The following is a 94394-nucleotide window of genomic DNA, read 5'->3' as shown; positions in this document are numbered from 1 at the left end:
GCTCCAGTACCGCCCCGACGTCCTCGACGGCTGCTTCACCGGCACCGGCCTCCGGCGCCAATCAGCATGACGACATCACGCATTCAAGGTCAGTAACTTCGCTGAGCCGCGATGAGTTGACCGGTCAGGTATCTCAGGGTGCGGGTGGGCAGATCTATCGATGAGGGGTAGGCAAGCACGCGAAGATCCTGGCGGCACGGGTGATCCTGGTCGAGATACCGTCTACCAGGAGCTCCGCTGCGTCCAGCGCTGCTGCAGGCCCTCAATTCCCTTCATCTGTAGTCAGGTTGGAAGTTGATCTCAGTGGCTTGGGCGCTGAGGGTCGCTGGCCACCCCTGTCTCCCGACCGCTGAGCGTGGCGTCCAGGGTCTGCTGGGCCGTGCGCATCGCCTCGGCGTACTTCGGCTCGGACATGCGCTGCCAGGCAAGGTCCGGCGCGATGTGCTCGACCCGACTCATCACCCACCAAATGTTGCCGAACGGGTCCCGCACCCTGCCGCCACGATCCCCCCACGCACTGTCAGCAGCTTCGGTGACCACGTGTGCCCCGTGCGCAACAGCAGCGGCCATGCCGGCGTCCGCGTCCGGGAGCACGGTGCAACGCTGGTGTAGCCCTCGGGTGCAGTCTGACCCATCGGTGTCGCCCCCTCCTGTGGTTCTTCGTGACGTAACGAGACTAGGGATCAACTAGGACAGCCCTGTTCCTAGATGAGTCCGGAATCAGCACGACCTTCGTCAGCCCCTCGTCGTAGCCGTCCTCCCCTCGAACTTCGCGCTGAGGATGAAAAAGGCCCATTCAGCCAGGTTGGAAGAAAGCGAGCATGTTCCGGCCGGCATCCGGCGACATCAGCATTTCCTGGATGCGCGCGGACTGCCGACCGGCGGCGCCGGTGCGTTCGAACATCTCGCGTTCGTATTCCTTGACGGCGGCGGGAAAGTCGTCCGCGTGCGCGGCCAGCGCGAGACCGAGCAGGGCGCCGTCGAGCAGCGCCATGTTGGCGCCCTGCCCCACCGGCGGCATCAGGTGCGCGGCATCGCCGAGCAGTGTGACGCCTGGCCTCGACGGCCAGGTCAGGCCGACCGGGAGAGTGGTGATCGACCGCGGCAGGACCGTGTCGTCGCAGGCGGCGATCAGTGCGGTGAACCGTGAGTCCCAGCCGGTGAACAGGTCGATCAGTCGCCCCCGGGCGACAGCCGGGTCGCCGAACGGGATCCCACTGGTCGCGAACCAGTCCTCGGCGGTGTCGTAGAAGCTGAGATAGATCCGTACGCGGCCGTCGCCGTTGCGCTGGGCCGACAGGGATTGTCCGTTGCCGAGCACCCAGCAGTTGCCGCGCCCAACCATCGCCGCGAGGTCGGGGTGAGTGCGGTCGATGTCGGGAATGCCGAGCTCAACGACGTATTGGCCGGTGGGCACTGGTCGGGCGTCGGTGAGCAGCGCGCGGACCCGGGAGTCCGCGCCGTCGGCGCCGACCAGCAGGTCGTACGTCGCGCTGCTGCCGTCGGCGAAGTGCAGCAGGCCATTGCCGGCGGATTCGAGCGAGTGCCCCCAGCGCACCGCGTGTTCGGGCAGAGAGTCCAGCAGCACGTTGCGCAGATCGGCGCGGTCGACCTCTGGTCGATCGAGCGGGGCGTCGTCGGGCGTGTCCTCCTGCAGTAGCAGAGTGCCGTCCGGCTCGAGAAGTCGTAGGTCCTGGCCCGCACGACGGGCAATCGCGTGGAACTCATCGATCAGACCGGCCTCGCGCATCGCCCGCTGCCCGGTCCCGGAGTGCAGATCGAGCATGCCGCCCTGACCGCGCGCGTAGCGTGCCGATTCACGTTCGTACACGACGGCGTCGATGCCGTTGACATACAGCACACGGGCAAGGGCCAGGCCGCCCAAGCCGGCTCCGACGATGGTGACGGTTGCGCTCACCAAGTCCCCGTCCTTGCCTGACCCACCGCCAGGTTCCGGCCCGCTGATCAGCCGCTTCACCGGCGGAGCCGGGGCGTGAGAACCGTGCGCACGGCCTTGGCCACCTTGCCCGCGGCAGATCCGTCCTCCTCTTCGGGTTCCGGTTCGAGCATGCGCTGAATCTGCAGCAGCAGTTCGTTGGTCGACCGCCAGAGCGGGACGAACATGCCGACGACCGGCCCGACGCCCTGGATCGGGCCGCCGGACAGCTCGGTGAGGTTCTTGGCGATCGTGACCGTCGTCGGGTCCCGCAGGATCAGGTGCACCTCATCGTCGACCAGCCGGATCTCCATCTTGCGGGCGGCGGCCTCCTCCGGGTTCGCGTCCGTGGTCGTCTCCGGATCCAGCTCGTCGATCTTGGCGGCGACCGCGTCCGGGTCGACCCCGAGTTCGCGTAGCGCCCTGGCCGCCATGCTGTTCTCCACCCGCAGCATCGCCTCGAGCAGGTGATGGCTGCCGACCGGTGAGCCACCGGCCAGTGCGCTGGCGGTGGACAAGGTGTCCTCGGTGGCAGGGGTGCCGGTTGGCCATGGGCCGGCCGCGACATCCTGTGATCCCTCTGCTGATGCGAGCACCGCGGCACGGATCTTGCTGATCGGATCGATCCGTTCGGCAAGCACCTTCGCGCCGACGCCCTCACCCTCCCTGACCAGGGCGAGCAGGATGTGTTCCGTTCCGATGTCGTTGTGGTGCAGCTGCTGCGCCTCGCGCAGGGCGAGTTCCAGTGTCTTCTTCGCGGGCGGTGCGAACGGGATGTGGCCCCTCAGCTCCTTCGTGCCGGGCTTGACCACCGCGGCGATGTCGACCTGTGCCGTCTCCTTGTCGTACCCGAGCCGGTGCAGAACCTTCGCAGCCATGCTGTCCGGCACGTCGAGCAGCCCCAACAGGATGTGCTCCGTGCCGATGTGGCTGTGCTTGAGCAGCCTCGCCTGCTCCTGGGCCGCGACGACCGCCTGACGGGCTTTCACCGTGAACCTTTCAAAAGTCATGGTTCCATGGTCCCAACCATGTCAATACACTGCCATTGATAGGGTCACCGTGCTGGAGGGAGGGTGTGATGGAGACACCGTCGGACTGGGAGGACCGCCTCGCGCGCTGGCAGAACGAGCTGGAGCTGTTCGAGCAACTGGACGAGACACCCTGGGTCACGTTGGCCAAGGCCGAAGCCGAGACCAGCGTTTCCCGCTCGGCCCTGCGGTCCTGGTACCGCAACGGCGAGATCCAGTCCCGGCTGGTGGACGGCCCCAACGGGCCGCAGCGCCTGGTCCGGCTGGACGCGGTGATCGAGCGCGCCGCCGCGTCACCGCGCATTCAGCGCAGGGCGGAGCGAGAAGTCAGCCTGGAAGCCCAGGTCACCCTGCTACGGCACCGAGTTGACCAGCTTGAGCTGCGACTGGCCGCGCTGGAGCGGAAGTGACCGGCGCGAGCAGCACCATGCCATCGGTCCGCACGGGTGCCAACGTCGCAGGATCCGCCCGTTCGTCGACGGCCAGGGCGTAAAGCCGGTCCAGCGGCATCCAGTGGGGGAACGGCCTGGCACCGAGCTCGGGGTGGTCGGGCGGCACGACCATCACGTCCGCTGTCGTCTCCAAGGCGGCCATGGGCTGCAACTCCAACTGCCCCTCCGGGCAGGCTCACTGGGATGCCGACGGCGTTGCGCAGGCATGATGGGCTAACGACCTCGTGCACGGTTAGCCGTGGCTCGGCGCCCGGGTAGCTCGTTGGACCATGCATGGTGGGGGCTGGGGCGCGCGAGTTGATCGCGGCGGAGTACCGGGTCACCGGGCTGTCGCCCATGGTGATTGCTGAACTCATTGCTGAGGTAGGGCCGTTGTGGCACGAACGGCAGCAGGCACGCCTGGTGGCTCGGCCGCGGCGACGGGCCGTAGGGCTGGGGCGAAGCACAAGTTCGTCTTCGTCGACCGACTGCCGGCCACTCCGGTGAGTCTGCGCCATGGCACCACTCATGTCGTGCTGGCCTGCTGGTTCGGCGTGGACCGCTCCACCCTCACGCGCGCCATCGGCGAGGTACGGCCCCTGCTCGCGCAGCGGGGATGCACCGTCGCGCCGGACGTCCGGCTGCGTACTCTTGCCGAGGTCGTCGAGTATCTGGGTGTCGACGGTCGGACCGGGATCATCGACGGCACAGAGATCCGTGTACGACGCGCGGCCGCAGGCCGCAAGGACCGGGACAAGTTCGTCTCCGGAAAGACCAAGCAGAACGCCGTGAAGTTCATGGTCCTCACGGACGCGGACGGGCGCGTACTGTTCTGCAGCCCGGTCCGGCCGGGCAGCTGCGCCGACATCACCCAGGCCCGACAGCTCGGACTGGCCCAGCTCCTGGCCGACGGTCCGTTCATGGAGATCCTCGCGGACGCCGGTTACCAGGGCATGGGAGCGCAGACCGGCGGACGTGTGGTGACGCCGCCACATCGCAAGTTCAAGAAGAATGCTCCCGCCTGGTACGAGGAACGGCACGAACTCCAGCGCAAGGCGCACCCCTCACGGCGTATCCGCGTCGAGCACGGCATTGCACACCTCAAAAACTGGCGGGCTCTCGCTCGCCACCATGGCCGACGCGAACACATGAGTGACATCGTCCAAGCCGTCGCCGGTCTGCTCTCACACCAGCAGACCGCCACCCTCGACGACGCCCTTCGAGCGTGAATACCGACAACGCCACACTCCTCGATGTGCCACGGCTAACCGTGCACGAGGTCGTTAGTCGGAGAGGCCGAGTTCGTGGAACTCCAGTCCGTCCGGGCCGAGTCCGGTGTTCTCCGCGTGCTCGGCCATGCGCGCGGCGTACTCGGGATCCTCGGCGAGCGAGGTGTAGGTGTCGAAGTCCAGATCCAGGACGTCGGCCAGGTCCGCGAGGTACACGTCGAGACCGGGGTACATCACGGCCACGTACGGCAGGTCGTCGATATCGGTCACCAGCACCGGGTACTCGCCCGTGGAGTCCGGCGAGCCCAGGTAGAGCAGGCGGCGCGAGTCGCTGCCGCCGACAAGCGGCAGGCACACGGCGGGCAGCAGTTCCTCGAAGTCGCCGAACAGCGCGGCCATGCCGCCGCAGGAGCCGTACATCCACTCCGCCGTCGCCCCCAGCCCCCGGTCGCCGAGGACGGGCTCGGCCGGGTCCTCGTACCAGCCGACGTCGGCGAGCCAGGAGCCGTCGAAGGCCAGCCAGCGGCGCAGGCTGGGCGGCAGCGGCCGGCCGCCGGGCAGCCTCAGCCGGTCGAGCACCTCGGGCGCCAGCGGCACAGGTTCATCGAGGTCCGGGGCGTCGCAGGTGGGCCAGCCCTGCTCCCGGACCCGTTCGATCACCCGGTCGATCAGCGCGGCGCCGTGCATGTCCTCGTTCATGCGGTGCACTGTGCCACGGGCCACTGACAACGCAGGCCCCAGGCCATCTCTTCCGGATCTTGCCTGACCCGCGCCGCCCGGCACCGCACCTCGCTGCGTCGGCGGAGCACCAGGTACGTCCAGTACGCAGGCGCCCCGCCAACAGCCGATGCTTCCCCTCGGCCCTGCGAGCCCGGGGAGACCTCAGGGCACCGTACGACGCGGGCTTGACCGGCAAGTGCCGCAGTACATGGGACGAGCCCGCCACTCGTGTCTTCCAGCACACCACCCCAAATGCGGCCCTTGCGGAGGGCGCGGTCAGCGCGGGCGCCGGCCGTACGTGGCGCTGGACGACCACGACCAGTACCGCAGACTCGTACGGGCCTCGCAGCGAAGCCACTGATCGCTCGCCGCGGCGCTGAACACTGCTCCCGCCCGGGCACCCAACGCCGGCCCGTGGAGCGCGCGTTCGCCCATCCGAACTGGTTCCGCCGTCTGCGGATCCGCTGGGAGATCCGCGACGACATCCACCAAACCTTCCTGACCCTCGGATGCGCTCCCACCTGCTGGAGACGCCTGAACTCATCCCGAGAGGAGTTCCTACTCCGTGACGACCGGGGGCAGCGGTTCACAGGCTGCGTGCCAGGCAGGGGGGAGGGCAGCGACGCCCGTGCGGGCGGCGATCACCCCGCCCGCGATGGCGCAGGTGGTGTCGATGTCGCCGCGACCGGCAACCGTGAACCACAGGCCCTCGTGCAGGTCGTCGAGGTGCCCCGCCGCGCACCACAGGGCGTACGGGACGGTGTCGGGCCCTGACATCTGGTACCCGGAGCCCAGCACCTCCGCGGCATGCCGAACCGAGGTGCGATCCGGCATCCTGGCCGCGACCCGCACTCCCGACCGGACGTCGCTGTCGGGGAGCCGTTCGGCGACAGCCTGGAGGAAATCCGACCTGGCCGGGGCGTCCTCGCCCCGGCTGCGGGTGGCCAGCGCCGCGGCGAGGGCGACCGCCACCGCTCCAGTGACCGCCTCCGGGTGGTGGTGCGAGACCGCGCCCTGGCGGGCGGCCTGCTCAGCGACCGCATCGAGGTCGGCGGAGTGCCAGGCGCCGAGCGGGGCGGCGCGCATGGCTGCGCCGTTGCCCCAGGAGCCTTGGCCGCCGAACTGTCCGGCGACCACCTCCTGCCAGGGCTCGCCCGCGCCGATCCGGCGGAGCACGTCATGCATCGAGGCCCCGTACCCGCGGTGCGTGTCGTCGGCGTAGGCTGCCGCGAAGCGCAGGGCGAGGCGGTCCTGGTCGACGGTGCCGCCACCCTCGGCGAGTTCCCGGACGAGAACGAGCGCTTGGGCGGTGTCGTCACTCCACCGCCACAGCGGTTCGGGAGGCAACGTCCGCGCCTCCAGGCCTGCCGGCCCGTCCCGGCGCAGGATGCCGAACCACCGGTCACCGAAGGCGTCGCCGAACGCGAGCCCGTACAACGAATCCAGCACAGCAGTGGGCACGGTGATCATCGGGACAGTTTCGCAGCGCGGCGGCGCTTCTGCGCTCTGTTTTTGGAGCGGAAGGCTTCCGATCCGGACATGCTGCTGGGTCGTGGATTGCGCGATGACTCTCCGCACAGGGTCACCGATTCTGCCGGGCCGTGCCGCCGTGCCACCGCCGCTTTCCTGTCGGCCGTGAGAGTCCGTGAGCCCTCGGGCAAAGCGGCCTGGTCTGTTCGTGTGACAGGGGCTGGCGCCGCGCAGAGCCCCTCTCTCCAGCCGCCGCATAGTAGCAGCATGACTACCAATCAGGCCGACGAGCTGTCCGTTCTGCAAGCCCCCCAAGCGGCGATCATGGCCCGACAGCTTGTGGAGTCAGTGGGCAACCACCAGATGAGGAGGGCGACGGTGGTCCTCGCCTCCTTCCGCGGCGGCTACTGGCTGCGCCGGTTCATCGAGGAGCCCGCGCTGGACGCCGTAGAGCCGTACGACCGCCCGACCTCGGTCAACTGGGCGGGTGTCCTGAAGCTGCTGCGCACGCCCGCGCTGCTGGACGACAACCGCCGAGAGCCCGGCACCATGGGCCCCCATCTGACCGTGCTGCAGATCGCCGCATCGCTTGCCGCAGGTCACCCCCTTGACCTGCGGCGGGCGGCCATGCAGCTCTCCGGCGCGGAATGGAGGGACGTCCTGCTGAGGATGGAGTCGGCCGCCGACTTCGTATGATGCCCGGGCGGCGCGCGCAGAATGCCGCGCAGCTGCACCGCGAGCTCGCAGGCGGAGGAGGAGACGCCTCGGAAGCTTCCGTCCGATCCGACGACGCCCCGAACAGCCGGCGCGTTCCTGCCTCGGGCCCGGCGGTGACCGCAACGCCTTGGACTGACCCGACTGCATTACAGTGCGCTGCCCGGACGGCTGACCTGGCGTCCCGGCTGCGCCGCGTTGTCAGTGCCTCCTGCGACGGTGGGGGACATGACGCCCACCACCGTGGAACCCGTCCCCGACGTACTGATCGCGATGCTGCGCCGGCCTGTGTGGAACACTCTCGCCGAGCGGGCCGACGGTATCCGCCGCTCCCTGCCCGTGCGCCCGGAGACGGCTGTGGAACGCCTTGTCTGGCTGCGGTCGCTGAGCCCTGAGCAGGCGCGCCGGGCCGCCCTCCTTGACCGCCTGGACGCGCTGTGCGAGCACCTCGTCGGCCGCCCGGCTCTCGGCTATGGCGCCGACGATCCGATGCCGGAGGCGGCCCTGCAGGAGGCCGAGGGGTTCAACCGGCAGCTCACGGCCCTCATCGCCGCCTACCGGGCCGCTCGTGGGGTTGCGGTTACGGCGGCCGGATAGTGCGGTCACCGCGAGCCGCGTGGTGACGAGAGCAGCCGGCTATCCGACGCGAGCGGTTCGCCACCCTCGCCCGCTAGGGGGCGGATCCCTGCGTGCACAGCTGCATCACGGCAGAAGCAGGAGCGAGCCGTGCGCCCGGGTGATGGGCGACTGCACCGAAGGGCAGGAATGACGTATGCGCCGCCACAACGGGTGCCCGCAAGGGACGGCCGCGGCGCTGCGGGAGCAGGTGGCCGAGCGGCGGCATGGCCTTCTTTCGGACAGTACTGGCTGGTAGGGGAGGTGCGGTGGGTGGTCCAGGGCATGATCGCAGTCATGTCCCGTGAGAGTGATGCTGCCTGCCTGGTGTGGGAGGTCCAGCTGTACGAACCGTTCAGCCGTGTGTGGATCAGCAAGGGCTACGGACGTGCGACCACCGACGCGGACCCGGCCGAGTTCTGCCGTGCCGTCTTGGCCGGTCATCTCGCGCGCGGTCCGGTCCGATGTGGGGAAACGTTCCGGGCGGTCGTCCGCACCGGCAACGGCGAGAGCCTGACCGTCACAGCGGACGAACTTCCCACCCGGAGTCGGACGGTGGATCCAGCCCTCTGCCAGATGCTGCCCACCTACCTCCGCGACGCGCTCGCCTGACCCCGTACCCCGTCCCCTGTTCCACAGGCCCGGCGCTCCACATGCTTCCGGCCCCCCTCGACGCTGGTGTCGAGGAGGGCCGGTGCGTTGGTAGCGGGGACAGGATTTGAACCTGCGACCTCTGGGTTATGAGCCCAGCGAGCTACCGAGCTGCTCCACCCCGCGTCGGTGCGCCCAGTCTACGTCACGCGCCAGGCACCACCGGACACGGGCCGGGACTCGACAATCTCCGCGCGCCGCTACGACAGCCGCAGCAACCGTGGGGAACGCACGGCAGAACGCGTCCCACGCGTGCGCAAGCCCCGCGCGGCCGCTCCGCGGTCGTCACCGTCTCGGTCTCGCGACGGCGTAGGCCACGGTGCCGGCAACCGTGAGGACCAGGACCGTCCAGGTGCCCACGACCGCGCCGCAGAACGGCACGTGCGCCGCTCTGCGGGGAACCCAGCGGATCGCGGCCGTCCGGTCCAGCGCGAGGTCCTGCCCGCTGAGCCCGATCCAGGCTGCCATCGCCTCCGCAGCGAGGACGAGCACGGGCAGCCGCGGATCACCGGGCTCGCCGCTGCTGCCCCGGACGAGTGCCCACGCAGCCACCGCGCTGATCATCACCGCGACGAGCGACGCGGGAACCTGACGCGAACGCGAGTACAGGGTCAGTCATCTCACCGGGACGCACCGCCTTTCAGCGCGTCGAACGCATCGCCCTTGCAGGAGAGCGCGGCGGCGCGCATCGCGTCGATCCGCGCGAGCTGCTCGGCCCGCGGCAGCGCCCTGAGTCCAGCACTTCCGCTCCAAGGACGAACTTGTCGCCGCCGTGCTGAGACAGCGCGACGACGAGTGGTGCACACGTCTGCGAGATCTCGCTGCCACGGCACCCACGGCACAACCGCGGCCCCGCGTCGCCGTTCATGTCCGGAGAGTCGCCTCGCCTACCTGGTCAGGCGAGATCTGTCAGGTCCTCCGCGAACACCTGCGAGAGCGGCTGCGGTCCCACATACTGCTGGCAGTTGCACTGGCCGGCCTCGAAACGCAGCGGCTTCTTGTTCTCATCCCAGGCCACCGGCACCTCGACGCGCTCGTGACACTGGCCCTGCTTGTCGTGCTTGGCGAGATGGTGCGTGCATCCGCACACCGGCTCCGGAGACTTGTTCGCTGCTTCGACGGCCAAACGATCCTGTCTCGCCGCCTCCAGCAGCTGCAACTTGCGCTCATGCCGATTGCGCAGTGCGGTGCGGACGTTGTCCGCTGCCCACGCGAAGCCACCCGTCCAGAAGACGATGAGAACCCACCAGAACCAGTCCATGCGCTGTCCTTCCCCCTGTGCTGCTGCGGACCAGGATAGATGGCTCATCGGAAGCGCGTTCGCATTGTCACCAGGCGGTGCTGAGTGCTGCCATTGATGCGGTGCGTGTCGATCCCGCCTGGCAGCCGGCCGGTTCCAAGGAGCGGCCCACTTGAACTGAGCACTCATCACGATGATGACCGGACGCCTCAGCCGAAGGAACTCCCGAACCGACGACTGGACAAGAAGCACCGCCCCGTCGGCTGATCACAGGCACCACGCTCCGAAAATCACTTGCAGTGCCTGCTTGGAGTGCGGACATGCCGTCTTCGCCGCACCTGCAAGAGATCACCGCTGACAACTTTGAGACCGCCATCAACCTGAGGGTCCGCCCCGACCAGGAACACCTGCTGGCACCCGTGGTGAAGTCGCTTGCCGAGGCATACGTCCATCCCGGCACCGCATGGCCCCGGCTGATCTGCGATGACGACGAAGTCGTCGGGTTCCTCATGGCTTTCTTCGACATCGACTGGACCGGCCGGGGCACCGACTTCCGCTCCGGACTCTGGCGTCTCAACATCGCGGACGGAATGCAGGGCCGAGGATACGGACGCTTCGCAGTGGAGTCCGTAGTCGACGAGATCCGGCGCCGAGGAGGCACGCGCCTGACGACCACCTGGCATCCCGGAGCGGACGGCCCAACTGGCTTCTACCTGGCACTCGGCTTCCGACCGACCGGAGAGACCAGCGGGGACCAAACGGTGGGCGTGTTGGAACTGAGCTGAACCCGCCCTTCCGCCGCGCCTGAATGGATCACGCGCGACGGTCTCCCCGGCACAGGGAAGCCAGTCGATCGCTGGGGAACGACCCGATCGAGGGGTGCTGGTCGTGCTTCCTCTGCCCGCCGGTGGTCGAAAGGTGCCTCACGCGGGTGGGTTCGCTCGGTCAGTGATTGTCCCTGCGGTCCAGGTCGGCCAGCAGCCTTTCCACGTCGGTCATGAGTGAGCCGTAGACGTGCCATGCGCCCGGCTTGGTGAGCCTGCCCTGGCCGATCATGTCGGTCATCGTGTGGTGCCAGGTGAGGGTGCCGTCGATCGCGCTGCGCAGCCGCTCCCGGGGAGATGCGCTCGGTGGGCCCGGCACAGGGTGGGCTTCGACGAATCCATGGACGGCTGCCGCGGCCAGTTGCAGAGCCTCGGCGTACTGGTCGAGGAACTGCTGCCCCAGGTGGTGATCGGAGTGGTCGTCGTGGGCGCTGTCGGCCAGGGTGCGCGCGATTCCTCGAACCTGGATCGACACGCCGCGCAAGACTCTGAACGCATCCGCATCTGTGTGGGTCATGCCCTTGCGCCGCGTGTGTGCGATGCAGCGCGTGTTCCAGCGCAGGCTCTCGTCAGCCTGCTGTACCTGTTCCTCTGCATGTGTGAGGCGCTTGTCCAGGTTGCGGGCCTGGTGCAGCCAGGCGTGGGCCTTCGAGGTGAGCTGTCGCCGAGCGAGGCCGGCACCCATGTCGTGCAGCAGTGTTCCCAGGGCGTGGGCGAGGTCGCGTACCGCGGAATCGGATTCGTTCAGGTACAGCGGAGGCAGGACCAGGGCGTTCACCGCGATACCCACGGCCGCGCCGGAGAGCGTTTGGAGTACGGGGGACAAGAGATGGCCCATGGGATCGGTTGCGGTGGCGGTCAGTGCGATCACCGCTGTCGAGGCGACCTGGAGACGGTCGTCGGTGGTGCGGCGGGGACCGGCCAGGACCGCGATGACCGCAATGACTGCCACGGCGCCCACGGTCGATCCCAGGAACCGGGCAGTCGCGAGGGCGAGGACCAGGCCGGCGACCCTTGCCACTACGCTTTGCGCTGCCTTCCTCACGGACTGGTACACGGTGGAGGCATTGACCATGAGCACGGCCGTGGCGACCGCCAGGTAGGGCTGGTGCTCAGCGGCCCAGGGGGCCACGACCGCCCAGGTCAGTAGGGCGGCAATGACGGTCTTGACGCCGTGCACCGCATGATCGCCTCGCTTGCTGCGAGTCCGGCGGGTGAGGGTACGCGTCAGTTGCGTGATCGTCACCGCCGTGCGGTCCCGCGAGATGGTTGAATCTTGCACGATGTCGATAGTGGCACCGCCTGTCCGTTTTGGCCTCGTGACGTCGGACACGATTGCGCGGCGATATCTCCGGATGTATCGCCATTGCCGCGCTCGACAAGCCCCCTCCCTGGTCGGGCTCGCCCCTGTCCGGCGCGGCGGGTGGAGTCCCGGGTGCGCGCCGCACTGCGGCGAGACCTGTCACGAGTGGTCGCGGACCGGGGCGGACCCGTAGTGCGAGGAGCGGCACCGCTTCGCCTGCTCATTCCCTGCGATCCGGTGATTTGTTTCACCGCAGTAGTTTATTGTTCAACTATATGGGTTGTGTGTAGCTTCCGTGGCGCGGTAGCAGCGGCGGTTTTCACCGCTCGCAGTGACCAGACCAATGGTTGCGCAAGGAGGAAGAACGATGAAGAAGATCATGTGGCGTATTTCGAGTGCGGGTATTTCCGCTGTTCTGGCGGGAGGTGCGCTCTTGGCCGCCGGCGGCTCTGCAACTGCGGCCACATACAGGGTCAATGAGCCCACCAAGGTGGTTGTCGGTGAAAGCCAGAACCGACCCGGGTACGGAAGCCGGAGCGACGACTACCGGCATGCCGGCGAGCAGCGGGGGGCGCACGACCTCCCTGACCCCTGGGTCGCGGGCCAGTTGACGGTGTTCAACCCCTGGATCTCCGACCAGTTGGCGACGTTCGTGCCCTCCGACCACGTCGTTCGGTGAGACTTCACGAACGACTGGAGCGCGGCATCCATGCGCACTCGGTTCTCCTGGTCGAGAACCCCTGCCGCTGACCGTGGTTGCGCGGCGCCTTGGCCGAACTCCCGCATCCCGCCCGCTGTCAGATGTCGCTGACCCGATGGACCGGGCGATCCGCCGAACCCGCCTGCAACGTCGCCCACGAGTACACGCTTCTGCGCGACCGGAACACCGGGAGCCTTGCACCGGACGGGACGGCGTTCCCGACTTCCGGCATGCCGTCCGGCGACACCGCATGCTGGAACGGATTCGAGAGGCGGCGCGCGCGGGCCGGAAGGTCACACGCGCGGAGCAAGGCTCGCAAGCCTCGAAGTGGGTCCGGTCGGGAGCTCGACCAGCCACGGTTCCGGCGTTCCCCGAGGCTGGAACAGACCGGTGGCCGCCCTCCGGTCGGCAACGGCTGGAAACGTGATGATCACGCCACAGCTCCCCACCGGGAGGGAACACCCCATGAACGACACCACAGCCTCCCTCGAAGCAACGAGTCGGCCGGTACGGCGCCTGGAGCGTCGAATGCGGACCTCGTTGTGAAACGATCAGTCAGTCGCCCAGGATCCGCTCCCACAGCAGCCCGTCCCGCCAGCTGCCGTCGAGAAGGATCGAGGAGTGCGCGACGCCATACGGGCTGAACCCGTTGCGGCGCAGCACCCGTTGTGACGGCAGGTTCTCCAGATTGGTGGACGCCTCAGCGCGGTGCAATCCGAGTTCGTCCTTCATCACCTGGAGCACTAGCCCGACGGCGCGCCCGGCGTGCCCTTGATTTTGGGCGACGCCGGCGATCCAGTAACCGACGGAACCGCGGCGAAGGTGCGGCTGCGGCAGGATGCCTCCGATGGTGACCTGCCCGATCACCCGGTCGTCGGCGAGCACCACGCCCGGCCAGACCGCGCCGGCCCGGTATCCGGCCAGCAGGCTTTCGATCCGCTCCGCCTGGCCCTCCGGGGTGAAGAAGTGGGCCGGCTGGGCCGGTTCCCACGGCCGGAACGCCTCGACGTCCCGCGCCCTGTGGTCGGCGATCGGGGCGGCATCGGTGGGCTCTATCAGGCGGATCCTGGTGGTGTGGTGCATCGGCTGATCCTCGTCGCGGTGCGTCGGATGAGATCGGCCAGCCTATGCGCCGCAAGAGCCGGCACTTCTGGCCAAGCGCTTCGTTCTGAAGTGGTCAGTAACTGGCCCCTTGCCCGAACAGGTGCAAGACATCCGAATTCCTTGCACGCACCGAGCCGACACGTGTCGTTACCCCGTCGACGCCCCCACATCCTCCTCCATGCCATGGTTCCTGGCTGCCGCTCTATCAATGCGGACTCCGGTGAGGCCAGGATCCATGACTGCTGGAAGCGCTACGTCACACTCGTTCAGTGTGTCAGCGGGACGCAATCACGCATGACCTTGCGCGCCAGCTCCTGTTTGGGAAGGCGGAGTTCGTCTTCGATCCGGCTTCGGTCGGGCTCGTCGAGCGTGATCGTCGCGCTGTGTCTCGGGGCATGTGCCAGTCGTGCCATGCGCAGGCTCTCGGACGGGAAGCCGGCGGCGCCGACCACGGTCCCGATGCCCTCGGGCTCGGAGGTCTCGTCACGGTCCTGCTGTTCGCGCAGGCTCTCTGCATAGCGGGCGGCCTTGTCCCAGAGTTCCTCGTGTATGGCTGTCGCGGAACGGTTGCCTTTGAGCGTCCGGGTCTCGATGGCCAGGCGATGTACTTCAATGCCTACCGCGCCTGCGAGTTGCCGGTCCTGCAAAGCGGCGATGGCTGCTTCGGTGGAAGCCGTGCGGGCGGCCACGTCGTCCGCCTCGAACTCCGCGCGGCGTGTGACCGGCAGAGTGAGCCACAGCAGCAGGCGGGCGGTCACGGTCGCCGCCGCCCTCGGGAGCCACAGCACCCACTCACCCATCCGGGTCCGGGCGTTGAAACGCGCTGCGCCCCCTTCCACCTTGCCCGCGTTCCAAGTAAGAGCAGAGACACTCGCCGTGACGTATGCGTTGTTTCTGGCTCGCATCGTCCGTGCCGCAGTGTTGAGTGACTTGAGTGCGGTACCGACGAATGCGTCGTTCCGAAGATCGTGAACAGCGAGGTGCCCCAGAGCGTGGGCAACGGCGGCAATCGGCTGCTGGGCGGGGTGGGCGGACCAGAGCGGGAGGCCGAGGACAAGGCACCGCTTGCGGCGTAGACCGAAGTGGGTGGCGGTCACGGAGAATCCCGGGCTGAGCTGGATCGCGTCGAAGCGTCGTACCCCGGCTTCGTCCGCCATGCGGTCCAACAGATCGAACAGGATCGGGGCGTCCGCGTGCCGCAGCGTGGGCAGTTCAGCATCCAACCTGCCGGGACGCGGGCGCAACGGAAGAGCCAAGCCCAGCAATACCAGGCCCAGTACCGGCTGTATGACTGTGCGGAACCCGAGCACGATCAACAGCACGCCTCCGATGAACAGCCCCGCCGTCACGAGATGGACCATGGCGGCGACGGCGTACGCGGCGACAGTCGCACACCTGGCCAGTGCGGGGCTTTCGGGTGGAGTCTGTCGGACACGGTTCATGGGGCCCCCTTGGACGATGAGCGCGCGGTGTCGCTCAGGCGTGCGTCGAGCTGACCAGCACGGCAGCCGACGAGCAAGCCGTCTGAGCAACATCTGAGCTATGCCCTGAGCCTCGTGTGTCGCTTTCCGGGAGGTTCCCTGCAGAAATTCGAACCGGCTGCGACAGCCGGCCAGGGCGGGGGAGACGGGGACGGGAGGCAGAACAAGCTCGCCGGCAGTGCCCGGTCGCAGTACCTGAACTGCCGTACCCAACCGCATCGTTCGTCCCGTGCGTGCCGCTCGCGAAAAGGTCTTCTGCACCTTCGGGCCGCCGGCGGAGAGCCGGCAGGCAGTCAGCAGAGAGGGAGGGAGGAGTGGCGGCCCATGCGGGTGAGCAGGCGCAGCACGGTTCTTTCGACCACGGATGAGGTGCCGGGCAGGAGGGCGGCGAGCGAGTTCCGGCAGTGGGCTCGCCCGGCACCGCCCCAGATGGCACTACGCCGTGGCCGCCCATCCGTCGGGCTGCCTCGTGGCGATGACTACGGTCACCACCGCCGGCTGTGGTCAGGCCTCGTACTCAGTGAGATCGATCCCGTACACCCGCAGGTCGCGGCCCGTTTCCGGGTCCTGCACCCTGCCTGTCGCACGCATGCCGAGCTTGTCCAGCACGTTCGCGGACGCGGTGTCGCTGGTGCGGCACACGGCGACGACCTGATCGAGACCGCGGTCCTGGAGGGCGAACTCGAGCGTGGCCTGGGCTGCCTCCGACGCGTAGCCCTGCCCCCAGTACTGGCGCCCGAGCCGCCAGCAGATCGCCACCTGGTCCGCGACGGCGGGCGGGGAGTCGGCGACGTACAGACCGACCGCTCCGGCCAGCTCCCCGGATCCGAGGAGTTCGACGGCGAAGATCCCGAAACCCTCCTCGTCCCACTCCTCCTCCCAGGCCTCGATGTCCTGGGAGGTCTCCTCAAGTGAGCGCGGCGCGCCGTCGCCGACCCACCGCATCACGTCCGGGTCGGCGTGGATCTCGGACAGGGGGACGAGGTCGTCGTCCAGCCAGCGGCGCAGGACAAGACGCGGAGTGCGGATCTCGGTCATGGTCCCATCCTGCCCTCTCATCCCTCATGGCTCTCACCACGGGTTCCTCCGGCACGGGCCAGTCCCGTTCTGTGTGGGGAGCCGTGGCTACTCCATGAGAACGGGTTCGGGCTCAGGTTCTGTGGTGCGGGCACGCTGAGTAATGGGGTGGGCGATGACGATCTCGGCTGGCTACGCTCCGATCCATGAGCGGACCTGTATTGGCGATCGAATTGGCGGAGGCCGTCTCCCGCGCGTCGATCCGGCGAGTCCGCGATCTCCTGGTTCGCTCCTCGGCGCGTTTTGAGGAGAAGCGCTTCGGCGAGTACGACGTGAGCATTCACGCCGAGGCTCTCGGTATCACGGACACCAGGAGTGTCGATGGACGTCGGCCCATGCTGGTCTCTGTCATGGGGCCCGGCGTGGGCGACGAGGCGGTGTTCGAGGCCGAACATGCCGACGAGGTGGACCGGGAGCCTCTCATCGGCTTCAGCCCGACCCACGCCGTCGACGTCATCGCGTTCTGCAACAGCCCTGTCGACCACGTAGTCACGGCCCTGCTCACCGCGGCCGTGATGGACGTGATCGGCGGCGTCGCCAACGCTGAACTCCGAGCGGACCAAAGGCCAGTGGTGGCTGGCCTCCCGGGCATCGTCGCGACGACCCCCGACCCCTGGCCTGCCGTATACGGCTCGGCAGAATTTCTCCGGTCTTGGGTCCAGCAGCCCGGCTTCCGGCTCCTGAAGTAGCCGGGAATGATTTGGCTGGCTCCGGCGCGCAGCGCACGCTTGCGGTGCCGTCGGGAGCCAACTCGGCCGAATGTCGCGCGTCTGAGCGTCTTGATCCCGTTGACATGGCCTTCGACGGGGCCTGAGTTCCGGGGCAGGGTGTTTCCGATGGGGTTCGTCGTGTGCGCCGGTTGCGTCGGTCCCGGGACCACTCAGGGAGAGAGCCTCTGCCCGCTGTGCCGGGTGAACGGCAGCACATTCCGGATGGGCGGGTGGTGGGGGAGTGTCGCGTCGGCACGGCCGCGGCCGGGGGCTGCCTGTATCGGGCGTCGGGGGTTCCCGCCGTGGGGCCGCGGGGATCTCCTGACTGGTCGGGCGGCCGGCTGGGGGGAGTCTGTGCGGCACGGTGTCAGGTCCGTGCCGCACAGACGATCAGTGGCTGCTCTGCGCCAACTCGCGGGTGCGGTCGGATCCGGTACGCAGGATTCCGGCGGTGGCAGCGGTGATCACGCACAGCAGGGTCATCAGCAGGAAGGTGTGGTTCAGGGCCACGAGGTGGGTCATCCAGCCGATGACGGCGGGGCCGGCCAGCATGCCGAGGTAGCCGAGCCCGGCGACGCGGGAGACGTTGGTGCCGGCGGCGGAGGGGTCGGTGTGCCCGGCTGCGCTGAACAGTTGGGGGATGCAGCCGGACAGTCCCAGGCCGAACAGGGCCCAACCCGCGAACGCGGGCCAGATCCATGGGGAGAGGGCCACGATCGTGATTCCTGTGGCAGCCATGGCCGAGCCATGGCGCAGAATGGCCACGGGGCCGAACCGGGCGGAGAGGCGGTCGGTGAGCAGGCGGCCGATGGTCATCGTTGCCGCGTAGGTGCCGTAGCCGAAGGCGGCGGTGCTCGCGGGTGCACCGAGGACGGTCTTCAGGTGCAGGGCGCTCCAGTCGTTGGCGGCTCCCTCGCACAGCATGATCATCAGAGCCAGGGCGGCGAGGGCCCAGATGCGCCGGGGGGCTGTGGGCGACTTTGCGGCGGGTGCTTGGACACCCTCCCTGGCGGTGGTGGCAGTGGTGGCGGTCGCCGGCGTGGACGGCAGCAGACCGCGAGCCGACACCAAGGCGGTCACGATGCCCACTGCTCCTGCGGCGCCGAGCGTGGCGGCCGGACTCATCCCGGCGCCCGCGGCGCCCGCCCCCACTAGCGCGGCGATGACGCCGCCTATGGAGAACGTGGCGTGGAAGGCCGACATCACGGGCCGGTTGTAGGCCTTCTCCACGTGCACGGCGTGGGCGTTCATGCTCACGTCGAGGCAGCCGTTGCCGAAGCCGAAGACCAGCAGGGCGCCGGCCAGCGTCCAGGGGTCCCGGGGGAGGCCGGGCAGGAACAGGGCCGCGCTGCAGAGAACGCCGCTTGCGGGGACCACGACGCGCGTTCCGAGGCGATCGGCCAGATGGCCGGCCACCTGCATGCCTATGAAGGCCCCGACTCCCAGCAACACCAGGAAGCCCCCGAGTGTGGCGTGGCTGATCCCCACGCGGTCCTCGATGGCGGGGATCTGTACCACCCACATGCCCACCAGGGTGCCGTTGAGCACGAAGTAGACGAAGGTCGCCACACGGGCGGCTCGGAGCGAATGTTCCATGCCGGTGACCATAACGAACATCTTCGTTGTTTGAAACACTGCCATTTGATCGGCTTGTGTGTTCGTTCTGGGTGGTGTTCAATCGCGGTATGAGCAACGCAGACCGTCACCGGCTGATCGCCCAGGCCGTCAGGGAGTCGGGCAGTGCCACGGTCCTGAAACTCGCAGAGCTGACCGGCGCCTCGGAGATGACCATCCGGCGCGACCTCGACACACTGGCCGCGCAAGGCATCCTCGAACGCGTGCGAGGTGGGGCACGCACGCTGCTGCTCAGGGGTGAGGAGCCGCCCTTCGCGCTGCGCGCTCATGAGGCCGCCGAAGCCAAGCGCCGGATCGCAGCCGAGGTGTCCTCGCTCATCGCTGACGGCGAGACCGTCCTCCTGGACAGCGGCACCACCTGTCTGGAGGTGGCCCGCCTGCTGCGCGGACGACCGGTCACCGTGATGCCTCTGTCACTGCAGGCCATTCACATACTCAGCGACTCGCCGAGTCGGACCACGCTGATGGTGCCCGGCGGACGGCCCCGCGCAGCCGAAGGGGCCCTGACCGGCCCCCTCACGCTCGCCTCCCTGTCGGCACTTCGCTTCGACACCGCGGTCGTCGGCTGCTGCGGCCTGAGTGCAGCCGAGGGCCTGACCGCCTACGACCTCGACGACGCTGTGGTGAAGAAGGCGAGCATCGCTTCCACGCGCCGCATCATCGCCGCCGCGGACGGCAGCAAGCTCGGTCACACCGCCCACGCCTACGTCGGCCCCTCCACCCTCCTGCACAGCCTCGTCACCGACAGCACGGCGCCCGCCGACGAGGTAGCCGCGCTCGAAGGCGCCGGCACCGTTGTGAAAACCGTCTGACGCCGCGTGGGGCGCGTCGCGCCGCGGACCATGAATCTGGGGGCGCGCTTTTGGGGCGCGGGGGCCGCATTCGGTGTTCTGGCTGCTGCTGTCCCTTTGAGCGGCCAGGAATGCTGCCCCCGCGGTCTATGGGGTGCTCGCGTGCTGGTTGTCGTCGGCGCCTTCCGAGGCGGGTGGCTTCTGTCTGAGGTGGCTTTTCGGGCCGGGACGCGGCGGATGGATGCGAGCGCGAGCCGCCCTACCTTTTGCCGACGGGAGTTCTCTGCCCGGGGGGGCATGGGGAACTCTCTGGGGCGGCCATTCCCTCAGCCCCTCTGCCCCGGGGCTTGCCCGAGGCTTCATGACGGTCCGGGGGCTCAGGGTGTCCCGTTCAGGAATCGGGTGAGGTGGGTTTCGAGGTCCAGTGCCTGGGTTTCCTCGGCAGTCGGCACAAGCTGGTAAGTGGATCGCAGCCACTGCTCGATCTCCGAGAGCGAGGTCGTGAGGTGGGCTGAACCGTGGGGCGAGGACAGGAGGAGGTGCAGCACCGCTTCGGTGCCGGTTCCGTTGGGCCAGATCCGTACGTCGCCGGTCCCGCTGGGAGCCTGGGTCCCCGCGGCGAGGAGATCGCGCGCGAAGACCCATGGGATCAGGCCCTGGATGCTGTCGTGGAAGAGGAGCTGCACCGCGAGCGGGTCCTGCGCTCGGTAGAGCAGATGGGTCGGCACGACGATCAGCTCACCCGGGAGGGACACGAGCTCCATGTCAACCATGTGATCTATGCAAGTGGTCATGATGTCGACGTGTTTCGGGGCCGGCGTGCCGGGCCCGGGCTGTGGTGACTGGTGCCCGGACTCGGCGTTCGCCATGGTCCGTGTGGTCAGTTGGAGATGCTGCCGGCGAAGCCGTGCGTGTCGTTGTGGACGATGATCCACCTGCCGCGCTCCCACTGGTAGGAGCGGTGACCGTCGAAGTGGTGACGGCGACCGTGGTCACTGCCGTACCAGTACCGGTCCGACCGCTCCCAGTAGCGGTGGCCGTCGAAGCGGTGGTCCCCGCGGTACTCGTTCCGGTCGTCCCAGCCGCTGCGGCGGTCGTGGTCGTGTCCGAATCGCTCGTTCCGGCCGTCGCCGTGCTCGCTTCGCTCCTCGTGGCGGTCACCGTACGTCGTGATGTGTGCGGCGTGAGAGACGACGGCGTGGTTGGTGGCGGGGTTCGGAGAGGCCGAGGCGGCGGTGCCCGCGACCAGCAGCGCTCCGGCTGCTGCGGCGACAGTGACGACCGTGGTGACGGCGCGACGTCCGAATGTGTGGTTCATGGACTTCTCCTTGCAATGCACCGTGGCCCTGTGGGGCCCGGAGGCGGGTCCCGGGTTGGTGGGACAGGGGCGACGTTACTCCTGGATAAGTTGAACGTTGAACTATTAGATCTGTGACATATTTCATTCACTTTTAGGACGCTTTTCTGTCGCCTGCCGGGTAGTGCCGTCGCCTTGCCGCCTCGGCCCGGCCGGCGACCAGCCAGCCCCTATCCGTATCCCAGGCCGGAAGCATCCGGTTCCTGGAATGCGCGCAGCTATGGCACGTCGGCTTCACCGAGAAGCGCATCGCAGACCTGGAAGCCGACCTCCTTGAACCGAAGGCAGCGCGCCTCGACTGAATCGGGCCGGAGGCCGAGCGGAGGCGGGCACCCGGCCCGGGCGGGGTTCTGCTGCCTATCCGTTCATGTCGCGCCAAATGCTTGCGACTTCGCCCGGGACGTCCCAGCCGTAGTCGTCGGTCAAGGGGCAATGAACGGGCTGGGCGGACACCTTCGGCCTGGCCCGCGCTTCCAGGGTTTGGCGCGCTGCCGCCTCTACACCGATGACCGGCTCCAGATGATGTACGGCAAGGGTGACCGGGTACTGCAGCAAGCTCACCCACCGCAGCAAGAGCGGTCTGGCTCCCCAGCGGCCTGCAAGGCTGGGTCCGAAGCGACATGCTGAACAACCTTGCTGCCTTGAGAATCGACTGCTGAGGTGCAAGTCCGCCTCGCACGAATCGCGCCGCGGTCATCCCAGTTGACGCAGCGAGACGCCTGAAGTGTCGGCGCTCGACAATGGCATCCGGGCTTCGACCAGCGGGCGGTCGGATGGGCCAAGATGTCCGCCGCAGGGGCTCGGTCGAGCCCCCCGCCCCTCGTAGATGAGCCGCCTTCCCCATCATTCAATAGCGTTCAATCAGCGTCTGACCACGCATCAGGGTGGTGACGAAAGGGTGAGAAGTCGCCGCTCAGAGAGCTCAACTGATCGATATGGGCCATCGCAGGTCTGTGGCATGCACGCTGCTCCTTTAGACTACGACGCCCGCATGACTCGATGATCACCTGCCGGAAGGGCCACATGTTCCAGGACGCTCCGATCTATCACCAGCTCGTCGCAGAGCGCGGCGACATACCGGCGCGAGTACGTGACGCGGCCGCGAGCATACGCAGCCAACTCGACGCAGTCATGGCCACAGGCGCCTCTGCCGGCATCTTCGAGCCCCGCACACCTGAGGCTTACCCGGAGGTGCGCTCGATGTCTGCACTTCCTCCTGGATCGCAGCAGCGGTAGCAGACACTGCCCGGCCGCTCACTGCCATGCAGACGTTCGATCTCAGCCGGCCTCACGCCGGTACCACCTGAACGAGGTCTGTGACTCGCCGTCGCCGATGACTCCTGTTTCGCGGCAAGTTGCCCCCGGGCGCGGCAGAACTCGCCGTGCAGCGCGTGCGGTTTGCCAAGCCCCGGTTGGCCCGCCGTACCGAGCACGAACGGCGTTCCACACTGACGCTGGGATGTGCCGCGACCGGGCCTTCGGTGCAGCTGCACACCAAAGGCCCGTCAATGAGGTCCAGGATCGGCTCGGCACCACCCTGTTCGGCCCTGCTTGGTGAGGAGTGGCCTACTCCGGCCCGCGTCCGATCACGGCGGGGTGGACTGCTGGCGGTGAGTGGCCGCGGCTGCGGCAGTCCGTGGACGGCGGGGTTGCGGCCGCTGGGGACGAGCTCGGCGACCAGGCCGCGAACATCGCTCGCCCGCCTGGTGAGCAGGGCGGCCCCGTCGCACAGACGGTGGTGTTCGAGATCAAGACCCTGCCGAGATGCGTGACATCTGCCGCGCCAGGTCGCTGCCGGCCGCCGACAGCGCGCGGTTCACCGAGCGTTATGGCGAACGCTGGTACGTGGCACGACAAAACATCCTCCGTCTAGTACTCCAGTGCGACTTCGCGATCTAGGCCGTATATCGGAAATGAATCGTGCGCATAGGGTGTCAGCATGTCGCTGAGCCACATAACCCTCTCGTCCGGCCGTTCGATCGAGCTCACCGAGCTGCGGATGTCTTCGCCCTACGGGGGGATGCTGGAGGGCTACCCGTGTAAGCCCGTCAACGACATGAAGGTCAGGAGCCTCCAGCGGCAGGCCGAACACTCGTTTCCCTCCACGCCGGTCCATCTCGTTCCACCCTCCCGCGAGTACCCGGACCAGACCGCCGGCGCCTTCGGCCCCGTCGAGATCCTGCCTTCCGTGGCCTGCATCGGCGCCTTCCGCTCGACAGCGATCGCTCCTGAGCTCGACCCGGTGCTGCACCGTTCTGCCCTCACTGTGGTCTGGTTTCAGACTGTCTTGGCTGTCCCGTCGGGTGAGGACGCCGACCCTGAACTTCGCAGCATTCGTTGGGAGGAGCTGGCCCAGGACTACGAGCTCTAGTGACGAGTGCCGGTGACAGCCATTCGTTGATGGCAGCGATGAGGACTGTCGCCTCGTAGCGGACCGCCAGCTTGTCGTAGCGCGTGGCAACCGCGCGATACCTCTTGAGGCGGTTGATCCCGCACTCGACCGCATGACGCTCGCGGTAGTCGACCGGGTCGAAATGCGGTGGCCGACCGCCTAGGGAGCCGAGGTTCTGGCGGTTGCGTGCCTGGTCAGCCTTGTCGGGGATGGGGCATCGGATCCCGCGGCGGCGCAGGTAGGCGCGGTTCCTGCGGGAGGCGTACGCCTTGTCAGCGCGCACTCGATCGGGACGGACGCGCGGCTGGCCCGGCCCGATGCGGGGCACACGGACCTTTGCCGGCACGGGTTCAAACTGCGGCGAGTCCGCACGCTGCCCGGCTGTCACGACGATCGCCATGGGCTTCTGCCCCTGCTCCACGGCCAGGTGCCATCGTGGTGAACCCGCCACGCGAGCGCCAAAGGCCGGTCGAACATCGCCTGCCAGCGGGCCGCGTCCATCCTGTGGCCCGCGGCCATCGCACGATCTTCAGGAGTCCACACAAACCCTGATGATCACGCGTTGGCCGTTCTCATACTCACCCGGGCCCAGCGCAAAATCGCGAGGGCCCACCGGATAGGGGTGGCGCGCTCTCGCTCGAGGCGGCTGATCCACCTGTCAATCCCTTTGCGCGACCGAGCAGGTCCCCCCTAGCGTGCAAGCGCATAGGAGCCGTGCGCCAGGGCAGCGCGCCACACGAATGAGGAGCAACCGCCATGGGAACCATGGTCTCGGTCAGGGGCTGGCTGCAGTGTGACGACGGACAGCTGGCCCAGATCAAGGAGATCGTGGAAGCAGACGATCCGGAGCACACCTACAGCGGGGGCTGGGCCTTCCCCGCTCGGCAGTACAACGCCGTCAGGTGGGCCTTCTACGGGGGCGACATCCGCGCGGTGTCCCTCGACTGGTTCGAGGAGCGGTTGCGTCAGATCGCCCAGCTCCCGGCCTCCTGTCAGGATGACGAGTACGACGAGAGGCCCCGGGGGCTGTTTCTGGTCAGCCACGACGTCGAGGGAATGAGTGAGTGGAGGGTCCACAACGGCGGCCTGGCGATCGGCCTCCCGGATGGGGATTACCACTACCTCGACGCCTAGCTGGATCACGAAGTCGCACTGAAGTACTAGTACTCCAGCTGCAGATCGCGATCTTCATGCCTGGGCGGCTTGCCGCTGATGGTGGATGGCCTGGGATCGAGCCTGGTTGCGGCGTCGCCAATGGGACCAATCGAGCTGGTGGGCCGTGCCGTGGACGGCCCAGCCTTCTCACCGGGCGGGGGCAGAGCAGTCAGCGGTCGAGGTCGATGGTGAAGCGCCGCTTGCCCGTACCGATCGTGTCGGCGTGGACCTGGCCGCGAGCCTGGGCGAAAACCCCAGTGCCGCCGGTGATCCCGTTGTCGAAGGAAGGGGGAGGGATCGTCGGGCGGCCATCGGTGAGGATGCCGAAGACCATCCCCTGTACGGAGAGCTGGCCGCCCGGGAGGTTGTATGTCACGACGCACTCCTCCGCTCCGCGGTTTTCGACCGTGGTGGTGGTGCAGGTGCCGTCGGTTTCGCCGACCTGGTTCTTGTCGTCCTTGTCGAAGAGGAGCGAGCGGAAGACGGTCCGGTCGCCCTGGGCGGGGCTGCCGTCGGGGTTGACGGGGAAGCGCGTCTGCTGCACGAGGTGGCCGATGAGTGTGATGACCCGCTCTCCGCCCTTGGCGTGAGCGGAATCGGTGTCCGCCGCGGCGGACGCGACAGGGGCGCAGGCGAGAAGGGTGACCAGCGCAGTGGCCGTGCCGAGACGGGCTGCTCTGACGGGGTGCATCGTGTGGCTCCTGAGGTTGATGCTCGCGGATGGTCCGGTGACGCATTCATAACCTCGGCTCTGCCGCCGCCCGGAGCGTCTCGGAGCGACTCACCGGAAGATCCGATCAGTCGGACCAACCCAGGACGAGAGACGGCCCGCCCGAGCGCGCACTACGAAGATCACGATCTACAGCTGGAGTACCAGAAGCAGCCAGCGGCCTCCGCCGCGGTGACGTGGACTTCGTGACCGGCAGAATCACAGGACCCGTGGACACCTGCACACGCGTCGGCATTTGGAGCGGACGGGGGCGATAGCGGACGGTCTACGGTTCTGGGCTGTACGGCTCACGGCGTACAGCCCGGATGGAGAACCTGTCGGCCATGGCACGCGGAGCGGGTCGTGCCGTGGTTGGGCGTGGCGTGCCGGGATGAGACCGGCATCCGGCTGTGGCTGGAGTCCGACCGGCCGTGGCGAGCGCGTCTCAGTTGCTACACCCGCGCCCATGGGCGAGTGGCACGCGGTAACACTCTGGAGCAACCTCCCTGACGGCGGACTGAGGGAAGTGGGCGTCCCGGAAGTGCAAGACCTGCAGGTATGGACTGTGGTCCTGGGCTACGTCTCGCTGTACGGCGGCCCCGGGGCAGACCTGCTGCGCACCCGCGTGACCGCGCCGCTCGCCGACGTTGAACTGGGAGACGTCAGTCATCCGTCCGCGGGTGGTCCGCAGCGGCCCTGGGGCCGACAGCCCGCGGACGAGTGCCGCTCGACCGAGGCCGCCCGTCAACGCCGAAGGGTGGAAGTGGAGGGTGGCCGCCACGAGCGACGCACGACACGCCAGTCGGCGGGGCGCACCCCATCACGACGATGACCAGTGTGCGGCCACCGCCGAGGAGGGGCTGCGCGTCAGCCGACAGCGCGCCCGCACAAAGCTATGCGGCGAGTGCGGCAGGCTCGCTGAGGTGCGCGGCCGCTGTCCGCCATGCCGTGGTCACCGCAGCGCGGGCCCGCGCCGTGCCAGCCGCACGGTCACCGGTCAGGACCAGTGACGTACCTACGTGGACGTGCAGGCGCGGGCGACGTACCGGCGCCGTCACCAGGCCGGCGAGCTGCTTGGCCGTGCGACCTGAGGTGATTCGTCGGGCACCGGCTTGGCCTACAGGCACGACGGGAGCACCGGTTCGCTGGGCGAGGCGCGCCAGGCCGGTGCGGAAGATGCCGGGGGTGGCTTCGCCGGCACCCCTGCGGCGGGGCAGTCCGCCTTCGGGGTAGATGAGCAGGCACCGTCCCTGCTCCAGGACCTGCGCGGCCACATCGAGCGCGGCGGCGGCCCGCCGGTCGCCCCGGTGCACGGGGACGTGCCCTTCGCGGCGGAGGGAGCGTCCGAGCACGGGGATCCGCCACAGGCCCGCGGCCGCCATGACGACGGGTTCGATGCCGAGGCCGTGCAGGGCGGCGAGTACGACGGCGGGGTCCGCGAACGAGGTGTGGTTGGCAGCGATGATGCTGCCGGGTGCGATTTCGGTGTCGGGGTCGGTGGTCACCGACAGCCGACCGAAGACGGGCACCAGACAGTCGGCGATACGGCTGAGCACGGCGGTCTCCCGATCTGGACGATGTGGTCTTCATCGTCCGTCGGTGGTCGCCGCATCGCTGTGAGTCCGCGTACTCATCTTGCGGGTCGGCAGGTGCTTAGGAGGAGCTGTGACGGCAGTCTGCCGTCACAGCGGCTTCCCGATGGAGAAGTCACGCTGTGTCGGGGGACGGACAGAACTTCGTGATCAGTCGAACCAGACCACGAGGCGCACGTGTTCCGGACCATGGAGCTCGGCAAGCGCCCGCATCACGTCCCAGACCGGCGCCCAGTGGGTACCCGGCCCGGCGACCGTGCTACGGCTGCGCGTACCGGACCGATCGGTCTCGTCCCAGTCTGCAGCTGCCAACTCGGCCCAGTTGATCCACGTGGTTCCATGTGCGTCCCGTGGCCCGCCCCACGCGTTGAATGCTGCCCGCAGCCTGTCCGAGACGTCGTCCGGCAGGCCACGGTCTTCGGCCAGCGGCTGGAACCCGAAGGAGTTGCGGACGCCGAAGAGGCAGGCGAGTGCGTCATAGGCGTTGCCCGTGTTGAGAAGGGAGAGGTCGATGGCGGCTTGCCAAACCGCGTCCTCGTCGTCCTCACCCCAGATCCGAGCCAGAGGTCTGCACTCGATCATCCCGCTCACGTCCGTTGACATGCATGCAGTCTGCCGAGAACAGACATGGCTCGTCGCCTTGATTTCGATGCAGAACCGAATACTCCAGCTGGAGGCCGTGATCTTCATGGTAGTTGGGCGGTCCGCCGCTGGTAGTGGCAGGCGCGGGCCCGGGCCTGGAGGCGTCGTCACCACTCGGACCGGCGGAGCCTGTCCGGCAGCTTCTTGACCAGGACGTCGGCGCGGAACTTGCCCGCGCGGGTAATGATCTGGTCGTCGCAGGCGACGGCCAGGACACAGCCGATTTGCCGTCCCTCCAGCACACTGCCGATCAGGCGGGCGGCGAGCGCGGGTTTCGTGGCAAAGCCGGCGTTGTCAGGAATCCCGGCCGCACGGCAGCGGGCCGTGTCCTGGGTCCAGGAACGCGGAACGTACAGTTCCCGGTCGATCGCCGCGTGCCCCCTCGGGGTCAAGTAGGTGAGCTGGACGGCCACCTGACCGTTCTCGATGCGACCGGCGCCGGTGTATCGACGCTGCACACCCACCGTGGCAATGCCCTTCTTCAGGTCACCGGGCTCATCGATGACCAGCACCGCGTCGTGGTGGTGCAGCTGCTCGACGATGAAGCCGCGGATGTCGTCACGGACCGCGTCGGCGTCACACGCTCGCGCCCATCAGGGCGATTTTCTCCGCGGTCAGCGGCACGAGGTCCGGCAGCGGACTCGGAGCCGGGGTTGCGCCGCCGCGGCCCCCTGAGGGAAACCCCGAACAGCGGTGCGCCAATTGGCGCAGGGGTGAGGTTCGTGCGCCAGTACGCCGCGACCAGCAACACCCCGTCGGTCCTCCAGCGGCAGGCTCCAGGCCCGGCCCTAACGGACCGGGCCGGCACCCTCACGCCGTAACGAGGTAACCATCTTGACGAACTGCCGGGGGCTCAGCCCGTTGAACAGGGCTCTGCAGGAAGACCCCGACGCCGTGACCGCACCAGCCACGGCGAGATCATTTCAGTTGCTGTCGCCCTCTCCTGAGGCCGATCCTGGGTGCTCGGTCAACGAGGAGGACATGTGGGGCTCGTTCTGTTCCCAGGAGACGGTGACACCAGCAGCCCGGACGTCTCCTGGTCCTACACCGGCTTCGGGGTGTTCAGGCGGTGGCTGGCACAGGCCGACGGGTTCGCACTGGACGAGATGCAGGGCTTCGGCGGACAGCGCCCGTGGAACGACGCTCTCACCACCCTGGCACCGCTCCTCAATCATCCCGATGACGACGGCCCCGTCCTCACGCCGGCCCAGTGCGCCGCGATCCTGCCCCGCCTGCAGGAGATCACCGACCCGCCTCAAGGCGGAAGCACCGACCCACTTCTCCAACGGCACATGGACAACGCCCGCCAGTTGGTGGTCGTCCTGCAGCTCTGTATCGAGAGAGACGTCGACCTCCTCTTCGGCTGACACCGGCGGGCGCTACCGGCTCAGTGCGACCAGCAGTTACCGGACCACACTCAGGTAGCGATGTGCTCCTGGCATTCGGGTGGCCAGCAGCTGGAATTCAGCTGGAGTACACGCCGTTTCAAGATCGCGCCGCCAGAGTCCCGCCTCGTGCCTACCTCACACCCGCGTGCCCGCGTCGCCTCTGTATACGCCGCGGCTTTCACGTTTTCAGGACTGCTCGTCACGGGCATGGTTGCCGCTCAGCCTGCGGCTGCCGCGGACCCGGCCGGCTACCAGAACGTTCGGATCAACGAAGTCACCTCGTCGAACAACGACACGGTGGAGTTGTACAACACCGGCTCGACCGCGGTGAGCATCAGTGGTTGGAAGATGTCCGACGACAGCTTCTCGCCGCAGTCGTTCAGCCCGTCCTCCGGCACGATCCCGGCCGGCGGCTTCGTCACCTTCAACTCGCCCAAGGGGCTTGGTGATTCGGACAAGCTGGTGATCTACACGTCCGGCGGTACGGTGGTCGACCGCGTCGAGTGGGCCACCAACGGGGCGAAGCCGGCGATGGCGCGTTGCGGCGGTGACGGCACCGGAGGGTGGGTGACCGCGACCGCGGCGTCCACGTTCGGCGCATCGAACGCCTCGGGCTGCCCGTCGTCGATCCCGGCGGCGAGCTGGGTGCGGATCAACGAGGTCACCTCGGACGGCGCGGACACCGTCGAGCTGTACAACGGCGGAACGGGCGCGGTCAGCATCGGGTCCTGGAAGTATGTCGACAATGACACCAGCCACTCCCCGGTATCGGTCTCGTCCTCCTCGCCGAGCGCGACCAGCATTCCCGCGGGCGGCTACGTCGCGTTCAACTCCACCATCGGTCTGGGTGACAACGACTCGGTCTTTCTCCTCGACAGCAACGGCAACACGATCGACTCGATGACGTGGGCCACCGGTGGCGCCAAGCCGTCGGACGAGCGTTGTGGCAACGGCGCCGGCTGGTTCCAGACCTCCACGACGGCGACGCTCGGCAGCGCGAATTCCTGCGCAGGCGGGGGTGGCGGTGGCGGCGGTGGCGGTCAGACCGGCCAGTTGCTGGGCGGCGGTGGCTCGCTCACCAGTGGCTGCACGCCCGAGGCGCCCTCCGGTACGGGTTCCACCCCGGCGGGCACGCTGGCGTGGCCGGGCGGGCTGGACGTCACGATCGCGGACAACGTCTGCGCGTTCACCACGTCCACCGGTCCTGAAGGCCGGGACCTGAGTGGTCTGGCGTTCGAGCCGGCGAACCCGTCGGTACTGTGGGCCGCCAAGAACAAGGACTGGCTGTTCAAGCTGGTCAAGAGCAACGGCAAGTGGATCCCGGACGCGTCGTGGAGCGCGACCGGCAAGCAGATCCGCTTCGCGGGCGGCTCCGGCGAGCCCGACTCCGAGGGGCTGACGATCGGCGCCAACGGCCACATCTACGTGACCTCCGAGCGTGACAACACCAACAACACGGTCCCCAAGGACACGATCATGGAGTTCGACCCGGCGGCGACCGGGTCGACGCTGACGCCGATCCACCAGTGGGACATGACCTCGCAGTTCCCGCAGCTCAACACCGGCAGCAAGGACGACGCCAACCTGGGCTTCGAGGGTGTCGGCTACGTACCGGACAGCTGGCTGACCGCGAACGGCTGGGTCGACCCGCTCACCGGCGCCGCCTACAACCCGGCGAACTACCCGCTGCACGGGGCGGGCCTGTTCTTCGCCGGCCTGGAGTGGGACGGCACGCTGCACGTCTACGGCCTGAACTCCGACGGCACGTTCACCACGTTCGGCACGATTGCGACCGGCAAGGCCTCCGTGATGGACGTGACGTTCGACGCCGGAACCCAGCGCATCATCGCGACCTGCGACAACACCTGCGGCGAGACGCACACTCTCATGAAGGTCAACGCCAGCGGTGCGATCGTTCCGGACGTGACCTACACGAACCCGGCCGTCATGCCGACCGACAACCTGGAGGGCTTCGCGATCGCACCGACGTCGATCTGCGTCAACGGCTTCCGCGAAGCGGTCTGGAGCGACGACGGCATCTACGGCTTCGGCTCCGGAAGTTCCTCCCACGGACACGCCATCTACAGCGGCACCTTCCCCTGCTGATCCAGCCGACCACGGGAGACGGCTCACACACGGGGCCAACTCCAAGGTGAGGCACCCACGTAGTACGCACCGATGAAGCTCCTGTCAGACGGGGTGGCGGCCAAGACCACCCGCTGACTGCCAGGAGCTTCATCGTGCCTGTTCCCCGAACCGCGTGTGGCCCACCCTGGTCGGCCCTGCGTCTGCTCTCACAACCGTGCGGCGCGACGGAACCCGGCAGCGGTCAAACCACGCCGCGAGCGCGATCAGGTGGCCCGGACACGTGGTTGTGCACTGCGGGTGAGGGTGGGTTTGTTGCCACTGTTCGTGGTGTTGCCAGGGTGCCCCACTCAGAGCGGCAGGTCCGTGTTCCTATGTTTCGATCTGATTCGAGACGGGCTGGTGTGGATGTCTGTGCCGATTGCGGTACAGATCTGGCGTTTGGTCACCATGGACGCTGCCAGGCCTCTACCGTCTGCTCATGCACTGGCTTGGGGTGACGCTGTGGGGCGCGTTCGGCGGGTGCGCCATGGAAGCACTGGATTACGTCACTTCCGTACGCCGCTACCGCCGGTTGCCCTGGTACAGGGTGAAACCCACTGACCCGGGCCCGTTGGCCTATGGGATTGCATCTGTGCTGCGGATCGCCTTGGGGGCCGGGGTGGCCTGCGCCGTGGCAACTGCCCCGCAGAGTCCGGTAGCTGCCTGGTACGCCATGGGCCTGGGCGCCGCCGCCCCAGTGGTCCTGGAGAAACTCACCCTGATCATTCCCCTCGTGCTACGCACTGCGGTCAACGATTCTCCGGCACCGACATGGAGCGAGGGCGGGCAGACCATGACCGTGACGCATCCGGTCGAACCGGTCCTCGATCCGCAGTCGCCCGAGCAGGGAAGGAGTTGAGCTCGGTGCGTGCCGACACTTTGGCCGGACAGATCATTGCGGTGGTCTCCCGCCGTACACAGGCATTCGGCTGGCCCGACCACGAGGAAGCCGCCGCCCCGTCTTCGCAAGGGGGCACCCACTCTGCCCGCAGAGCGCCACAAGAGGGCGCGACCGCCCCGGAAGCCGCACGGGCTGCGGAACCACGGCAAGCCGACCACAGCGATTCAGTGAGCTCCCGTTCCACGCCGGTGACCGAAGCACCCCCCGCGTCCGCTCCGTTCACCGAAGATGCCCGGCACACCCTGGTGGAGCCGGACAGCGGCCCACTGTTGCCGGAGCACTGCGGGAGAGCCCTATTCAGGCTGTGGTTGCGCGCGACCTTCCTGTCAGTGTTGCTGTTCGTGGTGCTTGTCATCCTGTCCGCAGTCGTGGGCCTTGGCGGCTCCGCGGGGGTATGGGGTGTTCTGGACGTTGCTGCGGTGGCCGCGTTCCTCTGGGTGTTCCTTCGAGGCGAGTACACCGAACCGCTCGGCGAATGGTCCGTCCTGCTTGCCGACAGTGCACCGCTCGCCGACAACGCATACAGCCACATCTTCGGCGCGCTGAAGACACGCAGGGTACCTGCCTCCATCGAAGCCGCCCGGGTGCTCGACGGACCCGGCTCCGTCATCAACCGCATCGTCCTCGTCGATGGCGACCACACGGTGTACATCACGGTCTTCCCGTACGGCAGCAGTCTCTACCTCGGCTGGAGCATGCAGCGGACCTACCGCGGAAAGAGGACGCTGTCCCACCTCATCACCCACGCCATGCGCGGTACGGGGCGTGGTGGGCTCGACCACGCCCGAGCGACGCGCGCGGAACGGCACCGTGCGCTACGACACACCGCTCAGGCCGCCTGCCGTGAAGGCATGGACGCCCTCGCCACCGGAAGGCACGTCCCCATGGAATACCGCTTCCCGCAGGACTTGCCTTCCCGGCTGGGGCTTTGATTGCGTCTGCGCCCTGATCGATCAACTCGTGCTACTCGCTCCCCAGGTCGGCCAGATCATCGAGCGCTCCGCCACCGATGGGCGACGCGGCCGGCACGGTCCATTCCCGCGCCGCTCGGCTGCCCGTGGGCTCGTCCCCGCCCGTGCAGCTGTCCTGGCCGACGTCGGCGCGTGCCTCGCCCCCGGCAGGTGGGCGTGGGCCTGAGGCGCCCGCTCGGTAGCAGCCGTTGTTTTCCTCTGGAACGAGCCGAGCTTGTCCGGCACGTCTTCTCAGGATCTCTGGTGTGGCACATCAGGTTCGCCGCCGAGAGTTCCAGGGCTGGATGCCCACCCCTTCCCCAGCGGCGTGCCTTCCGATCGGACGCTCGGCCGCCACGCAGGCATCCGGCCACAGCGCGAGACCACCGCGATCCTCTGTCCCGACCCTTGCCGGGGCTATCGAAACTCGATAGATTCCCATCGCAACTCGATGGGAGGGTGGGTCATGGGAAAGCTGGCGGTGGGTGCGCTGCGTGCCGTGCTCGTGGTGGTGCTCGCCGGCACGGTGTTCGTGCAGGCAGGGATGGTGTGGGCATTGGTCAGCGGGAGCGACCCGGAGGACGGGTCGCTCCCGCTGACCCCGCTGCGCGTGATCACGATCCTGGGCATGGTGTCGGCCCAGGTCGCCCTGGTCTGCGTCTGGCGGCTGGTGACGATGGTGCGACGCGGAACCGTGTTCTCCCACGCCGCTTTCCGGTACGTGGACGGCGTGATCGGCGCGATCGTGGCGGCCGCTCTCGTGTGGTTCGCGGTCACGGCCCTCAACGCGCCGGGCCAGCGGGACGACCCGGGCGTCACCCTCATCATGGGCGGGGTCGGCGTGGCCATCCTGGGGGTCGCGCTCATCGTTCTCGTGCTGCGGATGCTGCTCGCCCAGGCCGTCGCGCGTGACGTCGAAGCGGCTCAGATGCAGGCCGAGTTGGACGAGGTGATCTGATGCCGATCGCCGTCGACATCGACGTGATGCTCGCCAGGCGGAAGATGTCCGTGGGCGAGCTCGCGGACCGCGTGGGGATCACGCCCGCCAACCTCGCGGTACTCAAGAACGGCCGCGCGAAGGCCGTGCGCTTCGCGACGCTCGCCGCACTCTGCGAGGTGCTCGAGTGCCAGCCGGGCGACCTGCTGCGCTGGGAGGCCGAGGACGCAGCGGGCGGATGACGTGCCCTAGGTTGATCTTGTACTCGACGGTGAGGATCTCGCAGTCCGCGGGAAACAGGGGTGAGCGCCGCATAGCCGCCGGCACTGTCACCGACCGCGCTGGTGACGCGGGTGCTGGGTCACCTCGCCACCGGCCGGGAACACGACGTGTACGCCGCAGCGGGGTTTGTCCAGCGACCCCTGGTCTTGTGACAGCTGCAGGTCGTTCGAGAGAGAGGCGACATCAAGTGAATTCCGCCCGCATGGATATGGGTGACGAGGCCGGTGAAGTCCGCCGTTTCTGGGGCGGGCTCGGTCTTCCCGGGCTGATCGATGTCCATACCCACTTCATGCCTGAGCGTGTCCTGCACAAGGTCTGGAGCTACTTCGACGCCAACGGGCCACTGATCGGTGGGCTGAAGTGGCCGATCACCTACCGGAAACAGGAGGCGGAGCGGACGGCGCTGCTGCGAGAGTTCGGCGTGAAGGCCTTCACCGCGATGCTCTACCCCCACAAGCCCGGCATGGCCCGATGGCTGAACGGATGGGCGGCCGACTTCGCCCGCCGCACCCCCGACTGCCTGCACACCGCCACCCTCTACCCGGAGCCGGACGTCGATGCGTACGTCCGCGAGGCTGTCGAAGCAGGGGCACGCGTGTTCAAGGCTCATGTCCAGGTGGGAGCTTACGACCCGGCCGACGAACGCCTCCAGCAGGCATGGGGGCTGCTGGCCGAGGCCCGGATTCCTGTGGTGATGCACTGCGGCTCCGGCCCTGCGCCCGGCAAGCACACCGGCCCCGAGCCCATCGCGCGCGTGCTGGCCCGCCACCCGAAACTGCGGTTGATCGTCGCGCACATGGGCATGCCCGAGTACGAGGAGTTCCTCGACCTCGCCGAATGCTACGACCAGGTGCGCCTCGACACGACGATGACATTCACCGACTTCACCGAACGAATCATGCCGTTCCCGTACCGGGCCCTGCCACGCATCGCCGCGCTCGGCGACCGCATCATGCTCGGCTCCGACTTCCCCAACACCCCCTACCCGTATCTGCACCAGCTCCACGCCCTGGAACGGCTGGGGCTCGGGCGGGAGTGGCTGCGGGCTGTTTGCCACGACAACGCGGCCAAATTGTTCGGCCTTTGAGGTGCTCCCGGGCCCAAAGCCCAGGGATTCCGGCCTGGGTCGGCTGACCCTTTCGGGGGCATCCTGCTTCACCGCGCTGTGCCGGGACTTGCGTCCTGGTCTCACCGGTGCCCCACGAGGCATCCAGCGTCTCCACCCGCCCGGCGGCGACGATTCGGCGTCCTTCAAAGAGGACGGACGTTGCGGGCCGCGTTGTGGTCGCGGTCATGTACGGTGCCGCACGCACCGCACGTCCACTCGCGGATGTGAAGGGGTTCAGCCTGCCGACTCCACAGTCAAGTCACCGTTCGTCGTCGACAGGTCCAAGCGGTACTTGCCCGAGGGGTCGTTCTTGAACGCCACCTTCTTGTCGCCGTGGGCGTCGCTCGCCGAGATCTGGTACTTGGCGGGCGGAGCCGTGACCGTGAGGCTGCCGTTGGTTGTGCGGGCCCTGATGTTCTGCGGGGTGGCCGTGTGGATCGTCACCTCGCCGTTCGACGTCTGCGTGTCGATGTCACCGCCCTTGACGTCTGTGACGTCGATGTCACCGTTGGACGTGCGTAGCTTCACCGGGCCCGTGGCGTTGTTCACCGCGATCTCGCCGCTGCTGGTGTGCACGTCGACCATGCCGACTGCGCTCAGGGTGAGGCTACCGTTGGAGGCGGATCCCGTCACCGGAAGACCGGCGGGCACCTTGACGACGTAGTTGACGCCGCAGTTCTTGCCACAGCCGGAGAGGACCAGGACGCCGTTGTCGACGCTGAACGACGTCCCACTCGGCTTGTCACCGCGGTAGTTGACCTTACGGTGTACGGAGATCGTTGAGATGTCCGCCGAAGCGTCCACCTTCACCCCGCCGTTCCCGCTGTCCAAACGGATCGAGGTGATCTTCTGGGGTACCTTGGCGTCGTCCTCGAAGGTCTTCTGGTCGAGGGCCGAGCACGCGGAGAGCCCGCCGACGGTGAGGGCAGCCAGCGCCGTTGCTGCAAGAACGTACCTCTGTGGGCGTCGCATGAAGTTCCCCCGTGGAGCGAGTTGAATCGGTGATCAGTCACCGCGACCCTACGCAGCCACAGTCCCGCCCACGATGGGGAAAACCCCCCAATGCCAGGACCGGGGCGACGCTCATGGCGGCCACGGCTGCCGGCATGCCGGCTTCGGCAGTGGGTTCTCGGATCGGATGACGTCACGGATCGGCGAGCGCTCGGCTCGGGGGTGGCACCGCGCTTCTTGTCCCGTTGCCCGTGTGCGAAGTCGAGGCAGGTGGGCGGTTCCTTCCTCGAGGGACTGCCGGGTGGGTGATCGGTTGTGATCCGCCGCTGAGTGGGAGGTGAGTTGAGCGATGGGGCTGTAACGTCGGTCTGGTGCTGGCTACGGTTCTCGGGTTGATCGGTGGCATTGCGGCCGCAATTATCGGTGCATGGGCGGCGCTTCGTGCGCGGCGCCTGCCGAAGTCGCAGGTCGAACTCGTCGATGTGGCCATTGCGCCGCCGTCGGGTTCGGTCTCGGATTCGTCTTTGGGGCCGCGGGACATGTCTCCCGTGCTGGATGTGAAGGTTCGCAACACGGGGGGCCAGTCGGCCGTGCTCAAGCGTCTCGTGGTGCGGGTCGACCGTGCCGTGCGGTGCGGGAGCATGTTCGCCAGCATGCGGTTGACTCCTTACCGCGCCCTGTGGGTCGGTGCGGTCCTGCCGGTGTCCGCCACGTACGACGCCGCGATCCCGCCTCCGGAGGACGCCGACGGTTTTCGGGCCGTCATCGGCCTCTCCCAGGTGGTGGCACAGGGAGAGGCGGACCGGTTCGAGATCCGGCTCGGCATGGACCCCACGTTCGACACGTACGTGTACGGACTGGACCTGGAGTTCGTCTACGACGGAAACGATCGCTCGATGACCTCGCCGAGCGTGGCCGTCGCGTTCCCGCAGCGTGGATTCGTGTATTCGGCTGACGAGATCCGGGCCGTGATCAGGGGCTTCCTGGAAGACACGGCGAAGGTCCGCGATGCGATCGACACAGAGATGACGGCGCGCGGGCTGCCGGTGCCCGACTGGGAATCCGCACCGCCCCGGCGCCGCTCCGACTTGCCTGACGGCCTGGTGTCGGTGGACGGGAACAGCGACCTGTTCTCCTCCGGCGGCGGAGGCGTCTACGAGGTCACGGAGGCGTTCTGGGACCCGCAACGTGCGATCGCTGACCATCTGCAGAGCTTCCAGCGAATGTACAGAGAAGCCGTCGAGATCACCTCGGGCGCGGCACTCGCGGACGACGTCCTGACGGCGTCACTCCCCTCGGCCGAGGCTGTCTTGGCTCAACTTCCCGCTCTGTATGCGGAATTCGGGCTCTCGGCGACCGCCGAGGCCGAGCCTTCGGGCGAACCGGCGGGCAGGAAGCAGCCGGCCGGACTGATGGCGGAGATCCTCGATCACAACGGCTCATCCACAACGCGGGAATCGGCAATTGAAGAACTGCGGAGCCGTATCCGTGCCCGTGACGAGGGAACCTTCTGGTTTCTCGGCCGGCTGGCGGCAGGGGAGGACGGCCTGGACTCCTGGCTCGCCCGGATCGGCCTCGGCACGATGCCGAACGCCACCTCGGCGGCCGAACTACTGGACGAGTTCCTCCAGCTGCGGGGTCCGGACGATCGGGAATCCCTCAACGCCCGGCGCCAGATTGCCAGACGCCGAGGTGACGGCGACGCTGCGGGAGCTGCGGCTGCGCTCGGCGCGCTCCTGGACGACGCGTCACGGGCGCTGGGGCCACAGGACCCCGACACGTGTGCCATGCGCGTCGAACTCTTCTATTTCCTACGAGAGTCGGGCGACATGGCGGCCGCCGCCACGGTAGCTGCCGACATCGTCGCCGACCAGCGCCGGACGCTGGGACCGGATCACCGGAACACCATCCTCTACCGGCATACCCTCGGATTCTGCCTGGGCGAGGCGGGGGATTGCCCGCGCGCCGTCGAAGTGTTCACCGCACTTCTCGTAGACGCCCTGCGGGTACTGGGCCCCGATGATCCCGACACCCTCAACGTCCGTCACGAGCTGGCCAGATGGCAAGGAAAAGCAGGGAACGCCGCGGATGCCGCCGCCGCGTTCGCCGAAATCGTCCCGGATCGCATCCGCATCCAGGGACCCGACCACCCGCATACCCTCATGTCGCGGCACAACCTGGCGCTATGGACGGGCGAGGCCGGGGACGCCGCCGGCGCCGCCGCCGCGTTCGCGGAACTGGTACCCGACCGGCGCCGAGTGCTGGGGCCGGAACACCCCGACACGGTCAAGAGTGAGCACGCCCTGGCCCACTGGCGAGAGCAGGCTGGTCCGCACGGCCGTACGGTCCGATGAGGGCCGACGTTGCACCGTCGGTCGGGAAGGCGTGTCCGTGCTGAGCGTGGTGAATGCCGATGGGACGACCGAGGCCGGCTCCCTGATCGAGGACAGCCTCCGCCCTTGATCACCGACGGACACGGCACCCCGCTCGCGGTCCTGCCGACCGGCGGCACTCGCAACGACGTCACCCAGGTGCTGTCCTTGCTCGACGCGATCCCGCCGGTCCGCGGCCGGGTCGGCCGTCCCCGCCGTAAGCCCGGCTCACTGTTCGCCGACCGTGACTACGACCTCTACCGCGACCAAGTCCGCGCTCGCGGCATTGTGCCGGCGATCGCCCACCGTGGCGCCCGGCGCGGCACCGGACTGGGCGCCTACCGGTGGGTCGTGGAGAGGAGCTTTGCCTTTCCGGCAGTACAGGGACACGCCCGCTGACGTCCACGCGCACGCACCAGACCTGACGTGGTCCTGGCCGACAAGGCCTATTCGGCCCGTGCGATCCGGGAACACATGTGCAAGCGCGGCATCCGGGCGGTGATCCCCGTTTCAGCCGACCAGCGCGGTCATCGACTGCGTCGCGGGAGCCGGAAGGCCACCGGCCTTCGATCTCGAGGCCTACAAGCAGCGCAACACCGTCGATCGATGCGCCAATCGCCTCAAACAATCGCGAGGAATCGCGACCCGCTACGAGAAGACCGCCACCATCTACCTGGCCGGACTCCACATCGCAGGGATCTTCCTCTGGTCAGCCAGCTCATCCAAACGAGACCGCCTAGGTGCCGAGGATGCGGCGAACGGTGTCGGCCGGGTCCCTCCCAGCACGTAGGCGACGTGCGCTCGATGTCCTGCCGCACGCCGTCGCGCCACTTGAAGTGACGCACCGCGTAGTCGTTGTCAGGGGCGCGCACGACGAGCCTGGACGCACTTCAGCTCCCGGCGCTCTGACGAGCCGCCCCCATGCGCCGTTGCCGTCGCCGTCGCGGCGGGGAGATCGTGGGCGGCATCCGTCGAATCCAGGGGACAACGGACAGGAGCGCCTGACCATGGCCATCATCGTCACCTTCGACCTCGAGAACACGCCTGCCGCCCAGGAGTTGTACGACACCTGCATCGATCGCGTCACCGAAGGCCAGGGCTTCACCTCGCCGGCAAACCTGCCCGTACCAGGACTACTCGCCCATGTCGCGGGACCCGTGGGCAGCTGTTGGCGGGTCACCGACGTGTGGGAGTCTCCCGAGTCGTTCGAGGCATTCGCCAAGATCCTCGGCCCTGTCATGGCCGACCTGGGCTACGGACATCTCCAGCCGGACGTCTCGCCCGCCCATAACGTCGTCCTCCGCTGAGCCGAACGGCCGGAGGAGGGGCGGTCCGCACGCCTCTCCCCGGCCCGTGCGTCCGGAGCCCCTCGGCTCGGGTGAGGCGGTGGCCGGCGCCCGTGCCCGGCGGGGAGCCCCAACCACTGCAGCATCGAGTTCGCTGTCCGCTCCCGCGGCCACTCTGACCACCCCGAGCGAAGACGGAGACGAGCCCGGCAGCCGGCACCCGGTATCCCTCGTGCTCCCGCCGGTGTTCTCCGGCCGCTCCGCCGGGGAACAGCGCACGATGAGCCTTGAGTCAGCAGTAGCCGACCTCGGGCCCGCGCCAGTCGGCTCCTCCGTACCAGTGCAGCGTCCCGCACGCGAAGGGCGCACAGTTGTTCACCGTCGCGACGGCCTCCCAGTCGTCAGGGTTCGCACTGTCGATTGGCACCCCCGGGGAGTTGACGTCCTTGACGCTGGTGGGGACGTCGTTGGTCCACTGGTTCGGCCCGGACGAGTCCGGGCTGAAGACCCCTACTGACACCTTCACGTTCGTCCCGGGGTGCCTGCTCGGGAAGTCTCCCGCCCACTGCCAGTGCGCCCAGACGTAGCCGTTGCAGGTGTTGTAGACCTGTTCCACCTGCCCGGCATACTCCCCGTGGTACTTGAAATTGCCGGGCTGGCCAATGTTGATGCAGCCGCATCTCGCGATGCGCGGGCTCACGGCGGCAGCTGATCCCGCACAGCTCAGACCAAGAACGCCTGCGACTGCGGTGGTTGCTGCGAGAGCACGACGAAAACGCACGAAGTCATCCCCCTAGATCTATTGACCTGAACCGTTGTTGACGCGGCTGATGGGGGCCGGCCGCCGAGTGCGGTGTCCATGTGGGCCGCTCACTCTTGTCGAACGTCGTCATCCACACCGGAGCCCTCCCCACCCTCAGGCAAGATCAACATGTCACTCGCAGATGCCTGGCCAGCCCTGGCCCGCGGGACCAAAAGTCCGGCGTCCAGATGAGCCTCTATGCGTGCGATGGTCCCGGCGTTGTTCTCGAACAGGTGCGCCTGCATGCCAGCCGCCTGAGCGGCCTCAACATTGACGGCGACATCGTCGATGAAGAGACAGCTCTCCGGCCGCACGTCCAAGCTGGCGCAAGCAGCCTCGAAGGCACGCAGGTCAGGCTTGCCGATGCCGATCTCGTGCGAGTAGACGATCTGCTCGACCAGTTCGTCGAAGTGGTACAGCGCCGTCTCACGCTCCCGGGCACCAACGAAGCTGTTGCTCAGGATGCCCAGCCTGCAGCTTCCCCGCAGCCCTCGCACGTAGTCGATGAGATCCTCGTTCGGCGTCCCCAGGTATTCCGTCCAGAGATCAGCCATGAAGTCCTCGACCTGGTGCGCGTCGAGACCCAAGCGTGCTGCCACTGCCCAGCGCACATCTCCTTCGCTGACCCTCCCGATGCTTCCAGCACGCCACACGTCGCGCATCCGCTCATTCACAGTGCCCCGAGGCAGCTCCAGCCGCTTTTCCCACCGTTGCCCCCATCCCGTTTTCGGCGTGATCTCCAGCACGCCGCCGATATCGAGAATGACGCAGGTCCCGTTCACGCGAACTCCCCCTCCTTGTCACGCAGGCCGGTGAGCACACACCGCCCGATCATGTGATCCACCCAGACACTGTCGTCCTTCCCTCTGGGGCAAGGTCAAGCGATCTTGGGACCTTGTGACAGCCCTTTCCCGAGCCACCGGAGCGACTGTGCGGCTTCAGCAGGCGCCGTCAAGGCTCCTGACGATCCATGGCGCCCCTCGGTCGCATGCTGACGTGAGAACTCGTCAACAGGCGCTGTCGTAAATAGTGATTGAAGCAACGCGGCCCATGTTCAGGAACAGATACTGAGGTTTTGTCAAAGAAATGATCTCGTTTAGGTGACTCGGCCCAGGATCCCGCGAGCCGCGATGAGTTTTGTCGCGTCCGGCGGTCGTACTGTCGGACCTGTTACCGAGGAGGGCTTCTGATGCGCAGCGTGACCTATTCGATGGGAGTCTCGCTCGACGGCTACATCGTCGGGCCGGACGGAGACTTCGACTGGACGGCGCCCAACGAGGAGGTGTTTCGATTCTGGATCGACGAGATCCGAGAGGTCGGCGTCCACCTGTTGGGGCGACGGCTGTACGAGACGATGCTGTACTGGGAGACCGCCGACCAGGATCCATCACTCGACGACTCCATGCTCGAGTGGGCCGCGCTCTGGAAGCCGCTGCCAAAGGTGGTGTTCTCGACCACGCTGTCGGCGGTGCAGGGCCATGCCCGCCTGGCTTCCGGCGGCCTGGCGGAGGAGATCGAGCGGTTGCGGGCCGAGCCGGGGGAGGGCGACATCGCGATCGGCGGCGCGACTCTCGCCGCCGAGGCGGCCGCATTGGGTCTGATCGACGAGTACCGGGCCATGGTCTACCCGGTGCTGGTTGGTGGTGGCATTCCGTTCTTCCCCCAGCACGAGCGCCGGGTGGATCTCGAACTCGTTGAGACCCGCACCTTCAGCTCAAGCGTCGTTTACCTCCGCTACCGCGTGGCGCGCTAGCCGGTTCGTTCGCCGAGCCCCGAGAAGAACGGGTCAGCCAGTGAGGTTTCTCAGAGGCGGAGTTCAACGTCTCTGCGGGATCAGGCGTGGACCACCTCGAGTTTCCGCGGCCTTCGCTGGTGGGGAGTCACATCGGGGCCGGCAGGTCCATGAGCGCGAGTTTTGGCCGGGTCGACCACAGCGGTGATCTCGGTGCTGTGGCCGTCGGCGACAGCGAAGGCCAGGAGGGAAAGCGGGGTGCCCTCCTCGCTCCAGGAGACGACGTCGGAGCAGCCGTTGACGGTCGCCGCACGTCCTCGTGCCGCGCTGCCGGCCACTCGCGCGCGGGTGGCGACTTCGGTGCTCCGAGCGTGACAAAGTGCCGATCGAGGTGTGGACGGTGAACTTCACTTCGGGCTGGAGAACCTGCAGCGGCTGCTCGAACCGGCCGTCGCGGGCTGCGGCCAGGAAGGCTTGCACCACCTCGCGTTGTCGTCCGGCGCTTGCCGGCTGCCGACCTAGGCCCGCGACCAGCAGTCCTGCCCAGTCTCGCTTCGAAATAGACATCAACTCACCTCCCCGCAGGTTGTCGAACGTCACCGACACCACCCACGAGGCGGGTGACGGTAGGACCACCCCCGTCCGGTGTCCAGGCCCAGCGACGAGGAGCGCCGAGAGCGGGACGATTCATTTCGTCGGCAGTGAACCAACTCGGAACCCAGCACACGGACAACCCAGGGGGACACCCATGCACGAAACCATCGCCAGGCGCCTGACGGGCCTCGCCGGCATCGCCGCCGCGACCGGCTTCATCGTCGAAGTACCCCTGTATTTCATCTACTCTGGCCCGCCGCCGGACTCGAACGTCCTGGCCAGGCTGCTGATCGCAATGGTTGCGCTGGCGTTCCTGATCGTGTTCGTGACGGCCTTCCGCGAACTGGTCAAGCGCGTGAACCCCACCTACGAATGGGTCGGCACGATGGCCTTTGCCAGCGGACTGGTCTACGCGACGATCACCCTAGTCTCCAGCGGGCTGGAAGCCGGCGCGGTCATCGCCGCCGACCACCCGATCGACCCGACCATTACGGTCAGCGGCACTTACATCCTCTATGGGGCGATCGGCCGCCTCATGCTCGCGGTCTTCCTGATCGCGGTGGGCTATGGCATCTGTCGTACGAACCTGTTGCCGCGCTGGACCGGCCGCTCGGCTTACGTCCTGGCCGGGGCCAACCTGATCTTCGTGCCGTCCCTGTTCTTCGGTAACAACCCCGCACACTTCTACGCGGCGAACGGCTGGGGCACCACCGCCCTGATGGGCGCGATCCTCAGCTACTGGCTGCTCGCGCTGGGTGTCTCCACCTACCGCAGCGCCGCACGACGTGCACTCGCCGGCTCGCCGGCCCTGCAGCACTGACACCGACTGCGCAGGAGATGGCCGCCGTGCCCGACCTCCAGGCCGGGCACGGCAGACTGCCCGGTCGCACTCACCTCGGAGACGTGACCTCAGACTGAATCCAGACGAAGGCCGCAGAACGACCTCTGAGAAGCCGTGGACGCCTATCGCAAACTTGAGGCGTGCACCCGGAAGCGCACTGGCGGAGAGGGCAGGGTCCGAACCTGCGTGGGCCTCGTGGGGCCCGAGCGTGAGGCATGCTCGCCGGTCCCCGATCAACCACTCCGGGCATGCGCTGCTTCACCCCGTTTCAAGGGCTTCCACGGACTGCCACCAGGTACGACAAGACCGCCACCTCGTACGAAGCGGCGGTCAGCCTCGCGTCGTTCCTGCTCTGGGCAGGATCTGCTTGAAGACGGACCCTGGTCCCGGGAGCGGGTCCCGGGTTCCTACTGGACGTCGACGAAGTCGCTGGCCGACGTCGCGGCGTCGGTGGCCGTGGTACCCGCGTAGGAGAAGCGGTAGTACCCGTCGCTCGTCGCGGTCGTGGTGGCCTTCACCGCGCCGCCGGAGCCGCTGGTGACGGTCTTGAGGGTCGTGTACGTGCTGGTGCCCGCCTTGCGGTACTGGAGCTTCACCGACACGTTGCTCAGGCCCGCGTACGCATGGGTCTCCCAGTTGGCGCGGGTGAGCGTGCCCTTGACCGTGATGGTCCGGCCATGGACCACCGGCTCGGGCGTGGCATCCGCGGTCAGCGTGGTGTTGCGCTTGATATGCACGGAGCCGGCGTATCCGTCGCTGACGGAACCGCTCGGGAGGCCGTACGCGATGGCGTACGCGTGCCAGGTGCCCGCGTAGGAGTTCGTGGTCATGTCGACCTTCGGATCCACGGTGAAGTGGACCGTGCACGTCGACGTCTGGGCATCGGCCGCCACGCATGAGCCCGATCCCTGCTCGGCGGGAAACAGAGCGCCGTCCCTGCCCTGGTCATCGAAGGAGGTGCCGTGCCACAGGGCGACCCAGCCGCCGGTGACGCCGTCCGGGTCGGCTGCGGTCACCGTGGCGGTGAACGACTTCTTGGCGGAGGTGCCGAGGACGATGTCCTTGCCGCCGTTGACGACGACCTTCGTGATCGTCGTGTCGTCGTCACTCGTCATAGGCCCCGCGTGCGCATGCGCGGCGGCGGGAAACACCAGAGCCGAAGAGAGAACCAGGGCGCCGGACAAAGCGGCGACCGAAGCGCGTATGCGCATATGCATCCCCCGCGGTGAGAAGAAAGGCCCCCGCGGGACGTTTCCCGACAAGAGCCCAAGGTCGCACGCATCGTACAGATTCTTTCGAGCCACCACGAGATGCGGGGATCCCTCGATCCCTTCCCGGAGACTCGCGCGCGTTCCCAACACCGCGACCGCCTCTGCCAATATCTAGGGGTGAAGGGTTCCTGTACAGCTCAGAGGCATGATCAGCGGTGCAGGCAGGTAGGGCACGTAGCCGGGTAGGGTTCGGCCGAACCGTACCCGGGACTCCCGTTCGACGGTGACGGCCCTGTGGAAGTGTCGGTGCCGCGGGTGGCCGATGGGCGGCGTCGTGGGTGGGCAGGCCGACGCCCATGAGGAGCAGCACGGTCAGGGGCCTGGCGGCGAGCAGCCAGGTGAAGGCGCGGGAGGCGCGCAGGCCGTAGCCGGACAGCAGCCAGTAGCCCCACAGCAGGCGGCGTTCGCCCTGCGTGGTGCCGGTTGTTTGGAGTGCCGGATCCCGTACACGTCCGGGTCCTCGGGCTTCTGGGGCCGACGGTGGCCCCTGGCCGGTGGCCGGCTTGGTAGGAACGCACAATCTCGCCCAGCTGAGGGATAGCCACGAGTGACTCACCGCGTCGTGGGTGTCGTGAAGAAGGGGAGGGTCGATGGAGGCCTCGAGTGACGATGAATTCCAGGAGTTCGTAGCGATGCGCTCCACCGCGCTGCTGCGGCTCGCGGTGCTGCTCACCGGCGGGGACCGGCACGCCGCGGAGGATCTGCTGCAGATCGCGCTGATGAAGGCCTACGGGCGTTGGGCTCGCATCGAACAGCCCGAGGCGTATGTCCGCCAGATCCTGTACCGCCAGCAGGTCAACCGCTGGCGGCTGCGCAGACACCACGCCGAGACCATGGTGCCGGTGCTGCCCGAGTCCGGCGGACAGCCCACCGGCGGGGCGGACCTGGAGCTGCGGATCGCGTTGTGGGCGGCGCTCGGCCGTCTGTCCAAGCGCCAGCGCGCCGTGGTCGTACTGCGCTACTTCGAGGACCTGCCCGAGGCCGAGGTCGCGGCGCTGCTGGGCATCCCGGTGGGCACGGTGCGCAGCACGGCGCACCGGTCACTCGCGAAGCTCCGGGCGCTCGTACCGGAGCTTGAGCCCGACGGGCCTGCGGAACAGCTGCGACCGCTCAGTTACACGGCGAAGGAGATCCAGGGATGATGACGGAGCGGGTGGAGGAGAAGGTCCGGGAGACGCTGCACGCGGTCGCTCTTGACCGGGTGCTGGCGCCGGGGGACCTGGCGCAGCAGGTGGTACGGCGGCGCAGCCGGCGTCGTTTCTCACAGGCCGCAGGGGCTGCGGTGGCCGTCGCCGCGATCGCTGCGGGGGCGATGCTCGGCCCTTGGGGCGGAGGTGCGGCCGAACAGGGCCGGCCTGTGCGGCCGGCGGCGTCGCCGCAGGGCTGGCACCCGTGGCAGAGCGGCGTGGCTGGAGTCAGCGAGCGGGGCTGTCTGGTGGACGGTTCCGCACTGTACTGCAGCGGGTCGGAGTATGACGTTGCGAAGGCGGACGCCAACACCGGCGAGCGGCTGTGGACCGTCAAGGTCAATGGCGAAGGCGACGGGAACGACCACCCCTTCGCCGTGCGCGACGGCGTGGTCTACGCGTACCGCAACCACACGGCGAAGCACCTGCCCAACGGGGACTACGCCGGCGGCACCGATCTGATGGCAGTCGATGCCGCCACCGGCCAGCGGCTGTGGTCGGTCGAGATGCCGCAGGACGACCGCACCGGCCAGGCGGCCATGCTCATCGACGGCGCGGTATGGGCGAACACCCCGTCCCTGCGGACGATGTCGGCCCTCGATCCGCGGACCGGTGAGACGAAGTGGCGCCACACCTGGGCCAAGGGTGATGTGTGCCAGCGGGCCGTGCTGAGCGGTGTGCCCTACCTCCTGTGCACCCAGGACAGCGAGGAAGTACACGACACCGACGTCTTGCGTCTCGATCCCGCCACCGGAGAGGCCCACAAGGTCACGACCCTTCCCGGCAGGCAGCAGCTGCTGGGGACCTCGGACGACCGGATGGTCCTGGCCGGAGCCGCCGACACGGCAGGCGACGACGTTCAGCTGACCAGCGTCAGCGGCTCCGGGACGCGAACGTCACTGCCCGACCAGGTCAAGGGGCACATCGCCAAGTGGACCGTCGCCGGTGATCGCCTGATCTCCGTGTCCTGGAAGGGCCAGGCCTCCGCCTACTCGCTGACCACCGGAAAGACGGTGTGGACCGGCCCGGTGGGTGTCACGATGCCCGGCAAGGACACCATGGCGTCTCTCGCGTCTCCCGTGGTGTCGAGGACGCAGGCGACCGTGTACTTCTTCAGTCCGGCCGGAGACCTGTCCGGCCTTGACCTGCGCACGGGTAAGCAGCTCTGGCACGCTCACATCGACACCGGCAAACCGAAGCCCGGTTTCACGGACGCGCCCCAACTCCTGCTGTACCAGGATGTGCTGATCGCCAGGAACGGCAGCAAGATCTTCTCCCTCCTCCCACCGACAGGCCACTGACGCGAGCGACGACAGGCCGGGGCGGTCCTAGCTGCCCCGGCCTGTCGTTTCGATCCAGGCGCCCAGACGGACCTCTCGTGGTCACTACCACCCTCACGATGGCCCGATGTGGCTTGCGGGCGGGTTCTCGCCCGCCAGGCCGCGCCCTAGACTGCGACCGCTCCGAAATCTGACGATCTTTTGGAGGGTGTGCAGGATGAACCGAGCTCTCATGACCGCATTGGCGGCGGCAGCGTTGGTCGTGTCAGGGGGCAGTACCACCGCCTCCGCTTCCGATGCCCCGCCGCGAACCACGCACGGTCCTTGCCAGTACACCCAGACCCCGGACGAGCCGGCGGCGCGGCCGGTTCCCCTGCCGTCCGATCCACGACGCACCCCCAGCCACGGCACGGTCGATGTGGCTGTGCGGACCAGCCAGGGTCCGCTCCCGCTGCGTCTGGACCGGGCGAAGGCGCCGTGCACGGTCCAGAGCTTCGTGCATCTGGCGCAGCACCGGTTCTACGACCGTACGGTGTGCCATCGGCTGACGGCGTACCCGACGCTGAAGGTCCTGCAGTGCGGCGACCCGACCGGCACCGGTGAAGGCGGGCCGGGGTACAAGTACAAGGACGAGCTGCCGGTGGACCTGCCGCCGGCACCGAGCGATCCGACCGGTACCCGTCGCCTTTACGGGCGCGGCTTGCTGGCGATGGCCAACGCCGGGCCGAACACGAACGGTTCGCAATTCTTCGTCGTCTACGGCGACTCCGCGCTGCGACCGAACTACACGGTGTTCGGCACGGTCGGTGCCGCCGGCTTGGAGACGCTCGACAAGATCGCTGCTGGCGGTATCGAGCCAACTGCGCAGGACCCGGCGCCCGTCGACGGCACGCCTGTGCTGCGCACCGAGCTGCTCAGCGTCCGGCCGTCCTGCCGGCCTTGACGAATCGTGGCGCGGTCAGTGCGGTCCAGCTGCGCCACTGGCCGCGCCACGGCGATGCCGGTCACGGTGATGACGGTGCCGTGGGCGTAGGGGTAACAGGCTGCGGCGGATGCGGCGTTCGCGAACCGCTACTCCCCTGACCAGCCCATCCCCAGGAAAGTACCGCTGTGGGAGACCGCGGAACTGCGCATCAGCAGAGCGACCACACCGGGCAGCGGCCGTCGGCGCCCTGTGCCTGTCCTGTCTGACCCCCCGACCACCTGACCGTCACCGCGCTGGCACCGCCGGGAACCTCGACGGAGGCGGTCGGCTGGATGTCCAGCGCCATCCGGCTCGGCCTGGCCGGCGGCACCGCCCTGGCCGGACCGCCGCACGGCGGCCACTTCGCCGTCCCCCTGCTGGCCGCCGCGCTGTGCGCGCTTCTCTTGAGCATCCGCACCACCCCGGCACCCGCGCCACCACCGCGTAAGGCCGAGTCCAGCACCGGATACCGGCACGGCGGATGCTGCGCGCAATGCCTCCGGGCGTACCACCATGCTCGAGGCCCGCGTCGCGTACGCGGGCTTCACGGCGGCTGTGATGACTGGATCGGTGCGCTGACTTCTGCGGGTCAGTTCGGGTTGCTCCGTCTGACGGCCCGGGCTGTGGGGTCGGTGGAGGTCAGCTGGACACTGCTGGTGCCGAGGACGAGAAGTCCTTCGTCGGCATCTCGTTCCTGATACACGGCGCCGGGGATGGCGATGGGTGATGTGGTGAGAAGGGATCCGACCTGTGCGGCGCCGGGCTGCTTCGCGTCGGCGTCGGTATGCCACACGAGGCGAGGGCAGCGCGTGCCGGGCAGGGGGGCATCCAGTCCGGGTGGATGTCCTTCTTGTGCCAGAACGGCATGGCGCGGGTCATGATCGCGCTGCGCAGAGGTGTACACGGTTTGAGAGCCCACAGCTCCGGGTGAGCCTCCTCTTCGCGGGTGAGGTCGGGCCGGTCCCACAGCCGCTGCATCTGCGGGTCGTCATGCCACTGCGTCTCCTGGTGGAACGCGCGGCGCATGTCCCGGACCGTGAACCAGGAGCTGATGTGGGAGTCGATCAGATCGAGTCGAGCCCCTGTGGGGAGATGGAGCAGGCGTACCCGGCGCCTGGTGTGACCTAGAAACCGCAGACCCGGGATGCCGCGGCGATGCGGCCGTCTCGTAGCGGACCGGCATGAGCCGCGAGGCGATCCTGCACGCGGTGTTGGTGTACACCTGCAGCACCTCCGGCCCGGAGAGGATCATGTTGAGGTAGTTGTGGACACACCCGGGCCGCCTTCGAGCGCCGCATACTCGCAGGCAGCGACATCTCCTGAAGCGCTGCGTCGGCGGGCCCCGCGTGGTGGCGGGGGACTCGCGTTCGATTCACGTGGCACTCCTGGGGCGCAACGGTCACCGCGGGGGCTGCCGGGTCCGCACGGCCCGCCGAGGGCTGATGAGGCGGTCCGCGAAGGAGCATCAGCGAGTGGGGTCGAGAAGGATCTTGCGGACGCCGTCGGAGCGGTCTGCGAACAGTTCGTACGCCGCCGGACCCTAGGAGAGCGGGAAGCAGTGGGACACCACGGCCTCCGGCTTGATCGGGCTGGCCTGGGCGAGGGCGATGAGGGGATGGAGTTCGTAGTGCACCGAGCACAGCCCGACGGGTGACTCCAGTTCCTTGATCAGCGCCAGTCGCATGGGGAAGGGGAACGCCTTGCTCTGGCTGACCCCGATGACGCTGACCCGCCCTGCCTGCCGGACGTCCTTGAGAGCGAGCTCGATGGTGGTGTCCGAGCCCACGGCCTCCACCATTGCGTCCGGCCCGCGACCGCCGGTCATCTCCCGTACGGCGGCCTTCGCGTCCGCGCCCTCGACCGGCTCGACACCCAGGGTAGCGGCGAAGGCACGGCGCTCGGCGACCAGGTCCGCGCCGAGCACCCGCGCGGCCCCCGTCGCGAAGGCGGATCGGGCGGCCATGAGGCCGACCGGGCCGAGGCCGATGACCAGGACGGTCCCGCCGGGCTGGATGCGGGCGCTGGCAGCCGCATCAGGCCGTGGGGGCGTTGTCCGTCAGGGCGGCGGCGGCCTCGTCGGAGATGCTCTCGGGCAGATGCATCAGGTTGACGCCGGCACACGGCACCGCGAGGCCTACGCCTGCCGGGAAGCTGTTCGACACATGAGGGAGCTGGTCCGATACGGCTCATGGACGCGGTGGGTCCGCTCATGCCCCGTATCGCGTGTCGCGCTTGCTCCGTACGCGAGGCCGGCGGTGACGATGCGACGTACGGTGAGCTCATCGGCGGCCACCTGATCACCATGTGACATGAAGGCAGCCCACCCACGACTCTGGTGTCAAGTCTGGTCAAGGAGAGAGCGATGGGAATGTACGAGGAGGTCTTCCGGGCCAGCCTCGAAGACCCGGAGAGCTTCTGGCTGCGGGAGGCAGAGGGCGTCGACTGGGAGGAGGCGCCGTCCCGTGCCCTGGACTCCTCGGGCGCACCCTTCTATCGATGGTTCCCGGACGGCCGGCTCAACGTCTGCTTCAACGCGGTGGACCGGCATGTCGAAGCCGGACGGGGCGAACAGGCCGCACTCGTCTATGACTCCCCGGTGACCGGCACCCGGCGCACCTACACCTATGCCCAGCTGAGGGATGAGGTGGCGGCCTTCGCCGGGGCACTCGCCGGGCTCGGTGTGGAGCACGGCGACCGGGTGGTCATCTACATGCCGATGGTCCCCGAGGCCGCCATCGCGATGCTGGCCTGCGCACGCATCGGCGCCGTCCATTCGGTCGTCTTCGGGGGGTTCGCCCCGCCCGAACTCGCGGTCCGTATCGACGACGCCACCCCCAAGGTGATCGTCTCCGCTTCCTGCGGCATCGAGGGCAAGCGCGTCATCCCATACAAGCCGCTGTTGGACCGCGCGATCGAACTCGCCGGGCACAAGCCGCAGAAACGGGTGATCCTGCAACGCCCACAGGAGCGCGCCGAGTTGGGGCCGGACGACCTCGACTGGGCCGACCTGGTCGCCGACGCACCGCCAGCCACTTGTGTTCCCGTGGCCGCGACGGACCCCCTCTACATCCTCTACACGTCCGGAACGACCGGAAAACCCAAAGGAGTCGTCCGCGACTGCGGCGGGTGTGCCGTGGCTCTGCACTGGTCGATGGGCGCCGTGTACGACATCGGTCCCGGCGAGACGATGTTCACCGGGTCCGATGTCGGCTGGGTCGTCGGGCACTCGTACATCGTCTACGGGCCGCTGCTGGCCGGCGCCACCACCGTGCTCTACGAGGGCAAGCCCGTCGGCACCCCAGACGCAGGCCAGTTCTGGCGGGTCGCCGCCGATCACGGCGTCAAGACCATGTTCACGGCACCCACCGCCTTCCGTGCCATCAGGAAGGAGGACCCGAAGGGCGCCCTCACTGCGGACTACGACCTTTCCCGCCTTCGCTACCTCTTCCTCGCCGGCGAGCGCCTCGACCCCGAGACATATCACTGGGCGAGCGCCCTCCTGGACATCCCGGTGATCGACCACTGGTGGCAGACGGAGACAGGCTGGCCGATCGTCGCCAATCCGGTCGGCATCGAGGCCGCCCCCGTCAAACCGGGCTCGCCCACCCGTCCCCTGCCGGGCTGGGACGTCCAGGTCCTCGACCCGTCGGGGCAGCCCGTGCCGGCGGGCGTCGACGGCGCGATCGTCGTGAAGCTCCCCCTGCCGCCCGGTTCGCTGCCCACCCTCTGGAACGACGACGCCCGCTTCGTCGCCTCCTACCTCTCCGCCTACGACGGCTACTACCTCACCGGCGACAGCGGGCACATCGACGAGGACGGCTACGTGTACGTCATGGGTCGCACCGACGACGTCATCAACGTCGCCGGACACCGACTGTCCACCGGCAGCATGGAAGAGGCCCTGGCCGCTCACCCCGACGTCGCCGAGTGCGCCGTGATCGGCGTCGCGGACCCCCTCAAGGGGCAGGTCCCACGCGGCTTCGTCGTCCTGAAGGCGGGCGCCACCCGCGACCCGAGGGAGGTCGAGGCCGAACTGGTCCGGCTCGTACGCGAGCGTATTGGTGCCGTCGCCTCTCTCAAGGAGGTCGCCGTCGTGGCCGCCCTGCCCAAGACGCGCTCGGGAAAGATCCTGCGCAAGACGATGCGCGGTATCGCCGACGGCGTCGACGAACCCATCCCGTCCACGGTGGACGACCCGAGCGTCATCGAGAGCCTGCGCCCGCTTCTCCACCGCCCCGATCACACCGGTTGAGCCCGCTGCCCGAACCGGCGGTCGGCCACGCCCGGGCGGCGACATGGGCCCCTGTCGGCGACCACCAGGTGCGCGTGGGCTGATTCAAACAGGTCCGCGATCTCGAAAGCGCTGCAGCCGGAAATGCAGAAGACCCCGGTTTGGAAGACGGCGTATGTGGCCCCTGGCCGGCCTGCCGAGACTCCGACCTGGACAGAACGCAGCCGGGCCCGTCGTTCCCCGTGGCTCCCTGCTGCGTCCCCTCGGAATGGGCACGCAGCGGGCACGGCGAGCCCCTCGATGCGAACTACGGCTTGCCCCGGTCCACGGGGCTCGGACCTGTGTGTTCGCCCCCTTTTTCGCCCTGACATGGGCAGTGTCGAGGACGACGCGGGTTACGTCGATCAGGCCGGCGTCGTCGAGCCGGTGCAGGACCGCGTCATGCAGGCGGCCCCACACCCCGGCTCTGGACCAGATCAGGAACCGGCGGTGAGCGGTCGGCTTCGAGACGCCGAAGCACGGCGGCAACGCCCGCCAGGCGCAACCGCTGACCAACACGTAGATGATCGCGGCGAACAGGGTCTCATCAGGCGTGTCCAACCAGCTCTCTTGATCGTTTTATGGGCGGTGCCTAGGCTCCCATGCCCACGGAGTTGGGGGAACCGGAGCACAGGCGGCAGGCATGGCGAGACCGGCTGACCAGGCATCGGGTAGCCGTAGCTCTGCTGGCCGGAGCAGCGGGGCTGGTCATTCTGGGCACGGTGTTCGTCGTACTGCCGGGTGCGGTGGTCGACCACGATCTCGCTGGGGCGCGCGTCACCGCACCGGATCGGCTGAAGGCGGTGAACGATGTCCGTACGACGCTTCTGCAGATGGTCGGCGGCCTGGTCGTGCTCTTGGGCGCGTACGCCACGTGGCGGCAACTGCGGGTGAGCCAGGACGGTCTGCGCGCCACCCAGGAGGGCTACGTCACCGACCGGTTCAGCCGGGCGGTAGACCAGGTCGGCAGCGAAAAGCTGGATGTCCGCATCGGCGGGTTGCACGCGCTGTGGCGGATCGCTGAGCAGTCGACCCGTGACCGGGAGGCCATCATCTCGATCCTGGCTGCATACCTGCGCACGCACCTGTCCTGGCCGCCCGCCGGGCCGCAATCGCCGGCGGCGGACGTGCCCATCAACGACATCGCGCCCCTGGGGACCCGAGCCGCCGATGCCCAGGTGGCGCTGACCGCGCTCGGCGTACTGTGCCAGCACCGGGAGTAGGCCTGGGTCAATCTCAGCGTCACCGACCTGCGCCGGGCTGACTGCGACGGGCTGTGGTTCCCCGCGGTCAACTTCGACCGCGCCTGCATGGAGGCGGCGAGCCTGTAGCACGCCAATCTGACCCAGGCGTCCCTGGTCTCGGTCAACCTGCGGCACGCCGACCTCACGACCGCGATTCTCCGTCGGGCCCGGTGCGTCTCCAGGTAGTCCCGCACACCCTCGCCATCGGGGAAGCCTTCCCACACGGTTCGGTTGAGGTCGAGGAAGTGCGCGTGTGCGGCGTCATGCATGGGTGGGGGAGCAATTGTCAAGACCTGTGGATCTGTTGAAGCGGCTCAGGCCGCGAGGAATTCGGCAACAGGGCCTTCCGTCCTCACCACGGCGTCGTACTGGATCTTGGTCACCATCTCAGCAAGCCTCGCGCTGAGTGCCGCGAAGTCAGCGCGCAGGTCAGATCGCATTTGCTGCATGGCCCGCAGCAGCTCCCATGGTGTGGGGCCTGCCCTGTGCCTCGGTCACGGCGTCGTCCTCAATCGTTGCCATGCGCCGTGATCCCCGTCGATGGACCGATGAACTCGCCCGGTGGACCCCGGGCCTTCTCGCGATCGGCGCCTGCTTGTGGGGACTGCCGGTGCCAGAGACGGCTGTTTGCGGTGGTCGGCCGGAGCGGATGCCGCAGCAGGACGGCCGGCTGCTTACCGGCCACCCGGAGTGCCTCGCCACACACGTACCGCCGACGGACGTGGAGCGAGAGGTCTGGTCCGGCCTGAATCTGATCTGATGCCGTGGCGTGTGTGCCGGTCGAGGCCCGGGTTACAGGCGCATGGCGGCGACGCGAAGCCGTCGTTGCGATACGGGCCGGGCCAACCACCGTCCGTTGACCTGGAGTTGGAGCGCGGATAGCGTCCCCGACATGCGGATCTCTCTGCGGCTCACCCGGCGGCGCGCCGTCGATCTGTTGCGTGTCGCCGCGGCGCTGTGTAGCTGACGCCCGACCCCAGGCCGCAGCCACACACCCGTGAAGGAGTTTCCGTGAACCCGCTCAGAACCCGCCGCTCCGCCCTGAAGACGCTGAGCTCGGCCGCCCTGCTGGCCGCCTCCGGCACCGTCCCCTCCGCCACGGGCGCCGTTGCGGACGAACGCAAGTCGCGCCCGTCCGCGGTGCTCGACTGGTACGACACGACGGCCGCAACCATCTCGACGGCCGGCGCCGCCACACAGATCACCAACAGCCGGACCTGGGCCATCAGTTGGCTCGCAGCGGCCCGCGCCGTCCGCGAGGTGCCGCCCGGCGTCGACCGGAGCGCGTTCCAGGATGCGGCCCTGGCGTCCGCCGTACACGACTCCCTGGTGGCCCTGGTCCCGTCCCGCGCCCAGGAACTGGACGCCGCGCTGCGCACGACGCTGGACCGCGTCCCGGACGGCCTGGCCAAGACGAAGGGCGCGGCGGCTGGTGCCCGCCAGGCACGGCTGGTCCTTGCTTCCCGTGAGGGGGACGGCCTCGACCCGGCCTCGGTGAACGCGCCGTTCACCGTGCCGCCGGCCGCGCCCGGAGTGTGGCAGCCGACCCCGCCCGCCTACGCCCCGGCCGCGCAGTACGGCAACCGGATCGCCCGGCCCTTCCTGCTCGACGCCCCCGACCAGTACCGGCTGCCCGCACCGCCCGCCCTGGACTCCGCGCGCTACCGTGCCGACCTGTCCGAGGTCCGTGCCTACGGGGCCGTGAACAGCACCGTGCGCACACAGCGGCAGACCGAGACGGCCGTCTTCTGGTTCGGCTCCTCCCTGACCCTGTACACCGAGCCGCTCCGGGTCGCCCTGGCCCGGGCACCGCAGTCCACCGTCGGACAGGCCAGTCTCGTGGCCCTGTTCCACGTCGCCCTGGTGGACACGCAGATCGCCACCTCCGACACCAAATACGCCTACCTGCGGTGGCGCCCGGTCACGGCCATCCGATCCGGCGCCATCGACCCCGCCCCCGAGTGGACGCCGTTGCACGTCACACCGGCCCACCCCGACTACCCCAGCGGGCACAACACCTACGCCGGCGCGGCGGAGACAGTCCTCACGGCACTCACCGGACCGCGCACCGCACCGTTCGAGCTGATTAGCCCCACGGCTCCGGGTGTGACCCGCACGTACACGGCCTGGAGCCAGCTCTCGCAGGACAACCTGGATGCGCGCGTGTACTCCGGCATCCACAGCCGCTCGGCCGACGAGGCCGGCCTCGTCCTCGGCAAGCGCGTCGCGGCACACGCCCTGCGCAACTCCGCCGGCCTGTTCCGCACCCGGTGAGCCGCGCTGAGACGTTTCAGGTTTCCGCAATGTGACACCTGGCCGGAACTCATTGACCGAAAGCGCGCACGTCTGCTCAACTCACGTTCCATGACCCCGCGCGTGGATTTGACTCGGCGGCGCCACATCGACCTGGCGCACGTCTCCAGCGCGTTCTGTTGTTGTTGAGGACCCGCCTCCCTCCGGTCCTCCTTCTTTCCTCTCGCCTCCGGTTCCGTGGCAGAGGTAGGTCCGCGCAGCCGGCTGCCGGTGCACTGACGCACCGGCAGCCGCAAGCTGCGCGTCCTTGACCTGAATCCGGCATTCACCTTTCTCGGCGTGCTCGCCGAGCCCTCACCCGGCTGTCGGCACCCGGCACAGCGCCCCATCTCCTCGAGAGGGACCTCCGCATGTCTCCGTCCATCCGCAAACTCACGAACCGCATCGGCGCGGTCGCCGAGGGTGTCGACCTCACGGCGCCCCCCGACCCATTGCGCTCCCTCGCCGACTCGAAGCAAGCCGTCGGCGACGCCTCGCACTACAGCAGCGTGCTGGAACTGGAGGACGCGGCATGACCGACGTCAGCCTCAAGGGACCGGCGGTCGTCCCGGCCGCCGAGCCGCGCACTGCCCCGGGGCGCGAGGTCTTCCTGCCGCGCGACGCCCGCCGACGGACAGCGCTGCACACACTGCGCGAGCGGCTGCGCTGGCCGCTGGGGATCTACACGACTCCCGTCGTGGTCCTCATCGCCTGGGAGATCCTCGCCAGGGCCGGAGTACTGAAGAAGACCTACGCCCCAGCACCCACCTCCATCGTCAAGTCGGCCGTCGATCTGTGGCAACAGGGCGTTCTGGGGCCGGACTTGGCCATCTCGCTGCAGCGGGCCGGCATCGGCCTCGCGATCGGTCTGACGGTGGGCATCGTCAGCGGCGTGCTCGGCGGGCTGCTGCGCAGCGGCGAGTATCTCTTCAACGGCGTCGTGCAGATCCTCAACACGATCCCGCTGCTGGCCGTACTGCCGCTGATGATCGTGTGGTTCGGCATCGACGAGCTCACCAAGGTGCTGCTGATCTCGTTCGGCGCCGGTGTCCCGATGTACCTCAACCTGTTCGCCGCGATCCGGGGCGTCGACCAGCGGCTGATCGAGATGGCGCGGACCACCGGGGCGGGCAACTGGCGCCTGGTGACACGGGTGTTGGTGCCTGGGGCCCTGCCGGGATTCCTGGTGGGCCTGCGCTTCTCCCTCGCCTACAGCGTCCTGGGTCTTGTCGCCGCCGAGACGGTCAACGCCGACAAGGGTCTCGGGTTCCTCATCACCCAGGGACAGACCTATCTGCAGACCGGCCAGGTCTTCGTGGGGCTGGTGATCTACTCGCTCCTCGGTCTGCTCGCCGACCAGTTCGTCCGGGTTCTCGAGCGGGTGCTGCTGCGGTGGCGCCCCAGTTATGAGGCAGCATGAGCACCACGATCGCCCCGCAGGAGACGCGCCCGCGCCGGCAGGCCGGAGCCGTCGTCGAGCAGGTCGTCCGCCGCTTCGGCGACCGGGTGGTCCTCGACCACCTCGACCTCACCATCGCCGACGAGGAGCTGGTGGTCCTGCTGGGCCCCTCCGGCTGCGGCAAGAGCACCCTGCTGCGCCTGCTCGCCGGTCTCGACCGGCCCGACGGCGGGCGGGTGGAGGTCCCGGCGAAGCGTGCCATCGTGTTCCAGGCCGACCGGCTGCTGCCGTGGCAGCGGGTGCTGCGCAACCTCACCCTCGGTCTGCACGGACCGGATGCGGACGAGCGCGCCCTCGCCGTCCTCGCCGAGGTCGGACTCGCGGGCCGCGAGAAGGCATGGCCCAAGGAGCTCTCCGGCGGCGAGGCCCAGCGCGTCTCGCTGGCCCGGGCGCTGGTCTCCGAGCCCGAACTCGTTCTGCTGGACGAGCCGTTCGCGGCACTGGACGCGATCACCCGGCTGCGCATGCACGACCTCGTACGGGGGCTGCGCAGCAAGCACCACGCGGCCATGCTGCTCGTCACCCACGACGTCGACGAGGCCATCGCGCTGGCCGACCGGGTCGTCGTCATGAGCAACGGCCGCATCGGCACCTCCCACCTCGTCGAGCTGTCGGCCGCCGATCGCGAGGCGAGCGTCGCCCGCGAGGAGCTCCGCTCCGCGCTCCTGGAAGACCTCGGTCTGGCCAACCAGCACTGAAACCAGACCGGTCACCTCCCGCCACCCCCGACTCGTCCCCATCCCCAGCGCAGAAAGCACGTGAGACCCATGCCCGGAACATCCTCCCGCATCGTCGGCGCCCTCGGCCTGCTCGCCCTCGTGGGCACCCTCGCCGCCTGCGGAACCGAGTCGGAGGCGGCGGCCCCGCTGAGCAACGCGAGCGGATCCGGTGCCGACAGCCACCCCGAGTGGAAGAAGTACACCTTCACCATCGGCGACAACGGCGGTGACGGCAGCCAGGAACTGGCGAAGATCACCGGCGTCTTCGACAATGCGCCGTACAAGGTGAAGTTCGCCCGCTTCACCTACGGCCCGCCGCTCGTTCAGGCCGCGGCGTCGGGCGACATCGACCTGGGTAGCGTCGGCGACGTACCGCCGATCACGGGTGCGGCGAAGGAGTACGGCTTCAAGGTCGTCGCCGTCAACCGCTCGCTCACGCCCACCCAGTCCAGCGAGAACATCATCGTGCCCAAGGGCTCGAAGCTGAAGACGCTGGGGGACCTCAAGGGCAAGAAACTCGCCGTCCCGCAGGGCAGTTCGGCCCACGGCCTGGCCCTGAACGCGCTGAAGAGCGTCGGCCTCACCCCCAAGGACGTGAAGCTGGTCTTCCTCGACCCTGCGGCCGGCGCCACCGCCTTCAACACCGGCAAGGTGGATGCCTGGTCCATCTGGAACCCCCAGTCGGCGATCGCGGTCAAGAACGGCGCGCGGATCCTGGCCAAGGGCCTCCCGCCCATCGACCAGACGAGCAGCTACTACGTCGCCAGTGAGAAGTCGCTGAACGACAAGACCAAGCGGGCCGCCCTCACGGACGTACTCAAGCGTCTGGCCCACGAGTTCGCCTGGGCGATCAAGCACGAGGACAAGTACGCGGAGGCCATCTCCAAGGAGGAGGGCATCCCCCTCGCCGACGCCAAGACGTCCCTGAAGGCCTTCGAGACCCGGGTGACCCCGGTGGAGAAGTTTGACATCGCGGCGGAGCAGAAGCTCGCCGACGCCTTCCTGGAGGCGGGCCAGATCACCAAGAAGATCGATGTCTCGTCGATCACCGACAACCTTCTCCCGGCGGGCTACGACAGCTCGAAGCTGGAGGTCAAGTCGTGAGCGAGAGACGCCGGCTTCACCTCAACGCCTTCCTCATGGAGGCGGGCCACCACGAGGCGGCGTGGCGGCTGCCGGAGAGCAACCCGCGGGCCGACTTCGACCTCCAACACTGGATCAGGCTCGCCCAGTTGGCCGAGAGCGCCAAGTTCGACTCGCTGTTCCTCGCCGACGGCCCAGCGCTCATCGGCACCGGCGAGTTCCGCCCGCCGGGCCAGCTGGAACCACTGACCCTGCTGACCGCGCTCTCCCAGGCGACCAGCAGGATCGGCCTCATCGCCACCGTGTCGTCGACCTACAACGAGCCCTACAACCTCGCCCGCCGCCTCGCTTCGGTCGACCACGTCAGCGGCGGCCGCGCCGGCTGGAACATCGTCACCTCGGCGGGCGCCGACGAGGCGGCCAACTTCGGCCTCGTCAACCGTCCCGACCACGCCGAACGCTATGCCCGGGCCGACGAGTTCCTGCACGTCGCCAAAGCGCTGTGGGACAGCTGGGAGTCCGAGGCCGTCGTGGCGGACAAGTCGACGGGACGCTATGCCGACCCTGCCCGGCTCCACCGGCCCGACCACCGGGGCACGTACTTCTCGGTGGCCGGACCGCTCAACGTCGAGCGCCCGCCGCAGGGTTACCCGCTGTCGTCCAGGCCGGCTCCTCCGAGGACGGCAAGGATTTCGCGGCCCGGCACGCCGAGGCGATCTTCACCGCTCATCAGACGTACGAGCGCGCGGCCGCCTTCTACGCCGACATCAAGGCCAGGACCAGGGCCGCAGGGCGTGACCCGGACGGCGTGATCGTGCTGCCGGGGATCGTCCCGTACATCGGGTCGACGGAGGAGGAGGCCAGGGCGCTGGCCAGGCGGTTCGACGAACTGCGGATCCCCGAGTACGGGCTGCGCCAGCTGGCGGCGGTCTTCGAGACCGAGCCGACCGTGTTCGAACTCGACGCGCCGCTGCCGGACTTCATCCTCGCCCGGCCCAAGCTGGAGGGCTCGCAGAGCCGCTCCGACCTGATCATCGAGCTTGCCGTCCGCGAGAAGCTGACGGTACGGCAGGTCATATCGCGGCTCGGCGGAGGGCGCGGCCACTTCGAGTTCATCGGCACGCCCGAGCAGGTGGCGGACACCGTCATCAGCTGGTTCGAGGGTGGAGCGGCGGACGGCTTCAACATCATGGCGCCGGCCCTGCCGTCCGGTCTGGAGTCCTTCATCGAGCACGTCCTGCCGATCCTGCGCATCAAGGGCCTGTTCCGGGAGGAGTACGAAGGCACGACCCTGCGCGAGCACTACGGGCTGCCGGTGCCGGCCAACCGGTTCCATGGTTCCGGTGGCTGACACCGGACGGCCGGCCCTGCGTGTCGAGGGGCTCAGCAAGACGTACGAGGACGGCTTCACCGCGGTGGCCGGGCTGGATCTGGAGATCCCCGACGGGGCCTTCTTCGGACTGCTCGGCCCCAACGGCGCCGGCAAGACCACCCTGATCGGCTCGGTGTGCAACATCGTCCGGCCCACCACCGGCACGCTCACCGTCTTCGGTCACGATCACCGCACGCGTGAGGCCCGGCGACTCCTCGGCCTGGCCGAGCAGGAGATCAACGTCGACCGGTTCCTGTCGATCCGGCAGATGCTGATCTACCACGCCGGATACCACGGCATCGGTCGCAGGGCGGCGGTGGAGCGCGCGGACGAGCTGCTCGGGGTCTTCCGCCTCGACGGCAAGGCGGACGCACGCGCCTACGAGCTGTCCGGGGGCATGCAGCGCCGGCTCGTCATCGCGCGGGCGCTCATGCACCGCCCCCGTCTGCTGATCCTCGACGAGCCGACGGCCGGCGTCGACGTGGAGCTGCGCTCGGAGATCTGGCGGCTGGTCAGGGGCCTCAACGCGGCCGGCACCACCGTCCTGCTCACCACCCACTACCTGGAGGAGGCGGAGACCTTGTGCGACGAGATCGCCCTGCTGCGGGCCGGCCGCATCGTGGACCGCGGTTCCGCGGCCTCCCTGCGCGACCGCTACGCGGCAAGGGACATCTCCGAGGTCTACGACCGGGCGATCACGGGGCAGGAGGTGGCATGACCGACACCACGACTCGCGCGCCGCACCAGGTGCGCTTCAGGCCCGAACGGCCGCCGTTCCTGTGGCTGTTGGAGCGGGAGGTCCTGCGCTTCCTGACCATCTGGCGCTACAGCGTCGTCGGCCCGGTCCTGTCGACCGTGCTGTTCGTCGTCGTCTTCGGCTCGGCCCTCGGCGGGCACGTCGACACGATCGACGGCGTCTCCTACGGCCGCTTCATCGTGCCGGGTCTGTTCGCGCAGGCGATCGTCAACGTCGGTTTCTTCAACGGGACGACCAGCCTGTTCGAGGCCCGCCGCGACCGCTACATCCACGACGTGTTCGCCAGCCCGCTGCGCTGGTGGGAGATCAACGCGGCGCTGGTGAGCGGCGGCATCGCCCGAGGAGCCGTCGTGGGGGCGGGAGTTGTGGCGGTCGCCCTCCCACTCACCGGAAGCGGCAGCGTCGCCCGCCCCTTCGTCCTCCTCTTCGGGACCCTCGGCGTCCTCCTGGTCGCCGCGCAGGTCGGCGTGATCGCGGGAAGCCTCGCCAAGTCCCTCGACCACGTCTACTCCATGGAGTCGATCGTCCTGCTGCCGCTGGGCTTCCTCGGAGGCGTCTTCTACTCGGTCCACCAACTGCCGTCGTTCTGGGACGCCTTGAGCCGTATCGACCCCGTCTTCTGGCTGGTCCAGGTAGAGCGGATCGGCTTCCTGGGCCGGGGCGACGTGGACGCCGTATGGGCCCTGTTCGTGGTCTGGGCTCTCGCCGCCGCACTCTCGGCGTGGTCCGCCGCCATGTTCGCCACCGGCCGTCTCAAGCCCTGATCCTCTGAGTCCCCCTGTCGGGAAGGAACGCATGTCATGACGAGTACCGATTCCGAACAGACCCTGTCCACCGACGTGTTGGTGATCGGCGGCGGACCCGCGGGCACCTGGGCCGCCATCAAGGCCGCCCAGGCCGGCGCCGACGTCGTCCTGGCCGACAAGGGCTACACCGGTGCGAGCGGCGCGACCGCGTCGGTGGGCACCGGCATCTGGTACGTCGACGACGACCCAGAGCTGCGGGAGGCCGCCATGGCCAGCCGCGAGGGTCTCGGCGGCTACCTCGCCGACCGGGACTGGATGGCGCGCGTCCTCGACGAGACCCACGCCCGCATGGACGAACTCGCCCGGGTGCAGCGCTACCCCTTCCCCGTCGACGCCCACGGCCGCCAGATACGCAACGACCTCCAGGGTCCTGAGTACATGCGCCGACAGCGAACTCGGGTGCAGCGTCTGGGAGTTCGTATCCTCGATCACACCCCGGCGCTGGAGCTGCTGGTCGATGCCGACGCAGTCGTGTCGGGCGCGCGGGCGCTCGACCGTACGACCGGTGAGAGCGTTCGCATCGAGGCGGCAGCGGTCGTGCTCGCCGCGGGCGGATGCGCGTTCCAGTCCAAGACTCTCGGCTGTGACGTCAACACCGGGGACGGTGCGCTGCTGGCCGTGGAGGCCGGAGCGCGGCTGTCCGGGATGGAATTCTCCAACGCCTACGCCATCGCTCCCAAGGGCACGTCACTGACCAAGACCGCCTACTACTCGTGGGCGAGCTTCTACCGTGCCGACGGTTCGGTGCTCGAAGGCGCGGCCAGCAAGGGCGGCCGCTCCGCGATCGCCCGGGCCCTCCTGGAGGAACCGGTCTACGCCCGCTTCGACCGGGCCACGCCGGACGACCAGCGAGCCATGCGCAAGGGGCAGCCGAACACCTTCCTGGTCTTCGACCGGCTGGGCATCAACCCGTTCACCGACCCGTTCGAGATCACCCTACTGGCCGAGGGCACCGTGCGCGGCACGGGCGGGGTACGCATCGCCGGCGCGGACTGCTCGACCGACGTACCGGGCCTCTACGCGGCCGGCGACACCGCCACGCGCGAGCTGATCTGCGGCGGCTTCACCGGAGGCGGCAGCCACAACGCCGCATGGGCCGCCGCCTCGGGCAGCTGGGCGGGCCGGGGAGCCGCCGCGTTCGCCACCCGGCGAGGTCGTACCCGCCGCCGGCTGCGGGCGGTCGGCACGGCCGGTCTGCGTCCGACCGGAGCCGCGAGGGTCGGCCATCGCGAGGTCGTCGCCGACGTGCAGCAACAGGTGCTGCCGTACGACCGCAACTACCTGCGCCACGCGGATCGTCTGGGCCCGGCCCTGAGCTCCTTGCACGAGACGTGGTCCGCGGTGCGCGAAGGACTGGGCGCGAGCGGCGAGGACCTGTTCCGGGCCCGGGAGGCGGCCGCGATGGTGGCGCACGGCCGCTGGATGTACCACGCGGCTCTGCACCGGACCGAGTCGCGCGGCATGCACAAGCGCATCGACCGGCCGGCACAGGATCCGGCCCAGCGCCACCGGCTGCTCACGGGTGGCCTGGACGAGGTCTGGAGCCGCCCGGAGTCGGTGCCGCAGACGATGACCGTCCCGGGAGGTCGAGCCGCATGATCGAGATCGTCGAGCGGGACCGCTGCATCGGATGCGACCTGTGCATCGACGTGTGCCCGACGCGCGTGTTCGACCGAGGGCCCGACGGTATCCCGGTGATCGCGAGGCACGACAACTGCCAGACCTGCTTCCAGTGCGAGGCGTACTGCCCCACCGACGCCCTGTTCGTCGCGCCGCTGGTGACCGCGGCGGCTCCGGGTTCGCGTTTCCACGATGTGCAGGAGCTCGAGGAGTCCGGCCAGCTCGGCGGGTATCGCCGCGAACTCGGCTGGGGCAGGGGAAGGGCACTCGGCGCTCGTATGGCGGTCGGGCCCGAGTACCCCGACTGAACCCGGCCGCCCCGGCCGCAGAGTCATGGCGACAACCCCGCAGCCGTGCCGGGACAGCACAACCAGCCGCGGTCGGCGGGGATGCGGCGGGCGCGCGGCCCGTGCCGTGATCACCCTGTGCGTTCCCGGACCCGGCGAGGCGTGACGCTCGGTGAACGGCCCGAGGGCGTGGACTCGACGGCACCCTCCTCGGTGGGCCGCCAGCCGAGCTCAGGCGCGATCACATGCCGGACATCGTGCAGGATCTGCTCGTAATCGGCCCGATGGAACTCGTACGGCAGCTCCAGGCGCAGTTCCGACACCGCCGAGACCACGGGGTCCGCATGCAGCTGCTCCAGGATCTGCTCGGCGGTTCCGACCACATCCGGGGCGAACAGGATCCGCTTCGGCCCCTGCGGCGAAAGGGTGCGTGCGTGTCGACCGGCCGCATAGGCCCGGTAACGGGCCCGGGCGGCCGGGTCCGCGCTGTCGAACGGCACGATCACTCGCCCCAGCGCCACCCGTGCCGTCGGCCGGTCGTCGCCCAGGGTGCGACGGTACTCGCCGATCAGGGTCGACTGGGCGGTGGTGAAGTCGTCGGTGCCCTCGCCGGTGACGATGTTGCCGGTCAGCAGGTTCAGGCCGTTCTCGGCGGCCCAGCGGATCGAGCGCAGGCTGCCTCCCCCGTACCAGATCCGGTCCACCAGGCCGGGGTTGTGCGGTTGCAGCCGCGGCCGCTGGGTGTTGCCCGGCGACTGGATCACGGTGTCCGGGCCGCCGAGGTAGTCGCCGCGCAGGTTGTCGAGGACGCGGGCGATCCTGCCGTAGGTCAGATCGAAGGCGCGCCAGTCACCGTCGTAGACCAGATCGCCGAGCAGTTCGGCGTGCGGCATCCCCGTGCTGACCCCGACCTGCAGCCGGCCTCGTGACAGTACGTCGGCCAGGGACAGGTCCTCGGCCAGGCGGAACGGGCTCTCGTACCCGATCGGGATGACCGCGGTGCCCAGCTCGACCCGTTCCGTGCGCTGGCCGGCCGCCGCGAGGAACACCGTGGCCGAACCGACACCATGCTCGAGATGGCGTTGCCGGATCCAGGCGCCGTCGAAACCGAGCCGTTCGCCGTACTCGAAGAGCCGCAGCGTCTCTTCCAGACCGGTGTACGGGTCGTCGTCGGCGAAGTTGCCAGGGGTCAGAAAAGCCAACGAGGTGATCTTGGGAGTGCTCATGCGGGGTCAGCCTCTCCTGGCTATGTCGAACACGGTCTTGCCCTGGGTGCCTCCGGCCTCCAGGCGCCGGTGGACCTCGGCGACCTCTGCCGGTGGGACGACGGTCGGCGGGGTGTGGGGCAGCGTCCCGGAGGCGAGCGCGGACAGTGCTTGGGCCAGGTGCTCGCCGATGACGGCGGGGGAGCGGCGGGCGACATCGCCCATGTTGTACCCGGCGATGCTCCGGCTGTTCTTCCACAGATCCCACACGTCGGCCGTCCAGTCCCCGTGGCGCCCGAGGTCCCCGTAGGTGACAACCCGGCCGAAGGGGGCCAGTACGGTCAGACTCGCCCGTCGCACCGCACCGCCGACGGGGTCAAGCACCAGGTCCGCCCCGCGACCCGCGGTGACCTCCAGGACCGCGTCCACGAAGTCCTCCCGGGCGAACAACGCGTCATAGCCCAGGCCGGCGGCGAGTCCCGTCTTCTCGGCGGAGCCCACGGTTCCGAAGACGTGTGCCGCGCCGAGCGCACGCGCGATCCGCGCCGCGGCCGAGCCGACTCCGCCGGCCGCGGCATGGATCAGGACCGTCTCTCCGGCGCGCAGCCGCCCCGCGTCCTCCAGCACCCCGTAGGCCGTCGGATACACGCACGGCACCCCCGCCGCCGACGCCAACGGGAGTGCGCCCACCGGCCGCACGAAGTCCGTGCCCGCCACCGCGAACTCGGCATACCCTCCAAAGGCCGGAAGGTAGGCGGCGACCTGCTCGCCGACAGCGGGTCCGGCTGTCCCCGGGCCGAGCGCGGCGACCGTGCCGGAGACCTCGAGGCCGGGTACGTCGTAACCGCCCGGCCCGTCGGGCTCGCCGAACTCGCCCCGCCGGTGCTGCACCTCGGCGAAGTTGACCCCGGCGTACGCGACCTCGATCAGTACCTGGCCCGGACCGGGCGCCGGTGTCGGCACCTGGATCTCCTCCAGGACCTCCGGGCCGCCGTTCGACTTGAATCCGTACGCAAGCATGGTCACTCCTCCGGCGCCGTTCACGATCGTTCTGCGGTGCTACGGGAAGGCTGCCGCCGACCGCCGGGTACGGCCCGGGGAACCAGTTCGGCCACGAGCGCAGCGACCTGCTCCGTCTCGATCAGGAATCCGTCGTGCCCGTACGGGGATTCGATGACCCGCAGGTCGTCCGCCGTGGCGATGCCGGCCGCCAGTTCCGCCTGCTGGGCGAGCGGGTAGAGGCGGTCGGAGTCGACACCCGCGATCAGGGTGCGGGCGGTGACGCGGCCGAGGGCGGCTCGGGTGCCGCCTCGACCGCGGCCGACGTCGTGACCGTTCATGGCCTCGGACAGCACGACATAGCTGCCCGCGTCGAAGCGCCGGACCAGCTTCGCGGCATGGTGGTCGAGGTACGACTCCACCTGGTACCGGCCGCCGTCGAACGGGTCCTCGGCGCCCTGGGGCGTGCGGCCGAAGCGGACTTGGAGTTCCGGCTCGCTGCGGTAGGTGACGTGGGCCAGGCGGCGGGCGAGGCCGAGTCCGGCGTGCGGGCCCTGGCCGGTGTCGTGGTAGTCGCCACCGTGCCAGTGCGGGTCGCTGCGGATGGCATGCAGCTGGATGTTGGCCCAGGCGATCTGTTCCGCGCTCGCCGCCGCCGTGGTGGCGAGCAGCAGCAGCGCGCCGGCCCGCTCGGGATACGACACCGCCCACTCCACGGCCCGCATCCCGCCCATCGAGCCGCCGACGACCAGCGCCCACCGCTCCACGCCCAGGGCGTCGGCCAGTTGGGCCTCGGCGGTGACCTGGTCGCGCTGGGTCAGGAACGGGAAGGCGCCGCCCCACGGTCCGCGCCCGTCGGGACGCGGCGAGGAAGGTCCGGTACTGCCCTGGCAGCCGCCCAGGACGTTCGGGGCGACGACGAACCACCGGTCGGTGTCCAGCGCCAGGCCTGGCCCGACCAGCCCGTCCCACCAGCCGGAGGTCGGATGACCGGGTCCGGCGGGTCCGACGACATGGCTGTCACCGGTGAGGGCGTGCAGCACGAGCACGGCATTGGAGCGGTCCGGCGTCAGCCGCCCCCAGGTCTCGAACGCCAGGCGCGCGCCCGGGAGTTCACCGCCCGACTCCAGCGGCAGCGGCTTCTCGGCCATGTGCCACTGACGGTGCCCGGGTGGGTCCCCCTCCCGCCAGGCCCCGGTGGCCGGCGGGAGGGGAACCTCGGTGGCGGTGACGCCGTTCAGGACGCGCCCTTGGCCGCGCGGAAACCGGCCTCCAGGTCGGCCTTGAGGTCGGCGAGGTTCTCGATGCCGACCGACAGGCGCACCAGGCCCGGTGAGGTCCCGGTCGCCGCCAGCTGCTCCTCGTCCAGCTGACTGTGGGTCGTGGAAGCGGGGTGAATGATCAGACTGCGCACGTCACCGATGTTGGCGAGATGGCTGAACAACTCGACCGCGTCCACGAACCGCTTGCCCGCCTTGACGCCGTCCCGCAGCTCGAAGGAGACCACGGCTCCGGCGCCGCGCGGCAGGTACTTCTGCCCGGCCTCGTACCACTGGCTGGACTGAAGTCCCGGATAGTGAACGGCGGCGACCTCGTCCCGCTGCTGCAGCCACTGGGCCAGCGCCAGGGCGTTGGCGGAGTGCCGCTCGATGCGCAGACTCAGCGTCTCCACGCCCTGCAGCAGCAGGAACGCGGAGTGCGGGGACAGGGCCGGGCCGAGGTCGCGCAGCAGCTGCACCCGCAGCTTGATCGCGAAGGCGCCCGGGCCGAGCGCCGGCCAGTACTGCAGCCCGTGGTAGCTGGGGTCGGGTTCAGTGAAGTCCGGGAACCGCTCGGCGTGCGCTCCGAAGTCGAAGCTGCCGCCGTCCACGACCACACCCGCGATGGCGGTGCCGTGTCCGCCGAGGAACTTGGTCGCGGAGTGCACGACGATGTCCGCGCCGTGCTCGATCGGTCGCAGCAGATAGGGAGTCGGGACCGTGTTGTCCACGATCAGCGGCACGCCCGCCTCGTGGGCGACGTCCGCGACCGCCCGCACGTCGAGCACGTTGCCGCGCGGATTGCCCAGCGTCTCCGCGAACAGCGCCTTGGTGTTCGGCCGGATCGCCGCCCGCCACGCCTCGAAGTCGTCCGGGTCGTCCACGAAGGACACCTCGATGCCCAGCTTGGGCAGAGTGTGCCGGAAGAGGTTGTACGTGCCGCCGTACAGCGAGGTACTGGAGACGATGTGGTCGCCGGAGCTCGCCAGCGTCAGGATCGCGAGCGTCTCCGCGGCCTGCCCGGAGGACAGGGCGACGGCCGTGACCCCGCCTTCCAGCGCGGCGATGCGCTGCTCGAAGACGTCCTGGGTGGGGTTGTGGATGCGGGTGTAGATGTTGCCGGGCTCGGCGAGCGAGAACAGGTCGGCGGCGTGCTGCGTGTCCCGGAACACGAAGGACGTCGTCTGGTAGATCGGCGTTGCCCGGGCGCCGGTCGTCGGGTCGGGCGCGGCTCCGGCGTGGATCTGCTTGGTCTCGAAGGACCAGGCCGAGGTGTCGGGCCCGGCGGGCGGCTCCTCGGGGGTGTGACCGGCGGTGACGGAGTCGATGGGCTGGCTCATGGGCGCAGGCTCCTTGTGCAGGAAGGCGCGACGCGCGCGTACGGGCACGCGTCCGTGAAACGACGGAATGTCGGAACGACGAGCAGGGGGTACAGCGCGAGTTGAGGGGGAAGGGCCGGAGCGGAGCGTCAGCTCACGGCGCGACAACCTGTGGCGGTGACACGCACGTAGTCGACGTGGCGACGGGTCACGAGCACGGTCATGGAGACAGAAAACCACACCGCGGCAGCTCGCACCAGCACCACCAGGGCGTCTCATGCGCCGGGACATGTGGTGGACGCACCTTCCTGCGTGTGCTTTGATCCGGCAATGGAGACCACTGGCCCGGCACACGAGGTGCTGCTCGACCCGTTCTGGATGAGCCGCCGCGCCGACCAGTTCGACCAGGTCTGTTGCTGATCGCCGCCCGACGGCCCGCGACCTGAAGCCCCTCCGCTCTCCCGACTTGCTCCCGGTGCACCCATCGCCGCTAACGAACTACGCGTGCGGTTCCGAGGGACGGGCCGCCGCCCTTCGATGCACGTCGTCCGCTCCGAAGGTCGCCAGTACTGCACACGGTGGCGCGATCACAGCGACGCGCACCAGGACGACCTGACGCTGGACCAGTGGGACGACGACACCCCGCACCCTCATCTACGGCGTGCTGGGCGGTATCGGATTCGCGACCCACTCATCGGTCCTCCTCGCGGGCTTCCTTATCGCCTTGATCGGGTTCATGCTGCCGACCTGGGCTGTCACCGTGCGCCGCCTGGGCTCGTCCCGACGATCGGTGCCATCGCCCTTGTGGCCTTCTGCTGCACGAAGAGCAATGCGGGCGTGAACAAGTACGGCCCGAACCCGAAGGAGGCCCCGACGCTAGCGTGACCCCGTGCCTTCGGCAGGTGCCGTCCTGAGGCCGCCCGGCCGGTCGTGTGTAGCGCTGTGTGACACCCCAGGCCCTCGTTCCCCTCACCGCTCATCTCGTTGAGCTGAACGAGTGATCATGGCTTGGTGTGAAGGAGCGCGGGTGCGGCAGGACTGGGAGCCGGAGGACCTGACGGTCGTCCACGGACGAGCGCGTTCTGTCCGTCCTTCGCCGCGTCCACCGGACGGGGCTGCCGATGGTGCTCTTGTCCAACGCACCCGCCACCTCAGCGACCTGCTCGACACCCACGACTGGCAGCGGATGATGACCCAGGCCCTGTACTCGGCCCGGCTTCAGGTGTGCAAGCCCGACCCGGCCGCCTACCACCACGCCCTTGCGGCCACCGGCGCTGGCAACCCGCAGCGCGTGTCGTTCGTAGACGACCGCGCCGACCACTGCCATGCCGCTCGCAACCTGGGGCTGACCGCGCTCCACTACACCGGCCGGCCCGCCGACCTTGAAGCGGCACTGCTGCCTACCGTGTGACCCGCCTCACCTCATCCCAGGATTCTGTGCTACCCCACGACGACACCATCGACGGGGACGTCTACGTCTCCCCGCGCTACCTCGCCCGCGCCACCGCGATCGGCGATCCCGGCCTCGACCCGCTGCGCGACCTCGGCTGGGACCCACGGCGACCTAGAAGTTACGTGGAATCACTTGCGAGGCTTGCGCTCTCGTACGGGGACCAACGGCTGAAGGGACCAGCGATACCAGATGGTCGAGCTGAGGGAGAAGTGGCCGATACTCGGTCGGCACGAGCAAGCAGCGGCCTGGCTGCAGGTGTGGCAGGACTTGGGGCGTGCGCCGAGGACGGTCGATGCCTATGCGCGGGGGCTGGCGGAACATCTGGAGTTGTGCGAGCGGGAGAGCGTGGACCCGAGGCTTGCCACGCGGGCCTATGTAGCGCTGCATGTACGGGAGTTGGGTTCGCGTGCCAGCCGTCGGGGCGCCAACGTGATGGCTTTGGACTCGGGTGCCGGGTTGTCGAACGCGACGCTCCAGCAGCGTCTGGTGTCGGTGCGGTTGTTCTACGACTTCCTGGTCGACGGTGGGCTGCGCCAGGACAATCCCGTCGGCCGGGGACGGTACGCGCCTGGGGCCCGTGGCGGTGGGCGGCAGCGCTCAACTCATTGTGAAGTGATCAGTAACCGGGGCCAGCGTCGGGCACGGGCGATGAGTACGGCCACGTCGTCGTGGTCGTCCGGATCGCGCAATGCGTCCAGGAGCCGGTCGCAGGTTTCTTCCGAGGACCGGTCGGGTCTGTCGAGCAGTTGGAGGAGGAGGCCCAGGCGCTCGTCGATGGCGTGGTGGCGGGTCTCGACCAAGCCATCGGTGTAGAGGACCAGTTGGTCGCCGGGGGCCAGGCCGAAGGTGGTGACTTCGAAGGCCACACCGCCGACCCCGAGGGGTGCACCGGTGGGCAGATCGAGCAGTTGGGGGGGCTCGCCCGCGCGCATCAGCACGGGGGGCAGGTGACCGGCGACAGCGATGTGGCACAGGGCGCGGTGCGGGTCGTAGACGGTGTAGGCGCAGGTGGCGTACTGCTCCAGGTCTGCGGTGATCTTGTCGAGGTGGTGCAGTACCTCGGTGGGTGGTAGGTCGAGGTCGGCCAGGGTGGTGGTGGCGGTGCGCAGGCGTCCCATGGTGGTGGCGGCGCTGATGCCGCTGCCCATCACATCGCCCACGACCAGCGCGGTCTTGTCTTCCACGAGGGGGATGACGTCGAACCAGTCGCCCCCGACTTCGATGGTCGTTCCGGCGGGCCGATATCGGGAGGCGATCTCCAGGCCCGCCTGTTGCGGTGGGAGGTCCGGCAGCAGGCTTCGCTGGAGGGTCACAGCGGTGTTGCGTGCGCCTTGGTACAGACGGGCATTGTCGATGCACACTGCGGCTCGATCGGCCAGCTCACCGGCCAGGGTGAGGTCGTCGTTGTCGAAGGGTACCGAGTTGCGGGCGCGGGTGAGGCCCAGGGTGCCGAGCACCTCGCCGCGGGCGATCAGGGGCGTCAAAAGATAGCTGTGGACGCCGGCACGGGCCAGGATGGCGGCGGCCTCGGCGTCACGGGCGATGCGGGCCAGGTCCCGCTCGCCGACGTGGGCTACCAGAATGGGGCGTCCGGTCTGTACACATTGAGTGGCCAGGCGCTGCGCGCCGTAGCTGGCGAGGTGGCCGGGAGGGTCGGCGGCGCGGACGGCCTCGGTCGGATACGCGGCCTTTACGGCGAGGGCCCGGAAGAGTGCCCGGCCGGCGCCGGGCCCCGTTGGATGGCGGTCGTCCAGGACGGAATCCAGGATGTCCACGGCCGCCATGTCGGCGAGCTCGGGGACGGCGACGTCGGCCAGCTCGCGAGCGGTCTGTTCCACATCCAAGGTGGTGCCGATACGGGCGGAGCCGTCGGCGATCAAGGCCAAGCGCTGCCGGGCGCGGTGCCGATCGGTGACATCCACCAACAGGATGGCTACCCCGAGTACCCCACCGCCGGGACCGTCGAGTCGGTAGTAGGAGACTGACCAGGCATGATCGTTGTCGGGGTCGGCGGGAGTACGTCCCACGCTCTGCTGATCGATCAGGGGCCTTCCGGACGTGAGGACCTGCCGCAGCGCAGCCTCGATCGCATCGACCTCCAGGAAAGGCAGGGCCTCGCGGACTCGTCGCCCGAGGTGGTCTTCGGCCGGGACACCGTTGATCTGCGCGAGCGCAGGGTTGACGGACACGTAGCGCAGGGCGGTGTCCAAGACGGCCAGCCCGATCGGGGACTGCGATACCAGCCGGGTGGACAGGGCCACGTCCCTTTCCACCTGGCGCAGGATTGCCTCGTTGGTGGCGATGCCCAGGGCGTAGAAGTCACCCTGGTCGTCCAGCAGCCGCATGTTGCGGAACTCCACCAGCCGGGTACTGCCGTCCTTGTGCCGGACGGGGAAGGCGCCTGCCCACCCCTGGCCCGTCCGCATGACCTCGGTGAACAGCCTGGTCATCAGGTCCAGGTGTTGCTCATTGACCAGCAGCCGCGCCGCGTTCCGACCCAGCGCCTCCTGCGCGGTGTAGCCGAACAGCTCCTCGGCCTGCGGGCTCCACAGCACGATCCGCCCCTCGGCATCCAGCAGCACCGCCGCGACACTCAGCAGATCCAGCAACCCACTGCGCTGCGGCGGCCCGGCGTCAGCCTGGTCACCCTCGCCCCCGAAGAGGTCGGCTGTTCTCATCCCAGGCACTCCCTCCGCCTGCCCGGCGCGACACGCGGCCCTGGTGCGTTCAGGCTGCGGCGTGTCCCATAGACCTCGCGGTGCTTCCATAGTCCCCCGGATCTGGGTGGCCGCCAGGTCGCGCCAGGTGGCCCCTGCTCTGCGCGCGGTGTGTGCGAGCCTGGCAATGGGCGAAGCCTGGCGCACACGACTGGACGGTGAGGACGCGATGCGGGAGACCTACCACGAGGAACTGGCCTCGATCAGTGATGGCCTGGTGGAGATGGCGAACCTGGTCGGCTCGGCCATCGGCCTGGCCACGACCGCTCTCCTCGATGCCGACCTGCAGCTTGCCGAGAACGTGATCTCAGCCGACGAAAAGGTCGATGACCTCCAGCGCGACCTGGAGAATCGAGCGATCACGGTGCTGGCACGGCAGCAGCCAGTAGCTACGGATCTGCGGGTCGTGGTCACCTCGCTGCGTATGAGTGCGGACCTGGAGCGTTCTGGTGACCTGGCACAGCACGTGGCCAAGCTGGCCCGCATGCGGTATCCCAACCGAGCGGTGCCACGCGACATACGACGAACGGTCCTGGAGATGGGCCAGCTCTCGCAGCGCCTGATGGCGCAGGCCGCCGAAGTGATCCTCACCCAGGACGTCGATGCCGCGCTCCAGCTGGAGAAGGACGACGACCGCATGGACGAGTTGCACCGCACGATCTTCCAGCACCTCATGGACGACAAGTGGCAGCACGGCGTGGAAACCGCCGTGGACGTGACACTGGTCGGCCGCTACTACGAGCGGTTCGCTGACCATGCGGTCTCGGTGGCCCGGCGCGTGGTCTACCTGGTCACGGGCGAACGCGCAGACGAGCTGATCCCCGACACGCCCGCATGACGCCCATCAGGCTCGGCGAGGGTGCCCGCTTGGCCGGCCCGCAGCGGTCGCCCACTCGGCGGGCGTCGTATTGGCAGTCCGCGCCACGGCCATCAGCATGGGCGCATGGTGGAACACACAACAGTCGTGCACACGATCACCCGGGACAGAACACACCGGGGAGGATGGATCGAGCATGACCCGACCGGACACGCAGTGGTGCGATGCACCTGCGGCCTTGACAGCGGCAGCGTGCCGGAAACACAGGCAGTGCAGATTGCCGATGAGCACCGCCGGACGGCCGCAGAAGCCCGCGCATGAGGGCGTGCAGATCCTTAACTCGCGTTCTTGATCTTGCTTTGATACGGGGGTTGAAAGCGAGGAACGTCGCGATGTCGGCTGGGGTGCGGAAGCCGGCGGTGTGGCGGCCTTCGCGGATCTCGGCGGCCTTCAGCAGGTCCTTCCACGTTCAGGGCGGTCCGTACGGTCCGGTGGGCCTGGTGGACGTACCCGCCGAACTCCCGCTGTCCTGCATTTTCTTGTAGGAGCGCTCCAAGCGCTGGGGCTCCAGCTTCGCCAGGCGGTGGGCGCCAGCGCCGGGTCTGAGGTGGTGACAGAACTCGACGCGGTAGGCGTCGATGGTGTTCTCGGAGACGTGCAGGGCGGCAATGTTCTCGACCCAGTGAGCGCGCAATGAGCCTTGACAAACCTGATTCCACATAATGGGCAATGCCTACCTGACCGCACCCGACCGCAAGGTCCGCCTCGGCTACCTTCCCTGCCTGGGGCGTGTGCTTCAACGACTCCTGCCCGACGGAGTTCGTCACCGCCTTCACCACCGCGCTCGCCGAGGCATATCACCAGGGACAGGACAGCTACTTGGCCAGGCCCGTCTCCGCCGGGGCCGCCAGCCCCGACCCCGCTCGACGTCCAGCGTGCCGTCGGCCGCAGGCCGACCGCCCGGCCCGCTGCCAGCGTCCCGCGCTGGAGCACCACCAGCCGACCCGCGCTGACCGGGCCGCGCCGCTGACATTCCCGGGAGACCCACGTGGACATGCATGCCCGCGAGTTCTTCGCCGAACTCGAGTTGCCCTTCGCCGACAGGGCCGTTGTCGGCGACACCTACTACGCCACCCCCATACCCGGAGCCCCGCTGCGGCTGCGGATCGACTTCAGCCCCACCCAATGGGCCAACGAGTACGCTGGCCTCCGCCTCGCCACCCTGCACCAGGACCGAGGCGAACTTGACGACAGCGAGCCGGTCCGCCCGACCTCCCGGAGCAGGCCCCGGGTGATGAGGAAACCGCAGATGACGAAGAACACGTCGACTCCGACGTAGCCGCCGGCGATGAACGAGATTCCGGCGTGCGCGAGTACGACGAGCGTGACGGCCAGCCCGCGCAGCCCCTGGATGTCGTGCCGGACGAAAGGATTCGTCGGACGGCCGCCAGGCGATGCGCTCGCATCGCGCCCGCGCCGTGGCGACCCCTTGGGCTGCAGGTCGGGCTCACTGTCCCGCAGCAGGCGGGAGGCCGTGGAGTTGTGCGTCACGCCCTTGGACTGTCCGCCGGGCGGAGGGTGTCCCTGTGATGCGGAACACGGACCATTGCCGATGAGACGGGCCGCATCTTGACGGGGCGTGCGGACAGGCACGGGATGCTCGGGAGTGTGGGGCCGGCCTGTTGGGTCGGCCCCACACTCCCCGACAGGGGGCAGGCATTGCGTGTCAGTGGAGCGTGTTCCGCAGGAAGGTGTTGGCCTGGGCGACCGCTGCCTGGGCGGCGTTGGTGTTGCGCAGGGCGTTGAGCATCGCGAAGTCGTGGATGGTGCCGTTGTAGCGCACGGCGGTCACGTCGTTGCCGGCGGCGCGGAGCTTGGCTGCATAGGCTTCGCCCTCGTCGCGGAGCACGTCCGCCTCGTCCGTGATGACCAGTGCCTTCGGCAGTCCGCTGAGCTGATTGAGGGTGGCGCGCAGCGGGGATGCGAGGATCTGGTTGCGGTCCTTGGTGTTGGGGGCGTAGGCATCCCAGAACCACTGCATGGCCTTGCGGGTGAGCCATGGGCCGCCTGCGAACTCGCGGTAGGAGGCGTCGTTGAAGGCGGCGTTGGTCACCGGGTACAAGAGGACCTGGCCGCGCAGCTTCGGCCCGTGCTGCTGCTTGTCCATGAGGCTGACAGCGGCGGTCATGTTGCCGCCGACGCTGTCGCCGGCGAGGGCGATCCGGGAACCGTCGACGTTGATCTCGTTGCCGTGCTCGGCGACCCACTTGGTGGCGGCGTAGGCCTGCTCGATGGGGATCGGGAAGTGCGCTTCGGGGGCGGGGGTGTAGTCGACGAAGATCACGGCAGCGTGTGCGCCGTTCGCGATCTGCCGGACCAGGCGGTCGTGGGTCCCCTCGTTGCCCAGCACCCATCCGCCGCCGTGGAAGTACATCACGACCGGGAGCCTGCCGGTCGCTCCGGCGGGCCGGACGATGCGGATCGTCACCTTGTGGGGCCGACGGGAAGGGTGCGGTGAGAGACGTCTGCCGGGGGCAGCGGGACCGGGCCGGACTGCGCGGTGTCCAGGGCCTTACGGGCGTCGGCGTACGACAGGGTGTAGATGGGGGGATTCTTGGCCGCCGCATCGGCGAACACCTGGGCGTCGTGCTCCAGCACGACCGAGGAGTGCCCACTCGACGAACTGGGAGAGGCAGGGGAGGCGAGAGCATTGCCGGCCGCGACGATTCCTGCGACGAAGGGGACGGTCGCGGCGAGCGCGATCTTACGGTCGATACGGGGGGAGGGTGCGGACATGACGGAAAATCTCCTGGTTGTACGGGGTGCGGGCGGCGGCGTGCCTTGCGGTCGAACGCTTGCTGGCTGCAGATGGATCAGATCGGGCGGGTGCTGCCTGGTCAGTTGGTGCCCAGAACGTCGCGCAGCGTGGTGATGGCCTGGGTGATGGCGGCCTCGGCGGCGTGGGTGCCGCGCAGGGCGTTGAGCATCACGAAGTCGTGGATGATGCCCTGGTAGCGCACCGCCGTGACCGGGACACCGGCCTCGCGCAGCTTGTTGGCGTAGGCCTCGCCCTCGTCGCGCAGCACGTCGGCCTCGCCGGTGATGACCAGCGCCGGGGGCAGACCGGTCAGCTGCTCGGTGGTGGCGCGCAGCGGGGACGCAGTGATCTGGGCGCGCTCACTTTCGTCGGTCGTGTACTGGTCCCAGAACCACTGCATGGCGTCCCGGCGCAGGAAGTAGCCCTCGGCGAACTGGTGGTAGGAGCCGGTGTCGAAGCTGGCGTCGGTGACCGGGTAGAACAGCACCTGCTGCACCAGGGGGACGTCGCCGCGCTCCTTGGCCATCAGGGTCAGCGCCGCGGCCATGTTGCCGCCGACGGAGTCGCCGGCCACGGCGATGCGGGTGGCATCCAGGTTTTTCGCGGCGCCGTCGGTGACGATCCAGCGGGCGACGGCGTAGTTCTGTTCGATGGCGACCGGGTAACGGGCCTCCGGAGACAGGTCGTACTCGGGGAAGACGACGGCGGCCCGGGCGCCGACGGCCAGCTCGCGGACCAGGCGGTCGTGGGTGTGGGCGTTGCCGAAGACCCATCCGGCGCCGTGGATGTAGACGATCACCGGCAGCACGCTCTGAGCGTCGGCGGGGCGGACGATGCGGGCCTTGACCGATCCGGTGGGACCGCCGGGGACGGTCACCCACTCCTCGGCGATTTCCGGCTTGCTGATCTCGCCGGACTGGACCTCGTCGACGGTCCTGCGGCCTTCGACCGGCCCCAGGTCGAACAGGTACGGCGGGTTTGCGGTGGCCTCGGCGAAAGCTGCGGCGGCAGGTTCCAGCACCGGGCGGGTGGTGGTCTCGGACATGGGTCGCTCCTCATGGGGAATGGCGGCGGGCGGTAGGGCCGGCCGTCTGGGGGGGGACTGACTGGAACAGTACTGCACGATTTAGTCGTGCACAACTTAATCAAGCGCAACATAATCGTGAGCGCCTGGAAGGGTAGAATGGGGTTCGCTGACCATTCGATGTGAGGACCGGAGCCATGGACGAGACCGGGCACCAAGCCGCTGAGCCGGGCTCGCTCCTGCTCCAGGACCAGCTGTGCTTCGCCTTGTACGCCGCCTCGCGGGCGGTCACCGTCCGCTATCGGCCCCTGCTGGACGATCTGGGCCTGACCTACCCGCAGTACCTGGTCATGCTGGTGCTGTGGGAGCAGGACTCCGTATCCGTCCGTGAGCTGGGCACCGCGCTCCAACTGGAATCCAGCACCCTTTCTCCGCTGCTCAAGCGCCTGGAAGCCGGTGGCCTGATCCGCCGTGAACGACGCGCCGAGGACGAGCGGTCCGTCTCCATCCACCTCACCCCGGCTGGTGCGGATCTTCGCGATAAGGCTCGTCCCGTCCCTGCGGCCATCGGTGAGGCCATGGGACTGACTCTTGAGCAGGACGCCATGGCCAAGCACTTGCTCCGCCTGCTCACCAGGAACGTCACCGGCACTTGAGCTACCGAGCGAGCGAAGCTTGTGGGGTGTCTCTGCATTCATCGTCGAAGCACCTGGCCTGCGGCGCGGGAAAAATCGCCCGACAATGCGGGAAACTATCTACACAGAGGTTGCATCGGCCCTGACCAGGGAATTCCGTCGGTGCCCCCTGTTCCCCGGCCGACTTGGTGGCCACCACCGCTGAGAACGCCGGCATCCGCAAGACCGCTACCGGCGACCTGCCCGCCCCGCCGCGAACGTCACGAAGTTGCGGCCCCGCGCCGCCCGCATCCTGCCCGAACCACAGGAGAGCCCCTCATACGGCGTGCAGTTGGTCGGAACAGCAGGCAGACCAGGACGATCGGGCTGATCAGGCCCTGCAGGAACCCTACTCGGCCAGGCCACCAACAGCCCGCGCTGCCGCATTGTCATCACTGCCATAGGGCGTCCGCGCCGCAAACATGTCCACCGTCCCGCGTGTCCCGGCCGTCCGCGTGAGCATCGTGAAGTCGCCGGTTCACTCCTTCGCTGGTCCGCCTTCGAGGGTGCGAACGCTCCCGGAGCGCTTCCTGCCGCCTCTCACCGCAAAATGGATATAAGCCGCTCCCCTCCTGGAGGAGACGATATCGGCGATTCGGAGGCACAGGCGATGTCCACCATCCCGAGCCGATGGATGACGATCGGCGACTTCCTGCTCCGGCGTCTGGAGGAGGCTGGCGTCGGCCACCTCTTCGGTGTCCCCGGTGACTTCAACCTCGAATTGTTGCAGCAGCTTCAAGACGCGGGCACGCTGAAATGGGTCGGCAACTGCAGTGAGCTGAACGCGTCCTACGCAGCGGACGGCTATGCCCGGCTGAATGGCATGGGCGCGCTCCTCGTGACGAACGCCGTCGGCGCACTGAGCGCGATCAACGGGGTCGCCGGCTCCTACAGCGAGCACGTGCCGGTGGTCTGTATCTGCGGGTCGATACCGCTCAAGTCCATCGATCGCGGCCTGGGGATGCACCACACGATGGCCGACGGCACATGGGACCGCTTCCTCGGCGCCTACGCGCAGGTGACCGCCGCGCAGGCGCGGCTGACCCCGCACAACGCGGTCACCGAGATCGACAGGCTGATCCTCACCGCGTGGCGGGAAAAGCTCCCGGTGTACGTGGAGTTGCCTTCCGACATCGCCTATCTCGACATCGAGGTTCCGCAAGCTCCGCTGGTGCTCGCGCAACCGCCCAGCGACCCGGAACGGCTGCGGTCGTGCGTCACCGCGATCGCGGCCCACCTGTCCGCCGCCAAGTCACCGGCGGTCCTGGTGGATCTGGACGCGGACCGGTTCGGCGTGGCAGCCGACGTCATGGGGCTGGCCGAGAAAATGCGGCTCCCCGTAGCAGTGATCAGCACAGCCAAGGCGGTCATCGACGAGACGTTCCCCTATTACGTCGGCGTCTACAACGGCCAGGCAAGCGAGCCGCACACGCGCGCGGCGATCGAGACCAGCGACTGTCTGCTCTCCATCGGCTACCGGCCGATCGAGGTGACCACCGGCGACTTCACCGCCGTATTGCCCGCAAACACGATCCGCGCCCACAGCCACTCGGTGGATGTCGGCGACGACAACTACCAAGCGGTGACGCTCAAGGAGGTCATCCGCGGCGTGCTGGACGCCGTCCCGCACGTCACGAGCCGCTCCGTACCGCAGCGGCCCGCGGCGACGGGAGCCCTGGCGGACGGATCCGCCCGCCTGACGCAGGCCGGGTACTGGCAGGCGGTCCAGGGCTACCTCCGGGCGGGTGACGTGCTCCTCCTCGACAACGGCACCTCGTACGCTCTTCTCGGCCTTAGCCTCCCGCCGGGCTGCACCTTCGTCGGGTCGATCAACTGGGGCTCGATCGGCTACTCGGTCGGAGCCCTGCTCGGCACGCTGACCGCGGCACCCGACCGCCGTCACTTGCTGTTCCTGGGTGACGGCTCGTTCCAGCTGACCGCGCAGGAGCTGTCGACCATCCTGCGGCACGACCACAAGCCGGTGATCTTCCTGATCAACAACGGCGGATACACCATCGAACGCGGTTACCTCGGCAAGACCGAGCAGTACAACGACATCGCCACCTGGGCCTACGCGGACCTGCCGAGAGTGCTGCGTCCGGACACCACGGCGCGGTCGTTCGTCGTCAGGACACCCGCGGACCTGGCGGAGGCCCTCAGCGCGCCCAACGACACGCTGATCTTCATCGAAGCGGTCATGGATCCCTACGACGCTCCCGCCGCGGTCATGACCAGCAGCAACACCGGCGCGGACATCGACTACGGGCCTCGCGGCCCGCAACACCGCGACAACGTGCAACTCAGACCCTGACGCCCTCGATCGCCACGGGAAGGTGGCGAGGGCCGCGCAGCACGGCGTTGGCGCGGTACGGCGGCGGGTCCTCCAGCAGCCCGGAGAACCTGACCCGGCGGAACAATTCGGGGATGGCCGCGTGGAGTTCGATGCGGGCGAGGGGGCGCCGAAGCAGTAGTGGATGCCGGTGTACATGCCCAGGTGCTCGTTGTCCTTGCGGTCGGGGTCGAACCGGTCGGGGTCCCGGAAGCGTTGGGGATCGCGGTTGGCCGCGGCCAGCATGAGCCAGACCGGCGAGCCGGCCGGGATCGTGGTGCCGGCGACCTCGATATCGGCCAGGGCGGTGGTGAATGGGATGAACTGGACCGGGGACTCGTACCGCAGCACCTCCTCGATGAGCGGGACGGCCAGCTTCGGCTCCTTCTGGAACCGATCGAGGACGTCGGGGTGGCGCAGCAGGATCAGGGTCGTGTTGGTGATCGCGTTGACGGTGGTCTCGTGTCCGGCGACCAGGAGCAGCACCGCGGTGGCCTCCAGGTCCGCCGGTGTCATGTCGGGGGCGAGCGCGCTGAGCATTCCGGGGCCGGGGTGGCGGCGTTTGGTCTCGATCAGCTCGGTCAGGTAGGCGCCCATGTCCTGACGTGCCTGCTGGGCTTGCTCCGTGCCACTGTCGTCGCCGGAGTGGGGATCGAGCGACGACGCCAGGGCGTCGGCCCATACGTGGAAGCGGGGTTCGTCCTCGCGCGGCACGCCGAGGACCTTGCAGATGGCGGTGACAGGAAGCGGATAGGAGAACTCCTCGACGATGTCGACCTGGTCCTTGCCTTCGAAGGCGTCGAGCAGCTCGGCGACGACCTTGGCCAGCTCTCCGCGCAGGCCGTCGAGGAACCTGGGGCTGTGCGGGGGGCCGAAGGGCCGGTTGATGGTGCCCCGCAGCCGGTCGTGCACGGGCGGGTCGGTGAAGATGAAGCTGGGCGGCAGGCCGGTCTCCGCCGCCGGCTGCCCGGTGCGGGCGTAGCCGGGTGGACGGTTGCTCGTGTCGTTGCTCAGCCGCGGGTCGTTGGCCAGGCTCCGCACCTCGTAGTAGGTACTGACCAGATAGGTTCCGTCCTCCTCGCGCCTGACCGGTTGCTTGCGCAGCTCCGCGTAGAGCGAGAAGGGGTCGGCCCGGTTGTCGTAGTCGATGATCTGCGCGGAGATGGTGCCGGACGTCATGGTGACTCCTGAGGGCTCCGTACGGGGCAGGGCCGGTGGTCAGGCATGTGACGGAACGAACTGGACACGCCGTTCGCTCGGTGAGTGGCCCGTCAGCGTGACTGTGGCCCCGTGGGTGGGCAGGTGGGGATCCGGGAAGGCCGGGTCGATCGGCTGCAGCGTCTGGGTGTGACGGTCGACCGTGCGGTACTCCGGCGGGAAGGGCGCGCCGGATGCGATCTGCTGCTCGTAGAACCCCAGCCACTTGGCTCCGTCGAAGGACGCCGCGGCGATGACGCGGCCTCGGTAGCCGTAGACCGCGACGAACCGCTCCTCGTCGAGCGCCCCCTGGGCGACCACCAGTTGGTCGCCCAGCGAGGGCACGCCCACCGACTTGATGTTGATACCGAACTGGGTGGACCAGAACATCGGCAGCCACAGATGTGGACGGCGATCCGGGCCCGCGCAGATCATGTTGTGGGCGGCGATCTCGGCCTGTTCGACCGCGTTGCCCCAGTGCTCCAGAGCCAGGAACTGGTAGTCGAACAGCGGGTGGGGACTGCGGGCGACGTCACCGGCCGCGTAGATGTCGTCGGTGACGATGCCGTTCACGTCGAACACCCGGCACCCGGCGTCGCACGCGATCCCCCGGGGACCCGCGGCCACCCCCGAGCCGGCGAGCCACTCCGTGTTCCGCATGGCACCCAGCGAGACAACCGCCACGGCCACGTCGATCGCCGAACCGTCGGACAGATGGGCCCGCTTGAGCCGCCCCACGTCGTCGCCTTCCAGGGCGGTGACGCTGATGCCGCAGCGCAGGTCGACTCCGTGCCCCCGCTGCAGCAGGTCCGCGACCGCGCCGATCACCTCGCCGAGTGTGCCCACCAGGGGCGCCGGCCCGCGTTCGGCTACGGTGACATCGAGACCCAACTCCCGGCAGCCGGAGGCGACTTCCGAGCCCGTGAAACCGGCGCCGATCACCATGACCCGGGACACGCCCCCGGTCAGCTTCCGGGTCAGGGGCGCGGAGTCGTCGCGGGTGCGCAGCACGAACACCCCGTCCAGCGCGGCCTCTTCCGGGTGGAACCAGGGCCGTGCTCTGGTCCCGGTGGTGATCAGCAGGCGGTCGTAGGGGACGGTGTCGCCGTTCGTAAGGCGCACTTGCTTGGCGTCCCGGTCGAGGCCCTCGGCGGCGACGCCCAGACGCCATTCGGCGTCGATGTCCCGCCGCCGCGGCAGCAGGGTGTCCTCAGGCCGTGCCCGCCCGAGCAGCGCCTGCTTGGACAGCGGCGGCCGGTCGTAGGGTTCGTACGGCTCATCGCCGATCATGGTCAGGGATCCGGTAAAGCCTTTCTCGCGCAGCGTCTCCGCTGCACGCAGACCGGCCAGCGACGCACCGACCACGACAACGCGGCCCTGACGCCGCAGGACCTCGACGTCCGTATCAGCCGACATGAGGCTTCACACCCTTCGTCGGCTCGTCGGAGTAGTCGACCAGGATGGCCTGGACCGGGCAGGCGGCAGCGGCCTTCTCCACCCGGTCCTTTTGTGCCTCGTCGAAGCGAGGCGAGAACAGCAGCGCCTCGTCGCCGTGGAGGGAGAAGACGTCTGGGGCTAAAGGTTGTCCCGTGACCCGTGTGACCGTTGGTGCGTTGACTGGGCATGGGTGGGGTGATTTCAGCGGATGATCCCAAGTGGATCGAGCCGTTCTCCGGGCTGACCGAGGTGCAGTTCGCCAGGCTGGTGGCTTTGGTGCGGCGTCGCGGTGGTGACGTTCAGCGCGGTGTCGTCCCTGGCGGCTGCCGCTGGAGGACCGGGTGTTGCTGGTAGCGACGTACTGGCGCACGAACCTGACGTTACGGCAGGTGGCGCCGTTGTTCGGTGTCTCGAAGTCTGCGGCTGACCGCATCCTCGATCACCTGGCGCCCTTGCTGGCCATCTCGCCGGCCCGACGGCCGCGCAAGGACACCGTCTACATCGTCGACGGCACCTTGGTGCCCACCCGTGATCGCAGCGTGGCCGCCTCCAGCAAGAACTATCGGTACTCGACGAACGTGCAGGTCGTGATTGATGCCAACAGCCGCCTGGTGGTGGCGATCGGCCTGCCTCTGCCCGGCAGCCGCAACGACTGCCGGGCGTTCACGGAGTCCGGCGTGGACCGGGCCTGCCGCGGAGCACCGACCATCGCCGACGGCGGATACCAGGGCACCGGCCTGCTCATCCCGCACCGCAAACGACGAGGTCAGACTCGTCTCAGTCGACAGCTGGAAGCGGAGAATGCCGTCCACCGCCGGGCGCGGGCCAGGGTGGAACACGCCCTGTCGCGGTTGAAGAACTGGAAGATCCTGCGCGACTGCCGACTCAAGGGCCACGGTGTTCACCAGGCGATGCTCGGCATCGCCCGGCTCCACAACCTGGCCCTCACTGGATAACTCACGTCCCATACGGGACAACCTCTAGGAAGACGCGGATGCAGCCGTCATCGCCGACCAGGTCCGCATCCGCCGCGACCTGCACCCCTTACGCGCCGGCAACGAGACGGTCACCGACCTCAAGATCCTCACCGTCCGGCGCATAGACCTCGTCGCCGACCGCACCCGCACCGTCAACCGGCTCCGGGCTCAGCTCACCGGGAGCTTCCCCGGCCTGGAACGGTCCCTGGACCTCACCAACAAGGGCCCGCTGACGCTGCTGACCGCTATCAGGCCCCTGGGGCCATCCACCGGCTTGGCGCCAAGCGCCTGGAGACTTGGCTGCGAAACCGTAAGGTCCTCCGAGCCGATCAGCTCGCTGCGACCGCGGTCGAAGCGGCCGAACGCCAGCACACCAGCCTGCCCGGGGAGAACCTGACCGCGCAGATGGTGCACACGCTCGCGAAGGAGGTGATGGCCCTCAACGACCAGGTCGCCGAGCTCGACAAGTTCATCGAGGCCCGATTTCGCGACCACCAGCACTTCGAAGTGATCACCAGCATGCCCGGTCTCGGCATCATCCTCGGCACCGAGTTCCTCGCCGCCACCGGCGGCGGCATGGCCGTCTTCGGCAATCCGGACCGTCTCGCTGGCTTCGGCGGCGTCGCCCCGGTCCCGCGCGGCTCCGGCAAGATCAGCGGCAGCCTGCGACGCCCCCAGCGGTACAACCGACGGCTCCAGCGCGTGCTCTACACCTCCGCGCTATTCAGCATCCGGCGGTCCGAAGAGTCCCGCCGGTTCTACGACCGCAAACGTGCCGAGGGCAAGCGCCACACCCAAGCCGTCCTCGCCCTCGCCCGCCGCCGCGTCAACGTCCTCTGGGCCCTCCTCCGCGACGGAGGGTGCTACGAGCTCACGCCACCGACTGCCCTCGCGGCTTGACGAACCGCATGAGGAATCGGTGGCACAGGACACTGTGCCAACCAATCTCGAGCACGCGCCATCGAACCTTGGCACTTAAGAGGGCGCGCCGTCGAAGTCTGGTCGTCCCTGCGCTGGTACCAGCCAGATTGAGTGGGGTTCACGCTGGCTGTTCTGGTGCTCGATTGGATGGCAGAGCGACTGGCTTCACTGTTGCAGGGTCTCGCCGCGTCCGACATGTCGATCTTTTGCGACCTGGGCTTTCTTGGTTGTCTCACGGCCGTGTCACCGTGATCAGTCTCAAGTCCGTGGCATTTCTCGTCCGACACCGGGCAGGTCAGCGGTCGTCCAGCCCACCACCGCTGTTGGCCCATTCCAGGGCGCTCAGGGGCGCACGCGAATGACGGTCTTGCCCTTGCGCCGCTCGGTCGGGTTGAGCGCAGGGACGGCGTCGTCGAGGGTCGCGACGGTTCCGATGTACGTGCGGAGGCGCCCGTCCCGCACCCGGTCGACGATCTCCACCAGCTGACTCGGAACGGACTCGACGACGAAGTCGACCGCCAAGCCGTCGACAGGGCGAGCCTCAACAGGCCCGACCACCGACACCAGCGTCCCGCCAGGCCGGATGATTCTCGCCGAGCGCCTTTGGATGTCAGCGCCGATGACATCGAAGACCACGTCGACCCCGCCGATGTCGTCGAGATCCTCGGTGGCGAGGTCGAGGAACTCGTTCGCGCCGAAGTCGAGCGCCGCCTGGCGGTCCGCCGCCCGCCCGGTACCGATGACGTAGGCGCCGAACTCCCGGGCGAGCTGCGTAACCACGGACCCGACTGCGCCGGCGGCGCCGTGTGCGAGGACGCTCTGCCCCGCCTGAAGACGACCGTGCTGGAACAGACCTTGCCACGCGGTCAGGCCGGAGATCGGCAGGCTCGCACCCACCGTGAAGTCGACGTTCCCCGGCAGCGGCGCCAGGTTGCGTGCCTCCACGGCCGCGTACTCGGCCAGGGTTCCATCGCGGTGCCAGTCCGTGATCCCGAACACCCGCTGTCCCAGCGAGAGCCCCGTCGTGCCGTAGCCGAGGGAGGTGACCACTCCGGCGAACTCGTGGCCGATGATCGCCTGGGCTCGATCGCGACCGGCGCGATCGACCCACGTCGAGGGCCACTCCCACTCCGCGGGGACGAAGCCCGACGCATGGACTTCAACGACGACGTCGTTGATCGCCGGCGTCGGCTCAGGCCGCTCCGCGAGTGTGATCCCGGCTGCTTCCGCGGCCGGATCCGTCGCGACGATTGCCTTCACTGGTACCTCCGTATATCTCGTGCTCGCCGGCTCTGTGCGCCGCCCAAGCCATGGAGTGGGCTGATTAGTCCACAGAGGAACGGCAACAAGATCCGTCACCACAGACGGATGGACCACTGAAACGCGTCGAGTCCAACCGGAGCTCGACGAGCACCACACACCCAGGGCAGCAACACCCACCCACGCGCCAGTCTCACGGCGATGTCGTGTACGACATCGGTACGACACGGCTCGTGCGCTTACGACATCAGCCGTAAGACCCAACAGGTTCGGTGTAGAGACTCAGGATCCGTTTCTTGTCACGCTGCCGTGACCTGCGGCTTCTAGGGCGTGTGTCGGAAGTGCTCTAGGTTGGCTGACGTGAGTGGGCGGGGGCGGAGTTATCGATATGTCGGACCGGTCGAGCTGAAAGCCGCGGTCCGGCCTGGTGACGGCGGGCGTCGGATCGCCTCGGCGGCTGACTTCGGTGGCTGGATCGTGCAGCGCCCGGCGGCGGAGCTGGCCGAACCGTTCACCTTCGTGGTCGGTATGGACGGTGTGCTTCGTCTGGCGCCGCGGCGAAGCGAGCACGTGGCCTGTGCCGGCGGAGCCATGGTTCTGGGTGCCGGCGAGATCAGCTTCATGCGCGAGGCAGACCGGTGGACCGTGAACGAGGTCAGCAACCAGTCCACCGGGTACTGCCCAGACGTCAGCTCCTGGGCGGAGGTCGCCCGTGCTCTCGACGCTGTGGAGCTCCGGCGGCCTTCCGGCTTCACCCACGAGGTTGTATTCCGGCGGTGCCCCGACTGCCAGGAGCACAACATCGTGCGCGAGGACGACTTCGTCTGCGTCTTCTGCGGCAGCGATCTGCCTGCGGCGTGGAACGTAGATCCCACCGCCTGACGATCGAGGGTCACAGCCACTCGTTGATGGCAGCGACGAGGACGGTCGCCTCGTAGCGGACGGCGAGCTTGTCGTAGCGCGTGGCGACAGCACGGTGCCTCTTGAGGCGGTTGATCCCACACTCGACCGCATGGCGCTCGCGGTAGTCGGCTGGGTCGAAGCGCGGAGGTCGGCCGCCGCGGGAGCCGAGCTTCTGGCGGTTGCGTGCCTGGTCGGCCTTGTCCGGGATGGTGCATCGGATTCCACGGCGGCGCAGGTAGGCGCGGTTCTTGCGGGAGGCGTACGCCTTGTCCGCCCGCACGCGATCGGGGCGGACGCGTGGCCGGCCCGGCCCGAGGCGGGGCACGCGAACCTGCGCCAACACGGTTTCGAACTGCGGCGAGTCCCCACGTTGGCCTGCGGTCACCACGATCGACATGGGCTTTTGACCGTGCTCGACGGCCAGGTGCAGCTTGGTGGTAAACCCGCCGCGCGACCTTCCTAGCCCGTGATCAGGAAGTTCGGTGAACACACCACCTGGTGGTTCCTTCTGCAGATCGCCTTGCTTGCGGGCTCCGGCCGCATGCTGGTGGGCGCGGCAGACCGTGGAGCCGACGCTCAGGTCCCACGTGATCGCACCCTTCGCATCGGCCAGGGACTGGAGTCTGTTGAGGATCCGGTGCCAGGTGCCGTTCCGCTGCCATCGGCGGAACAGGTCGTAGACCCGGCCCCACGGCCCGTACTCGACAGGTACATCACGCCACGGAACACCGGTACGGACCCGGAACCGTATGCCGTCGATCAACCGCCGGCGAGGCCAGACGGGCGGCCGCCCCGCCCTGGCACCCTTCGGCAACAACGGCTCCAGTACCGCCCACTGCTCGTCCGTGAGATCTCCCCGCCCCATGCACCGTGATCATTCACAGCCCAAGATCCACTTTCGATACACGGCCTAGTGCATCCACCGCTTCGAACTCCCGAATGGGCCGTTGGCGTCGCGCACGATGTCGGCGGATATGGGGCGGTTGCAGTAGGCGATACCCAGGTGCGGGCGAAGCAGCGACGTCGGCTTGCGCGGCGGATACACGACTCGGTGCCGGCTGCTGATAGGGCCTCATGCAGCTGAATGACGGGTGTCCAGGGGGGGCGACGCTATAGCGGATCGCGCCGCAGAACGCCGTGATCGGCACAGCTCGGAGGGGGAAGTTAACCGTTTTGCGTTCATGTGCTTTGGTGACCAGGCGGTCCAGTTGACCGGAGTCGATCTCGTCAACGGGGCCGATGCGCCCCAGGGCCAGGTGCAGGCCGTCCGCGCCGCTGTGATGCTGTCCCCAACTTCGCTGCAATAGCTACCCCCTGCACCGCACCACCCCCGACCCCCACCCATGTGCATGCAACGCTTTCCTGTGTCAGGGTTTTGTGTGGGATCTCCGGCGAGAGGTGCGCTACCGGATGATGGGCTGCGGACGCCGCGCTGCAGGCTGCACCCTTGAGTGCTGCACGAACGGTTGCCACAACACCTCGTCGGTGTACCGGTTGTGGTGCCAGGCTGCCAGCGCGTGCACGGCAACCAGCCGGTCGAGTAGCTCTGCGGTCTGGTGAGGCGAATGTCCGCCCGGGCGGGTGAGCAGGTCCATGTCGACGCTGTGCACAGTGCGGTCGCTTGAGTGTGCGGCCAGGACGAGTGCGACCAGCCGCAGTCCGGGCGGCGACGTTTTGGGCAGGGGCAGGGGGGGCGCAGCGCCCAGTGGGCGGCGCGGCAGCACGCCCTTCGGCCCGGGACCTGCTGCAGGATCGCGGCGTCGAGCAGCTGCACCGCCACCGGCGTTGACCTGAGATCGAGGGAGTGCAGCCAGGCTGCGTGGGCGAGTTCCTCCCAGATTTCCGTGCGTCCGTGCAGGCGCGTGCTGCGTAGCAGTCCCGCAGCCAGTCGGGTGTGGCCACGGGCGTCGGCACGCAGGGCGCACTGCAGGGCGAGCATGCGGGCGGCGGGGGAGGTGAACCGATGCAGGGCGGTGGCGAGGTAGGTGAGCGCCTCTTGTACCCGCATGCGTTCTTCCGGCCCGAGCTGATGGGTGCCACGTGGAGGCGCTGGCGGGGTGGGGGAGTGCGGCCTGCCGAGCTGTGTGTCGGGGGACGACGCCCGTTGCTCTCTGGTGAGGCCCGATCTCGCCGTGTAGCGTGATCGTTAGATGTTCTGGCTCCCAGTGCCCGCCCGCGCTTTGGCGTGGGCGCTTTGCTGTGCGGTGCCGGACCAAGGGTGTCACTTTCGGGTCCGCGTGGTGCGGGTCCGGTATCGATTGGAAGGCTGTGAGCATGGCCAGCGGAACCGTCAAGTGGTTCAACGCCGAAAAGGGTTTCGGCTTCATCTCCCAGGACGGCGGCGGGCCGGACGTCTTCGCGCACTACTCCAACATCAACGCCAGCGGCTTCCGTGAGCTTCAGGAGGGCCAGAAGGTGACCTTCGATATCGGCCAGGGCCAGAAGGGGCCGCAGGCGGAGAACATCACTCCCGCCTGATCTGATCTGGCGTAGTGCGGCTCAGGTCCCGGAACTCCTCCGGGACCTGAGCCGTTCGTACGGCTGTTTCGAGGCTCGTTGTCGAAGTCTTGCGGGCGCGGCGATGGCGATCGGCAGCAGTCCTCAGCCGCGTACCGGCATTCCCTGGGGTGGTCCGTACAGGACCTGCCGCGTGGCACGGTCGGAGACTGTAGGCGGTCCGCTGTCGGTCAGTCCCGGCGGGCACCCTGGATGATCCGGTCGATGATGGCGCGGCCCGTTCCGGTTGCGTCTTCAGCCACCTGCTTAGGTGGTCCTGGACGGCCCGTAAGTCCGGGTTCTCACCCTGGTGCATTCCTCGTCCGGCGGTATGGGCAGCTTCCCGCCGACGTCCAGGTGCAGCCGGACCAGATGGAAGGCACACGCCACTGCATCCGCCAGGCAGGGTACCCATGACGGGGTGGTGTCCTCCAGTTGCTCAGGCCGCTCCTGCGACCGCGCGCCAGCCGGCGACTGAGCCAGCAGGCCTTGGGGCACGCCTCAGTGCGTGCTGCCTGGCCTTGCCTGTGTGTGGAGGCGCAGGGTGATGGATAGCCACGGTGGGGTCGCGGTGCCGTGGACCATGCAGTCGCTTTCTGTGGAAGCGATGGAGCGGTAGGCCGTCGTGAGTGTGGCGTTGCGGGGTGACGGGTCCACGGGCTGCCAGGGTGTTTCCTGCCAGGGTGGATCGAATTGAGGGGCGGGGCCGTTTGGGGCGTTCATGGCGGTGAAGAAGAGGTCACCTTCAGTGCACAGTGGCAGGTCGCCCATGTTGATGGATTCGCTGCTGGTGTTTGTGTTGTTGCCGGGTTCGGCCGCGATCCAGGGTCCAGCGGCGGTGATCTTCCGGAAGGCGTCGACCTCGGTGGTGGCTACGGTGGCTTTCGGCCAGCGAATGGTGATCTGATCGAGTGTGTCCAGCGGCTTGGCGCCGATGACTGCGAAGAGCAGCAGGCGGCCGCGGTCGTTGATCTGCCCGGCCGGCCGGTAGCGGTTGCCGGCGGTGTCGGTCACGGTGACCGCACCTGAGCCCGCGCCGGTGAGCGCGATGGTGACGATCAGCGTCTGGCCGCGGGTGACCGCATGCAGCACCTGCAGGTCGGCGCCGGTGATCATGGGACCGTAAGGGGACCTGACGTCGCCATTGCCGATCCGGGCGACGTAGGCAGCCCTGTTCGTGGTCCGGGGGGCGTGCGGGCTGTGGTGGGACGGCAGCGTGGGCAGCGGGCCTCGGTCGGAGGAGAGCGTGGTCCGGGAGGCGTGCGGGCTGTGGTGGGACGGCAGCGTGGGCAGCGGGCCTCGGTCGGAGGAGAGCGTGGTGACCGTCAGCAGGGCGGTGAGCAGGATGCCGTAGCGTGCCGCGGGTCCTCTTCCACGTGTGTGTGCGGCCGGATGGCAGGCTGCCTGTGCCTTTGGGGGCGTGTCCGGTTCGTCTGGCGGGACGACTGAGGGTTGCGGATCGTCATGATCGGTGGGTGCCGTCGTGGGGGGAGCGGGCGGCTCCTCGGCGTCCGCGTGCCCGGATCGGGCCGGCGGTAACGCCTGACGGGCCAGGCGGAGGAGTTCCTCGCCCTCGTCCTCGGGCAGGCCGAGTGCGGTGGCCAGCAGTCGCAGCGTTTCCCGGCGGGGCCGGGCGACCCTGCCGTGCTCGAGGTCACGGATGGCCCGCACGCTCAGCCCCGAGCGTTCGGCGAGTTCCTCCTGCGTCAGCCCGGCCCCGCTGCGCCGGGCGCGTAACAGTGCGCCGAATCCGTCCTCGCTCATCACGCCCCCGTCAGATGATCCGGACCTGCGCAGGTGAGTACATCACAGGGTGTCTGCCGGGAAAACTGCCGGTCTTTCTTCCGGCTGTTCTGCCTGGTCACCGGTGTGGATGGCTGCGGATGATCGATACCGGGAAGCCTTGGCCGGCCTTGGCCCGTCGTCGCCGGGCAGCCGCGAACTCGGCTGGATCTCTCCGTCGGGTGTTGGCGCGTCAACTGCTCGCGCCGGCCCTGTATCCCGCATCACCTACGTCATCCCGCTTCACTACATCCAAAGGAGCTCTGCGCGAATGAACATCCGCAGGAAACTTGCTGCAGCTGCCATGACGGCCGGACTCGTCGCCGGCGGAGTTGCCATGGCCGGTCCGGCCGACGCGACGGTCACGTGGGTCGGGTGCCCCGTAAAGCCTGGCTATATCCAGGTCAACAGCAACACCCACCCCCCGTTCTGCTACACCGGCTCCGGGGAGGGCTGGGCCAACATCGACAGCACCACGTCGGTTCAGTCGGCCGGCCCTTGGGGGCACATCGTCGATCTGCACTCGGGCGTCAGGTACGCCTACGGGAGCTACACCACCACGTCGATGCCGTATGTCTGGACGGACCGGGTGGACCTCTTCCAGTAGAGCACCGCTCGACCTCGGGGCTTTGAGTTGAAGGCGGCTGGCCGAACCTGCACCGGGTGCGGTCGGCCGCCATTTCACACGTACCAAGACAACGTCTGCAGAGTAGAAGTGATCACTGAATGCGTGGAGTCAAGGTCATAGCAGCAGTACTCGCCTCGGTCGCAATTGCAGGATGCGGCAGCACCCGTTCCGCCAAGTCTTCGGCTCAACCGCCGCCACTTGGCGCAGTACCCATCATCACTTCACCCGATGCCATTTCCCTGCCGATCGACGCATACACTCCGACGCAGAGCGAGGAGGACACTCTTGGGCATGCGGCCGCGATTTCATTCGCGCGATGCATGCAGAGGTTCGGGTTCCGGGAGCCCAAGAAGCTGCTGTCGGACACTCAGCCCGCCCTCGTACTGCACAACCTGAGGGCCCGTAGTCCGATATATGGGTTCTTTGATCCGAGTGTCGTGCATGCTGAAGGCTACGGCGTTGTGCGTTCCGCCGGTGGACGTGCCGCAACACGTGAAGCAGAGGTCCAGCCGCCAACCACCGCAGAGAAGAGCCTGATCACCGGACATGACGCCTCGGGCGCCCGCTTGGCCGGCTACGACGGAAAGCCGGTACCCAAGGAGGGGTGCCAGGGGTATGCGTTCAGGGCGGTCGGCGGCTCATTGCCCGGTGTCGGAAGTACTCACGATATGCCCGGCGGCGGCCCGGACGTGCCGCTTACCGATCCCCGGATCGCCTCGGTCAACAAACAGTGGTCTGACTGCATGGAGGTGAAGGGTTTCGATTACCCGACGCCGGTCGATGCCATCTCTGACCCGAAATGGAAGCCGGACCCCAAGAAAATCGAAGACTACAGGCCGTCGCGTGAGCAGATCGCCGTCGCGTCTGCCGATATGGGATGCAAACTGTCGCTGAATCTCGTCGGCATCGACGTTGCAGTTGCTTCCGCATATCACAAGCAATACATCGACTCACATGCCGCTGAACTGGCTGAATACAGAAGGGATTTTGGGAGTCGCCTCAAGAAAGCGGCTGCCATCATCGCCAGCGAGAACGCTATCTAATACTTCAGTTGCACTTCGCTGTTCCTGCTGGTCGGAGGCTGGTTACTGACCACAGTCAGCTGACGCATTGTCACACGGTGGGTAGGCCCGCCGCAGCATCGCTCACCCGGACTAGATCGCCTACTACCTGGCCTATGCGCCAGGCGGCACCGGTGTCGCGGAGCTGGTGCGGTCGCCGGCTCCCGCTGGGCGATCGAGTCCTGCTTCCAGAGCGCCAGCGTAGACGTGGCAGAACAGCAGCTCCGGGCTGGTCGGGGCGTCAGGACGCAGCCATTTGCTCACGTCGACGGCGAGCACGATCCGCCCGTCGGCCGCCCGCGGCAGAGGCGTGGAGGCGAGCAGCCTGCGCAGGCGGCGCGGCTCCAGCCAGCCATGGTTGACCGCGTCGTACATCGCCCCGTGCCCGCTCCGGTGCTCAGCCGTGAGCGTCAACTCGACCAGCGACGTCACCGGGCCATCCGCGCACAGCACCGCGTCGGTGAGCTCGAAGAGCGCATCCGCCCGGGTGTGGAGGCAGTCGTAGAACTGGACCCGAAAGTGGGACAGGACACCCAACGCGGCTTCAGTGGACTGTTCAGCGGCGAGACTCTTCACCAGCGGCCGTTCCTTCACGCGACGTTGCTCGACACCTCGAGGCGTGAAGAACGGCCGCCGGTTGCGTCCATGGAGATGGTGTACGGGTTCGACCTGATCCGGGGGTTTGCTCCGGCGTCGGGATGATGCCCGCATAGATGAACGGCCACCGGCT

86 protein-coding genes, 1 tRNA gene and 17 pseudogenes are annotated in these 94394 nt (G+C 68.4%); 54 read left to right on the top strand and 50 right to left on the bottom strand.

Going from position 1 to position 94394, the window contains the following annotated elements; translation table 11 throughout:
• Positions 1 to 300: 300 nt before the first annotated feature.
• From FB157_RS47775 to FB157_RS49750, 6 genes and pseudogenes are all read right to left on the bottom strand, one after another.
• The gene (locus FB157_RS47775) at positions 301 to 462 is read right to left on the bottom strand and encodes a hypothetical protein (RefSeq protein WP_186581923.1); all 162 of its coding nucleotides are present in this window, start codon (positions 460 to 462) and stop codon (positions 301 to 303) included.
• 9 nt (positions 463 to 471) lie between these two features.
• Positions 472 to 687: pseudogene (locus tag FB157_RS49765) on the bottom strand (VOC family protein); the annotation flags it as partial.
• Between the two features lie 109 nt (positions 688 to 796).
• On the bottom strand, positions 797 to 1918 hold the full coding sequence (locus FB157_RS41615; protein WP_145886191.1) for an NAD(P)/FAD-dependent oxidoreductase: 1122 nt from the start codon (positions 1916 to 1918) through the stop codon (positions 797 to 799).
• A 56-nt stretch (positions 1919 to 1974) separates the two neighbouring features.
• Positions 1975 to 2406 (bottom strand): annotated as a pseudogene (locus tag FB157_RS49760) (Clp protease N-terminal domain-containing protein); the annotation flags it as partial.
• Between the two features lie 164 nt (positions 2407 to 2570).
• Positions 2571 to 2721 (bottom strand): annotated as a pseudogene (locus FB157_RS49755) (Clp protease N-terminal domain-containing protein); the annotation flags it as partial.
• 62 nt (positions 2722 to 2783) lie between these two features.
• A pseudogene (locus FB157_RS49750) lies at positions 2784 to 2946 on the bottom strand (Clp protease N-terminal domain-containing protein); the annotation flags it as partial.
• A gap of 68 nt (positions 2947 to 3014) precedes the next feature.
• Between FB157_RS49750 and FB157_RS41605 the strand changes: the two are divergent.
• Together FB157_RS41605 and FB157_RS41600 are read left to right on the top strand one after the other, a co-directional pair.
• Positions 3015 to 3374 (top strand): excisionase, encoded by a 360-nt coding sequence (locus FB157_RS41605; RefSeq protein ID WP_145886187.1) that lies wholly within the window; start codon positions 3015 to 3017, stop codon positions 3372 to 3374.
• A 416-nt stretch (positions 3375 to 3790) separates the two neighbouring features.
• Positions 3791 to 4624: a transposase gene (locus tag FB157_RS41600; protein WP_261386879.1), complete on the top strand. Its 834-nt coding sequence runs from the start codon at positions 3791 to 3793 to the stop codon at positions 4622 to 4624.
• Positions 4625 to 4678: 54 nt separating this feature from the next.
• Here the strand turns inward: FB157_RS41600 and FB157_RS41595 are convergent, their stop codons facing one another.
• Both FB157_RS41595 and FB157_RS41590 read right to left on the bottom strand, forming a co-directional pair.
• Positions 4679 to 5323, bottom strand: a complete 645-nt coding sequence (locus FB157_RS41595; RefSeq protein WP_145886184.1) for a hypothetical protein — start codon at positions 5321 to 5323, stop codon at positions 4679 to 4681.
• 579 nt (positions 5324 to 5902) lie between these two features.
• Positions 5903 to 6814 (bottom strand): ADP-ribosylglycohydrolase family protein, encoded by a 912-nt coding sequence (locus FB157_RS41590; protein ID WP_145886182.1) that lies wholly within the window; start codon positions 6812 to 6814, stop codon positions 5903 to 5905.
• 267 nt (positions 6815 to 7081) lie between these two features.
• Here FB157_RS41590 and FB157_RS41585 point away from each other — a divergent pair, with 267 nt between their 5' ends.
• From FB157_RS41585 to FB157_RS41575, 3 genes are all read left to right on the top strand, one after another.
• Positions 7082 to 7510 carry a hypothetical protein gene (locus FB157_RS41585; protein ID WP_145886180.1) on the top strand — a complete coding sequence of 143 codons (429 nt, stop codon included), beginning with the start codon at positions 7082 to 7084 and terminating at the stop codon, positions 7508 to 7510.
• A 246-nt stretch (positions 7511 to 7756) separates the two neighbouring features.
• Positions 7757 to 8125 carry a hypothetical protein gene (locus tag FB157_RS41580; RefSeq protein ID WP_145886178.1) on the top strand — a complete coding sequence of 123 codons (369 nt, stop codon included), beginning with the start codon at positions 7757 to 7759 and terminating at the stop codon, positions 8123 to 8125.
• 315 nt (positions 8126 to 8440) lie between these two features.
• Positions 8441 to 8755 (top strand): hypothetical protein, encoded by a 315-nt coding sequence (locus FB157_RS41575; RefSeq protein WP_261386877.1) that lies wholly within the window; start codon positions 8441 to 8443, stop codon positions 8753 to 8755.
• Positions 8756 to 8843: 88 nt separating this feature from the next.
• Here the strand turns inward: FB157_RS41575 and FB157_RS41570 are convergent.
• From FB157_RS41570 to FB157_RS41555, 3 genes are all read right to left on the bottom strand, one after another.
• Positions 8844 to 8920: transfer RNA gene (locus FB157_RS41570), tRNA-Met, on the bottom strand.
• 159 nt (positions 8921 to 9079) lie between these two features.
• Positions 9080 to 9346 (bottom strand): hypothetical protein, encoded by a 267-nt coding sequence (locus FB157_RS41565; protein WP_261386876.1) that lies wholly within the window; start codon positions 9344 to 9346, stop codon positions 9080 to 9082.
• Between the two features lie 343 nt (positions 9347 to 9689).
• On the bottom strand, positions 9690 to 10055 hold the full coding sequence (locus FB157_RS41555) for a hypothetical protein (protein ID WP_145886174.1): 366 nt from the start codon (positions 10053 to 10055) through the stop codon (positions 9690 to 9692).
• A gap of 299 nt (positions 10056 to 10354) precedes the next feature.
• On the opposite strand from FB157_RS41555, the gene FB157_RS41550 reads away from it, so the two are divergent.
• On the top strand, positions 10355 to 10819 hold the full coding sequence (locus tag FB157_RS41550; RefSeq protein WP_145886172.1) for a GNAT family N-acetyltransferase: 465 nt from the start codon (positions 10355 to 10357) through the stop codon (positions 10817 to 10819).
• 160 nt (positions 10820 to 10979) lie between these two features.
• On the opposite strand, the gene FB157_RS41545 is transcribed toward FB157_RS41550, so the two are convergent.
• Complete coding sequence (locus FB157_RS41545; protein ID WP_186581922.1) at positions 10980 to 12191, bottom strand: aromatic acid exporter family protein; 1212 nt, start codon at positions 12189 to 12191, stop codon at positions 10980 to 10982.
• A gap of 337 nt (positions 12192 to 12528) precedes the next feature.
• Here FB157_RS41545 and FB157_RS41540 point away from each other — a divergent pair, with 337 nt between their 5' ends.
• Positions 12529 to 12840 carry a hypothetical protein gene (locus FB157_RS41540; RefSeq protein ID WP_145886168.1) on the top strand — a complete coding sequence of 104 codons (312 nt, stop codon included), beginning with the start codon at positions 12529 to 12531 and terminating at the stop codon, positions 12838 to 12840.
• 576 nt (positions 12841 to 13416) lie between these two features.
• Here the strand turns inward: FB157_RS41540 and FB157_RS41535 are convergent.
• The 3 genes from FB157_RS41535 to FB157_RS41525 all read right to left on the bottom strand — a co-directional run bounded on the left by FB157_RS41535 (position 13417) and on the right by FB157_RS41525 (position 16484).
• A complete protein-coding gene (locus FB157_RS41535; RefSeq protein WP_145886166.1) occupies positions 13417 to 13944 on the bottom strand; it encodes a GNAT family N-acetyltransferase in 528 nt (175 codons plus the stop codon).
• A 287-nt stretch (positions 13945 to 14231) separates the two neighbouring features.
• Positions 14232 to 15407 (bottom strand): M48 family metallopeptidase, encoded by a 1176-nt coding sequence (locus FB157_RS41530; protein ID WP_145886164.1) that lies wholly within the window; start codon positions 15405 to 15407, stop codon positions 14232 to 14234.
• Positions 15408 to 15950: 543 nt separating this feature from the next.
• Positions 15951 to 16484, bottom strand: a complete 534-nt coding sequence (locus FB157_RS41525; protein ID WP_145886162.1) for a GNAT family N-acetyltransferase — start codon at positions 16482 to 16484, stop codon at positions 15951 to 15953.
• A gap of 185 nt (positions 16485 to 16669) precedes the next feature.
• Between FB157_RS41525 and FB157_RS47770 the strand changes: the two genes are divergently transcribed.
• On the top strand, positions 16670 to 17212 hold the full coding sequence (locus FB157_RS47770) for a DUF6368 family protein (RefSeq protein WP_186581921.1): 543 nt from the start codon (positions 16670 to 16672) through the stop codon (positions 17210 to 17212).
• A 411-nt stretch (positions 17213 to 17623) separates the two neighbouring features.
• Here the strand turns inward: FB157_RS47770 and FB157_RS41515 are convergent, their stop codons facing one another.
• A complete protein-coding gene (locus FB157_RS41515) occupies positions 17624 to 18829 on the bottom strand; it encodes an MFS transporter (protein WP_261386874.1) in 1206 nt (401 codons plus the stop codon).
• Positions 18830 to 18918: 89 nt separating this feature from the next.
• Between FB157_RS41515 and FB157_RS41510 the strand changes: the two genes are divergently transcribed.
• Complete coding sequence (locus FB157_RS41510) at positions 18919 to 19680, top strand: DeoR/GlpR family DNA-binding transcription regulator (protein ID WP_145886156.1); 762 nt, start codon at positions 18919 to 18921, stop codon at positions 19678 to 19680.
• 356 nt (positions 19681 to 20036) lie between these two features.
• Here FB157_RS41510 and FB157_RS41505 read toward each other — a convergent pair whose 3' ends face one another.
• From FB157_RS41505 to FB157_RS41495, 3 genes are all read right to left on the bottom strand, one after another.
• Positions 20037 to 20432: an SsgA family sporulation/cell division regulator gene (locus FB157_RS41505; RefSeq protein ID WP_186581920.1), complete on the bottom strand. Its 396-nt coding sequence runs from the start codon at positions 20430 to 20432 to the stop codon at positions 20037 to 20039.
• A 107-nt stretch (positions 20433 to 20539) separates the two neighbouring features.
• Positions 20540 to 20977, bottom strand: coding sequence for a hypothetical protein (locus FB157_RS41500; RefSeq protein WP_145886152.1), 438 nt, complete (start codon positions 20975 to 20977; stop codon positions 20540 to 20542).
• Positions 20978 to 21373: 396 nt separating this feature from the next.
• Positions 21374 to 21577, bottom strand: a complete 204-nt coding sequence (locus FB157_RS41495; protein ID WP_145886150.1) for a hypothetical protein — start codon at positions 21575 to 21577, stop codon at positions 21374 to 21376.
• A 1378-nt stretch (positions 21578 to 22955) separates the two neighbouring features.
• Between FB157_RS41495 and FB157_RS41485 the strand changes: the two genes are divergently transcribed.
• Positions 22956 to 23387 (top strand): hypothetical protein, encoded by a 432-nt coding sequence (locus FB157_RS41485; RefSeq protein WP_145886146.1) that lies wholly within the window; start codon positions 22956 to 22958, stop codon positions 23385 to 23387.
• Here the strand turns inward: FB157_RS41485 and FB157_RS41480 are convergent.
• Positions 23278 to 23808, bottom strand: coding sequence for a transposase (locus FB157_RS41480; protein WP_261386873.1), 531 nt, complete (start codon positions 23806 to 23808; stop codon positions 23278 to 23280). The two genes, FB157_RS41485 and FB157_RS41480, sit on opposite strands and share 110 nt — an antisense overlap.
• Before the next feature lie 356 nt (positions 23809 to 24164).
• Between FB157_RS41480 and FB157_RS41475 the strand changes: the two genes are divergently transcribed.
• Entirely contained in the window at positions 24165 to 24542 is a 378-nt protein-coding gene (locus tag FB157_RS41475; RefSeq protein WP_145886144.1) for a hypothetical protein, read from the top strand.
• A gap of 190 nt (positions 24543 to 24732) precedes the next feature.
• Here FB157_RS41475 and FB157_RS41470 read toward each other — a convergent pair whose 3' ends face one another.
• The 5 genes and pseudogenes from FB157_RS41470 to FB157_RS41450 form a co-directional block, all read right to left on the bottom strand.
• The gene (locus FB157_RS41470) at positions 24733 to 25254 is read right to left on the bottom strand and encodes a hypothetical protein (RefSeq protein ID WP_145886141.1); all 522 of its coding nucleotides are present in this window, start codon (positions 25252 to 25254) and stop codon (positions 24733 to 24735) included.
• A gap of 911 nt (positions 25255 to 26165) precedes the next feature.
• Positions 26166 to 26828, bottom strand: coding sequence for a lysophospholipid acyltransferase family protein (locus FB157_RS41465; RefSeq protein WP_145886139.1), 663 nt, complete (start codon positions 26826 to 26828; stop codon positions 26166 to 26168).
• Positions 26829 to 27014: 186 nt separating this feature from the next.
• Entirely contained in the window at positions 27015 to 27554 is a 540-nt protein-coding gene (locus FB157_RS41460; RefSeq protein WP_315903869.1) for a hypothetical protein, read from the bottom strand.
• Positions 27555 to 27616: 62 nt separating this feature from the next.
• Positions 27617 to 28084, bottom strand: a pseudogene (locus FB157_RS41455) (transposase); the annotation flags it as partial.
• Between the two features lie 98 nt (positions 28085 to 28182).
• A pseudogene (locus FB157_RS41450) lies at positions 28183 to 28417 on the bottom strand (IS5/IS1182 family transposase); the annotation flags it as partial.
• 72 nt (positions 28418 to 28489) lie between these two features.
• On the opposite strand from FB157_RS41450, the gene FB157_RS41445 reads away from it, so the two are divergent.
• The 7 genes from FB157_RS41445 to FB157_RS41415 all read left to right on the top strand — a co-directional run bounded on the left by FB157_RS41445 (position 28490) and on the right by FB157_RS41415 (position 35178).
• Positions 28490 to 28873 carry a hypothetical protein gene (locus tag FB157_RS41445; protein ID WP_145886135.1) on the top strand — a complete coding sequence of 128 codons (384 nt, stop codon included), beginning with the start codon at positions 28490 to 28492 and terminating at the stop codon, positions 28871 to 28873.
• A 228-nt stretch (positions 28874 to 29101) separates the two neighbouring features.
• Positions 29102 to 31000, top strand: a complete 1899-nt coding sequence (locus FB157_RS41440) for a lamin tail domain-containing protein (protein WP_222441018.1) — start codon at positions 29102 to 29104, stop codon at positions 30998 to 31000.
• Between the two features lie 460 nt (positions 31001 to 31460).
• On the top strand, positions 31461 to 31880 hold the full coding sequence (locus FB157_RS41435) for a hypothetical protein (protein WP_145886131.1): 420 nt from the start codon (positions 31461 to 31463) through the stop codon (positions 31878 to 31880).
• 230 nt (positions 31881 to 32110) lie between these two features.
• Positions 32111 to 32854: a hypothetical protein gene (locus FB157_RS41430; protein WP_222441017.1), complete on the top strand. Its 744-nt coding sequence runs from the start codon at positions 32111 to 32113 to the stop codon at positions 32852 to 32854.
• 484 nt (positions 32855 to 33338) lie between these two features.
• Positions 33339 to 33830 carry a DUF2975 domain-containing protein gene (locus FB157_RS41425; RefSeq protein WP_145886127.1) on the top strand — a complete coding sequence of 164 codons (492 nt, stop codon included), beginning with the start codon at positions 33339 to 33341 and terminating at the stop codon, positions 33828 to 33830.
• Positions 33830 to 34051 carry a helix-turn-helix transcriptional regulator gene (locus tag FB157_RS41420; protein WP_030724363.1) on the top strand — a complete coding sequence of 74 codons (222 nt, stop codon included), beginning with the start codon at positions 33830 to 33832 and terminating at the stop codon, positions 34049 to 34051. Before FB157_RS41425 ends, FB157_RS41420 begins: the two co-directional genes overlap by 1 nt.
• Before the next feature lie 242 nt (positions 34052 to 34293).
• On the top strand, positions 34294 to 35178 hold the full coding sequence (locus FB157_RS41415) for an amidohydrolase family protein (RefSeq protein ID WP_145886125.1): 885 nt from the start codon (positions 34294 to 34296) through the stop codon (positions 35176 to 35178).
• 164 nt (positions 35179 to 35342) lie between these two features.
• Here FB157_RS41415 and FB157_RS41410 read toward each other — a convergent pair whose 3' ends face one another.
• Positions 35343 to 35423 (bottom strand): zinc ribbon domain-containing protein, encoded by an 81-nt coding sequence (locus FB157_RS41410; protein WP_385174602.1) that lies wholly within the window; start codon positions 35421 to 35423, stop codon positions 35343 to 35345.
• Positions 35424 to 35433: 10 nt separating this feature from the next.
• Positions 35434 to 36171, bottom strand: coding sequence for a DUF4097 family beta strand repeat-containing protein (locus tag FB157_RS41405; protein ID WP_145886123.1), 738 nt, complete (start codon positions 36169 to 36171; stop codon positions 35434 to 35436).
• A gap of 350 nt (positions 36172 to 36521) precedes the next feature.
• Between FB157_RS41405 and FB157_RS41400 the strand changes: the two genes are divergently transcribed.
• The 4 genes and pseudogenes from FB157_RS41400 (at position 36522) to FB157_RS41385 (ending at position 39829) form a co-directional block, all read left to right on the top strand.
• Entirely contained in the window at positions 36522 to 38504 is a 1983-nt protein-coding gene (locus tag FB157_RS41400; RefSeq protein ID WP_145886121.1) for a tetratricopeptide repeat protein, read from the top strand.
• Positions 38505 to 38528: 24 nt separating this feature from the next.
• Positions 38529 to 38894: pseudogene (locus tag FB157_RS41395) on the top strand (transposase); the annotation flags it as partial.
• A gap of 33 nt (positions 38895 to 38927) precedes the next feature.
• A pseudogene (locus tag FB157_RS49745) lies at positions 38928 to 39312 on the top strand (transposase); the annotation flags it as partial.
• A 217-nt stretch (positions 39313 to 39529) separates the two neighbouring features.
• Positions 39530 to 39829, top strand: a complete 300-nt coding sequence (locus tag FB157_RS41385; protein ID WP_145886118.1) for a hypothetical protein — start codon at positions 39530 to 39532, stop codon at positions 39827 to 39829.
• A 271-nt stretch (positions 39830 to 40100) separates the two neighbouring features.
• On the opposite strand, the gene FB157_RS41380 is transcribed toward FB157_RS41385, so the two are convergent.
• Positions 40101 to 40424 (bottom strand): hypothetical protein, encoded by a 324-nt coding sequence (locus FB157_RS41380; RefSeq protein WP_145886116.1) that lies wholly within the window; start codon positions 40422 to 40424, stop codon positions 40101 to 40103.
• A 254-nt stretch (positions 40425 to 40678) separates the two neighbouring features.
• The gene (locus FB157_RS41375) at positions 40679 to 41392 is read right to left on the bottom strand and encodes an HAD family phosphatase (RefSeq protein ID WP_145886114.1); all 714 of its coding nucleotides are present in this window, start codon (positions 41390 to 41392) and stop codon (positions 40679 to 40681) included.
• Between the two features lie 407 nt (positions 41393 to 41799).
• Between FB157_RS41375 and FB157_RS41370 the strand changes: the two genes are divergently transcribed.
• From FB157_RS41370 to FB157_RS41360, 3 genes are all read left to right on the top strand, one after another.
• The gene (locus FB157_RS41370) at positions 41800 to 42363 is read left to right on the top strand and encodes a dihydrofolate reductase family protein (RefSeq protein ID WP_145886112.1); all 564 of its coding nucleotides are present in this window, start codon (positions 41800 to 41802) and stop codon (positions 42361 to 42363) included.
• Positions 42364 to 42735: 372 nt separating this feature from the next.
• The gene (locus FB157_RS49020; RefSeq protein ID WP_261386872.1) at positions 42736 to 42864 is read left to right on the top strand and encodes a hypothetical protein; all 129 of its coding nucleotides are present in this window, start codon (positions 42736 to 42738) and stop codon (positions 42862 to 42864) included.
• A gap of 226 nt (positions 42865 to 43090) precedes the next feature.
• Positions 43091 to 43756 (top strand): hypothetical protein, encoded by a 666-nt coding sequence (locus FB157_RS41360; RefSeq protein WP_145886110.1) that lies wholly within the window; start codon positions 43091 to 43093, stop codon positions 43754 to 43756.
• A 428-nt stretch (positions 43757 to 44184) separates the two neighbouring features.
• Here FB157_RS41360 and FB157_RS41355 read toward each other — a convergent pair whose 3' ends face one another.
• On the bottom strand, positions 44185 to 44892 hold the full coding sequence (locus FB157_RS41355; protein WP_261386871.1) for a hypothetical protein: 708 nt from the start codon (positions 44890 to 44892) through the stop codon (positions 44185 to 44187).
• Positions 44893 to 45638: 746 nt separating this feature from the next.
• Between FB157_RS41355 and FB157_RS41345 the strand changes: the two genes are divergently transcribed.
• The 3 genes from FB157_RS41345 to FB157_RS41335 all read left to right on the top strand — a co-directional run bounded on the left by FB157_RS41345 (position 45639) and on the right by FB157_RS41335 (position 48458).
• Positions 45639 to 46190, top strand: a complete 552-nt coding sequence (locus tag FB157_RS41345) for a SigE family RNA polymerase sigma factor (RefSeq protein WP_145886104.1) — start codon at positions 45639 to 45641, stop codon at positions 46188 to 46190.
• Entirely contained in the window at positions 46187 to 47536 is a 1350-nt protein-coding gene (locus FB157_RS41340; protein WP_145886102.1) for a PQQ-binding-like beta-propeller repeat protein, read from the top strand. Before FB157_RS41345 ends, FB157_RS41340 begins: the two co-directional genes overlap by 4 nt.
• Before the next feature lie 211 nt (positions 47537 to 47747).
• The gene (locus FB157_RS41335) at positions 47748 to 48458 is read left to right on the top strand and encodes a peptidylprolyl isomerase (protein ID WP_261386870.1); all 711 of its coding nucleotides are present in this window, start codon (positions 47748 to 47750) and stop codon (positions 48456 to 48458) included.
• Positions 48459 to 48648: 190 nt separating this feature from the next.
• Here the strand turns inward: FB157_RS41335 and FB157_RS47765 are convergent, their stop codons facing one another.
• From FB157_RS47765 to FB157_RS49010, 4 genes are all read right to left on the bottom strand, one after another.
• On the bottom strand, positions 48649 to 48891 hold the full coding sequence (locus tag FB157_RS47765; RefSeq protein ID WP_186581919.1) for a hypothetical protein: 243 nt from the start codon (positions 48889 to 48891) through the stop codon (positions 48649 to 48651).
• 177 nt (positions 48892 to 49068) lie between these two features.
• Entirely contained in the window at positions 49069 to 49272 is a 204-nt protein-coding gene (locus FB157_RS47760; RefSeq protein WP_186581918.1) for a hypothetical protein, read from the bottom strand.
• A gap of 747 nt (positions 49273 to 50019) precedes the next feature.
• On the bottom strand, positions 50020 to 50442 hold the full coding sequence (locus tag FB157_RS49015; protein ID WP_261386869.1) for a zinc-binding dehydrogenase: 423 nt from the start codon (positions 50440 to 50442) through the stop codon (positions 50020 to 50022).
• A 70-nt stretch (positions 50443 to 50512) separates the two neighbouring features.
• A complete protein-coding gene (locus FB157_RS49010; RefSeq protein ID WP_261386868.1) occupies positions 50513 to 50641 on the bottom strand; it encodes a hypothetical protein in 129 nt (42 codons plus the stop codon).
• Between the two features lie 200 nt (positions 50642 to 50841).
• On the opposite strand from FB157_RS49010, the gene FB157_RS41320 reads away from it, so the two are divergent.
• The gene (locus FB157_RS41320) at positions 50842 to 52731 is read left to right on the top strand and encodes a propionyl-CoA synthetase (protein WP_145886098.1); all 1890 of its coding nucleotides are present in this window, start codon (positions 50842 to 50844) and stop codon (positions 52729 to 52731) included.
• Between the two features lie 289 nt (positions 52732 to 53020).
• Here the strand turns inward: FB157_RS41320 and FB157_RS41315 are convergent.
• Positions 53021 to 53307 (bottom strand): annotated as a pseudogene (locus FB157_RS41315) (transposase); the annotation flags it as partial.
• Positions 53308 to 53471: 164 nt separating this feature from the next.
• Here FB157_RS41315 and FB157_RS49005 point away from each other — a divergent pair.
• From FB157_RS49005 to FB157_RS41265, 13 genes and pseudogenes are all read left to right on the top strand, one after another.
• The gene (locus tag FB157_RS49005; RefSeq protein ID WP_261386882.1) at positions 53472 to 53972 is read left to right on the top strand and encodes a hypothetical protein; all 501 of its coding nucleotides are present in this window, start codon (positions 53472 to 53474) and stop codon (positions 53970 to 53972) included.
• A 117-nt stretch (positions 53973 to 54089) separates the two neighbouring features.
• Entirely contained in the window at positions 54090 to 54179 is a 90-nt protein-coding gene (locus FB157_RS49740) for a pentapeptide repeat-containing protein (RefSeq protein ID WP_385175340.1), read from the top strand.
• 616 nt (positions 54180 to 54795) lie between these two features.
• A complete protein-coding gene (locus FB157_RS49735) occupies positions 54796 to 54960 on the top strand; it encodes a putative leader peptide (RefSeq protein WP_398948050.1) in 165 nt (54 codons plus the stop codon).
• Positions 54961 to 55004: 44 nt separating this feature from the next.
• On the top strand, positions 55005 to 56267 hold the full coding sequence (locus FB157_RS41305) for a vanadium-dependent haloperoxidase (protein ID WP_145886096.1): 1263 nt from the start codon (positions 55005 to 55007) through the stop codon (positions 56265 to 56267).
• A 389-nt stretch (positions 56268 to 56656) separates the two neighbouring features.
• Entirely contained in the window at positions 56657 to 56821 is a 165-nt protein-coding gene (locus FB157_RS47755) for a hypothetical protein (protein WP_186581917.1), read from the top strand.
• Complete coding sequence (locus FB157_RS41300) at positions 56818 to 57705, top strand: ABC transporter permease (RefSeq protein WP_145886094.1); 888 nt, start codon at positions 56818 to 56820, stop codon at positions 57703 to 57705. Before FB157_RS47755 ends, FB157_RS41300 begins: the two co-directional genes overlap by 4 nt.
• Positions 57702 to 58442 (top strand): ABC transporter ATP-binding protein, encoded by a 741-nt coding sequence (locus tag FB157_RS41295; protein WP_145886092.1) that lies wholly within the window; start codon positions 57702 to 57704, stop codon positions 58440 to 58442. The genes FB157_RS41300 and FB157_RS41295 overlap by 4 nt, the downstream gene beginning before the upstream one ends.
• A gap of 69 nt (positions 58443 to 58511) precedes the next feature.
• Positions 58512 to 59567 carry an aliphatic sulfonate ABC transporter substrate-binding protein gene (locus FB157_RS41290; protein ID WP_145886090.1) on the top strand — a complete coding sequence of 352 codons (1056 nt, stop codon included), beginning with the start codon at positions 58512 to 58514 and terminating at the stop codon, positions 59565 to 59567.
• Between the two features lie 35 nt (positions 59568 to 59602).
• A pseudogene (locus tag FB157_RS41285) lies at positions 59603 to 60897 on the top strand (LLM class flavin-dependent oxidoreductase).
• Entirely contained in the window at positions 60890 to 61636 is a 747-nt protein-coding gene (locus FB157_RS41280) for an ABC transporter ATP-binding protein (protein WP_222441016.1), read from the top strand. The pseudogene FB157_RS41285 and the gene FB157_RS41280 overlap by 8 nt, the downstream one beginning before the upstream one ends.
• Positions 61633 to 62439, top strand: a complete 807-nt coding sequence (locus FB157_RS41275; RefSeq protein WP_145886086.1) for an ABC transporter permease — start codon at positions 61633 to 61635, stop codon at positions 62437 to 62439. The genes FB157_RS41280 and FB157_RS41275 overlap by 4 nt, the downstream gene beginning before the upstream one ends.
• 36 nt (positions 62440 to 62475) lie before the next feature.
• A complete protein-coding gene (locus tag FB157_RS41270) occupies positions 62476 to 64080 on the top strand; it encodes an FAD-dependent oxidoreductase (RefSeq protein WP_145886084.1) in 1605 nt (534 codons plus the stop codon).
• A complete protein-coding gene (locus FB157_RS41265) occupies positions 64077 to 64409 on the top strand; it encodes a ferredoxin family protein (RefSeq protein WP_145886082.1) in 333 nt (110 codons plus the stop codon). Before FB157_RS41270 ends, FB157_RS41265 begins: the two co-directional genes overlap by 4 nt.
• Before the next feature lie 110 nt (positions 64410 to 64519).
• Here FB157_RS41265 and FB157_RS41260 read toward each other — a convergent pair whose 3' ends face one another.
• Genes FB157_RS41260 through FB157_RS41245 form a run of 4 tightly spaced genes read right to left on the bottom strand, consistent with a single transcriptional unit; the run spans position 64520 to position 69191 of the window.
• Positions 64520 to 65614 carry an LLM class flavin-dependent oxidoreductase gene (locus FB157_RS41260; RefSeq protein ID WP_145886080.1) on the bottom strand — a complete coding sequence of 365 codons (1095 nt, stop codon included), beginning with the start codon at positions 65612 to 65614 and terminating at the stop codon, positions 64520 to 64522.
• A gap of 6 nt (positions 65615 to 65620) precedes the next feature.
• A complete protein-coding gene (locus tag FB157_RS41255; RefSeq protein ID WP_145886078.1) occupies positions 65621 to 66613 on the bottom strand; it encodes a zinc-binding dehydrogenase in 993 nt (330 codons plus the stop codon).
• Positions 66614 to 66633: 20 nt separating this feature from the next.
• The gene (locus FB157_RS41250; protein WP_145886076.1) at positions 66634 to 67833 is read right to left on the bottom strand and encodes a homoserine O-acetyltransferase; all 1200 of its coding nucleotides are present in this window, start codon (positions 67831 to 67833) and stop codon (positions 66634 to 66636) included.
• Positions 67830 to 69191 carry a bifunctional o-acetylhomoserine/o-acetylserine sulfhydrylase gene (locus FB157_RS41245; RefSeq protein WP_145886074.1) on the bottom strand — a complete coding sequence of 454 codons (1362 nt, stop codon included), beginning with the start codon at positions 69189 to 69191 and terminating at the stop codon, positions 67830 to 67832. The genes FB157_RS41250 and FB157_RS41245 overlap by 4 nt, the downstream gene beginning before the upstream one ends.
• A 1006-nt stretch (positions 69192 to 70197) precedes the next feature.
• Here FB157_RS41245 and FB157_RS41235 point away from each other — a divergent pair.
• Positions 70198 to 70581 carry an HAD-IA family hydrolase gene (locus FB157_RS41235; protein WP_398948049.1) on the top strand — a complete coding sequence of 128 codons (384 nt, stop codon included), beginning with the start codon at positions 70198 to 70200 and terminating at the stop codon, positions 70579 to 70581.
• Positions 70582 to 71225: 644 nt separating this feature from the next.
• Here FB157_RS41235 and FB157_RS41225 read toward each other — a convergent pair.
• The gene (locus FB157_RS41225; RefSeq protein WP_145886070.1) at positions 71226 to 73301 is read right to left on the bottom strand and encodes a SpoIIE family protein phosphatase; all 2076 of its coding nucleotides are present in this window, start codon (positions 73299 to 73301) and stop codon (positions 71226 to 71228) included.
• 208 nt (positions 73302 to 73509) lie between these two features.
• Between FB157_RS41225 and phoU the strand changes: the two genes are divergently transcribed.
• The gene (phoU, locus tag FB157_RS41220; RefSeq protein WP_145886193.1) at positions 73510 to 74178 is read left to right on the top strand and encodes a phosphate signaling complex protein PhoU; all 669 of its coding nucleotides are present in this window, start codon (positions 73510 to 73512) and stop codon (positions 74176 to 74178) included.
• A 446-nt stretch (positions 74179 to 74624) separates the two neighbouring features.
• Here phoU and FB157_RS41215 read toward each other — a convergent pair.
• Positions 74625 to 74842, bottom strand: a pseudogene (locus FB157_RS41215) (site-specific integrase); the annotation flags it as partial.
• A gap of 37 nt (positions 74843 to 74879) precedes the next feature.
• On the opposite strand from FB157_RS41215, the pseudogene FB157_RS49000 reads away from it, so the two are divergent.
• Positions 74880 to 75187 (top strand): annotated as a pseudogene (locus FB157_RS49000) (hypothetical protein); the annotation flags it as partial.
• 18 nt (positions 75188 to 75205) lie between these two features.
• Positions 75206 to 75496 (top strand): hypothetical protein, encoded by a 291-nt coding sequence (locus tag FB157_RS47750; protein WP_186581916.1) that lies wholly within the window; start codon positions 75206 to 75208, stop codon positions 75494 to 75496.
• A gap of 387 nt (positions 75497 to 75883) precedes the next feature.
• Here FB157_RS47750 and FB157_RS41200 read toward each other — a convergent pair.
• Positions 75884 to 76815 (bottom strand): annotated as a pseudogene (locus FB157_RS41200) (alpha/beta hydrolase).
• A gap of 239 nt (positions 76816 to 77054) precedes the next feature.
• Positions 77055 to 78020 (bottom strand): alpha/beta hydrolase, encoded by a 966-nt coding sequence (locus FB157_RS41195; RefSeq protein ID WP_145886068.1) that lies wholly within the window; start codon positions 78018 to 78020, stop codon positions 77055 to 77057.
• 176 nt (positions 78021 to 78196) lie between these two features.
• On the opposite strand from FB157_RS41195, the gene FB157_RS41190 reads away from it, so the two are divergent.
• Positions 78197 to 78655, top strand: a complete 459-nt coding sequence (locus FB157_RS41190; protein WP_145886065.1) for a MarR family winged helix-turn-helix transcriptional regulator — start codon at positions 78197 to 78199, stop codon at positions 78653 to 78655.
• A 628-nt stretch (positions 78656 to 79283) separates the two neighbouring features.
• Positions 79284 to 80984 carry an alpha-keto acid decarboxylase family protein gene (locus tag FB157_RS41185; protein ID WP_186581915.1) on the top strand — a complete coding sequence of 567 codons (1701 nt, stop codon included), beginning with the start codon at positions 79284 to 79286 and terminating at the stop codon, positions 80982 to 80984.
• Here FB157_RS41185 and FB157_RS41180 read toward each other — a convergent pair.
• Positions 80974 to 82181: pseudogene (locus tag FB157_RS41180) on the bottom strand (cytochrome P450). The gene FB157_RS41185 and the pseudogene FB157_RS41180 overlap by 11 nt on opposite strands.
• Positions 82182 to 82220: 39 nt before the next feature.
• A complete protein-coding gene (locus tag FB157_RS41175; RefSeq protein ID WP_145886061.1) occupies positions 82221 to 83615 on the bottom strand; it encodes an NAD(P)/FAD-dependent oxidoreductase in 1395 nt (464 codons plus the stop codon).
• A gap of 207 nt (positions 83616 to 83822) precedes the next feature.
• Between FB157_RS41175 and FB157_RS41165 the strand changes: the two are divergent.
• Positions 83823 to 84592, top strand: a pseudogene (locus FB157_RS41165) (transposase).
• 37 nt (positions 84593 to 84629) lie between these two features.
• Positions 84630 to 85513: pseudogene (locus FB157_RS41160) on the top strand (IS110 family transposase); the annotation flags it as partial.
• Positions 85514 to 85876: 363 nt separating this feature from the next.
• On the opposite strand, the gene FB157_RS41155 reads toward FB157_RS41160, so the two are convergent.
• Positions 85877 to 86794, bottom strand: coding sequence for an NADP-dependent oxidoreductase (locus FB157_RS41155; protein WP_145886057.1), 918 nt, complete (start codon positions 86792 to 86794; stop codon positions 85877 to 85879).
• A gap of 360 nt (positions 86795 to 87154) precedes the next feature.
• On the opposite strand from FB157_RS41155, the gene FB157_RS41150 reads away from it, so the two are divergent.
• Entirely contained in the window at positions 87155 to 87676 is a 522-nt protein-coding gene (locus FB157_RS41150) for a hypothetical protein (RefSeq protein ID WP_145886055.1), read from the top strand.
• A 10-nt stretch (positions 87677 to 87686) separates the two neighbouring features.
• Here the strand turns inward: FB157_RS41150 and FB157_RS41145 are convergent, their stop codons facing one another.
• Complete coding sequence (locus FB157_RS41145) at positions 87687 to 88562, bottom strand: IS5 family transposase (RefSeq protein WP_145886053.1); 876 nt, start codon at positions 88560 to 88562, stop codon at positions 87687 to 87689.
• A 538-nt stretch (positions 88563 to 89100) separates the two neighbouring features.
• Entirely contained in the window at positions 89101 to 89292 is a 192-nt protein-coding gene (locus FB157_RS48990) for a hypothetical protein (protein WP_261386867.1), read from the bottom strand.
• Positions 89293 to 89971: 679 nt separating this feature from the next.
• Between FB157_RS48990 and FB157_RS41135 the strand changes: the two genes are divergently transcribed.
• Entirely contained in the window at positions 89972 to 90175 is a 204-nt protein-coding gene (locus FB157_RS41135) for a cold-shock protein (protein ID WP_094222245.1), read from the top strand.
• A 519-nt stretch (positions 90176 to 90694) separates the two neighbouring features.
• Here FB157_RS41135 and FB157_RS41130 read toward each other — a convergent pair.
• Positions 90695 to 91957, bottom strand: a complete 1263-nt coding sequence (locus FB157_RS41130; RefSeq protein WP_145886051.1) for a helix-turn-helix transcriptional regulator — start codon at positions 91955 to 91957, stop codon at positions 90695 to 90697.
• A gap of 289 nt (positions 91958 to 92246) precedes the next feature.
• Between FB157_RS41130 and FB157_RS41125 the strand changes: the two genes are divergently transcribed.
• On the top strand, positions 92247 to 92582 hold the full coding sequence (locus tag FB157_RS41125) for a hypothetical protein (protein ID WP_145886049.1): 336 nt from the start codon (positions 92247 to 92249) through the stop codon (positions 92580 to 92582).
• A gap of 119 nt (positions 92583 to 92701) precedes the next feature.
• Positions 92702 to 93646: a hypothetical protein gene (locus FB157_RS41120; protein WP_145886047.1), complete on the top strand. Its 945-nt coding sequence runs from the start codon at positions 92702 to 92704 to the stop codon at positions 93644 to 93646.
• 219 nt (positions 93647 to 93865) lie between these two features.
• On the opposite strand, the pseudogene FB157_RS41115 reads toward FB157_RS41120, so the two are convergent.
• A pseudogene (locus FB157_RS41115) lies at positions 93866 to 94201 on the bottom strand (transposase); the annotation flags it as partial.
• Positions 94202 to 94394: the final 193 nt, after the last annotated feature.

Origin of the sequence: Streptomyces sp. BK340 (assembly GCF_007827595.1) — a bacterium.
GTDB lineage: Bacteria > Actinomycetota > Actinomycetes > Streptomycetales > Streptomycetaceae > Streptomyces.
Note: the sequence above shows the minus strand (reverse complement) of the source record. Positions and strands in the feature narration are given on the sequence as shown.

Excerpts from the sequence above, each read along its gene's own strand:
- FB157_RS41480 (WP_261386873.1), bottom strand. The coding sequence starts at position 23,808 with ATGGCGATCGTCGTGACAGCCGGGCAGCGTGCGGACTCGCCGCAGTTT.
- FB157_RS41335 (WP_261386870.1), top strand. The coding sequence starts at position 47,748 with ATGACCGCATTGGCGGCGGCAGCGTTGGTCGTGTCAGGGGGCAGTACC.
- FB157_RS47770 (WP_186581921.1), top strand. The coding sequence starts at position 16,670 with ATGAGCGGACCTGTATTGGCGATCGAATTGGCGGAGGCCGTCTCCCGC.
- FB157_RS41500 (WP_145886152.1), bottom strand. The coding sequence starts at position 20,977 with ATGAACCACACATTCGGACGTCGCGCCGTCACCACGGTCGTCACTGTC.
- FB157_RS41135 (WP_094222245.1), top strand. The coding sequence starts at position 89,972 with ATGGCCAGCGGAACCGTCAAGTGGTTCAACGCCGAAAAGGGTTTCGGC.
- FB157_RS49015 (WP_261386869.1), bottom strand. The coding sequence starts at position 50,442 with ATGGCCGCCCGATCCGCCTTCGCGACGGGGGCCGCGCGGGTGCTCGGC.
- FB157_RS41525 (WP_145886162.1), bottom strand. The coding sequence starts at position 16,484 with ATGACCGAGATCCGCACTCCGCGTCTTGTCCTGCGCCGCTGGCTGGAC.
- FB157_RS49735 (WP_398948050.1), top strand. The coding sequence starts at position 54,796 with ATGGCGGCGACGCGAAGCCGTCGTTGCGATACGGGCCGGGCCAACCAC.
- FB157_RS41300 (WP_145886094.1), top strand. The coding sequence starts at position 56,818 with ATGACCGACGTCAGCCTCAAGGGACCGGCGGTCGTCCCGGCCGCCGAG.
- FB157_RS41530 (WP_145886164.1), bottom strand. The coding sequence starts at position 15,407 with ATGAACCGTGTCCGACAGACTCCACCCGAAAGCCCCGCACTGGCCAGG.
- FB157_RS41225 (WP_145886070.1), bottom strand. The coding sequence starts at position 73,301 with ATGAGAACAGCCGACCTCTTCGGGGGCGAGGGTGACCAGGCTGACGCC.
- FB157_RS41245 (WP_145886074.1), bottom strand. The coding sequence starts at position 69,191 with ATGAGCCAGCCCATCGACTCCGTCACCGCCGGTCACACCCCCGAGGAG.
- FB157_RS41265 (WP_145886082.1), top strand. The coding sequence starts at position 64,077 with ATGATCGAGATCGTCGAGCGGGACCGCTGCATCGGATGCGACCTGTGC.
- FB157_RS47765 (WP_186581919.1), bottom strand. The coding sequence starts at position 48,891 with ATGCTCAAGAGAAGCGCGCACAGCGCGGCGGCCAGCAGGGGGACGGCG.
- FB157_RS41585 (WP_145886180.1), top strand. The coding sequence starts at position 7,082 with ATGACTACCAATCAGGCCGACGAGCTGTCCGTTCTGCAAGCCCCCCAA.
- FB157_RS41120 (WP_145886047.1), top strand. The coding sequence starts at position 92,702 with ATGCGTGGAGTCAAGGTCATAGCAGCAGTACTCGCCTCGGTCGCAATT.
- FB157_RS41355 (WP_261386871.1), bottom strand. The coding sequence starts at position 44,892 with ATGACGAGTGACGACGACACGACGATCACGAAGGTCGTCGTCAACGGC.
- FB157_RS41370 (WP_145886112.1), top strand. The coding sequence starts at position 41,800 with ATGCGCAGCGTGACCTATTCGATGGGAGTCTCGCTCGACGGCTACATC.
- FB157_RS41510 (WP_145886156.1), top strand. The coding sequence starts at position 18,919 with ATGAGCAACGCAGACCGTCACCGGCTGATCGCCCAGGCCGTCAGGGAG.
- FB157_RS41420 (WP_030724363.1), top strand. The coding sequence starts at position 33,830 with ATGCCGATCGCCGTCGACATCGACGTGATGCTCGCCAGGCGGAAGATG.
- FB157_RS41275 (WP_145886086.1), top strand. The coding sequence starts at position 61,633 with ATGACCGACACCACGACTCGCGCGCCGCACCAGGTGCGCTTCAGGCCC.
- FB157_RS41260 (WP_145886080.1), bottom strand. The coding sequence starts at position 65,614 with ATGAGCACTCCCAAGATCACCTCGTTGGCTTTTCTGACCCCTGGCAAC.
- FB157_RS41175 (WP_145886061.1), bottom strand. The coding sequence starts at position 83,615 with ATGTCGGCTGATACGGACGTCGAGGTCCTGCGGCGTCAGGGCCGCGTT.
- FB157_RS48990 (WP_261386867.1), bottom strand. The coding sequence starts at position 89,292 with ATGGACCTGCTCACCCGCCCGGGCGGACATTCGCCTCACCAGACCGCA.
- FB157_RS41475 (WP_145886144.1), top strand. The coding sequence starts at position 24,165 with ATGGGAACCATGGTCTCGGTCAGGGGCTGGCTGCAGTGTGACGACGGA.
- FB157_RS41340 (WP_145886102.1), top strand. The coding sequence starts at position 46,187 with ATGATGACGGAGCGGGTGGAGGAGAAGGTCCGGGAGACGCTGCACGCG.
- FB157_RS41460 (WP_315903869.1), bottom strand. The coding sequence starts at position 27,554 with ATGAAGATCACGGCCTCCAGCTGGAGTATTCGGTTCTGCATCGAAATC.
- FB157_RS41535 (WP_145886166.1), bottom strand. The coding sequence starts at position 13,944 with ATGCACCACACCACCAGGATCCGCCTGATAGAGCCCACCGATGCCGCC.
- FB157_RS41575 (WP_261386877.1), top strand. The coding sequence starts at position 8,441 with ATGTCCCGTGAGAGTGATGCTGCCTGCCTGGTGTGGGAGGTCCAGCTG.
- FB157_RS41435 (WP_145886131.1), top strand. The coding sequence starts at position 31,461 with ATGCACTGGCTTGGGGTGACGCTGTGGGGCGCGTTCGGCGGGTGCGCC.
- FB157_RS41360 (WP_145886110.1), top strand. The coding sequence starts at position 43,091 with ATGCACGAAACCATCGCCAGGCGCCTGACGGGCCTCGCCGGCATCGCC.
- FB157_RS41295 (WP_145886092.1), top strand. The coding sequence starts at position 57,702 with ATGAGCACCACGATCGCCCCGCAGGAGACGCGCCCGCGCCGGCAGGCC.
- FB157_RS41580 (WP_145886178.1), top strand. The coding sequence starts at position 7,757 with ATGACGCCCACCACCGTGGAACCCGTCCCCGACGTACTGATCGCGATG.
- FB157_RS41125 (WP_145886049.1), top strand. The coding sequence starts at position 92,247 with ATGAACATCCGCAGGAAACTTGCTGCAGCTGCCATGACGGCCGGACTC.
- FB157_RS47755 (WP_186581917.1), top strand. The coding sequence starts at position 56,657 with ATGTCTCCGTCCATCCGCAAACTCACGAACCGCATCGGCGCGGTCGCC.
- FB157_RS41255 (WP_145886078.1), bottom strand. The coding sequence starts at position 66,613 with ATGCTTGCGTACGGATTCAAGTCGAACGGCGGCCCGGAGGTCCTGGAG.
- FB157_RS41590 (WP_145886182.1), bottom strand. The coding sequence starts at position 6,814 with ATGATCACCGTGCCCACTGCTGTGCTGGATTCGTTGTACGGGCTCGCG.
- FB157_RS41185 (WP_186581915.1), top strand. The coding sequence starts at position 79,284 with ATGTCCACCATCCCGAGCCGATGGATGACGATCGGCGACTTCCTGCTC.
- FB157_RS41470 (WP_145886141.1), bottom strand. The coding sequence starts at position 25,254 with ATGCACCCCGTCAGAGCAGCCCGTCTCGGCACGGCCACTGCGCTGGTC.
- FB157_RS41605 (WP_145886187.1), top strand. The coding sequence starts at position 3,015 with ATGGAGACACCGTCGGACTGGGAGGACCGCCTCGCGCGCTGGCAGAAC.
- FB157_RS41515 (WP_261386874.1), bottom strand. The coding sequence starts at position 18,829 with ATGGAACATTCGCTCCGAGCCGCCCGTGTGGCGACCTTCGTCTACTTC.
- FB157_RS41595 (WP_145886184.1), bottom strand. The coding sequence starts at position 5,323 with ATGAACGAGGACATGCACGGCGCCGCGCTGATCGACCGGGTGATCGAA.
- FB157_RS41550 (WP_145886172.1), top strand. The coding sequence starts at position 10,355 with ATGCCGTCTTCGCCGCACCTGCAAGAGATCACCGCTGACAACTTTGAG.
- FB157_RS41195 (WP_145886068.1), bottom strand. The coding sequence starts at position 78,020 with ATGTCCGAGACCACCACCCGCCCGGTGCTGGAACCTGCCGCCGCAGCT.
- FB157_RS41405 (WP_145886123.1), bottom strand. The coding sequence starts at position 36,171 with ATGCGACGCCCACAGAGGTACGTTCTTGCAGCAACGGCGCTGGCTGCC.
- FB157_RS41190 (WP_145886065.1), top strand. The coding sequence starts at position 78,197 with ATGGACGAGACCGGGCACCAAGCCGCTGAGCCGGGCTCGCTCCTGCTC.
- FB157_RS41320 (WP_145886098.1), top strand. The coding sequence starts at position 50,842 with ATGGGAATGTACGAGGAGGTCTTCCGGGCCAGCCTCGAAGACCCGGAG.
- FB157_RS41385 (WP_145886118.1), top strand. The coding sequence starts at position 39,530 with ATGGCCATCATCGTCACCTTCGACCTCGAGAACACGCCTGCCGCCCAG.
- phoU (WP_145886193.1), top strand. The coding sequence starts at position 73,510 with ATGCGGGAGACCTACCACGAGGAACTGGCCTCGATCAGTGATGGCCTG.
- FB157_RS41485 (WP_145886146.1), top strand. The coding sequence starts at position 22,956 with ATGTCGCTGAGCCACATAACCCTCTCGTCCGGCCGTTCGATCGAGCTC.
- FB157_RS41425 (WP_145886127.1), top strand. The coding sequence starts at position 33,339 with ATGGGAAAGCTGGCGGTGGGTGCGCTGCGTGCCGTGCTCGTGGTGGTG.
- FB157_RS41555 (WP_145886174.1), bottom strand. The coding sequence starts at position 10,055 with ATGGACTGGTTCTGGTGGGTTCTCATCGTCTTCTGGACGGGTGGCTTC.
- FB157_RS41290 (WP_145886090.1), top strand. The coding sequence starts at position 58,512 with ATGCCCGGAACATCCTCCCGCATCGTCGGCGCCCTCGGCCTGCTCGCC.
- FB157_RS41440 (WP_222441018.1), top strand. The coding sequence starts at position 29,102 with ATGGTTGCCGCTCAGCCTGCGGCTGCCGCGGACCCGGCCGGCTACCAG.
- FB157_RS41505 (WP_186581920.1), bottom strand. The coding sequence starts at position 20,432 with ATGGTTGACATGGAGCTCGTGTCCCTCCCGGGTGAGCTGATCGTCGTG.
- FB157_RS41345 (WP_145886104.1), top strand. The coding sequence starts at position 45,639 with ATGGAGGCCTCGAGTGACGATGAATTCCAGGAGTTCGTAGCGATGCGC.
- FB157_RS41415 (WP_145886125.1), top strand. The coding sequence starts at position 34,294 with ATGGATATGGGTGACGAGGCCGGTGAAGTCCGCCGTTTCTGGGGCGGG.
- FB157_RS41130 (WP_145886051.1), bottom strand. The coding sequence starts at position 91,957 with ATGAGCGAGGACGGATTCGGCGCACTGTTACGCGCCCGGCGCAGCGGG.
- FB157_RS41145 (WP_145886053.1), bottom strand. The coding sequence starts at position 88,562 with ATGGGGCGGGGAGATCTCACGGACGAGCAGTGGGCGGTACTGGAGCCG.
- FB157_RS41540 (WP_145886168.1), top strand. The coding sequence starts at position 12,529 with ATGAAGAAGATCATGTGGCGTATTTCGAGTGCGGGTATTTCCGCTGTT.
- FB157_RS41270 (WP_145886084.1), top strand. The coding sequence starts at position 62,476 with ATGACGAGTACCGATTCCGAACAGACCCTGTCCACCGACGTGTTGGTG.